Consider the following 115,343-nt stretch of genomic DNA (forward strand, 5'->3'; position numbering starts at 1 on the left):
AGCCCGAAACATCTGTCCAAAACCAATCTTCCGGAAGCATCTTCAAAACTGCATCCTGAAATATTTCCGCCGGTGGTTGTGTTGCTGATTTCCGAAGGAATTCCTGCCCCATGAACCTTTAAATTAGTCAGATTAAAAGCATTTGTGGCATTATAAAATTTAAATGCCTGATAAACTGCTTGGAAGTATACAGAATTAATCTTTGTAAAATAGCAATCCTCTAAATCAAAGCCAAGTTTCATCCCTTCAAAACGACAATCGGTAATTCTTAAATAATGGCTCGATTGGGCTTTAACAAATGTCTGAGCTGCTGTACTGTTACCGGAAATAAAATTTTTAATATAGATGTTATTTTTATTCATGATATTGAAAACCACGATATCCTGCCCATTCTTTGCAGACAGTTCACTGTTTTTACCATCAATGATTAAGTCTCCTCTTTCAATATTTAAAGTAGACTCAATAATTACTTTCTCAAGACCATAAAAAGCAACCTCATTTACTTTTTTACTGTCTTTAATATCTGAAAGCATTTGATTTAGTTTTGAACTTTCGTCTGTACCGTCACCTGCAACGCCCCACCATCTGACATCAGCTACTTCAAAAATCCTTTCATATCTATAGTTTCCTATATTTTTTGTTAAAACGTTGTCTGCTGAACTGTCTGCTGTTCCTATTCGTCTCCAGGAATATTCTAATCCTGTAAATTCATCTGTCAATAAAATAGTTTCGTCTGTTGTACTCATTGTAATATTTTTTAAATTGATTTAATTGTAAGGACAATTTATATGGCCATATATCTGTCATTATTTATTACAAATATGATCCGGCGTGACGACAAAACTTGACGTAATATTTATTAATGATATAAATTAATAATAAAACCCGAATAACAAATGTTACCCGGGCTTTATTAGTCTGAGAATTAAGATACATCAGGCATTCCAGAATTCCCTGTCAAGGCTTCTGTACTGTATGGCTTCCGAAACGTGATTCGATAAAATATTTTCAGATTCTTCAAGGTCTGCAATGGTTCTGGCCACTTTTAAGATCCGGTCATAGGCTCGTGCTGAAAGATTCAGTTTTTCCATAGCCATTTTGATGAGGCTGAAAGAAGTAGCATCCAGATTACAGTATTTTTCAATTTCTTTGGGTCCGATCTGTGCATTATAGCTGATTTTTAAATCTCTATACCGTTCCCGCTGGATTTCACGGGCAATCAGCACCCGCTTTCTGATGTCTTCGCTTTTCTCGCCTTTCCTCCGTTCAGTCAGTTGTTCAAATTCTACTTTCTGGACTTCGATGTGGATGTCGATTCTGTCTAAAAGAGGCCCGGAAAGTTTGCTCATGTACCGCTGCATTTCGTAAGAGGTTGAAGTGTTATTAGGATCATCCGGAAAAAATCCGCTCGGGCTCGGATTCATAGAAGCCACCAGCATGAAACTGGCAGGGTAGTTTACGGTAAACCTTGCTCTAGAGATGGTAACTTCCCGGTCTTCCAGCGGCTGCCTCATCACCTCCAGCACTGTTCTTTTGAATTCCGGCATTTCATCCAGAAATAAAACACCGTTATGCGCTAAAGATATTTCGCCGGGCTGCGGATAACTGCCGCCGCCAACCAAGGCCACATCCGAGATTGTATGGTGCGGACTTCTAAAAGGACGTACAGTCATCAAAGAAGTTTCGGTTCCCATTTTTCCGGCAACAGAATGGATCTTTGTAGTCTCCAGTGCTTCTTTCAATGATAAAGGCGGCAGAATACTCGGAACCCTTTTGGCCAGCATGGTTTTCCCGCTTCCCGGAGGGCCGATTAGGATGATATTGTGGCCTCCTGCCGCAGCCACTTCCATGGCTCTTTTGGCTGTTTCCTGACCCTTGACTTCTGAAAAATCAAACGGGAAATCATTCACTTTCTCCTGAAATTCTTTTCGGGTATCGATCTCCACTTTCTGAAGCGGCTTCCCTTCATTAAAAAAATCGATTACTTCTTTGATGTTTTCTGCAGCAAAGACATCGATATTGTTGACAATGGCTGCTTCACGGGTATTCTGTTTCGGAAGGATGATCCCTTTAAAACCTTCTTCACGGGCCTGAATGGCAATCAGTAATACACCACGGACCGGCTGCAGTGTGCCGTCAAGAGAAAGCTCCCCCATAATGATATAATTCTGTATGTTTTCTGCCAAAATCTGGTCAGATGCCGCCAATATACCTATGGCAATACTCAGGTCATAGGCGGCTCCTTCTTTCCGGAGATCTGCCGGTGCCATATTGATCGTGATCTTTTTCCCGGGAATTTTGTAACCGACATTTTTTAAAGCAGCAGAAATCCTGTAACTGCTTTCTTTAATCGCATTATCGGCAAGGCCTACCAGGTGATAGCCTATTCCTCCGGTGTCTACATTAACTTCGATGGTAATGGTCTGTGCCGCAACTCCGTGAATGGCACTTCCGTAAATTTTAATCAGCATTGATCGGTGTTTACGGTAAAAATAAAAAAATATAAATAACCGGATTTTTATTAAAATTCGCCGTATGGTGAAATTTTTAAAAAGCTTTTCATAAATTATTGAAAATTGATTTAAATGTGTAGTTGAAAAATAAAAGGACAGGTAAAAAATTAACTATCGGGCCAATTTATAAGAGATTTATATTGAAGGTTTTTTTTAGCTGCATCATCATACAAATAAGCATCAGAAAAATATAAAGTGTATTATTTCATCAGGATATTATGGTTCTCAGTACTATTTTCAAATGATAAACTTTAAAAAATATCTTTAACTCTAAGAATTTTTTTTGTTCCCGTCAGACATTTCGCTTTTGATTTTTGCCCTGTGCTGAATTCCCCATCTTGTCATAGCGCCAACCAGTTCTTCCAATGTATGACTGTAGGGTAACAACTGATATTCAATCAGGACAGGATAGCCAACAGAAACCTTTTTAATAATAAAACCGTTAAGTTCCAGTTCCTTTAACTCACTTGATAAAACCCTTGCAGAAATACCCTTAACCTGCCTCTGAAGTTCGCTGAAACGATTGTTTCCTCTTGCCATAGCGATAATGATCATTAATTTCCATTTACCGCCGACTGCGTACAAAGCATCACTTACCGCATCTAAAACCGTGTGGCAGTCATCAGTAAATTCCTTATTAATTTCAGCTGAATTTTTTTCTTCCATGTTGATTGCAATGTTGTTATCTGATAACCTTTTAGTAACTGGTAATAAATTGTAATCAAATATAATATAATTTTACCCATAAGAAAAAGGGAAAATAATCTCAGTAAAGCTTCATTTACTTTTCGAAAAGTCCATGTGATTAACAATTAATTATATACAAAATAATTTTAACAATAAATACAATACATTATGACATTAGAAATGGTACAGACAAAAGAAGATTTAAGAAATTTAGTCGATGACTATGCTTACTTAGGCGATGAGAAAAAGGTTTCTGAAGTAATGGATCTCTTTACACCCGATCTTACTTACAAAGTATATATGAACGGAAACCTGATTTCAAACGTTTCGGGAAGGAAAGAGATGGAACGGAATTTTAATGGGCATGCTGCAGAAGTGAAAACCTACTTTACATTAAATGGTCAGCACACGGTAAAAATTAGCGGTGACACGGCAACCGGGATTTCTTTCGCGACCATGAAAATGGTTAGGGAAACAGAAGGTCAGAATATTTTAACTGATTATAATGTAAAATATGAAGACCATTACCTGAAACAAAATGGGACATGGCTGATAAAAGACCGTATCGGACATTTTATGATCATAGAAGCAAGGCCGCTTAACCATTAATAGGTTACTTACCATTGATTTTTAAATGAGGTGTACTTCATGATTCAATTGTATAACAAAAACGGCCGTTTCATTCCTGAAACAGCCGTTATGTATTTATCAACTATATAGTAATTAAAATTCTATATCAACTTCCAGTTTCTCCGCCAAAAGCTTTGAAATTTTTTCTTTTAACGGTTCGATGTCGATATTCTGCATCGCGTCATTGGCAAAAGCATATAAAAGCAGTGCCTGGGCTTCTTTTTTAGAAATCCCTCTTGCCCTCAGGTAGAATAAGGCATCCTCATTCAACTGGCCTACCGTACAGCCGTGGGAACATTTTACATCATCTGCAAAAATTTCCAGCTGGGGCTTGGTGTCAATAATTGCGCCTTCGCTTAATAAAACATTGTTGTTCTGCTGATAGGCATTGGTTTTCTGGGCCAGTTTATCTACAAATACCTTCCCGTTGAAAACCCCGTGAGATTTCCCGTTGAAAATACCTTTATAATTCTGATAGCTCTCACAGTTCGGAAAATTGTGGTGAACCGCTGTATGGTGGTCTACCAACTGGTCTTTTCCGATGATGGTGATCCCGTTCATGAATGAATTGATATTTGATCCGTTATGGATAAAATCAAGGTTGTTCCTTACCAGTTTGCCTCCGAAAGAAAAGGTGTTTACAGTGGTTAAACTGTCTTTTTCCTGTTTTGCGAAAGTACTGTCGATGAGGTATGACGTATCACTGTCATTCTGTACTTTATGCCAGTCTGCCTTTGCATTGGGATACGTGAAAATTTCTGTCACCGAATTGGTCAGCACGTAGGAACCGTCAAAATTATGGTGGCTTTCGATGATTTCCACTTTGGAACCTTCTTCTGCAATCAATAAATTCCTTGTATTATAGAAGGTGTTTTCTTCCTGATTCTGAGAAATGTAAAAAATGTGGATCGGTTTTTCAATCACTACATTTTTAGGGACTTTCAGAAAGAATCCGTATTTGCAGTACGCCTGGTTCAGGTTTGTGAACGCAGATTTGTCTGAAGCAATTGTATTAAAATATTTATCAAAAACATCTCTGTGCTTTTCATCATTCAAAGCATAATTGAATGAAAGGAACTCAGCGTTTTCTATGGAAACTTTTGACAGCTCTTTACAGAGCCTGCCGTTTACGAAAGTAATCCAGTCGAAATTCTCTTCACCCAGATGAAGCTGGTCCAGCTGCTCTTTGGTGATGTTATGATTTTCTTTCGGGAAAAAGTTGTATTCCTTTTCAGTGATTTCCTTAAGGCTGGTATATCTGTATTCTTCGTCTTTTTTAGTCGGGAAACCCATGTTTTCAAATCTTTGCAGAGCTGCTTTTCTGTCCCCATCCAGAAATCTGTGACGGAGGCTCTCCAAAAACGCATGATGGTTTCCTGTAATCTGTTCTTTTAATGCCATTACTGGTATATGTGTGGTTTGCACCATTTTTTTCTTTTTATTAGGCTGAAATCTGTCATTCCGCGGAATGAATAGCTAGCTGTAAAGCATCAATTAATAAAACATTTCTGTTTTTTAATCTCTGAATCTTTCAATTAATTTAAAAGCCAGTCGTATCCTTTTTCTTCCAGCTCCAGGGCAAGGGATTTGTCACCGGTTTTGATGATTCTTCCGTTGGCCAGAACGTGGACAAAATCAGGCTGAATATAGTTAAGCAGTCTCTGATAGTGGGTAATCAGAAGAACGGCATTTCCTTCGTTTTTAAACGTATTTACGCCGTCTGCAACGATTCTCAAAGCATCAATATCAAGTCCGGAATCCGTTTCGTCAAGAATAGCCAGTTTCGGGTTAAGCATCATCATCTGGAAGATCTCATTTCTTTTCTTTTCACCTCCGGAAAAACCTTCGTTAAGTGATCTTGAAAGGAAATCTTTTTTAATGCCCAGTTGTTCAGATTTCTCACGGATCATGGCCAGCATATCTTTTGCTGACATATCCTCCAGTCCGTTTGCTTTTCTGTTTTCGTTTAATGCCGCTTTAATGAAATTGGTTACGGAAACACCCGGGATTTCCACAGGATACTGGAAAGAAAGGAAAATTCCTTTGTGGGCTCTTTCTTCCGGAGCATCTTCAATGATGTTTTCACCGTCAAAGATAATTTCACCTTCCGTTACTTCGTAATCTTCTTTCCCTGCAATGATGGATGAAAGTGTAGATTTTCCGGCTCCGTTCGGCCCCATGATCGCATGAACTTCGCCCGGCTTTATTTCAAGATTGATTCCTTTTAAAATTTGTGCGCCGTCTTCAATTCTGGCGTGTAAGTTTTTTATCTCTAACATATATTTTAGTTTATCGCAAGGCTAGACTAAGATTTTTTAATCTCCTTTGCTTTTTTAGGATAAACAAAGGCGCTAACGCTTATCAATGAAATACTATTTCTAATTAATTACCCTACAGAACCTTCCAGAGAAATTTCCAGCAGTTTCTGGGCTTCAATGGCAAACTCCATAGGCAGTTTATTTAAAACTTCCTTACTGAAACCGTTTACAATCAGGGCGATGGCTCTTTCCGTGTCAATTCCTCTCTGGTTGCAGTAAAAAATCTGGTCTTCCCCGATTTTTGAAGTCGTGGCTTCGTGCTCCAGCTGGGCGGTCGGATCTTTGATCTCGATGTATGGGAAGGTATGCGCTCCGCATTCGTTACCCATCAGCAGAGAATCACATTGTGAGAAATTTCTCGCTCCTTTGGCTGAAGGCATTACTTTAACCAATCCACGGTAAGAGTTCTGGGATTTTCCTGCAGAGATCCCTTTTGAAATGATGGTTGACTTAGTATTTTTCCCGATGTGGATCATCTTGGTTCCCGTATCTGCATACTGGTGGTTGTTGGTTACCGCGATAGAGTAGAACTCACCGATGGAACCGTCACCTTTCAGGATACATGACGGGTATTTCCAGGTTACCGCAGATCCTGTTTCCACCTGGGTCCAGGAGATTTTTGCTTTTCTTTCGCAAAGCCCTCTCTTGGTTACAAAGTTGAAAACACCTCCTTTTCCTTCTTCATTCCCGGGATACCAGTTCTGAACGGTTGAATATTTAATTTCAGCATTATCCAGTGCAATCAGTTCAACTACGGCTGCGTGAAGCTGGTTTTCATCCCTTGACGGTGCTGTACATCCTTCAAGATAAGAAACGTAGCTTCCTTCATCCGCAATCACAAGCGTTCTTTCAAACTGTCCTGTTCCGGCCTGGTTGATACGGAAGTAGGTAGATAATTCCATAGGGCATCTTACACCTTTCGGGATGTAGCAGAAACTTCCGTCAGAAAAAACGGCGGAATTCAAAGCGGCATAGAAATTATCACCTCTCGGAACTACTTTACCGATATATTTTCTTATCAGATCCGGATGGTTTTTGATAGCCTCGGAAATTGAGCAGAAGATAATTCCCTTTTCTGCCAATGTATCCTGGAAAGTGGTTTTCACGGAAACCGAATCCATTACAATATCCACAGCAACTCCGGAAAGCCTTTTCTGCTCTTCGATATTGATTCCCAATTTTGCGAACGTTGCCAGTAATTCAGGGTCTACTTCATCAAGGCTGTCCAGCTCAGGTTTTGATTTCGGTGCAGCATAATACCGGATGGCCTGAAAATCAGGTTTTGTGTATTTGATATTCGCCCATTCCGGCTCAATCATTTTTTTCCAGATTCTGAAAGATTCCAGACGCCAGTCTGTCATCCATTCCGGCTCTTCTTTTTTAGCAGAAATAGCACGGACAATATCTTCATTCAGGCCGATCGGAAAATCTTCATAATCGATTTTCGTTTCCCAGCCGAACTCATATTTTTTATTTTCTAAATCGACCCTCAGATCGTCTTCAGTATATTTACTCATTTTTGTAGATTATAGAGATCAGCGGCCAGTTTCGCAGTATGCTAACTTATCACCCCTGATTTCCAGTTATAAAGAAAAACTTTCTCCGCATCCGCAGGTCCGGGATGCATTGGGATTATTAAATACAAACCCTTTTCCGTTTAAGCCTCCTGAGTATTCAAGAACGGTCCCTGCCAGATAAAGAATTGATTTTTTATCAATAACAATTTTAACGTTATTGTCTTCAAACATTTGATCTGTGTCTGTCTTTTGGTTGTCAAACTTCAAAACATATTCTAAACCAGAACATCCTCCGCTTTTTACCCCCACTCTTATATAATCTTCAACCGGGTTGAAGCCTTCCTCTGTCATCAGCTGAATGGCTTTTGCCTTTGCTTGGTCTGATACTTTTATCATTGTATTTATTTAGAATGATTTAATGTTACAAAAATACGAACAATAATTAGTATATAAAAATTAGCGATTTTATTTTATCGATTTTTATTATTGATACCTTTAACTTTAGCCGTATTTTAAAATCAAAATAACAAAATCAGCCTTATAATGAAAAAACCCATACTTATTGCTTTCATCCTGATGATGAATACTGTTTTTGCCCAGACCAACAGGTTTGTATATCAGGTTACCGCAAAACCGAATGCCTCTGATAAAAATGAGGTTAAAACTGAAAATGCCTATCTGGATATCTCCCCGGAAAAATCGGTTTTCTATTCTGAGAACAGGATCAAAAGAGACTCTGTTATGCAGGCTAATTTTAAAAGCGGCGGAGCCAGAGGGTTCAAAAGGGAGCAGATGGAAGGTTTAAGGACCAATATCAATTATACCGTTGAAAAAAACAAAGCCGACCAGAAAACATTTTTTAAAGACAGGATCGGAAGAGACATGTATATGTATGAGGAAGACAGGCCGATTAACTGGAAAATCTCTTCTGAAACAAGAAAAATAGGGGAGTACAAAGTACAGAAGGCAGAAACGGATTTCGGAGGCAGAACATGGACTGCCTGGTTTACCACTGACCTGCCTTATCCCGACGGGCCGTATAAGTTTAACGGGCTTCCGGGGCTTATTGTGAAAGTGGAAGATGATAAAGGGGAATATTCTTTTGACCTGATGAAGAATTATAAAATCGCAGATCTTCCTGCACTGAACCAGTTCGGGAATACGGTTAAAGTAAAACGTGCTGATTATACAAAACAGCTGAAGAAATTTCAGGAAGATCCTATGGCCTTTATGGGGCAGGGCGGAGGAGGCCCTCAGATGAGAATGGGAGGCGGCGGAAACCAGAATCCTGCCGATATGAGAAAGCGGATGGAAGAACGGATTAAAGAAGAAGCCAAAAGAAACAGCAATCCTATTGAATTGCCGTAAGAACAAAATAAAACCCTGAAGATCATTTTCTTCAGGGTTATTTTTTATGAGTAAATTGAAATTATTTCAAAAGCTGATTGAAAGTATCACCCTGCGTGATGTCTCCGGTATTGTAGCCTTTCATAAACCATTCTTTACGCTGTGCAGATGATCCGTGGGTAAAGCTTTCCTGGTTCACATATCCCTGGGATCTTTTCTGGATGTTGTCGTCACCTACTGCTTCCGCCGCGCTGATGGCTGCATCAATATCTCCCGGCTCCAGAATTTTTTCTCGGGCATCGGTCTGCTTTGCCCATACGCCGGCATAAAAATCTGCCTGAAGCTCTGTGGCTACGGAAACCCTGTTCATTTCCTCCTCAGAATACCGGCCGCTTCGTCTCAGTTCATCAACCTTTTGGGTCGTGCCTAAAAGTGTCTGGACGTGATGCCCTACTTCATGAGCCAGAACATATGCCACCGTAAATTCCGTTACCTGTGCGCCGAATCTTTGCTGCAGCTCATTAAAGAAACTCATATCCATGTATACGGACTGATCTGCAGGACAGTAAAAAGGTCCCATTGCAGCCTGTGCCGTTCCGCAGCCTGACTCTGTAGTCTGTTCAAAAAGAATAATTTTAGGCGGTGTGTAATTCATGCCGTTCTGCTGGAAAACCTGGTCCCATGTGGTCATATTCCATTTTCCCATCATATCCACCATTTCGCCGATTTTTTTATCTTCCTGCGTCAGCTCCCTTTGTTCGGTTCGTAGAGACCCCGAGCCTGAGCCTGAAGATAAAATAGCTGAAGGATCACCTCCCAGGAAAAAAACAATCGCTGCAATAATCAGTGTTCCCAGTCCGCCACCTACAACGGCCCCGCCGCCTAATCCGCGCCGGTCTTCCACATTACCGCCCCTGTCGTCTGTCCATCTCATAATTTATTATTTATATGTAAATTTAGAATTATTATCATTACGAAATAATTACTTTTGTGAAAAATTATGCCAAAGTGAGAAAAATTAAACAAATCTCTCTATTCGTTCTCTTAGTAAGCCTTGTTTCCTGTAATGAGAAAGAAAACAAAGAAGATGAGGTAAGCAGTGCTGATAAAAAAGCATCCATAGAAACCGTGCTCTCCGTGCAGCATGCAGGGGATTCTGATATCCTGGTGACCAGACATAAGGTTTGGAAAGACCACAAACTTTTAAAGGAAATCGTTAAAAAAGATACGATTCCGGCACTGGGTGATTCTTTGCAAGTGGTGGAAGACGAAAACGGGAATGAGCACAACGCTCTTGTGAAAAAAGATTACGAATTTTATATTACGGTTCAGTAACATGAAAAAATCAGGTTCTATTAAACTGCTTTTCGTGACGGGAATTCTTGTTGCCTGCGCTCAGGAACCGCCCCGCGATCAGTGGAAAAATGAAAAGAAAGTATACATGAGGTCTGATACTACAGCATCGTACTCAAGAACACACGGCTTTATGACAGGACTTTTACTGTATCACGCTTTCAGGCCGTATGGTGCCTACAACAACGGCGGTTATCAGCGGGCCGGCTATTACAGCAATGCCATCAATTCCGGATCAAATATCGGAAGAAGCACCTATAAAGGAAAAGTAGTAAGAGGCGGGCTCGGCAGAAGCGGTTTCAGAGCATCTTCATAAATAATATGAAAAGAATACCATCATCATTACGTAAGAACTGGGAACACAAACTCGAAAGTTTAGGGTTTGGCTACCATTCACTGGAAGGCCTGTATTGGGACGAAAGTCATTACTATGAATTTTCGCCGGATGAAATCAACAGGATTGAAAAAGCAACTGCCGAACTTTGGCAGATGTGCCTGGAAGCTGTAGACTATGTTATTGAAAACAATCTCTGGGACCGCTTCAGTATTCCTGAATATTTCCAGGATTATATTGTAACAAGCTGGGAGGAAGACCATCCTTCAGTTTACGGAAGGTTTGATTTCGGTTTTGACGGTGAAAATCTTAAGCTGCTGGAGTTCAATGCGGACACCCCGACTTCCCTGTATGAAGCTTCCGTAATCCAGTGGTACTGGCTGCAGGAAATGTTTTCGGATAAAGACCAGTTCAATTCAATCCATGAAAAGCTGGTGGACTACTGGACGTATCTCAGAAAGTACATGGATCCGAACCACATTTATTTTGCCTCCCTCACCAATATTGAAGATGTCACCAATATCGAATATATCAGGGACTGCGCCACACAGGCCGGTTTCGATACCGAATTTATTCCCATTCAGGATATCGGCTGGGCAGAGGAGGTTGAAGAGTTTATCTCGGGAGACCAGTCGGTGATGGAATATATCTTTAAATTATACCCTTATGAATGGATTTTAGAAGATGGGTTTGCAGAAAAGCTGATAAGAAACGGATTCCGCTCGCAGTGGATTGAGCCCGCCTGGAAGATCCTTCTTTCCTCCAAAGCCATTCTGCCAATCCTCTGGGAAATATATCCAAACCATCCTTATCTGCTTGAAGCTTATTTTGAGCCTAAGCACCTGAAGGATTTTGCGAAAAAGCCGGTGTATTCCAGGGAAGGAGCCAATGTAGCCCTGCACCGTAATAATATCCCCATTGAAACCAACAAGGGCGACTACGGAAAAGAAGGGTTTATTTACCAGCAGCTGTTTGATCTTCCGGATTTTAACGGAAATCATCCTGTAATCGGGAGCTGGGTAATCGGGCAGGAACCGGCCGGTATCGGCATCAGGGAAAGTATTCACCTGATTACCAATAACGAAAGTCGTTTTGTCCCTCACCTGATCAGCGGTTAAGCTTGTTTTTCTTCAGCCAGAATGATGTTGACTGATAGGCAGAAATTGTTTCTTCAACAAGCTTCTCATTCCGGGCGGTGTTTTTCAGAGGTTTCTCATCAAAATACAGAGTAAACGCAGGGTCCAGTTTGTTTTTTTGCTGAAATAAAGCATATTGCTTTACTTTTCTGACTGGGGAAATTACGGTTAAATGGTTGTCTTTTATCAGCCCCAGATCTTCATAAGTGGCAATATATGCTTTCGGCCGGAATTCTTTACTGAACACGTCCTGGCCTAAAAATTCAGACTGATAGCTGAAATTAAGCAATCCGAAAAGGGTAGGCATCACATCAATCTGTGACATTGTTTCTGTAAATTTCTGAGGCTGAATGAAACCGTCAGAAAAAATCATGGCGGGAATCCTGTATTTCTCTACCGGAAGCTCAACATCTCCTGCACTGGAAGCACAATGATCTGCAATGATAACGAATACGGTATTTTTATACCATTCCTGTTTTTCAGCCATCTTAAAAAACATCCGCAATGCATAATCCGTGTATTTTACGCCGCCCTCGCGTGATTTTGCATCGCCGGGAATATCAATCCTGCCATTCGGGTAAGTAAAAGGACGGTGGTTGGAAACCGTCATCCAGTGATTGAAAAAAGGCTTTCCTGAACGGCTTTCCTGATTCATGGTCTGGATTGCCTTTTTAGCCATATCTTCATCTGCCACACCCCAGACATTGGCAAAGGTAATTTCTTCAGGCTTAAAATTATTGCGGTCCACAATTCCGTAGCCGTTTCCTGCAAAGAAATCCTGCATATTATCAAAATAGCTGTACCCTCCGTACAGAAACTTTACGTCATATCCTTTTGCACTGAAAACACTTCCTGTGGTAAATTTATTCTTATCATTTTCTCTTTTGATGATGCTTTCTCCGGCAGTGGGAGGGATACAGAGCGTCAGTGCTTCCAGGCCGCGGACTGTCCGGTTTCCGGTAGCGTAAAGATTGGTAAACATCAGGGACCGGTCTGCAAGGCTGTCTAAAAACGGGGTAAGCTTCTGGGTATTGCCGTAATGCTCCATAAAATCTGCAGAGAGGCTTTCAATGGAAATCAAAACAACATTTTTCTTTAATTCAGGCTGCCCGGAAATGATATTCCTCTTCAGAACAGGTTCTGAAAACTGACTTAAGAAAATTCTTTCCGCCCGTTGCTGGTTGATCTTCGGATAAAACTGAAAATAATCCAGTTCGTTGTGGGTAAATGCCCAATAAAACTTCGGTAACCCGTTTGCCTGGATTTCTTCCTCAAAAACATTGCAGGCGGTTATTTTTGTCGTAAAATGCAGGCCCAGTAGACTGATGCCTGTCAAAACTAAAAAAGATCCGAGTAATATAAGTTTCTGCTTCAGGTCCGGAAGCGTGAGAAGTTCAGCCTTTGTCTTTTTATAAATAAAAATTGTGACAGATCCGGCAACTGTAAAAATCGCCAGGAACAGGGGAACAACAGGATAACTTTCCATGATATTACCGATTACTTCATTGGTATAAATGAGATAATCTACAGCAATAAAGTTATATCTCAGCCCGAATTCACTGTAAAAGAAATATTCGCTTACGGTGTTAAAAACAATTAACAGAACATACAGAAAAATAGTAATGAAATAAAAAATATTCCTGATTTTAACTCGTCTTTCCGGTAAAAGGAACATCAGTCCGAAGAAGAGTATTTTTAAACCGATAAATATCAGGGCAATTTCAGCAATTGAGCCGCCATATTGCTTAAATATATTATTCGGAATAAGAAGGATATACAGAAAAAGAACGGCCAATAAACCTAAGATAGCCTGACCATATGGCTTCCTGTATTTTGAATCTGATAAAAACAGAAAGTAAAGAGCCAAGAAAGGACAGACTAAAATGAAAACAAAACAGTCATTAATGAAGCCGACCGCGAAAATTTTCAGTATTTCCAAAACCCCGAAATGGGCTGTCGTAATGGGGTCAAGTAAAAATACGGTTCTTAAAAGTAAAGAAACAATAAGGTAAAAGCTGCCTAAATATAAAAAGGGCTTTGTTTTCTGAATGAACATTGCGTTAACGGTATATTAAATTTTCACAAATATACTTTTTCCGGTGAATCATTCAGGATAAAATTTTAAAACAGACGATTTATTTGGAAATTTTATAAATATTTAAAATTTTATTAAAATTATGATAAGTGCGTTTTAGATGTTTGTAATAAAAAAAGAACTATAAAAATATAGTTCTGAATTTTTAATCTGAATGCTGCTGTTACGAATGTCCGAAACCGATATTTCCTTTTTTATCCGAAAGGCTTTTTTTGAAATCGATCATTCTTAAAGCGGTTACGGCTGCTTCAACCCCTTTATTTCCCAGGTCACCGCCGCTTCTTGCAATCGACTGCTCTTTGGTATCATCGGTAAGTACACAGAAGATAGTAGGCGTATCTGTTAAAATATTACAGTCTTTTATTCCCTGTGCCACGGCAGAACAGACATAATCAAAATGAGGTGTTTCTCCGCGGATTACGCATCCGATTGAAATAACGGCATCATACTTCCGCTCTTTGCAAAGCTGCATGCTGGCGTAATTCAGTTCAAAAGCTCCCGGAACCGGAAAGAGTTTAATATTTTCAGGTTTTACCCCTTCTTTTTGAAGGATTTCCAGTGCTGCATCCCGAAGGTTGTAGGTTACAAAATCATTCCACTCAGAAAAAACAATGCCGATAGAAAATTCATCGGCATTGTTTATATGAAGTGGCTTGTAATCAGAAAGATTAACTGTTGCCATTATTTAGTAATATTTAGTCATTTCAATATAAGAATCAGACATCCCGTTGTCATAGTCCTGGTATTTTTCGTCAATGGCAGAAAAATACTTTTTAGCATCTGCTTTTTTGTTTAAGCCTAATGCTAAAATCCCTGCTTTTCTTGTAAAATAATACGTGGTATAAGGATCATCAGAAGCAGAAGCTGCTTTTTCCAATAGCTGTAAAGCATCATCATTTTTGTTAAGGCCTGACTGAGCATCTGCCATGGCACCGAACTTCATAGCCATCATCGTTTTGTTATCAGAAGAAAAATTATCCAGAAGATCATATGCTTCCTGGAATTTACCTTCCTTAAACTTTAAAATCCCTGCATTATAAGCAGAAAGTTTACCGATGTTTGTTGCGGAGTATTCATTATAAGTTCCCAGGAAACCTGGATTAGCAGCAGATTTTCCTCCCAGTGCCTCTTTCTCTTTGCCTTCGGCAAGATTTTTCTGGGCAGCCAGGAAACTTTTTACAGCTTCAGCATTTTTAGGAGCTACAACAAATTGTTTGTAACCGAAAAATCCCAGAACACCTAAAATAAGTAATCCGAAAACAATACCCAGCGGTTTTGAATATTTTTCAAGGAATCTTTCTGTGTTTAAAGCCTCTCTGTCAAGATCTTTAAAAAACTCCACCGTTTCTTTACCTTCTTGCTCGTTCTGAGCATTCTTTGTAAGTTTTGCCATAAATTGTTAAAAATTGAAATGCAAATTTAATTGTTTCTGAATGATTTACAAAATACTTTGCAGGATTATTGATAAAAAAGAAATAAATATACAGGCTGCAATAAGAATTGCTAATGATCAGCTGCAAAAAATGCCTTATAATTTTTTATGAGGCATTTTTTATGATGTTTAAAATTTAATATTCCAGGATATGGTATACCTCTGCATTGAATTTTTTCAGTTTTTCTTCTCCGTTCAGTCCTTTTAAGCCGATCAGGAAACTGAACTGTGCAACGGTAGCGTCCTGCTTTTCCACTAATTTTGCAGCGGCTTCCGTAGTTCCTCCGGTTGCCAGAAGATCGTCATGAACAAGAACACGCTGTCCCGGTTTTATCTGCCCTTCACGGGTTTCAATAATGGCACTTCCGTATTCCAGATCATATTTTTCCGCAATCACCGGCGGCGGAAGCTTTCCTGCTTTCCGGATTAAGATAAAAGGGACTTCAAGGGCTACGGCAATGGCGATCCCGAAAAGATAACCGCGGCTTTCAATCCCGCATACGGCATCTACTTTTCCTTTGCTGAATGAAACAAGATCTGCAATAACGTCTTCATAAAGTTTCGGGTCAAGAAAAATAGGCGAGATGTCTTTAAACTGAATCCCGGGAACCGGAAAATCAGATACATTTTCAATTCTTTCTTCGAGCCTGCTGATGAGTTCCTGTGAAGCCATTTTTTTAAGGATTTATTTTATAGCTGGAAATTTTCCATTCCCCGTTTACGTTTTTAAGTCCGAAAGTCGCTTTTAAAGAAGTGGTCCTTCCGCTTTTATCCGTTACGTCATAGGTCGCATTAACACTTGCTGCGTTGGCATTGGATAAATTTGAGGTAATGTTCTTTACACTTACATTTTTTACGGAACCGAAACCGGAGTTAGGGTTTGAAAACGATTCGTAGCTTCCCCAGTTCGGGTTGCTTGCTGAGCTGTAAGCGGCTTTCAGGTTTTGGGAACTTACGTTATTCAGAAATCCGGATACTACATTCTTAGGATCTGCAGCCGGCTGTTTAGGCGTTGCAGGAACCGTTGCCGGAGTTGTGGCATTGGGATCTGTGGTTGCTCCCGGTACGGTTGCTCCCGGATTATTCGGATCGATTACAGCAGGATCCTGCTCAACGGCCATAGAATCTACGACCTGCGGAACCGGAACTTTCAGTAATGAAGGATTCACATCCAACCCGATCTTGGTCATTTTGAATGTTTTTCCTGTTGTTTTTACAGATACGGTGATGTCAATTTTGTTGTCTACCACTTTAGCTGCCGGAATGGATGAGAATTTTAAATTAAATCCTTTGAAATTATTATCCTGCATCAGGTTTTTCGCGGTAGAAAGCCTCACGCCGTTGCTGTATACTTCAAGTGTTGTTTCAAGGCCAGCTCCTGTAAATGCGATAGGTTTTCCTGAATTGTCAACCAGCCTCGGCACAATCTGGATTGCGGTAGGTGCTCCGAAGCCATCGTCTCCGGTAGGATTTACCAGGATGCTCAGTGAACTGGCTTTTACATCATTCGGGTCGCTTTCTTTTGCTTTATCGTCACCGAAAATGTTCATTTCCCCTAATGACGGCGGCGCTGTGCTTGCCCATTCGATGCCGTTTTTCTGTGCCACCTGGTCTGCCATTGACAGGATTTCAGGAACTTTTTTCCCGTTGATCAGCTGTCCGAGCGCTTTAAGTTCTGCCACATCGCCGTCTGCTTCCACCCCGAAAGTTTTTAAAATGTACAGGGCTTCATTAAACTTGATCTGTTTAATGGTAGGAAGGCTGGCCGTCATATCATTGATGCTGGACTGCAAAGTTTTGGTATTGGTAGCATCTGCATAATCTTTCTTGCATGCCGTAAAAAGCAACAGGCTGAAAATAAGCAGAAAAGAAAACTTTTTCATTTTTAATTCGGTTTGCCACAAATTTAGTAAAACCTTTATTAATAGCAGATTTTATTTTTTGTTTTGTTGTTCTTTCAAACGGTCCTTAAAAAATGAACTGAAAACGGCCTGCATATTCGGGAAGGAAGCGTCCTGCCAGTATTCGGTTTTGTACTGACTGATGTTCTTGTTAAATTTTACTTTGTCGGCAACATCGTTATCATCGGTAAAATCCAATTCTGTAGGATAGAAGTTTCTGTAGACAATTACCTGATTGTAATCGGGCTCGGTTTTATGTTTAAGCTTGATGAAGGCAATTTCATTCGATTCCAGAAAATCTCTCAGGGTTTTATTTGAATCTTTATCGTACGAATGATTAATAATGGTTTTGATATCATATAACCTATAACCGAAAAGGGCCAGTTCTTTTTCCTGCAGTGCACTGCCGCTGATCTCTATTTCATCTTTTTTATTTCCTTTGAGTTCTTTTATGGTTGCCTGTTTACTTTTAAACTCTTCAATATTGCCTGCATTCTTCAGGCCCGGAAGATCCAGGAAGCTGTTGTAGTCCCAAGATCCTGTCTCCTTTCTGTCATTTGATGCATTTTCTAACCTGAAAACACGGTACTGTTCGATATTGGTGCTTTTTACTTTTTTAGTTTTATTATCGAAAACGTAAGTGACAATGCCGTCAACATAACAATTCAGATTATTATTTAAAGTAACATATGCATTGAAATTTCCTTTAACGAAAGCATATTTTGCAGGTTTGTTATTTTTTATAACAACCGGTTCGATATCCTTTACCCTGTCATTTAATTGTACGATCTCTTTATCCAGTTCAGCATAAGAAAATGTTCCCAGCAATACATTGTCATACACCAGCTGAAATTTTTCCTGTGAAGGGTTTAATAACTTCCGTTCTATTTTTCCGTCGATATCAGAATAGGCGATGATGCTTCCGTCTTTCCCGAAAACAGAAACCTTCGGTAATGGCTGCTTTGTTTTTTCTGAAAGGAAAGCCGTGTTTTGTGCGTTAAATAAGTTTAACAGCAGCACAAAGAGAAGAGCGAGCAATTGAGTTTTTTTCATTGTTTATAATTTTTAAGTTTATATCGAATCTACTATAAAGACAGCTCGGATTTAAAAAGGTTGCCTGTAAGCACAAAAAAAAGACTGATTAAATAATCAGTCTTTTAAAATTTATCTTGTTACAAGTCCTTAGAAAGGATACTCATAAATTTCAGATTCATGAAGGTAAGGGTTTCCTGTAGGGATTAATTTAAGCTTAGCTAACGCTGAAAGCACGGTAAACATAAATAATCCTGCTACGAATAGAATTGCTCCTGCAATTAGTAAGAATACCTCAGGTGTTTTCCAGTATGGCCCTACCGTTCCCGGCATTACCATGTTGAAGTAATCCAAAAGGTGTCCGCAGATCACTACGATTGCCATTACCGTTACTACTTTATAGTTCCTTTTGATACTGCTGCTCACCAATACCAATAACGGGATTAAGAAGTTAACAATCAGCATAGGCAAGAAAGTAGGAGAGTAGTGCTGGAACCTTCCGAAGAAGTAATTTACCTCTTCCGGAATGTTGGCATACCAATATAACATAAACTGAGCAAACCAGGTATATGTCCAAAGCATACTTGTTGCGAAAAGAAATACCCCAAGGTCATGCAAATGGTTGTCATTGAACTGAGGAAGGAATCCATTTTTCTTTAAGTAAACGCTTAAAAGGATAATTACCGCGATACCGCTTGAAAGACAGCTTACCATGGAATACCAGATATACATTGTAGAATACCAGTGAGGGTCAATAGACATCAACCAGTCCCAGGCCCATGCAGCTGATGCAAACCCGAAGAATGCAATATATCCTACTGCCCATCTGTAAAGCATCTGATATTCGGTTCTGGATTTCGTTTCATCTACTTTTTTAGACTGTGCCTTCAGTTTCCATGCGAAGAAAGATGCTCCGAATACATAGATCAGCGTTCTTATGGCATAGAAAGGAATATTTAAAAATATTCTTTTTTCAAACAGGAGCACATCAAAATGAGCGGACTCAGGGTCTGTCAATTCCGGATCCATCCAGTGGAACAGGTGCCCGATATGTGTGATATTCAAAATCATTAAGATGATAAGGATTGCACCTCCGTAAGGAATGTAAGAAGCAATAGCTTCCATTACCCTTGTAATAATGATCGGCCATCCTGCGTGTGCAGCATGCTGGATACAATAGAAGAATAATACGCAGCAGCTCACTCCAAAGAAAAATACAGCTACAAAATGTATTGCCGCTAAAGGCTGGTTGTGTACCTGAAGCTCCGTATGCTCAAGGTGAGCAGCATGATCCTGAGGACCCACCATTTCACTGGAATGTGTAGGAGCCGTATGACCGGAAGCATGAACCGCTTCCATCATGTGTTCAATTTTTTCAGTAGTAAGTCCTTTGTTCAGAAAGAAACCTACAGCAAATAGAACTAAACCTACAACAAGAAGGATTATAGAAGTTGATTTTAATTTTGGTGAAAAACTATACATTTCTTTTCTTATTTTTTAGTTGCGGTAGTGGTTTCAGGTTTCGCTTCTGCTGTCGTAGCTGTAGCTGATGCTGCCGGCGTTGCGGTAGCGGCTGCAGGTGCTGCTGCTCCTTTTTTGAAGGCATTCATCACATACATGGCTACTCTCCATCTGTCTCCTGCGTTCAGCTGTCCCGCATAAGATCCCATTGCATTTCTACCGTTTGTTATTACATAATGAACAGATGCTACGGTAAGTTCCCTGTCTGCATAGTTCGGTACACCTGTAAAGGCTCCCGTCTGTACAATCGGGCCCTGTCCGTCTCCGCCTACACCATGACACGCGGCACATGTTTTGTCAAACAGCTGTTTTCCTCTTTCAATATCCTTCGCTGCGTTGGCTGCATTCAAAGGGGAAACGGTCATTGTTTTGGAAGCATCATAGCCTGCATTATATTCATCTACATTTTTAGGAAGTAAGCCTTCTTCAAAAATGCCGTCTTTATTCTGTGATACTGATCCTTCTACCGGGGAAAGACCTGTAGCTCCATTATTTCTAACGAAAGCAGGGATTTCATTTTCATGATCTGAATAGGCATCCTGCGCTTTCATCAACGGGTCGTAAGCTACCGGAAAATACATATCAGGGAAATATACTAATGGTGTATTCTCTTTCGGTCCGCAAGAGTTAAGTAAAACCGCTGTTAAACCTAAAACTGCTGTAATTTTTAGTACATTCTTTTTCATTTTAAGCGTCTTTAACAGTTATTTCTTCAACTCCGGTTTCAATCAGCAACTGTTTTACAGATTCTACATCTTCAGTTACGAATTCCATCATGAATTTGTCATCCGTTGTTCTCGGGTCCGGGTTTTGTGCGGGAGCTCCGGGATACATTTTATTTCTTACCAGGAAAGTCAGAGACATCATGTGAGCGGCACAGAATACCATAAGCTCAAACATTGGCACTACGAATGCCGGCATGTTGTGAGCCCAGTCGAAAGCCGGTTTACCACCGATATTCTGGGGCCAGTCATGGTTCATGGTATACCAGGTTACCGTAGCACCGATTGTAACACCGTAAAGTGCATAAAGGAAAGCAGCATCAGAAATTCTGGTTTTCTTCAATCCTAAAGCTTTGTCAAGTCCGTGAACCGGAAACGGAGTATAGACTTCGTTTATCGCGATTCCTTTATCGTTGAATGCTTTAACGCCGTTCATCAAATCGTCGTCATCAGCATAAAGTCCGTATACAATTTTAGTGGTGCTCATCTCCTTCTTTTGCTTTATAAGTTTCACCTGAGATTTTCAAAATCGATTTTAATTCTGCCTGTGCGATTACAGGGAATGTTCTTGCGTATAACAGGAATAATACGGAGAAGAACCCGATTGTTCCTAAATATACACCCACATCAATAATAGTTGGCTTAAACATCGTCCAAGATCCAGGCAGGTAGTCTCTGGAAAGGTTGATTACGATGATGTCAAAACGCTCGAACCACATTCCGATGTTGATGATCAATGCAATAATAAATGTTGCAATGATGTTGGTTCTGATTCTCTTAAACCAGAATAAGGCAGGGATAATCAAGTTACACGTAATCAATGCCCAGAAAGCCCACCAGTAAGGTCCTACAGCTGCACCCGGAGAAAGATAGGTAAAGTCTTCATATCTTGAACCGGAATACCATCCGATGAAATATTCTGTAGCATAAGCTACCGTTACCATACCACCGGTCAGGATAATTACAATGTTCATGATTTCGATATGGTACATTGTAATATAGTCTTCAAGGTGACATACTTTTCTTGCAATTAACAATAGCGTCTGTACCATCGCGAATCCTGAGAAGATTGCACCTGCAACGAAGTAAGGAGGATAAATGGTAGAGTGCCATCCTTTAATTACCGAAGTTGCGAAGTCAAAAGATACGGTAGTGTGTACTGAGAATACAAGCGGTGTTGCCAAACCTGCGAGAACCAAAGATAATTCTTCAAATCTCTGCCAGTGTTTTGCTTTACCACCCCAGCCGAATGCCAGAAATGTATAAATTTTCTTTGTCCAAGGTGTTTTCGCACGGTCTCTGATCATTGCAAAGTCAGGGATTAATCCCATAAACCAGAATACTGTGGATACCGAGAAATATGTAGAGATTGCAAATACGTCCCAAAGTAGAGGAGAGTTGAAGTTCCCCCAAAGAGAACCGAACTGGTTCGGTAAAGGGAATACCCAATATCCTACCCAGACTCTACCCATGTGAATTACCGGGAAGATAGCCGCCTGTACTACCGCAAAGATCGTCATCGCCTCTGCAGAACGGTTTACAGACATTCTCCAACGCTGTCTAAATAATAATAATACTGCTGAGATTAGGGTTCCGGCGTGACCGATACCTACCCACCATACGAAGTTGGTAATATCCCAACCCCAGTTAATAGTTCTGTTAAGCCCCCATGCTCCAATACCTGTCCCGATGGTATAGGCGATACACCCGAATCCGTAGATGAATAGAACTAAGGCTGCATATAGTGAAATCCACCATAATTTACCTGCTCTTTCTTCGATAGGTCGTGCAATATCTTCCGTGATATCGTGATAAGTTTTGTGACCAATAATTAGAGGTTCCCTTATCGGAGCTTCGTAATGTCCTGACATTTTTTACCTATTTATTATTTAAACTTTATTTTTCTACTCTGTTTCTTACTTTAGTATGATAGAACACGTTTGGTTTGGTTCCGATCTCTTCAAGTAAATAATATCTCCTGTTGTCAGCATATAATTTTCTGACTTCAGATGCTTTGTCATTCATGTCTCCGAACTGGATAGATCCTGTAGTACAAGCTTTTGAACATGCGGTCTGGAATTCTCCGTCTCTTACCACTCTGTTCTCTTTCTTCGCTTCAAGAATCGTAGCCTGGGTCATCTGGATACATAATGAACATTTCTCCATTACCCCTCTCGTTCTTACCACTACATCCGGGTTAAGTACCATTCTTCCTAAATCGTTATTCTGATTGAAATCAAACTTGTCATTTAAGTTATATGTAAACCAGTTGAAACGTCTTACTTTATACGGACAGTTGTTCGCACAGTATCTTGTACCGATACATCTGTTGTAAGCCATGTGGTTCTGCCCCTGCTTACCGTGTGAAGTAGCCGCTACCGGACATACAGTTTCACAAGGTGCATGGTTACAGTGCTGACACATTACCGGCTGGAAGATTACATCAGGATTGTCTGCAGGGTGGTTAAGCGCACCTCCGTCTCCGAAAGCGGTACCGTACAATTCTGGTACAGCCATTCCTTCTTTTAATCCTTCATATACTTCCACCTTCTGTCTTGAAGAGTAGTAACGGTCAATTCTTAACCAGTACATATCTCTGGACATTCTGATCTCTTCTTTACCTACAACCGGAACGTTGTTTTCTGCCTGGCAGGCAATGATACAAGATCCACAGCCAGTACATGAGTTAAGATCCACAGACATGTTGAAGTGAGGCCCGTCCGTATCATCGAAAGCATCCCAAAGGTCAATCTTTCTTGCCGGAAGTGCTCCGCTGATGGTATGATATTCCAAAGGCTTGTTCCATCCTTTATGTTCGTCATCAAAGTCAACGTTTAAGAACTCAGCCAAAGGAACTTCTTTAGCGATCTCATAACGGCCCATTAAGGTATTCTGAAGCTGGATTCCCGCGAATTCGTGGTCTTCTCCGGTTTTTTCTAATTTAACATTGGAAACCGCCAGGTTGGAACCGTCAAATAAAGGATAAGCATTTACGCCTGTATCAGCGGTAGCTCCTGAATTTTTCTTACCGTATCCAAGCGCAAGACCTACTGATCCTTCTGCCTGACCCGGCTGGATGAATACAGGAACATCTTTTACCGTTACTCCGTTTACCGTAAGGTTCACAATAGAACCGTCAAGCTGCATCCTTGCATTAAGATCATTTTCAAGTCCTAATCTTTCTGCATCTTTAGGAGAAATGGTCAGGTAGTTATCCCAAGACATTCTTGTCAACGGATCCGGTAATTCCTGAAGCCAAGGGTTATTGGCCTGGGTACCGTCTCCCATTGCTGTTTTTGTATACAGTACCAACTCCAGATCAGAAGCTTTGAAAGCTCCTAATTCAGCCGTTGCCTGAGCAGCGTTTCCTCCGGCATAAGACAATGTCGTAGCATTTGGAGAAGCATTGATACCGTTGTATAAAGCTTTATTGAAAGAAGTAGCTCCTAAAATAGAAGAAGCATTTGCTTTCAGATAATCGTAATAGTTATTGGCAGCATTGTTTTTACCGTTCTTCCATACCAATAGAGATTCTTCAATCTGTCTTGATTTGTAAATTTTCTGAATGGTAGGCTGCATTAATGAATATACGCCTGTCTGAGGTTCGATATCACCCCATGATTCCAGCCAGTTGGCTACAGGGATTACAGCTTTCGCTGCTCTGTACATTTCATTTTTCTTATCGGCAACCGCAATTACATAAGGAACTTTTGCCAGAGACTTTTTGAAGTCTTCACCTTTATGGTAAGAATAAATAGGGTCTACATTGTTGGTAATCAATACACCAACCTGACCTGCATTTACCCATCCAAGGAATTCCTGAAATCTTGCCTTATCGAAGTCTTTTAAGAAGTTTGCCTTACCTGTGAAAGCAACGGATCCTAATTTCTGGTTAATTAGGTGAGCAAGTACCTGAGCACCTTTAGAGCTGTCTGCAAAAACAACTGCTTTGCTTCCTTTTGCCTGAAGTTCTTTTGCGATTTCCGAAGCCGTTTTATCAGCCGTTCCTCCGCCAACAATTGCATTGTAAACCTCTACCAGTGTTTTATTAACCTGGCTTGGCTTTAACCTAACTCTTGAATCTGCGTTGGCACCTGTTAAAGACATATTGGATTCTACCTGGATATGTCTTAACATGTTTGCTCCCGGTTTTCTTGCTGCTGCATAAGAAGACTCAAGGCTTGCCGCGTTGTAATCTCCCAAGAAATCAGCATGGAACCCAACTACCAATTCTGTTCCTCTAAGGTCATAAACCGGTAAAGCTCTGGTTCCGAAAACTTCCTGTGCTGCATCTAAAGCCGCAGCATAAGGGAAAGCATCATAGGTTACTAATTCTGCTGTAGGATATTTAGCTTTAAATTCAGCGAATAATTTTCTGAAAGTAGGGGAAGCAAAAGAGTGTGATAACAACACGATTCTTTTACCTGCCGCGTTAGCTTCTTCCAGTCCTTTAATGACAAAGCTGTCCACTTTATCGAAAGTTTCGTCTTTACCTTCAAATTTCGGCTGTTTTACTTTATCGTTATCATAAAGAGAAAGTACACTTGCCTGAGCTCTTGCGCTTGTTTTTCCCAAATCTCCGGCAGCCGGGTTCGGTTCAATTTTAATCGGTCTTCCTTCACGGGTCTTTACCAGAACACTTGCAAAGTCAAAGCCGTCGAAATATGTTGAAGCGTAAAAATTCGGGATCCCCGGGATAATATCATGCGGTTTTACCACATAGGGGATTGTTTTAATTACCGGAGCTTCACATGCAGCTAACGTAACTGCAGCCGTAGAGAAACCTAATAATTTTAAGAAATCCCTTCTTGAAGTACCGGACCCGTTCTGTTCAGCATCTCCAAGGAAATCTTCTACCGGAATTTCTTCCTGGAACTCTTTCTGAGCCAGCTTATTATTTAAAGCCGGATCTTTAAGTTCGTGAATACTTCTAAATTGTATTTTGTTTGAAGCCATTTATACTTCTAATTTTTAGTTATTAATAATGACATTTACCACATTCAAGACCTCCAATTGCATCTACAGTAATCTTACCACCATCTTTAGGGTATTGTTTTTTCAATTTGTCATGTAGATTCTTGAAGTATTCTTTATTATAACCGTTGTTCATATCAACTTCAGTAGTTCTGTGGCACTCGATACACCAACCCATTGTAAAGTCATTAGCCATCTGAACAACATTCATTGTATCTATTTTTCCGTGACATGCTTTACAAACAACGTCTATTTTGTTGTCAGGGTTCTTTTTATTGAAAGAATTGATAATTGCCTGTTCACCTGCTACCACGTGCTGTGAGTGGTTAAAGTAAACGAAATCCGGCATGTTGTGAATCCTTGTCCATTCAACCGGCTGGGTTTTCCCTGTGTACTGCTGCTTTTCAGCATTCCATCCCGTAGCGGCATAAATCTTCTGGATTTCCCCGTCATAGAATGCCTTGTCTTTTCCTGGTTCCATGTAGTGCTCTGCATTGTACTCAGAAATTGTTCTGTGGCAGTTCATACAAACGTTCATGGAAGGAATTTCAGATACTTTTCCGTATTTTGCACTGGAGTGACAAAGCTGACAGTCGATCTTCTGTTCTCCTGCGTGAATCTTATGGGAGAAATAAATTGGCTGTTCCGGCTTATATCCTTTGTAAACCCCGATCCACATGATCCAGTTCCAAACTCCGTAAGCTGCCAGAAGTGCAAGGATTGCAATTAACCCTTTACCAACATAATGATATTTCTGATAGATTTCACTGAAAGATCTAACCCTTGATTCATGAAGCCCGGCTAAGTCATCAGACTGGCCCAGCTTAACAAGCTGTCTCAGTTTTATTAAGATCCAGACCAATAAAGCGGCAATAGCCAAAAGTGAAATAATAACTACGTTTGTTGTCGTAGAGCTGTTTGCCGGAGCTGCTGTTGCGCTTGCCGTTTCTGCTGTTGCTTTCTTATCATCAGCGGCCGGTGCAGCAGGAGGATTAGTGGTGTAAGCTAAGATGTCATCAATATCCTTATCGGTAAGATTAGGAAAGACCTGCATCTCAGTCTTGTTGTATTTCTCAAAAATTTCATTGGCGTACTTATCTCCGGAAGCTCTCAGAGATTTGTTATCCTTAATCCACTTATGAAGCCAGTCTGTATCCACACCACCCTCTGTCTTTACCCGTTCTACAACCCCTTTAAGCGGCGGCCCTACAACCTGTTTGTCTAGTGCGTGGCATGCTGTACAATTTGCTTTGAAAAGTTTCTCACCATTGTTCGGATCGCCTTCTTGCCCGTAAATTGAAGCACTGGTTGATAACAATAAGCCTATTGCAACCAACGTTTTTCTATAATGCTTTCTCCAACTAATCATTTAAATTATCTTATGTTAGTAAATATTGAACATTCAATCAATCCCGCAAAAATAATATTTTTAACACCAATTTAACGGTATATGCAAAGGGGAAAATGTCATTTACGTTTAATTTGTATTGATTCTAAATAACTCTGTTTGGTATAATTTTTTAATTTACCTAAATTTGCGGAAACAAGTTTAAATGAAAAAATTTATTAAAATATTTTCGATACTCTTTCTATTTGCATTTTATAGTATTGATGCACAACAGGTTGTAAAAAGAGATACTCTGGCAGGGACCGAACTTACGATTACGATGGATTCTAAGGTGAATGCAACGCTGGAAAGCATTGAAGACAAGTGCTCCAGAACGGCAGTTGCCGTATCATCACGGGATGATGACGATGAGTATGTATCTTCCAGGCCTGCAAAGATTTATGTTCCCAGCAGAGAGCTTACCAATGCTGAAATCTGCAGGAGAAATCCAAGAATCCTGGGGTACAAAATACAGATTACCACGGTAAAAAGTAACGAAGAAGCCAATGAAGTGAAATCCTATTTCAGAAAGAGGTTTCCGAACCTGAAAGTTGAAACCGATGCTTCCCTGAGACCCAATTATAAAATATTAGCAGGAAGTTATTTTACCAAACAGAGTGCATCTTCTGATCTTTCCAGGGTAAGGGAATATTTTAAATCTGCCATTCCGGTACAATACAGGATTTTCTGTGCGGAAGCAAAGTAGAATTTATACCATAAAAACAGAAAGCTGAGAATGAATTTCTCAGCTTTTATTTTGGAAACAGGTCTGAACTTTAAGTTTTCTAACTGAATTGTATGATGTTGCCTGTCATTATTTACCTGAAAAGCCAATTCTAATGGCATTTTTAAAATTAATTCTTTAATAATAATTATTTAAGAACCAGAAAAATTCTGTCATTCTGATATAGTTATTTGTTCCTAAATAAACGAATAAAATACAGATCACTGCCGTCAGTAAGGATAACATTTTAGGCGATTCTCTGTAGGCATAAAATAACCATCCCAGCAGTATCGGATATACAAAAACAAAGTGTCCGCCATAAATATAAGAGGTATGGATGCCGAACCTCATAATGCAGTGGATGATGATATCCACCAGAAAGGAAATCATAATCACCTGCACCATTTTGTTATTAAAGTTTTTATAATAACTCCACAGAATCAGCCCTAAAAGGACTGCTATAAAAATATAGGGGATCCAGGATGAATAGACGTCCATAATGATGCCTTTGTATTCAAAACCTTTCATGTTATGCTTATCACGGATGATAAAATTTGAAAACAGGATATTACCGCCGAAAAAATAAGAAGAAACCATATCCCAGACCGGCGTAGATCTGGCATTCGAGAATTTCTCATACTGTTCAGTTGTTTTGCTGAAAATGTTCTGATATTTAAAATCAATTCGGTTTAAATATAACAGCACAAAGCAGATACAGGTGAGCGCAACTCTGAATGTTGCATTACCAAATTTCTTCAGGTTCTTAAATAACCCTTTTTCAAACAGCACCGGAATAAATACTTTGACAATATTGGTTACCGTTAAGCCTCCGATGGTAACCCCGGAAAAGACCAGTGCGAGAGCTGGAATCTTTTGTTCCTTTTTCAGTTTTATGGCTGAATAATGATTGAATAAAGTGAGTAAAAAGAAGGTGTAGGTAAAGTTTTCCGGGGTAAATGAAAGCAGGATGGTGGTAGAAAAAGACCCGAAAAAAAGGATCAGGATAATATTGATAACCAGAGGCAGCTGAATGATGTTTTTCAGGTATTTAAAAACCTGAAGTATACTGAGGCTTACTGCGATATTGCTGAACCAAGCCAGAGCAAACCTGAAATTTCCATCCATTTTCCCATCTGAAAATAGCAGTGCCAGTTCGCGGATCCAGTTAAAGAAATAATAGGAAAGCGGATGCCTTTCAAAACTTCCGCCGGTCAGTACAATTGATTTGTTATCAAAACTGAAATACGCATCCCAGGGAATCCTGCTGTCAAAAATAATTTTATGATGGATGGCAATATATGAGCCTAAATATCCGTAAGCGACCAGAAAACACAGGAAAACGACCAGCTCAATGCCTGTTGAAGGAAATAAGAGTTTAAAAAAATAGGTAAATTTTATTCTGAACTTTGACACCTCTGATTAGTTTTGTGCAAAAGTAAAATAAAAACAGATTAGAACCGGTGTATTCCATCTTTACTCTGAAAGAAAACTTTAAAATATTAACTTGAGAAATAAAAAACCGCCGTTTATGAAATTAAACGGCGGTTTTTATATTTAATCAGGATTAGATAAGAGTACTAATCTAATTAATGTGTAGGCTGAATAATATAAATGTATTCTAATTCACTTTTAATTGATTGGAATTGCATACAGCTGGTTCTCTGCCCATGTCGCTCCGCCGAAACTGTCAATGGTTCCTGTGTAACCGTTACTGTCTGCCTGACCTACCCAATAATAATAGACTTTTGCACTGGAAGATGTATTATTCAGAATAACAGCACCTGAAAGCAGTCCGAATTTCGATGACGGTCCCCATATACCGCTCATTAATCTTGAACCTAAGATATCAGGACTGAAGTTAAAAGTAGTAGGGCTGTCTGAAAAACTGCTGCGTACCCAGATCGACTGGCCTGTAGGCATAAGTGCAAAATTGGTGATAAGCTGATTCGTATTGACAATATACTTACTGTTTGCCGGAATGGTAATGGTAGTTCCTGTATAATTATAATTGGCCCAATTGGCGGCGTTAAGTGTAATTCCGTTTTGGGAAAAGCTAGCCTGTATAACCGGTGCAGAAGCGGCAGGTAATGCCTGTTTCCGGATAACGCCGGAGTTGTCGGCAGTCAGCATTACAGTACCTCCGGCAGATGGGATGTTACGGAGGCGGGCGGTACCGTTAACATCCAATGGCTGTGATGGCAATGCAGTTCCGATTCCTATATTTCCTGCCTGATCAAAGGTGGTGGTAGAGGCAGAACCTGCAATATTCAGAGCGTTCCCGTTATTGGAAACTGTCGTTGACTGAGAAAGGGTGCCTCCCAGACGTACATCACTTCCTGTAAGGGAAATTCCGTTACCTGTGGTGTAGGTTCTTCCCAGCTTCTGCCACAGGTTTCCGTCAAAATAATAATATCCCTCCGAATTGATGTTGGCCGTTTTGATGCTTGCGGTAGTAACAGCAGCAGTGGCATAAATAACAGCTCCGGTCTGATCCGTTCCATATTGTCCGTCGGCAGATCTGATCTGTTCTCCGGTAAGCCTCGGCGGAATAAGCCCTTCAGGTGTTGTTCCGTTGTTGTTTTTTGCTGTCACGTCTAGTGTGGCCTTGGGCGTCTGATTGTTAATCCCAACCTGGGAGTAAAGAACTGTTGAAAAAAGAATAGCAACTGCAATAGATGCGTGTTTTTGCATTTTGAAAATTTTAATAGTGTTTATTTATAAAAAGTATGTATTTCTTCAGCGTAATTTTATTGATTCCGTATGCTGATTCAGGATAATTCAATCCTGGCATAAGCTTTCAACAGACCGCTACAAAGGTAATGATTAACTTTTATTACCATTTATGCGGCAATAATATTTTCATATAATTAATAAAAATTTAATGAGTTTACGAAAAAAGAAGAGAAACGAAAATATTTTTAAATTTCAGTTAAAATAGGATAATTTTAAATTGATCATTGGGCTGATAAATTGGCATCTATTAAAAATCTGTACAAGTGATTTTGGGCTTACTATGATAGTGCCAAAATAGGTCAGTCTTTGAAATCTTTATCCACTTTTCTCATCTGAAAGCAGCAATACCGGTTAAATTCCATTAAAGGAAATGAATCTGAAAATCTATTCTGAATTTTAAGATATGATCAATTAATGCAAATAAAAAAACTCACCATTAAGGTGAGTTTCATTTAAAATATATCGGGTAATATTATTCCTTGATTATTTTTTCCGAAGTTGAAGTTCCGTCAGTAAATTCAATATTCATGATGTAAACTCCTTTTGGAAGCGCAGAAAGGTTCGCTTTTGCAGCGTCTGTTTTTATTATAGATCTTCCTGTCATATCCGCTACAGCAGAAGATTTGATTTTTTTATCAGTTTTGATATTGATTTCTCCTTTTGTAGGGTTAGGATAGATGCTTACTGATTTTTTCTTAGTTTGAATTTCATCAGTAGCAAGAACTGCTCCGGTAGTGATTTTAACATCATCAACCATAAACATATATTTATCTGATGACATATATTGAATTCCTACCCGGATACTTTGGCCTGCATAAGCATTCAGATCATAAGTAACTTGTTGCCATGCAGCATAAGGTGCAGTAAGAGCAGCTGTTCCGGAGATAATTGTAAAATTAGAAGCAGCCGTTGGTGTACCTGTACCTGTATAAACGCCAATTTTATAATTTTCTATAAACGCCGGTGAAAGAGCTTTAACCCATAATGTCAATACATTATTAGTAGTGCCCAGATTTACTACCGGAGTTATAAGCCAGTCATTGTTTGCAGTGGCTGTCGCTGTAGGAACTCCTGCCCATGATACGGCGCATTTTTGGCCTCCATGTGGAGAAAAATTCCTTACTTCTTCATCCACACCGGGAGTTGAAGTTGAATTGTTCGTTGCATTACTTGCCGAAAGATTAAATATTTGAAAAGCCATAGCTCCACCTGAATTAGCCCAAGTAGGATTCCATGTTGTGCTTCCCCCAATTACAGGGCCTCCTCCTGTATAGGTATTAAGACCGTCAATATCTAATGTTTGCCAGTTACCAAATCCTGTGATTGCAAAATTTGTATAGGATTCAAATCCCTCGTCTAATAAAACAGTTTGCCCGTTTACTAATGACATTGTTAGCAATAAGCTTGCAGATAATAGAATTTTTTTCATAATATTATTTTAAGTAAAAATAAGCAATAAAAAATAAAAATGGATAAAATTCACTATAAAGTTATTTAATTTAGATTAAGAACTGCAAGAAAGTGTTGAACACCCCGAAGTATCATCATATTTCGAAGGCCTTTTTACTGAAAATTCAGGATAGATTTCTTCATAAGGATTTTCCAGAGCTTCAGTTAATTTGCCCAGCATTTCGGTTTTTCCTTCATTAATTTCTTCAATACATTGATATAACAGGTAATTTCTCAGGATAAATTTAGGATTGGTTTTATTCATGATCTCTAAAGACTTTTCTTTTGAAATGATGTTTTTTTCCAGCCTCGACTGATATTCTCCCATGAAAGCGGTTAGTTTTGAAATGGCCTCATCGTTCAGAAATGTATAGGAAACATTTTCGAACAGGGTTTTGAGATCATTTGATCCGTCATACTTTGCAAGCTGACTGAAAAATAAGGTATAATCAAGCTGAAGATCCTGCATCAGGGTTTGCCAGCCGGAAAAAAACTTTTCGTCATTAGTAAGCAATTGGTCAAATCCGAATTTCCTGCAGAGCATCCGGTCATGTGTTTCCCAGAAATAGCTTCCGAAATCATTCAGCACATCTTCCAGGAATTTTTCATCCTTAATTAATGGGTGAAGTGCATTGGCCAGCTGCCAGAGGTTCCACTGTGCAATCTGTCCCTGTTTCCCGAAAGCATATCTTCTTCCCGGAAGGTCCGTCGTATTAGGCGTAAAATTTAAGCTGTATTCATCCATCATTGAGTATGGGCCGTAATCAATCGTCAGGCCGAGAACTGACATATTGTCGGTATTCATCACACCATGTACGAACCCGACCCTGTACCATTCTACCATCAGGTCTGCCGTCCTTCTGCCGACGTTCTCAAAAAAATCTTTGTATTTCTGTTCTCCTTCTGACGTGACTTCCTTAAAATAATTCTTAATGGTATAATCTGCCAGTTCCTGTAATGTTTTATACTCTCTCTGGGCAGACATCAGTTCGAAATGCCCGAAGCGGAGAAAACTTTCCGCTGTTCGGATAACAACGGCACCTTTTTCATATTGTGGATTCCCGTTGTACATCATATCCCGGATGACATCTTCTCCTGTAAAAGCAAGGCTCAGAGCCCGTGTCGTCGGAATGTCCAGATGGAACATCGCTTCACTCATCAGGTATTCGCGGACGGATGATCTCAGTACTGCTCTTCCGTCAGCATGCCTGGAGTATGGAGTTGCTCCGGCACCTTTCCACTGGATTTCATTTTTCTGTCCGGAACTATTGGTAATTTCTCCGGCAAGGATAGCCCGGCCGTCGCCCAGCTGCCCTGCCCAGTTCCCGAACTGATGTCCTGCATAGGCCGTAGAATAAGTTTTAACATTTTCCGGCAGGTTATTTCCTACCAGAAAATCAAGGTCTTTCTCTTCAAATTTTCCCAGTCCTATTTCTTCCGAAAGTTTTTCGTTGAAAGCAATAAGCTTCGGATGATCGAAGCCTGCCGGTTTTACGGTAGAGAAGAGAACTTTCGGCGTGTTTCTCTGCATCGGATTGCCTGAGAAATCTCCGGGAAATATTTTTATAAAAGGTTGTTGTATGTCTGCAATATTCATCTATCAAAGATATTAATTATAAAAGAAAAGACCTTCCAAATCATTGAAAGGTCTTGTATATATTTAAAAGAGAATTTATTTATTATTAAAGTCAATGTCTTCCCCCGTATTCAGGTTTTCATTGATATTCTCTTCTTTTTTACCCGGATTTTTAGGCCCCGAAGGTTCTGCAGGTCTCGGATTTTTAATTTCATCAATCGTCTGTAGACCGCCGTCGTCTCCATAACCGCCGCCTAAGCCTTTAAGGTTGGAACATCCGTCTTTCCATTCCGAAGGTTTTACAAACTTATCATCAGGGGAAACACCTAACGTTTTATCTGCCCAGACTTTCTTCATGAAAATGGCCCAGATCGGCAAGGCCATTTTAGCGCCCTGTCCTTCACCGGTTCCCAGGAAGTGGGTTGCCCTGTCTTCCCATCCAACCCATGCGCCGGTAGCCAGTTTCGGAACGATTCCCATGAACCAACCGTCTGAGTTGTTCTGTGTGGTTCCTGTTTTTCCGGCAATTTCTATATCTTTTGAGATTCCTTTTCTTCCTAATTCCCCTGAAGCGGTACCGTACTGCGCCACTCCTTTCATTAATTCAATCATCGTATAGGCATACATCGGATTCATTACTTCTTTCGGCTCTACATTCACTTCTTTAATTACCCTTCCGTTGGCATCTTCAATCCTCCAGATCATTTCCGGCTTGTTGTAGTTTCCGTAATTGGCAAATGTACTGTAAGCACCTACCATTTCGTAAATAGTAATATCAGATGAACCTAAGGCCATCGGTAAGCTGGTAGAAATATCTTCCGTTACGCCGAGATCCCTGGCTGTCTGAATTACACTCTGTGTTCCTGTCATCTCAGCAAGACGCAGTGCAACAGGGTTCTGAGAGTGTGCCAAAGCATCTTTCAGGGTAAGCATCCCGCCTCTTCCCGGAACGTGATACGTTCCTTTGTTAAAGCTCGCATTGGAAACTACAGAACATGGGGTCATTCCCAGTTTCATAATTGCCGTTGCGTATACAAAAGGCTTAAATGTGGAACCAACCTGTCTTTTCCCCTGTTTGATATGGTCATACTGGAAATGCTGCCAGTCGATACCGCCAACCCAGGCTTTAATTTCACCTGTTCCCGGGGTCATGGACATCAAGCCGGCCTGAGCGACTTTTTTATGCCACCTGATAGAATCCCACGGTGACATTTCCACTTCTTCTTCACCTGCCCATGTAAAGCGCGAGGTTTTTACCGGTTTCTTGAATTCCATCATAATGGAATCTTCGGAAACGCCTGCCGCCTGCAATTGCTTGTAACGGCCGGTTCTCTTCATGGCCTGAAGCATCAGACTGTTGATCTGCTTTTCATTCAGGTAATAAAAAGGCCAGTTTTTCCTTCCTCTCTGCTCGGCATCAAATCTCTTCTGGATATCCATCAAGTGTTCCCTGATCGCATCTTCAGCATATTTCTGCATCTTGGAATCAAGGGTTACAAAAATTTTAAGACCGTCTTTATAAAGGTTCAGCTTTTTGCCGTTTTCTTTTTCGTAATCTTTAAGGTAATTATCGATTTCCTTTTTAAGGTAGAACTTGTAGTACGCAGAATAATCATCGTTGATATTTTTAATCGGATGATAATCCAGGGTAATAGGAGTAGCAACGCCTTTTTCATAGGTTTCCTGGTCAATATAACCTGTCTTTACCATTTGGTCCAATACAACATCCCTTCTGGCTTTTGCCCGTTCAGGATTTCTCATCGGATTGTTTTTTACCGGGTTTTCCAGCATGGCAACAAACATAGCGGCTTCCGGTAAAGTAAGCTGGGATGTTTTTTTATTGAAATAAATCCGGGAAGCCATTTCAATTCCGTTGGCATTGTATAAAAAGTCGAACTTATTGAAATATAAAGTTACGATTTCTTCTTTGGTATATCTTTTTTCAAGACTTACTGCCACTACCCATTCTTTTAACTTCTGGAAAGCCCTTGCAACTTTGTTCTGGGAGGCACCATTGGTAAAAAGAAGCTTTGCGAGCTGTTGTGTAATGGTGGAACCTCCACCTCTTCCCCCTCCGTAAGCAACGGCTCTGGCAACCGACTGTAAATCAATTCCTGAGTGCTCCTTAAAACGCTCATCTTCTTTGGCCTGAAGGGCGTAAATCAGATAAGGGGGAAGGTCTTTATAGATGATGGGCTGTGTCTTTTCCTTTTCAAATTTGCCTAGTAATACCCCGTCTGAAGAGATGATTTCAGAGGCAACATAGATATCCGGGTTTTCAAGTTCCTTTACATCAGGCATTTCTCCGAGAAAGCCCTGTGAAACGGCAAAGAAAAGTCCTGAAATCCCTAAAACCACAGCAATTAATCCTACCCAGATAATTCTGACCCATTTTTTCCAGGCGGTATTTTTCTTTTTGGGAGGAAGAGGGAAGGTTTTCCCTTTTCTTCCTGTATTAGATCTGTTTTCTTCCATTGATGATTACGGTTTATCCGTTTCTATTTTTACTCCAATGTCTTCAATTCCCGGTAAAACATCATTTCTCATAGCCTGGATCAGGCCTATTTCATATGTTCCTTTTGCCGGAAATCTGTAGTTCAGCTTATACTGAAACAATGTTTCCTTTGTATCACCGAATCCTGTACCCAGCCATTCCCCATTTGGTTTGGCCAGTACATAGTTCAACGTATCCGTTTCCTTTTTCTTGTTCTGAAGATTGGTGAAATTAACAATTAACCTGATATTGCTGTAAGGATACTCATTGTTGTTCCTTACAACAAATATAATATTTTTAGGATGTTCAGGATCTGAAATTTCAAGATTAAATTTCTGCTCGCTTTTCTTATTCCACTTATTGTTAACAGAGTTCATGATGACTTCCCCTTCAGAAGAAGACTGGCAGCTCAAGAAAAGGACAAATGAGAATAATCCTAAAATTTTACGCATTATTATCTTTTTTTGGAGGAAACTTCTTTTTAAATTTTTTCTTGTTCGGGTTAGGCTTCTTCTCAACATCAGCACCGGTCATAGCTTCTGTTTTTTCCGTCTGGGGTTTAGGCTGTTGAGGTTTCTGTGTTCTTGGCTGACCAGTACCGGCAGAACTGGCATTCGGATTAGGCTGTCTCTCTTGTCTCTGAGGCCTTTCAGACTTCTCATTCCTGTCAGGACGCTGTTCAGGACGATCCTGTCTTTCAGGTCTGGCCTGGTTCCTTTTCTGTCCCTGGTTTGCGTTAGGGTTATTCGGCTTACTGTTATTATTCGGCCTGTTCTGGTTTCTGTTCTTATTGTTGTTCCCTCTGTTTTTCTTTTCAAACCGGTCAACATTGTTTTCCTGAATCAGGTCAATGCTTACCAACGGCACATCAGGCTGTTTCAGTTCTTCAAGAGGAGGTGTTTTTTCACCACGCTTGTTTTTAGCGATTAATTTTTTAATCACGTCAATATCAAAGTCATACCAGGCCATAGAACTGTCCACGTAAGCAAACCACATTTTCTTTTTGAAAACATCGATTTTAATACAGAACGCTCTTCCTTTTTCAGTATCCAGAGTGGTTGAAGAAGAAGGGAAGTGGCTTAATGCATCAAGATAGCTGTCCAGTTCGTAATTAAGGCAGCACTTAAGCTTGCCGCATTGTCCGGCCAGTTTTTGCGGATTGATACTTAACTGCTGGTATCTGGCAACATTGGTGTTTACAGATCTGAAATCTGTAAGCCATGTAGAACAGCAAAGCTCTCTTCCACACGATCCGATTCCGCCTACTTTTGCCGCTTCCTGTCTGAAACCGATCTGTTTCATATCGATTTTTGTCCGGAAAGCACCCGCGTATTCTTTAATCAGCTGCCTGAAATCCACGCGGTTTTCTGCGGTATAATAAAAGGTAACTTTTGAAGCATCCCCCTGGTATTCAACATCGGTAATCTTCATTTCAAGACCGATTCTGTGGGCAATTTTCCGTGCTTCTATTTTTATATTCTCTTCTTTTTTCCTTGCTTCCTGCCATACCTCAAGATCTTTCTGGTTGGCCTGTCGGTATATCTTTAAAGGAGATTCTTCTGAAAATCTTTTCTTTTTCATCTGAATCTTTACCAGTTCTCCGGTGAGACTTACCACACCTACATCATGTCCGGGACTTGATTCTACTGTTACTACACTACCTATATGTAACGGGATATTGTTTACATTTTTATAAAAGGATTTTCTGTCATTTTTAAATCTAACTTCTACAAAATCGCATCGGTTCGGTGCGGGATTGTTGATGTTGGAAAGCCAGTCGAAAACACTTAATTTATAACTATTACCACAGGTATTTACATTTTCACAGCCATTCGCGGTTTTCTTGGGTCCGCAAGAATGTGCAGAATCGCCGGATGTTTTACATCCACAACTCATATATTATATATTTAATCTTGCAAATTTATGATTTTTATCTTTATCAGGTCTAAAATAATCAAATATTCAGGAACATCAGTGTTTGGGATTAAACAAAAACAGAAAATCACTGTTGTGTGTTTATTAAAGGCCTGATTATAAATGAGATTAATGACGGTTTAATCCTGATGCTATTTTAAACATAATTTTCTTTTTCCATAACGTTTAAAATTTTATGATTTATTAACAGGCATAGCCAAAATAATTTTATATTTGGATTATATAATAATAGTCTATGAAAAAAATATTAGTATCCACTGCATTACTGGCAGGTGTTCTATCTTACGCGGGAGGCTTCCGGGTTTCTCTGCAAGGGGTAAAACAATTGGCAATGGCGCATACCAGTGCGCATGCTGAAGATGCAAGTGTGACATTCTTTAACCCTGCGGGAATGTCGTTCATTCCTTCAAAGCTTAGTGTTGTTGCGGGAGGATTCGGAGCAAGCAATAAAGTAACTTTCCAGAATACAAACACTTTGCAGAGTTCTCAAACGGATAACCCGATGGGAACGCCTCTTTATGCTGCAATAGCGTACAGACCAATTGACAAATTATCAGTCGGATTCAGTTTTTCCACGCCTTTTGGCAGCACGATTGAATGGCCGAGTGACTGGGAAGGAAAGGAAATGGTACAGAAACTTGAGCTGAAAAGCTTCTATTTCCAACCGATGGTATCGGTGAAAATGGCAGACTGGCTGTCTTTCGGGGCAAGTTATATCTATGTAAAAGGCCAGGTAAACTGGGATAGAGGCGTTACACAGTTTGGTGGACAGGTAAACCTTAAAGACGAAAAAGCAAGCGGACATGGTTACGGCTTCGGGTTTTATTTCAGACCGGATCCGAAACTGGATGTAAGTGTCGCTTACCGTTCGCCGGTTGATGTGAAAGCCAAGAAAGGGGTGGCTACCTTCCAGTTCCCGAAAGCTTCCATTTATCCGTTATTGGGATTAGACGGTACGGGGAAAGATAATTTTACGGCAACCCTGCCTTTAGTAGAAGAATATACTGTGGGTTTAACCTATAAAATCACTCCGAAATGGTTGGTTTCTGCGGATTTCAATTACCACGGATGGTCAAGATACACCCAGCTGACCCTGGACTTTGAAAAAGCTCCTGTCGGGAACCAGGCAGATCCTACGGTTTCTGTTTCTCCTAAAAACTTCAGGAATTCCAAAACATTCAGGTTGGGAACCCAATATGCATTTACCAATATGATCTACGGACGTTTGGGTGCTTACTATGATGAGTCCCCTTATTCTGACGACCGCTTTATTCCTGAAACACCATCATTCAATACCTATGTTGTAACGGGTGGGGTTGGCTTTAAACTGAAACAGTTCGGAGTTGATGTTGCGGGAGGCTATGCGATGCCACAGGCCAGAGATGTGAAGAATTCAACACTTGGTTTCTACGGACAGGCGAAAGCTACAGCGTTCTATTTAGGTTTAGGTTTATCTTACAACCCTTTTTAATTGAAGACTATGAAAAAAATTATAATTTCTACATTAGCAGTTTCCGCAATGTTGTTTACAACGAGCTGCGAAAATGATTTTGATACCGATGTAAATGATGTGGTTGTCACTAAGGGTGAAGCCGATTTCTCAAAATATATTGCACTTGGTAATTCTCTTACTTCCGGATACCGGGACGGGGCACTTTACAGTTCCGGGCAGAATGAATCTTATCCTTCAATGATTGCTGCACAGATGAAGCTTGCAGGCGGAGGGGAATTTAAGCAGCCCATGATGCCAAATAACATTGGCGGATTCATAGGTATACCTGGATTTCCGGGTAAGCTGGAGCTTAAAATAGTAAATGGAGCATTGAGTCCTGTGCCTAACAGTCCGGCTGCTGCATTAGATAATGTAACTGCAGGAGGGCCTTATCAGAATATGGGAATTCCTGGTGCAAAGTCCTTTCATTTAGGATTATCGAATTATGGAATGTTAAACCCATATTATGCAAGATTTTCTACAGGCCTAAGCCCTATTGCTGCTGCAGCTGCACAAGCTCCGACCTTTTTTTCTTTATGGATTGGAAATAATGACGTTCTTTCATACGCAACTAATGGGGGTACAAACTCTTCTACTACAGGTGGGGTAACAACATATACAGCTGCGACAAGTCAAATAGGAAATACCAATCCTGCTACTTATTTGTCTAATGATATTTCAGATCCCGGTGTAGTTGCTGCAAGCATCACTGGTTATGTCAATGCACTTACGGCAAATGGAGCAAAAGGTATTATTGCAAATATTCCTAATATTACTTCAGTACCATTTTTTACGAGAGTACCTTATAATCCTGTAACCCCAGCTTCTTTAGGAGCTAATATTACAGCGCTCAACACAAGTTTATACGGTCCGTTGAAGCAGGCTCTTACTGCTTTTGGTGCAGGAGACAGAATTAATCTGCTTTCAGCAACTGCTTCTAATCCTGTTTTGATTGTTGATGTGTCACTACCCAATTTATCTGCACAGCTTACTGCCGCTTTGACGCCTTCTTTAGGAGCTCCTACAGCAGCAGCATTTGGTCAGATTTACGGGCAGGCAAGACAGACAACACCTGAAGATTATATTCTTTTAACAACGAGTTCGGTTATCGGGACACCAGTTGCGGGAGTACCGGCTAATATCAATGTAAATGGTATTTCGTATCCTTTAGCTAATCAATATATTTTAACTAAAGCTGAAGCTGCCAAAGTTGCAACTGCTACAATTGCTTTCAATAATGCGATCAAAAGTGTGGCAACGTCCAAAAATCTTGCATTTGTAGATATGAATGCAAAGATGGAAGAACTTAATTCCAAATCCGGAATCGTTTGGGATGGGGTGAAATATACGGCTACTTTTGTAAGTGGCGGTGCATTCTCACTGGATGGGATTCACCTTACCGGAAGAGGATATGCCATCATAGCCAACGAGTTCATTAAAACGATTAATGAAAAATACAAATCCACATTACCACAGGTAAATCCTAATACGTATTCAGGCGTTACCTTCCCGTAATTATTGATAAAATAAAAACTTAGAAACCACAAGAGTAATTCTTGTGGTTTTTTTTTAAATTTGCAAAATCTTTTAAAAAGTAAAAATGGCCGATCAGTTAAGTTATCTATTTAGTACAAGGACGAGTAAGGACTTGGCAGAGAAAATTGCCCAGCATTATGGGCAGCAATTAGGGAAAATCAACTTTCAGGAGTTCAGCGACGGAGAATTTGAGCCCGTTCTGGACGAATCCGTAAGAGGAGGAAGAGTTTTCCTGATTGGATCTACATTTCCACCGGCAGACAATCTTTTAGAGCTTCTTCTGATGATTGATGCTGCGAAAAGAGCTTCTGCAAAAAGCATTACCGTTGTACTCCCTTATTTCGGTCTTGCAAGACAGGACAGAAAAGACCAGCCGAGAGCACCCATCGGGGCTAAACTGGTTGCCAATCTGTTGACTGCTGCAGGAGCAACAAGGGTAATGACAATGGATCTGCATGCAGACCAGATCCAGGGATTCTTTGAAATTCCGGTAGATCATCTGTATGCTTCCACAATTTTTGTGGATTATATCAGGGATCTTAATATGGAAGACCTTACCATTGCTTCCCCGGATATGGGAGGGGCAAAAAGAGCGAAAAACTACGCAGGCCACTTAGGGGCAGACGTTGTAATTGCCTATAAAGAAAGAAAAAAAGCCAATGTGGTGGAAGAAATGTTCCTTATCGGAGATGTAGAAGGTAAAAATGTAATCCTTATTGATGATATGATCGATACGGCAGGTACACTTTGCAAAGCCGCCGATATCCTGATAGAAAAAGGAGCGAAATCGGTAAGGGCAATGGCTACGCACGGCGTTCTTTCAGGCAAGGCGTATGATAATATTGAGAACTCAAAGTTACTGGAAGTCATTGTAACTGACTCAATTCCTGTGAAAAATAATTTGTCAACTAAAATAAAAGTACTATCTTGCGCCCCATTATTTGCAGACGTAATGAAGATGGTTCATGAGCACCAGTCAATTAGCAGTAAATTCATTATCTAATTGATATTCATAGGTTTGCAGGGTTAAATTGAAACAATTTTTTAAATTTTTATAAATGAAATCTATTACAATTCAAGGTACAAAAAGAGAAAGCGTGGGCAAAAAGTCGACAAAAGCTTTACGTGATGCTGAATTAGTTCCTTGTGTTGTTTACGGAGGTGGCGAGCCATTGAACTTCTCTGCAGAAGAGAGAGCTTTCAAAGGTTTGGTATATACTCCTGAAGCACACACGGTATCTATTGAGGTTGATGGTCAGACAATTCCGGCTGTTCTTCAGGATATTCAGTTCCACCCGATTACGGATAAAATTCTTCACGCAGACTTTTACCAACTATCAGAAGACAAGCCTGTTGTTATGGAAGTTCCGGTAAGACTTACAGGCCGTTCTAAAGGTGTTGTAGCTGGTGGTGCTTTACGTCAGTCTTTCAGAAAATTAAAGGTAAAAGCGATTCCTGCTAACCTGCCTGATGAGATCGTTGTAGACGTTACACAGTTAAGAATCGGTAACAAATTATACATCGGTGGTATCAAAACTGAAGGATATTCTTTCATGCACCCGGACAATGCAGTAGTAGTTGCTGTTAAGATGTCTAGAAATGCACTGAAAGGAGCAGTAGTTGAAGATGATGAAGAAGAAGAAGTTGCAACAGAAGAAGGAGCAGCTCCGGCAGCAGAAGAAACAGCTGCAGCAGAATAAGAATTACTTATTTAAACTATATAAACCTGTCAGAATTCTGGCAGGTTTTTGTTTTTAGATTACATCTATAATCACGTTTGTACATCTTTCTTTCAGAAAAAAAGCCGTAAATTTGAAGGGTTCTAAATAAGAACGTATTAATTTAAAATTTTAATAAATGTTTGACATTCAGGAAATAAGAAGTCAGTTTTCTATATTAGACAGGCAGGTGAACGGTAAGCCTCTGGTTTATCTGGATAATGCAGCAACATCCCAGAAACCGGATTCCGTTTTGGAAGTCTGGAAACAATATTATACGGAAATCAATGCCAATGTACACAGAGGAATTCACACCTTAAGTCAGTTGGCTACAGAAGAAATGGAGCTTTCCAGAAGGAAAATCCAGAAGTTTATCAATGCAGCACATGATTTTGAAGTCATTTTTACCAAAGGCACAACGGAAGGGCTGAATCTGATCTCCTATATTCTTACACAGAAACTCAAAAAGGATGATGAGATTATTATCTCTTACCTTGAGCACCATTCCAATATTGTTCCGTGGCAGCTGCTTTGTGAAAGAACCGGAGCACAGTTAAAGGTGATCCCGATTGATCAGGACGGTGTCCTTGACCTTGATCAGTTTAGCGGGTTTTTAAGTGAAAGAACGAAGGTGGTTTCTTTAAACCATGTTTCCAATGCATTGGGTGTTATTAACCCGATTGAGGAAATCATCGCAAGGACCAGAAAAAATACAGATGCTTATATTGTCATCGATGGTGCTCAGTCGGCTCCTCATTTTACCGTTGATGTGCAGAACATGGACTGTGATTTCTTTGTATTCTCAGGACATAAAATGTATGCACCGATGGGAACGGGAATTCTGTACGGGAAACAGCAGCTTCTTGAAGAGCTTCCGCCGTTTCACGGAGGAGGAGAGATGATTGCTACCTGCTCATTTACCGGAACAACCTATGCAGCACTGCCTTTTAAATATGAGGCAGGAACTCCGAATGTCGGTGGGAATATTGCTTTGGGAGCCGCTGTGGACTTTATCCATAATATCGGACAGGAAAATATCCGCAGCCATGAAAATGCTTTGCTGGAATATGCCCAAAGGCAGCTTTTGGAACTGGAAGGAATTAAAATTTACGGTGAAAAGGCAAACCGGACCGGAGTGGTTTCTTTTAACCTCGAGGGAGTAGGGATTGCTTCTGATGTAGGGATGATCCTGGATAAGTTAGGCATCGCTGTAAGAACCGGGCACCACTGTACGCAGCCCATCATGGAATTCTTTAATATTGCCGGAACCGTAAGAGCGAGTTTTGCAGTTTATAATACTTTTAACGAGATTGACCTGCTGGTAGAAGGGGTAAAAAAGGCGCAGCGAATGCTGAGTTAAAAATATCAGTTACCCTATTTGAAACAGAGGCTCCTTTATCGGAGTCTTTTTTTATCTTATATAAATAATTATCAACCGTCATAAAAAAAAATTATCAAACAATAAAAACTTTAAAGCTCCTGAATTTCAGGCGCTTTTTTTATGATACCCGCTTTTTTTTAAAATTTTATTTATCCTGCTGTAACTTTTTCCGCGTTTCTTTGTCTTAGTAATAGAAACAATAATTATGAAGCTTTTGTTCGGAAATAAAAAAGATGATTTGCTAAGCCGCCTGAAGAAGCAGGATCCGGCCGCACAGAAAATCTTTTATGAGCAGAATGTAAAGAAATTCCTGAGTGTAAGCAGAAGCTATATCAATGATCTTTATCAGGCTGAAGACTGCTTGATCAAAGCATTCTGTAAGATTTTCAAAAACATAGAAAGCTTCCGTGAAGAAGGTAGTTTTGATGGCTGGGCCAGAAGAGTGGTCGTAAATGAATGTCTTAACTTTATTAAAAGCCACAAAACGGTCTTTTACCTCGATGAGGTAAGCCCGTCTTATCTGGAAGAAATACACGAGGAAGAAGTAAGCTTTGATTTTAATGCACAGCAACTGCTGGATCAGCTGTCGGATAATTACAGAATGGTTTTTAACCTTCATATTCTCGAAGGATTTTCTCACCAGGAAATCGCAGATACTCTGAATATTTCTATCGCAGTAAGCAAAACACAGCTTTTCAGAGCTAAGGAAAAACTGAGAAAGATCTACTTTCAACAACAAAAACAACTGAAAAATGAACACGTCTGAGAATAATTTAGAATATCACATTAAAAAACAGATCAGCGAAAGAGAAATTGCGCCGTCCAGAGATCTGTGGTCTGAAATTGAAACGCAGACCCAAACGATGAATAAAAATCAGTCAAAAAAAATCAACTGGTTTTTGGTGGCAGCGTGTCTGGTATTAACACTAAGTCTGGGAGCTGTATTATTTTTTGATCAGAATACTCAACCTGATAAAAAGGTTGCAGCAATCAATCCTAGAGAATCTATCAAAGAAAATTCTGTAGAATCAGAAACAATAAATTCTCCGGAAATTATTCAGCAAAATCAGCAAAAATATGTTGAAATAAAAAATAATTCTTCTTCATTACCACCGGATAGGGAAGTTTCGGAAATCATTCCGGAGAAAAAAGAATTATCAGTCATCAAAGAGAATTCGCAGGAAATCGCGGCTCAGATTTCTCAGGTTCCGGCAGAAAAAATTTTAGCAAAAACAGATTCTTCAAAAGTTCAGGTAAAAAAGAAACGATATGTAGACCCTTCTACCTTGCTCTTCTCCGTAGAGCATAAAGATGTTATCGAAAAAACCAGGGAAGGCAGCAACGTTGCAACAATAAATCTGAATACGAAATAACTCATTTTTAAACTTTAAAATTAATAATATGATCAAGAAATTTATCCTGATGGGATTTGTGTGCCTTTTTTCGGCATCCGCTTATTCGCAAAGAAGCTTAAAAATCAGCCTTTCTTCTAAAAAGGAAACAGAAGTAAGTCCTATTGTAAAAGAAAAAGTAGAGGAGTACGCTGCTAAAATCAATACAATTATTCAGGAAGAGAAAAAACTGATGGAAGCAGATCTGTTGGTACTTCAGGTTAAAAATCTGGATAAAGCAGCATTTGACAAAGAAAAGGCACAAATTGCAGACCGTTATTCGGAAAAAATAGACCAAAGAATTGAAGCATTGGGATTTGATCTGGATAATGTAATTCAGAAACAGGTAAAATATTCACTTCTTAACACAGATGTTACTTCAAATGAGGAGCTTAAAGCTAAGCTGTTAAAGAAATTCCGACCGGCAAGAAGTGTGACAGGATATTTTTCTTACGGAATTATGACCCTTACCAATGATCTTCCGGATAACGAGCTGGATAAAAATATCGGATATGCCAATAACCTTGAATTTGGATTAAAACTTCATTATCAGTTGAGCAGAACCAGTCCGTGGGCAGTTACTTCCGGTTTGGGCTTCTCGTGGCGAACGGTTCGCACAGATAACAATATGATTTTCGCCAGAAATGCAGAAAATAGTATTTTCTTAGAACAATATTCCGGAAATCTTGATAAGAACAAGTTGAGAACAGGATATATTATGGTTCCGCTGGGAATTCAGTACAATTTTTCAAAAATTAAAAATGTAGGAATGGATATTCAATACAGAAATTGTTATGAAGGATTCAAGGTTGGAGCCAATGTTTACGGAGGCGTACAAATGTCGACCAATAATATTATAAAAGGAAATGATGCAGAACTGAGAAACAGAGGGAATTACCAGGTGAATCCTTATGTGTACGGTGCTCAGTTTACCGTATCGTATGATAACATCAGTGTTTTCGTCAAGAAAGATTTCAGTAATTATTTCAAAGACAGTTATTTTAAAAATGATAAGGCTTTGGTATTTGGAGTAACCATCGGTTTTGAATAAAACGATTCTTCATATTTAAATGGAAAAGCGCCGGGACAATTTCCCGGCGCTTTTCGTTCAATATCTAACATTCAAATCTGATGATCTGTTATTTCAGGCTTCCCACCATGTCTTCCGGCTTCACCCATTCGTCAAACTGCTCAGAAGTGACAAATCCAAGATTAATGGCTTCTTCTTTCAGGGTTGTTCCGTTTTTATGAGCGGTTTTTGCAATTTTTGCGGCATTTTCATATCCGATGTGGGTATTTAAAGCCGTTACCAGCATCAGGGATTTATCTACCAGCTCTTTTATTCTCTCATGGTTAGGCTCAATACCTACTGCGCAATGATCATTAAATGAAATACAGGCGTCCGCAATTAACTGGGCAGACTGCAAGAAATTATAAGCCATTACTGGTTTGAAAACGTTCAGTTCATAATTTCCCTGTGTTCCCGCAAAAGAAATGGTCGTGTCATTTCCTAAAACCTGTGCGCAGACCATAGTCATGGCTTCATTTTGTGTAGGATTTACTTTTCCAGGCATGATAGAGGAACCCGGTTCATTTTCCGGAATGTGGATTTCCCCTATTCCCGAACGCGGCCCTGAAGCCAGCAGTCTGATATCCTGAGCAATTTTATATAAAGAAACAGCAAGTTGCTTTAAGGCACCGTGGGATTCTACGATTGCATCATGGGCAGCCAGCGCTTCAAATTTGTTTTCTGCCGTTACAAAAGGATGGTTTGTGAATTGAGCAATATATTCAGCCACTTTCACATCATAACCCTGCGGCGTATTTAATCCGGTTCCAACTGCCGTTCCTCCCAATGCAAGCTCAGAAAGGTGAGGTAAGGTGTTCTTTAAAGCCCTGATCCCGTAATTCAGCTGGGCAACGTACCCTGAAAACTCCTGTCCTAAAGTCAGTGGCGTAGCATCCATTAAATGCGTTCTCCCGATTTTAACGATATTTTTAAAAGCTTCTGTTTTCTCAGCTAAGGTATCTCTCAGCTTTTCGACTGCAGGTATAGTAACCTCAACCACTTTTTTATAGGCAGCAATGTGCATCGCCGTCGGATAAGTGTCATTGGAAGACTGGGATTTGTTCACATCATCATTGGGATGGATTTCAGATTTGTCTCCTAAAGTACCGCCGTTGTTTACATGGGCTCTGTTGGAAACCACTTCATTCACGTTCATGTTGGATTGCGTTCCGGAACCCGTCTGCCAGATTACCAGCGGAAACTGGTCATTCAGCTTTCTTTCAAGGATTTCATCACATACTTTAGCAATCATGTCTCTTTTTTCAGCAGGAAGAACTCCAAGCTCGGTATTGGTAAACGCTGCTGCTTTCTTCAGGTAAGCAAAAGCTTCAATGATTTCCTGTGGCATGGAACCTTCCGGCCCGATTTTGAAATTGTTTCTTGAACGTTCTGTCTGCGCCCCCCAAAATTTGTCTGCAGGAACCTGCACTTCACCCATGGTGTCTTTTTCTATTCTGTAATTCATTATAACTGAAATTTTTATTCTGTCTGATTTTAAGTTTTTCACACAAAAAGAGATAATATTTATTTCCGTTCAGTATATCATTACGCAGAAATCTCATCGAAGATTCAAATTAAAAAGTAAAATCCTGCTTAATGATAAAAAATGACGGATATTTTCATTAAATACTTCTGTATTAAAAACGTTCTCTAAATTAATCATAAACTCATAACCTCACAATTTATAATCATTATAAATATCAATCTGATGAATGATTTTCCTCATGCATTTTTCACGAAGTTTTATTTTTGCACCCAAAGAAAATTAAATGGAATTTAGATATCAGGATCCGTACCCGATTCAGAAAGATGATACGATGTACAGGAAATTAACTTCAGACTACGTGAAAGTTGAGCAGTTAGGAGAAAGAGAAATTTTAACCATTGATCCGAAAGGTCTTGAACTGCTGGCGGAAGAAGCCATGGCAGATGTTTCCTTTATGCTTCGTTCTACCCATCTCGCAAGTCTCAAAAGAATCATTGATGATCCTGAAGCTACGGATAATGACCGGTTTGTTGCTTACAACCTGTTGCAGAATGCTGCGGTAGCAGCCGAAGGGGCCTTGCCGTCCTGCCAGGATACCGGGACAGCGATTGTGATGGGGAAGAAAGGTGAAAATGTATATACCGGAGTTGATGACGGCGAATATTTAAGCAGGGGGATTTACAATACCTATCAGAAAAGGAATTTAAGATATTCCCAGGTAGTGCCTTTAACGATGTTTGATGAAAAAAACTCAGGGTCAAACCTGCCGGCGCAGATTGATATTTATGCTAAAAAAGGAAATTACTACGAGTTTTTATTCCTGACAAAAGGCGGCGGTTCTGCCAATAAAACATTCCTGTACCAAAAAACAAAATCTTTGCTGAACGAAAAGTCTCTGGAAGCTTTCGTAAAAGAAAGGATTTCTGATCTGGGAACAGCAGCCTGCCCGCCTTACCATCTGGCTCTGGTCATTGGTGGAACGTCTGCAGAAGCCAACCTCGCTGCAGTAAAAAAAGCATCGGCAAAATATTATGATCATCTTCCGACGGAAGGAAATGAAGCCGGCCAGGCTTTCAGGGATCTGGAGTGGGAGGCAAGAATCCAGAAAATATGTGAAGAAAGTTCAATCGGCGCCCAGTTTGGCGGGAAATACCTTACTCATGATGTACGGGTAATCAGGCTTCCGCGTCATGCAGCTTCCTGTCCGGTAGGGATGGGAGTTTCCTGTTCTGCAGACCGTAACATCAAAGCAAAAATTACGGGAGAAGGAATCTTTCTGGAACAGCTGGAAGAGAATCCGAAAAGATTCCTGCCTTCTACGCCACCGCATCTGGAAGAAGCCGTAGAAATCAACCTGAATCAGCCAATGGCAGAAATTTTGACAGAGCTTTCAAAATATCCGATCAAAACAAGGCTCAAACTGAACGGGACCCTGATTGTGGCAAGAGACATCGCTCATGCAAAAATTAAAGAACTTTTAGACAGCGGACAGCCGATGCCGGAATATTTCAGGAACCACCCGATTTATTATGCGGGCCCTGCAAAGACACCGGACGGAATGGCTTCAGGAAGTTTCGGACCGACAACAGCCGGAAGAATGGATGTGTATGTTGATGAATTCCAGAGCCACGGCGGAAGCATGGTGATGCTGGCAAAAGGGAACAGGACCGCAGATGTTACCAACGCATGTAACAAATACGGCGGTTTTTATCTCGGATCAATCGGCGGACCGGCAGCAATTCTGGCTAAAGACAATATTGTTTCCGTTGAGGTGGTGGATTTCCCTGAACTGGGGATGGAAGCGGTAAGAAAAATAGAAGTAAAAGATTTTCCGGCGTTCATTATTACCGATGATAAAGGCAATGATTTCTTTGCAGCTTTAGCGCATTAAAAAGATTATAAAATAAATACTACTTTGTATTGCATGGTACTTTTTTAAAGTATACTTTTGCAATACAAATTAGTATCTATGAAAAATTTTCTGTTAACTTTATTGCTGGCCATTTGTGTTTTTAATAAATCTTATGCACAGCTCAATCAAAAAATAGACAGTCTGATACAGACTGAATTCAATGACCCGAACGGCCCCGGTGGAGTTTTCCTGATTTCCAAAAAAGGAAAAACCATTTATAAGAAAGCGTTCGGAAAGGCCAATCTGGAACTTGATGCCAACATGACTTCCGATAATGTTTTCCAGATCGGATCAATGACCAAACAGTTTACGGCAGTGGCTGTTCTGATCCTGGAATCACAGGGCAGGCTGAAGGTAAGCGATCCTGTTTCCAAATACATTCCGGATTATCCTTCCGGCAATTCCATTACCATTCATCATCTGCTTACCCATACTTCCGGAATAAAGGATTTTACCAAGATGAAATCACTTTCGGAAATCGCCCAGAAAGAGATGTCACCTAAAGCAATGGTAGATTTCTTTAAAGATGAACCTGTAGATTTTAAGCCGGGAGAGAAATTTGACTATAATAATTCAGGATATGTGCTGTTAGGTTACATCATTGAATTGGTTTCGGGCAGTAAATACGAAGATTTTATCCGGGAAAATATTTTCCGGAAAGCAGGAATGGATCATTCCTATTATGCCAGCGACAGGAAAGTAATTAATAACAGGGCCTATGGCTACCATCAGAAAAGTGACGGTTATGTCAATAAAACGGTGATCAGTTTCAGTGTCCCGTTTGCCTCCGGGGCCCTGATGTCTACCGTGGAAGATATGGTGAAATGGCAGGACGCCATCAGTAAAAATCTTATTCTTGATGCAGAACATACTAAAAAAGCGTTTACCCGATATAGACTTAACAGAGAAGAAGAATTTGCCTACGGATACGGCTGGCATCTGAAAGATATAAACGGAATCCCGACGAGGGAGCACGGCGGAAGTATTTTCGGTTTCAAATCTATGGGCATTTATATACCGGATGAGGATGTCTATATCATCGGGTTCAGTAATTGTGACTGTCATTCCCCAACCCAGATTGTAAAAGATATGGCAAAAGCGGTTTTAAAAGATGCGAAAAAATAAAATAGCCGCCTTAATTAGTTTAAAATCAAAATAAATAATAAAATAGGCTGTATATCTTTTGTGTAAAAAAATAAAAAGTCCTATTTTTGCCTAAAATCTTTAAGAAATGATAATGATTTTATCAGCATTTTGGCCGTTTTACCAGTTCCTTTGGACCGTATTCTTTATTGTAATGTTCCTTGTGGGATTCTGGTGTATTTTTATGTTCTTCGGTTTCGTAATTCCTTTATGGTTAACTGAAGGCTTAAAAGAATATTTCGGGAAAGTAAAACCTTTTGATCCTGAAGATATCAGAAGTAAAATGGTATACGAGCAGGAAGGCGCAGAAGTAATCTTCAATGAGCCTAAAGGCCATGGTCCGTTTATTCATGATCACAGCCACGACGGTCACGGACATCATCATTAATTGATTTTGTCATTGTTTTCTCACCTGAATTCTGAGAAAGCAATATCAAAGCAAAACAACATATATAAACCACTTATTTTTGTAAGTGGTTTTTTGTTATTTATTCATTTCTTAATTTTTCAGGAGAAATACCGAATTTCTTTTTAAAAGCCCTGGTGAAGTTCTGTACATATTCGTAGCCGCATTCAATGGCGATTTCTTTGATCATCAGTTCCTTGTTAATAATCAGTTTTTTGGCTTTTAACATTCTTAATTCTGCAATATAATCACTCACAGTCATATTGTACTGTGCCTTGAATGCTTTTCTGATGGTATTCTGGTTGATGCCTATTTTTTTTCCTATTTCCTCAACTTTGATGTTCCTGTGATAATTTTCATCTACAAATCTTTTGATGGTCGATGGAGTCTCAGGCATTTCCTTAATGGTATTTTTTTCATTGAACTGATCAAAAATAAGGATCAGGAGCTTGATGATTTTCGCTTCAACAAATAACTTCTGCATCGTGCCTTTTTTGGAGTAGCTGATGATTTCCTTCAGAATCATGTGCATTTCAACCGTCATATAAGGCGGGCTTTCTTTATGGAGGAACATGTAATGGTTTCTTACCATACGCTCCAGAAGGTCTGCATTTTCCTTGCTGGATTTAGGATCAATAAGATGGAGGATGTAGTTGTAGTTGATCTGAATATGAAAATACTTTAATGGTTCCTGGTTTTCCGTCCACAGTTCAGCGCTGTTCTCCTGTGGACTGTAATGAAGAATATACTGGCTTTTTTTAAATGCAAATGTTCTTCCACAGTCGCTGGCCATAAGACGGATATGCGGGCTCAGCAGGAACAGCAGGTTGAAGCTGGATTTGCCTTCAATCATATTTGCTTTTGAAAATTTTTCAGGAGACAGCTCTTCCAGCATGACAATTTCAATGGTTTCGGACCTGAACAATAATCTTTTACCAGCTCGGCTCTTCATACGGACAATTCATACAATATTATAATTTAAATAAAACCCGGTCTGGGATAACAAAAAATTTGAAAATGATAACTCCGGATTATATATGGGTCTTACTTTTGCGCAAAGTTAATTATAATTTAGAATAAATAAAAATAAACCTAAGATGAATAAATTATTCTGCATTTTTTGCCGGCTGAGCGTAGCCGGGTTTCTGCTTTGTTTTATGCAAAGTGTAAAATCCCAGACATGTACTCTTTCAGATCCGGGAAATACCCCCGGAGATGTAGGTTGTGTCAGTTTTAACTATAGGTCACAAACGGTAACCTATGCAACCGTAAGAGTAGCAGATGGAAAAATCTGGCTTCAGCAGAACCTGGGCAGTACAAAGGTCGCTTCCTCCCTTACTGATACCGATGCTTACGGAGATCTTTTTCAATGGGGAAGATGGGATGACGGGCACCAACTGAGGAATTCAGTTATTAAAGCAACTTCACCGGTGCCTAATAATCCTTCAGGCCTGAGCGACGGAGATACCGGATTCTATTCTGCGGGTTACAATTCATCTTCCAACTGGTGGTCAGATGGCGTTACCTCTGACGAATGGTCTGCCGAAAATGTTTCAGCCTTTACAGCAACGATAGGTGCAGATCCCTGTAAAGCCGTAGGGCAGAACTGGAGGCTTCCTACGGTTGAAGAACTGGATGCGGCATTGGTTGCTGAAAATATTTCGGAGTTCAACTCTGCACTTTCCAGCCATCTGAAACTTGTTCCAGCCGGAATGAAAGACTACAGCGGTCTCTATTCTCCCGGAAGCAGGCTGTATCTGTGGTCTTCATCATCATCGCCTTATACAGGTTCCGGTCAGCACCTGTACATAAGCCAGTATTCTGCCCTTACCAACAGTGCCGGCCGAGACGGCGGAATGTCTGTACGGTGTATTAAAGATCCCTCATCCATGTTGGGAACTTCTGACTTTAAGAAAAGTACGACATCCGTTTATCCGAACCCAGCCCATGATATGGTTTATATAAAAGCAGACTCGGCTATTCAGAATGTCCAGATTACCGATATGGCAGGCCGGAAAATAGAAGCTCACTATTCCGATAACCGGATTAATGTACAGGATTTTCCGGATGGTGCTTACATCGTAGAAATCACACTGAAGAATGGTGAGAAAATTTCAAAAAAGATTATTAAAAAATAACATCAGATATGTTCAGAAAAATACGTTTTGAAGCTCAGAAAATAGGAGCGGTTATAGGCCTGCTTATTTTGGCAGGAGGTTTTACATATGCACAGCAGTGGGAAAATACAGGTGGTATGCAGACGGTTTCCGCTGCAGACACCGCGTATAATAACCTGGTCGTGCGTAACGGGAAATATTATCTATCCTATTATGATGTTTCCATGGGAAAAGGAGTGGTTCAGATGTTTGACGGAAATTCATGGAGCTATGTGGGGGACAGTGCCGGTATCACCACAGATATTGCAACTTATAGTTCATTATCAGTCGATAGTTCAGGGAAGATTTATTATACCAATCAGGCAGGATATCCGGATACGGGCTTAGAGGTTCGTCAGTTTGACGGTTCATCCTGGACGCAGTTTCCGAACCCCACAGTATCATCGGTCAATTATCAGGCATCTGCAGTGTCTCCCGCCAATGTTCTGTTTACTTTTTCAGGCCATGATTCCGGTACCGTACAGCGGTATGCAAGCGGAGTATGGGAGCAGGTAGGCAATACGGGGTTTTCCGGGGGTGCTGTTTTTGCAGAAATGGTTATCGGTACCAATAATAAAGTATATACCTGCAACGTAGCGGGCGGAGTGAAGGTGTATGAAAATACAGTTATGGCAACCTCTTCGGATAGTTGGTCATTGGTAGGGGGAACGATCGTAGATGCCGCATCTTCAGGTGAACAGTACAATTCTGATATTGCCGTCGATGCCAATAATAATCTCTATGTAGCTTATGTTTCAAATTCTGCAAACGGACGGAAGCTCAACGTTAAAAAATTCAACGGCACAAGCTGGGTACAGCTCGGGAATGCCAATTTTTCCGGTGGCAGTGTCCAGCATGTAGCTATTGCTGTAACCTCTGCAGGAAAGCCTTATGTAGTGGCAAGCCGTTGGGAAAATGATGATTTTTTGAAAAATACAGTATATCAGCTGAATACAGCTACCAATATGTGGAATTCTTTCGGAGGAAGTTTTATTTCAGACGGAGAAGCAACCTTCAATGACCTCGCGGTAGACAATACCAGTAACTACCTTGTATTGGCCTATTCGCAGGACGGTACAAAAGTAAAAAGGATCTCCCTTGCTCCTGAATGTAACAATACCGATCCGGGAAACAATACAGGAGATACAGGATGTGTCAAGTTCAGTTACAGAGGGCAGCCTGTATCTTATGCTTCCGTACGGGGAGCAGACGGGAAAATCTGGCTTCAGCAAAACCTGGGAAGTACCCAGGTGGCTAACGCTTTTGATGATGCCAATTCTTATGGCGATCTTTTCCAGTGGGGAAGATGGGATGACGGTCATCAGCTGAGAAATTCAGCTACTTCATCAGCGCCATCAACGAATTTCCCTGACGGATTAACCGGAATAAATGCGTTTATATTAGGGTCAGGTTCAGCATCATGGTGGTCTACCAATGCAACCAGTGATGCCTGGAACGCTGCCTCTGCATCAGACATCACTTCGGCAGTCGGTGCAGATCCGTGCAAGGCAGTCGGTCCGGGATGGAGGTTGCCTTCACAGGCAGACTGGACAGGTCTGGTAAGTGCTGAAGGAATCGGTAATCCTGCTTCCGCATATGCCAGTAGCCTGAAATTGTCCGCCGCAGGAAACAGAAGCAATACAAACGGCAGTTTTACGTATGTGGGTGCCAGAGGATATTACTGGAGTTCCGATACGGCCAATTCCGGAGGTAAATATCTATACATAGGCTCTTCAATTGCGAATGCGGGATCAGGAGCTCCGAGAGGGCAGGGAGAATCGGTACGCTGCCTGAAAGATATCACCGGATTATCCACCTCTGAAAATATGTTTACTGTTAAACCAATCAGCGTGTATCCGAATCCTACCCATGGAATCCTGCACATCAAAACAGATTCAGCTGTCGAAAGCGTAGCTGTAAACAATGTTGCCGGCCAGAGAATACCCGTTCTGTTTTCTGATCACCAGATTAATATGCAGGGGCTTCCCAACGGAATGTATATCGTGGAATTAAAGTTAAAGAACGGCCGGACTTTATCTGAAAAAGTAATTAAAAATTAATTTCTGGCCTGTCTAAATAATGATAGGTTAAGAAAACAGCTTTCATTGAAGTTAGATTTTTATTATTGAACTTACGGCGCGGGACTTAGTCCCGCGCCGTAAGCATTTTCAAATATGGAAGTTAACAGTACAGAATATCGGTAAAAAAAGGTTTTACAAGATCTCATCAGTTAAAACCGATCTTTTTTATGAAAAGGCAGAAAAATTGTCAGAAATGGATTATTTTAGTATTCAATTAACTAAATCCGATTTATGAAAAAATTTTATTCCGGTATATTTTTGTTTGTCATTACATTGATCTTCGGGCAGATAACCTATACCATAACCCCTAATCCGTTTAATGAAACGGATGCCATAACACTGACGGTACCTGGAAGCCAGATTGATGAAGCGGCATGGGGCGTTTCAAACAATGCCGTGTATATCTGGTCCTGGTCATTTGATGTCAACTACCAGAACAGCCAGGATTGTCCGACTAACGGCAGCTGGAACAATTCCAGTGAAGCCAACAGATTAAATTATAATTCTGCAACGGATACGTATTCTTTAGCCTTTACCCCTACTGTTTTTTACGGCAGGACCGGAATCGGAAGATTCGGTTTCCTGCTGAAAGATAAAACAGGAAGCCATCAGACTTCACCTGATATTTTTGTGAACGTCGGAGTCCTCAATCTGAATCTGACCAGTCCCGCAGCCGGCAGCCTTACATCAGTGCCGGCAGGAAATCCTATTAACATTACAGCCACAACCAATGTAAATGCGACATTCCAGTTGAAAGCCAACGGGACAATTGTACATTCCACAACAGTTCCCGCTACCTCATATACCTACAGTTATACCGTTACAGGAGATGCTGATATGGAGCTGATTGCTACCCAGGGCTCAACATCTAAAACTTCTGCATTTACTTTACAGGTTCCGAGAACGGTGGTTTCTGAAGCAGTACCCACCTGGATCAGGCAGGGGATTAATTATCATCCGTCAGACAATACAAAAGTAGGCCTGGCCTTGTATGCGCCGGCTAAAAATTTCGTTCATGTCATCGGGAGCTTCAACAACTGGAGTGTAAATGATGCTTACCTGATGAAAAGAGATACCGCAAACCCGGATTTATACTGGATTGAGCTGAGCGGATTAACGCCGCAAGAGCTGTATACTTTCCAGTACAGGACCAATGATCTTAAGAAAGTGGCAGACCCTTATTCTCCGCAGATCTTATCATCTTACGATGACCAGTATATCTCTTCAGCAACCTATCCGAACCTGCCCCCGTTTCCTTCAGGACAGGGCTTTGAGGTTTCTGTGTTTAAAACCGGGCAGGTGCCTTACAGCTGGCAGGTAAATAACTTCCAGCGCCCGGCAAAAGAAAACCTGGTCGTATATGAGTTATTGTTGAGGGATTTTACCCAGGAGAAAAACTGGCAGTCGTTAATCAATAAAATCGCCTATTTAAAAGGACTGAACATCAATGCAATCGAGCTGATGCCAATCATGGAATTTGAAGGAAATCTGTCGTGGGGTTACAATACCTCTTTCCATTATGCTCTGGACAAAGCTTACGGTACTCCGGAAAAATTTAAGGAATTTGTGGATCTGTGCCATCAGAATGGAATTGCCGTGATTTTGGATGTTGCCTTTAACCATGCAACGGGACGCTCACCATTGGTAAGGCTCTGGAATGTGGATCCTGATGGCGACGGTTATGGAAATGTAGCGGCGAACAACCCTTATTTTAATACCGTTCCCAAACATTCCTATAATGTGTTTAATGATTTCAACCATACCAACCCTGCCACAAAATACTATGTGGAAAGATGCCTTCAGCAATGGCTGACAGAATATAAAATTGACGGGTTCCGTTGGGATTTAACAAAAGGATTTACCCAGAACTGTTCTGAAACCGATGAAACCTGTACCAATGCCTACCAGCAGGACCGGGTAGATATCTTGAAAAATTATGCAGACAGGCAATGGGCAATTGATCCTAATTCTTATATGATTTTTGAGCACCTGGGAACCGATCAGGAAGAGCAGCAATGGGCCAATTACAGAGTAGCCGAGGGAAAAGGAGTGCTGCTTTGGAACAACCAGAACGGATCTTATAACCAGAATACCATGGGCTATAAAGAGAACAGCAATTTTGACAGAATGAACCACACGCTTCACGGCTTTACAAATATGCATGCTGTAGGATACGGTGAAAGCCATGATGAAGAAAGGCTTATGTTTAAAAATCTTGCTTATGGTGCAGTAAACGGAAGCTATGATGTTAAGAACCTAAATACAGCTTTAACAAGAATGAAGGCTTTCGGGGCAACCTTCTTTACCATTCCCGGTCCGAAAATGATCTGGCAGTTTGGCGAACTGGGATATGAATTCAGCATCAACCGATGCGCGGACGGAACTATTAATAACGGCTGCAGAACAGATGAAAAGCCGGTTGCCTTTACCCTGGGATATGATACCGATGCCAACAGAAAATCGGTATATGATACCTGGGCAAAAATCATCAGTATCAGGAATACATATCCCGTTTTCAGATCAAAAACCTACACGATTGAATCCAATAATCTGTCTAATGATCCCAACGGTTTAATCACAAGAATCTATGTTTATGATAACCTGTTAAACGCCGGAGTTAAAAATATTGTCGTCCTGTCCAACTATTCTACGTCCGTGCAAAATGTGGTTCCCTATTTTCCTTACACAGGCCAGTGGCAGAACTTAATGGATAATTCTGTTTTAAATGTCACTTCAACTGCAGCTCCGGTTACACTTCAGCCCGGAGAATTCAGGATTTTCGGAAATTACACCGGATCGTTGTCAACAGCTGATGAGAATGCATCCAACAAACTGTCGCTTCAGGTTGCAGATAACCCGGTGAAGAACGGACAGGCAAAATTCATTTACCATAAAGCCAAAAACGGAGAAATTGCAATCTATGAACTGAGCGGTAAAAAACTGGATTCATTTAAACTGAAAAATGAAGACGGAACCTATGATCTCAAGGTCAATTATCCGGCAGGTACTTATCTGGTTCACTTAAAATCAGATACCGGAACAGCCATCCAGAAAATGATTGTCCGGTAATATGTTTTGAAAGTAATCCTGAACTTTATTTAAAATAATTCAGCATTAAGCTGAAGATCAGATCAAATTTGCAAAGCTCATGAAAATGAGCTTTTTTTGTTACTGATCAATCCGTATCTTTGCCAACTAAATTTTTACTATGTCTAAATCATTAATTCCAAAATTAGAAGCAATAAAACAGAGATATAATGAGGTGGCCGACCTTATTATTCAGCCTGATGTTATTTCTGATCAGAAAAAATATTCTTCGTTAAATAAAGAATACAGCGATTTAGGAAAAATTGTACGCGTTTACGATCAATATAAAAATGCTCTGGATAATATCGCAGAATCTGAAGAAATCATCGCAGACGGTTCAGACAGAGATCTTGTGGATATGGCCAAAGAGGAAAAAATGGAGGCTCAGGCAAAACTTCCCGGTCTTGAGGAAGAACTGAAAGTGCTTCTGATTCCGAAAGATCCTGCCGATGATAAAAACGTAATTGTAGAACTCCGTGCCGGAACCGGTGGTGATGAAGCTGCCATCTTTGTGGAAGATGTATACAGGGCATATTCCATGTTCTTCAAAACCAAAGGATGGAAGCATGAAATTACTGATTCTAATGAAGCGGCAAAAGGGTACAAAGAACTTATCCTGAAAGTGGAAGGAGAAGGTGTATACGGGATCATGAAGTTTGAATCCGGAGTCCACCGGGTACAGCGTGTCCCGGAAACCGAATCCCAGGGCAGGGTTCACACGTCAGCAATTACCGTTGCCGTTTTACCGGAAGCCGAAGAAATTGATTTTGAACTGAATCCTGCAGATATTGAAATGCAGACTTCACGTTCAGGAGGTGCAGGAGGACAAAACGTAAACAAGGTGGAGACCAAAGTACAGCTGACCCACAAGCCTTCCGGAATGGTGGTCATCTGTCAGCAGGCCCGTTCTCAGCTGGCCAACCGTGAACTGGCGATGGAAATGCTCCGTACCAAATTATATGACATTGAAGTCCAGAAATCTGTAGGTGACATTGCGGCACAGCGAAAATCTATGGTTTCTACAGGAGACCGTTCCGCAAAAATCAAAACGTATAACTATCCTCAGGGAAGGGTAACGGACCACAGAATTAACAAATCCATGTATAATCTGGATGCCTACATGAACGGTGATATTTCTGAGATGATTGATGCGGTGATCATGGCGGAAAATGCAGAGAAAATGAAAGGGGAAGAAGAGAATTTATAAATCTTCAGTACAGATAAACACAGGCCTCCGGATAATTTCGGGGGCTTTTATTTTGAACTTAACCGGACATGACAAATAAAAATTTGCAATAAAATATTTTAATTCAATTATTTATATTTTTAAAGCCTGTTTATTTTTAAGTTTTCAATAAAACATTCAGATATGGTATGTAATTTGCGAATAAATAATAGATTTATGCATCTTGTGAGAGAGCATAAGTACTTGTACCGCTTAAAACAACTATATGAAAAACCTTAAGATTACCATTTTGGTAATGCTGATGTTCTGTACTCAAAATTTTAAATCGCAGAATATTTTATCTCCCGAAAATGTATTTCACCTTTATTTTAATTCCTTTGTAAACTTTGATGATGACTCTTTAAAAGAACTTAACAGCTATATTATTAATTTTTTAGGTAAAGACAATACCCACAAAATGAATCTGGAAGATGCATATAATCAAAAGGTAGATAATCTTACTCAGGTTTTTCTTTCCAATCTGCCGGCTGACGTAAGCTCGAAATGTAAAACCGAGGCACATGATTACTTCGATGTTTTAATGAATAATTTCAGAAGTGGAACCTATAAAGTTAAAACCATAAAATCAGTTACCAACCCGGAATTGAAAGACCAGGAAATAACAGAAGTTACCTACGAAATAAGCTTTAAAGTCCCCTCAAATCTTGCCTCACTGAACATGGGTGATATTAAAAAAATAGGTGGAGGTGAAATGAAAAAACACCTTATTGAAGCAGCCAATCAGCTTAAAAGAGCAGATAAAACAGTTACGGCAGAACAGAAATTCAATCTTTATCAGGTAAAAAACGGTTCTGATACCTATTACTGGAATGGCGGCCCGCAGGAGCTACTCTGGAAAGCCACTGAATTTTACTTCAGGAATCTTAACTAACCAACAATTTAAACAGTCTTTTTAAGGCTGTTTTTTTTGTATAATTTTAGGATATGGTAATTCATTTACACATAGCTGTAAGTAACCCCGTATTTGATTTAGATTTCTTATTTTTGGGAAAATAGCGTATTATGAAATTCAGACCGATTTTACTAACTGCCGGCGTTTTGTTTTCGGCAACATTATATTCTCAGAAAATGATCTATCCAAAAGCATTAAAAGGTACCCAAACAGATACCTATTTCGGAACAGCTGTAGCAGACCCGTTCAGGGATTTGGAAAATGATTCTGAAGCGACCAGGAAGTGGGTGGATGAAGAGGTGGCGTACAGCCAGAATTATCTTTCAAAAATTCCTTTCAGGGATCAGATTAAAAATCAGCTGAGGGATATCTGGAATTATGAGAAAATTTCGGCACCGTTCAAAGAAGGGGATTACACCTATTATTATAAAAATGACGGACTGCAGGCACAGTCGGTTCTGTACAGGACAAACAATAAAACAAAAGCTACGGAAGTTTTTCTGGATCCCAATACGTTTTCAGAAAAGGGGACTACTTCGCTTGCCCAGTTATCATTTAACAAAAAAGGAAACCTGGCAGCCTATTCCATCTCAGAAGGCGGAAGCGACTGGAATAAGATCATTATCATCGATGCCGTTTCTAAAAAGCAGATCGACGAAACGCTGTCAGATGTAAAATTCAGCGGGATTTCCTGGCAGGGAGATGAAGGGTTCTACTATTCAAGCTATGATAAGCCGAAAGAAGGGACCGTACTTTCCGGAATGACCGATAAGCACAAAGTATACTTCCATAAATTAGGTACAAAACAATCCGAGGATAAACTGATTTTCGGAGGAGACAAGACCCCGAGAAGGTATCTTGGTGCAGGCGTTTCTGAAGACCAGCGGTATTTAATTATTTCAGCAGCCAATGCAACCAACGGAAATGAGCTGTATGTCAAAGATTTAAAAAACGGAGGGGATTTTATTCAGATCAACAAAGGTTTTGATATTAATGTAAGCATTGTTGATACAGAAGGTGATAACCTGTTTATTTTTACCGATAAAGATGCCCCGAATATGCGTTTGGTAAAAACAACGGTCAAAAACCCGTCTCCGGAAACCTGGAAAGACGTCATTCCCCAGACTGAAAATGTGCTGGCCATCTCCGGCGGCGGCGGTTATTTCTTCGCAACTTATATGGTTGATGCTATTGATCAGGTGAAGCAGTACGATAAAACAGGAAAATTGATAAGAGAGATTTCCCTTCCCGGAAAAGGAAATATTTCAGGATTCGGAGGAAAGGAAAAAGAAAAGGACCTCTATTATTCTTTCAGCAACTATATTACGCCGGGCACAACGTATAAATTCAACGCAGATACAGGAAAATCAGAAGTGTATCAGAAGCCTAAAGTAAAGTTTAACCCTGAAAATTACGTTTCGGAGCAGGTTTTCTATACTTCAAAAGACGGGACCAAAATCCCGATGATGATCAATTACAAAAAAGGGACAAAGCTTGACGGTAAAAACCCAACAATCCTATATTCTTACGGAGGTTTCAATATCAGCCTGCAACCCGCTTTCTCCGTGGTAAATGCCATCTGGATGGAAAACGGAGGCATCTATGCGGTTCCGAACATCCGTGGCGGTGGCGAATACGGTAAAAAATGGCACGATGCAGGAACGAAAATGGACAAGAAAAATGTGTTCAATGATTTCATCGCAGCCGGAGAATACCTTCAGAATAAAGGATACACTTCAAAAGAATACATGGCGCTTTCCGGAAGGTCAAATGGCGGATTGCTGGTAGGGGCAACCATGACCATGCGTCCTGATTTGGCAAAGGTTGCCTTTCCGGGAGTAGGTGTTCTGGATATGCTGAGGTACAATAAATTCACGGCCGGGGCCGGCTGGTCCTATGATTACGGAACAGCGGAAGACAGCAGGGAAATGTTTGAATATCTGAAATCCTATTCTCCGGTTCATAACGTAAAAGCAGGAACCTGCTATCCCTCAACCATGATTATCACAAGCGATCATGATGACAGGGTTGTTCCGGCGCACTCCTTTAAATTCGGTGCAGAACTGCAGGAAAAACAGGCTTGCAGCAATCCGGTTTTATTGAGAATTGAAAAAAATGCAGGCCACGGAGCCGGAAGGGCAACCGATCAGGTCATCAGTGAAAATGCAGATCTTATTTCTTTTGCGCTGTTTGAAATGGGGATTAAAGAAATAAAAAAATAACTTTATAGATTGAAATGTTAAAATGGGAGCATTTTATATTTTATCGTGCTCTATTATTTATATTTGTGCTACATATTTAAAAATTTATTAATTTGATATTATGAAGAAAAGAATTTTACTAATTTGTGCATTGGCTGGTCTTGCTACCAGTGCTTACGCACAGCGATGGGAGCCATCTTCTCAGAAGGTTTCTGAAATTAGAAAAGAGGTAGAAGTGAAATATGCTTATAAAGTAGATTTAACATCACTTAGAAATCTTTTAAAAGATGCCGTTGAAACAGGCAGTGGCGCAAAACCTCTTATCATTTCTTTGCCTACAGCAGAAGGTAAAATTGAAAGATTTGCAGTATACAGCAATCCTGTCATGGAAAAATCTATGGCAGAAAGATATGAATTAGGATCTTATGTTGGGGTCGGGGTTGATGATCCTTCCAAATATCTGAGATTCAGTACTTCACCTACAGAGATTCAGTCGATGATCATTAAAGACGGGGTTTTTCAGTTTATTGAGCCTATTAGTGCTGATAAAAAAACATATGGTGTTTTTTACAAAACAAAAAGAGACGCCGGTGACCATGGTTTTGAATGTACAACGGAAGAACGGGAATTAACAAAGGATATTAAGAAGCTTGAAGAGAACGGCAAAAAAAAACTGTCCGGCGTAGGCATTACAAGTAGGCCGTCCAGTACAAAATACAGAACGTATAGGCTGGCACTGTCCGTTACAGGAGAATATACCCAGGCTGCCGGTTCAGTTCCCAATGCAGTTACACGGATGAATAATACAATGACCCGTGTAAACGGTGTTTTTGAAAAAGATTTTGGTATAAAATTAATAATACAGGATCTTCCTAATATTATATTTACAGATCCGGCTTCTGATCCATACTCCAATAATAATTTGAATTTACAATTACAGCAGACATTAACTTCTCTGGTCGGAAATGCAAACTATGATATGGGGCATGTATTTAATGCTGACGGAGGTAATGGAAATGCAGGATCAATAGGATCTACCTGTGTTAATCCTGCTAATGCTAATTCTTTAGCCAAAGGCTCAGGATTTACACAAAGTACAAACCCTACCGGAGATTTATTTGATATAGATTATGTAGCCCATGAAATGGGACATCAGTTGGGAGGTAATCATACATTTTCCCATGCAAATGAAGGTTCCGGTGCAAATGTAGAACCTGGAGGAGGAACAACAATAATGGCATATGCAGGGATTACGCAGGATAATGTGCAGGCAAATTCTGATGCGTATTTCCATTATAAATCAATTGATCAGATATTAACGAGTTTAGAAGGCAAAACAACATGCGGAACATCCCAGGATGTTACAACAAATACACCGCCGGTAATTTCTGCACTTACTGCTTATACTATTCCTAAAGGGACTGCTTACTATTTAGATGCAACTGCAACAGATGCACAAAATGATCCTTTGAAATATACATGGGAACAGTATGACAGTGTAGGTATTACAAATTCTATTTCAGGAGACAGTGGCTGGGGGTATAATACAGAAGGCTCTATTGCCAGATCTTTCTTCGGTACAACCAGTGGAAGAAGATATTTTCCTAGTTTACCATTAGTTATGAATGGTACGCTTACCAGTAAAGCAACTTGGGAAACCGTTTCATATGTTCCGCGGACATTAAAATATGCTGTAACTGTAAGAGATGAAAATGCATTGAGACCGATGCTTTCCTCCTCTGAGACAACAGTGACAGTAGCTAATGACGGCCCATTTAAGTTTAACGGATTTACAGCATCTTCTGTTTTGTACAATAACGCAGCCAATACCATTCGGTGGGACGTGGCCAATACGAACGCAGCACCTTATAACGTAGCTAATGTAAAAATAGACTATACTACAGATAATGGGATTACATGGACAGATTTAGCAGCATCAACTCCAAATAACGGCAGTTATACAGCACAGATGCCTTCAGGTTTAACGGGTGCAGTAAAATTAAGGGTGTCAGCAATTGGTAATATTTTCTATGCTGTATCTCCACTTATAAATATTGGTACTGCTCCTACCTCTACTACAAATGCTCCAACCGGTTTGGCAGCAAGAGATGCTGATATTTTCAGAACCGCAGCCCTGATCAGCTGGAACAGCACACCGGGAGCAAGTTATTCAGTGAATTACAGGAAAGTCGGAGAGCCTACATGGGCTACAGCAACAAGCAGTGTTAACAGTATTTCCTTGACGGGCCTTGAAGATGAAACCAACTATGAAGTAAGAGTAGCGGCAGTTGTAAATACAGTGCCGGGAGCTTTCTCAAATAATTATACATTTAAAACGAAAGCATTAAGAACAGGAGTTGATTACTGTCTGATGACCACAGGGGGAAATAACCTGAACAGTCCGTATATCAGTGGACTTGTAAACCTAAATGTTTCGAATTTGGTATATGCAGTTAACTCACTAAATACTTCTGCCAAAACATATCTGGATTTTAGTGAAGATGCAACCAAAACAATAAACCTGATAAAAGGAAATCAGTATACAGTTACCTACAGAAATGTAGGAAATGAGGCTGGGTTTAATGATTGGATTGATATCTGGATTGATTATAACAGAAATGGTGTTTTTGAAGCATCGGAGAAGGTTGGTTCTAAATCAGGGGTTCCGGTTCTGAATTCAGGGATAGGTTGGTATTTCCACCAAAGTACACTTTCCTTTACTGTTCCTAGTACAGCTTATGCAGGAGAAAAAACTTTGCGAATGAGAGTTGCAAGCAGTTTTTATAATACAGTAACGAATCCATGTGGAAGCCCGTTTGTGCCAAATATTTCAGCAGGTTCCTTCAGAGATTTTCCGGTAAAAATATCTGAAACGGTATTGGCTGTAGGCGAAACGGATAATACAAAATCAGAAATTTCCATCTATCCGAATCCGGCCGATACTTTTGTTGAGATTAAAAATTTAAAAGAAAAGGCAGATTATAAAATTTACAGTGCCGACGCTAGATTGGTTCAAAGTGGTAAAGTTGATGGTCAAAGAATTGATGTGTCAGGATTAGTAAAAGGAGTTTATGTGATAACCCTTACAACTGATTCAAAAACAATTAATACTAAGCTTATCAAAAAATAGCAATCAAATATAGCTTGTTATCATAATCCGGATGATTCTTCATCCGGATTTTTTTATGTAAATCTAAAATTACAAAGAAAATTTCCTTTCCTGGTAAGGGAATACTTAAGTTTTCGGAAGAAAGTAGAAAGAAAGGAAAGCTATTATTCTTTCAGCAACTATATTGCTAAAAATGTGTAATTTTAGCCATCTAATAAATCTGCAAGTATGAGAAGGGAAGTTCAGAATAAAGCTCCTCAATTTAACATAACCGGGAAAACATCGGAAATTTATCAGTTTGAAAAAGACGGATTGCAGCTGAAATCTTCATATAAAAAAGAAGATATTAAAGATGAATCCTTAACACAGACTGCTCCGGGAATGGCGCCTTATTTAAGAGGGCCATATTCCACCATGTATGTCCAGAAGCCGTGGACTGTCCGTCAGTATGCAGGATTTTCAACGGCCGAAGAGTCTAATGCTTTTTACAGAAGAAATCTGGCGGCAGGACAGAAAGGACTTTCTGTAGCGTTCGATCTTGCAACGCACAGAGGTTATGATTCGGATCATGCCAGGGTGGTTGGTGATGTAGGGAAAGCCGGAGTGGCCATTGATTCTGTGGAAGACATGAAAATTCTGTTCAATGAAATTCCGTTAGACCAGATTTCGGTTTCCATGACGATGAACGGAGCCGTTCTGCCTGTCCTGTCATTCTATATTGTAGCAGCAGAAGAACAGGGCGTATCCCAGGAACTGCTTTCAGGAACCATTCAGAATGATATTCTCAAAGAATTTATGGTGAGGAATACCTATATTTATCCGCCGGCACCATCCATGAAGATCATTGCCGATATCTTTGAATATACTTCTAAAAATATCCCTAAATTCAATTCGATTTCTATTTCAGGGTATCACATGCAGGAAGCCGGTGCCACACCGGTCTTAGAAATGGCCTATACCTTGGCAGACGGATTGGAATACGTAAGGACCGGAATACAGGCCGGAATGAACGTGGACGATTTTGCACCGAGGCTGTCCTTTTTCTGGGCCATCGGGATGAATCATTTTATGGAAATTGCCAAAATGAGGGCGGCAAGATACATCTGGACAACCCTTCTGAAGCAGTTTAACCCACAGAACCCTAAATCCCTGGCGTTAAGGACCCATTCCCAAACATCAGGGTGGTCTTTAACGGAGCAGGAGCCATTCAACAATATTACCCGGACAGCAATTGAAGCCCTGTCTTCGGCATTAGGCGGTACACAGTCTCTTCATACCAATGCTTTGGATGAAGCCATTGCGCTCCCGACAGATTATTCAGCAAAAATTGCAAGAAATACCCAGATTATCCTCCAGCAGGAAAGCGGGATCTGCGATGTGGTTGATCCTATGGGCGGAAGCAATCTGGTGGAAAGCCTGACCCAGCAGATGATTGAAGAAGCCATGAAATACATTGATGAGGTAGAGCAGGAAGGCGGTATGACCAAAGCCATTGAAGCCGGGATTCCGAAGATGAGAATTGAAGAGGCTGCGGCAAGGAAACAGGCGAAAATTGACAGCGGTGAAGAATTCATCATTGGAGTCAATTCATTCAGGTCGGTTTTAAAACAGGGCCAGATTGAAATTTTAGATATTGATAATACAGAAGTCCGCAGGAAGCAGATTGAAAGACTGAACACCATAAAAACGGAAAGAAATGCCGGTGCTGTTGAACAGATTTTGAACGAAATCCGGGAGTCTGCAAAATCCGGTCAGGGAAATCTTCTGGCATTGTGCATTGAAGCGGCGCGCAGAAGAGTGACGCTGGGGGAAATGAGCGATGCGATGGAAGAAAGCTTTGGCAGGTATAAAGCCAATATCAGAACCATTTCAGGAGTATACGCAATGAATGCCGGTAAAAATGAATATTTTGGAAAAGCCCTTGAGCTTACAGGGAAATTTGAAGAAGAAGAAGGCCGGCGCCCGAGGCTGATGGTCGCTAAAATGGGGCAGGACGGCCATGACAGAGGCGCAAAAGTGGTAGCTACGGCATTTGCAGATATGGGATTTGACGTAGATGTTGCCCCGCTATTCCAGACGCCCGAAGAAGTTGCCAAGCAGGCCGTAGAGAATGATATTCATATTTTGGGGGTTTCTTCCTTGGCAGCAGGCCATAAAACTCTGGTTCCTCAGGTGGTGGAAGAGTTGAAAAAACTCGGGGCGGATGATATCACAATTGTGGTTGGTGGAGTCATTCCACAACAGGATTACGAATTTTTATATGCCAATGGTGCTGATTTTATTTTTGGCCCGGGAACAAATCTTCCCAAGTGTGCAGTAGATATTCTTGAAAGGTTTTTAAATTAAATTTAACTTAAATACCTCATAAGTTGCATGGCTTTTGTACTGTTAACCGCAATTAAAAAAAATATTATGGCGTATACAGTAATTTCAGTATTTCCGGTAACTGTAGATACAGAAGATATTAAAAAAGATTTAAAAGCAAAAGGCTTTGACGAAGCAGATATTATTGTTTCAAAATCAAGTGTTGAAAGCGGCCTGTCAGCTGATCATTATCAGGAAGACGAGCAGACCAAAGGTTTTTTTGAATATACCTTTGCCCACGATGCAGAGATGTTGGATACCTACCGCAAGCACAGTATAGGAAGAAACAACATCGTTGTGTATGCAGATAATCTGGAACAGGCTAAAGTGGCAAAATCAGTATTAAATGAAAACGGTGCTCTTGAAGTATATGGAAAACCGTCCGAAAACCAGAGTGATGTGCCGGAAGGGATGTCTGAAGACGAGTACAACGGGATTATCGCAAAAGCAAGGCATAACATTTACTTTTTAGGATCTGACAGATCTTATCATTCCGACAGTGGCAGAGGAATGAAGGATGAAATGGACAGTCTGGGTTCTGAAGATTCATAAACTAAACATTATACAAAAACAAAAGGCCGTCAATCTAGACTGCACCCAAAAGTTTAGACAAAATTAAATAATATTTTGATAGGAAAGAGTTCGGTACTGTACCGGACTCTTTCCTTTTAGATTAAGTCTTATTTGATTGTAATAATTGATATATTCTTTTATTTCTTTTTTCAATTCGTCAATGGTTTTRAATTTTCTGGTGTAGTACATCTCGGATTTTAGTGTTCCGAAGAAGTTTTCGATTAYYGCATTATCCAGACAGTTTCCTTTTCGGGACATACTTTGGATGATTCCTTTTTCTTTTAACAGATGCTGATAGGCTTTCATCTGATATTGCCAACCCTGGTCAGAATGGAGAATGATGTCTTTTGTATTCTTTATTTTCCTGAAACTCTTTTTCAGCATATTTACAATTTGTGCAAAAACAGGTTTCTCAGAAAGTTCATAGCTGATGATTTCTCCATTGAAAAGATCGATTATGGGGGATAAATACAGTTTATTTCCGGAGACATTGAACTCCGTCACATSGGTTGCCCACTTCCTGCCCGGTTGATCTGCCCTGAAATTCCTTTCCAGAATATTCGGTACTGTCTTACCAGRCTCTCTACGGTAGGATCTGTAYCTCTTTACCCTAATGATGCTTTTAAGTCCCAGAACTTYCATCAGTCTCATTACTGTTTTATGATTGACCGTAATTCCTTTTTCTTTAATTACCAAMGTGATACGCCTGTATCCAAACCTGYCTTTATGCCTGTGATAGATCTGTTTTATCAATGCTTTTATCTCAGCATATTTATCATTCTTCTGAAGCATTTTCTGATGATAGTAAAAGCTGCTTCTCGCCATAGATGTACAATCCAGCAAAACTGCCAGATCAAATTCCTGCCTCAATTCCTCTATGATTCCGGTTTTTTCCTTGCCAGAATTAAGGCGTCCAACTTTTTTAGAAMTGCAATCTCGGCGCGTACCTTTCGTTTTCCAAAAGCAGTTCCTGCTCGCGGGTCAGCGGTTTGTCAGATTTTCTTTTCTTACGTTTGTAGTCACTCATTATTTTCGGTCTTCCCCGCGGTTTGTTTTCCAGACCTAAAATACCACTTTTTTCGTAATCCCGCCGCCAGTTCAGGATACTGGATTCCGCTGCAATATTAAACTTTACAGCRGCCGCCCCTTTTACCGACAAACCCTTTTCATGGATTGTTTTTAAAACGACTAATTTGAATTTTACATCATACGTGCTATTGCTCCTGCGCTGCAGTCCCTGCGCTCCATATAACTCATAAAACCGAACCCACTTGCGAACCATTGTCGGATCCAGACCAAATTTATGTGCCAGTGATTTTATTGAAAGATCACTTCCTAAAATCTTCTCTACGCAGCTTTGCTTAAACTCTAAACTATATTTTGATATCCCCATAATTAAAAAATACCCCTAAAAAGTGTCTAACTTTTTGGGGGCAGTCCAATCTGACGGCCTTTTTTATATTTTCCAGGATCTGATCAGCCAGCGGTAGATCAGTTCTTTCACAAAGAAATAAACCAGTACCGGGATTATAATGATCGCTGCCCACAGCAGAGGATTGATATACATGGATAACAGTCCGTTAGAAACACCTGATTGTGCTAAAAAGTACTGTCCTCCGGCAATTACGGCTAAACTGACTGCCAGAACAATCATTAAGTTGATACAGAACCGTCTGCTGATATCGCCTACCATTTTTTTCGGTGAATATCCCAGGCTGTTTTTAATCGATACTTCCTCCTGTTTTTCCAGAAACTGGATTTTAATAAAGCTTACGATAATATAAAGACACAGGGCGAAAATAAAAATTCCCAATAAAGCAATAAGGTTGAGCACAAGGAAAAGTTTTGATTTTATCTTGGCAGAACGCAGGCTCTCCTGATTGGATTCATAATTGTGTTCTTTCATCTTTGAAATCAGGCTTTCATCGCCGGAATCTTGTACCTGTACCAGAACCCTGTTAAAAATTTTAGGCTGATTGGCCAGCTGAGGCTTTTCTGCTAAATTTAAAGAATCAAGGAACTTTTTCGGAATCAGCACGGAATGAATCCTGTCTGATAACCCTACCATTTTTCCGCGGTATGTTTTATTCTGTTTATTGACAACAATATTGATGTTAACCTCAATTTTCTTGGCAAAATCTTCTGAAATCTGCGGCAGGCCCTGGTTTAAAGCAAATCCGTAATTGTACAGGTTCAGGTATTCCCTTGAAATAATAATCGGGATTTCGTCACCTCTTACCTGGAATTCTTCTTCGGTCAATGGAACATCAATTGCTTTTATATCAACGCCTTCAAAATACAGGTCTGTATAAAAAGGAATGAAGTCGCCGCCGTTTGCCGAAGCTTTAAACTCGTTCGCCGAAAACGGATACACGCTTTCCACTTCCTGCCATTTTTTAAGTCCGGCAATATCTTTTTCATTGAATCCGAGCAGTTCCCTCCGCCCGATATTATCAGGCGTAATTTTCTTGCTGAAAGTCAGCCAGTAGTTGCTGTCACTGCTTTTGTTCCCGAAAAGCCGGTTGGCATTTTCATACAGCTGCAGGCAGGACAGCACCAGGATAAAGGCTATAAATAATCCTGCATACAGGATCACTGAGTTAAAAATTTTCTTCATACGCTTTTATAAATGAAGAATTTGATATTCATGTTCAAAAGGAAATTCATTCAATTCAAAGAATATAACCGAACTTCCGCTTTCCCGGGACACCTCATCGATCAATGAAAATGCAATTTTTCTGTTGTTGAAATCCAGGTGGCTGAAACATTCGTCATACACCAGGAAATCTGTCGGATTGATTAAGCTTCTAACGATGGCGCTTCTTTGTCTCTCCCCATACGAGCAGTTTTCCGCTTTTTTATCAAGCAGGTTCCTGATTCCCAGTCTTTCTGCATACTCTTCCATTTTCGGAATGAACTTTTTCCGGTCCTTGTCAAAAACACGTAGCAGGATATTCTCTGAAACCGTAAGGTTCTTAATTAACCTGACATCTTGGAACAGCAGGCTTATTCCCGCTTTCCTGTGCTCCACAATTTTTTCCAGATGCAGGTCTTTTACCACCTGCTGATCATACTTTATGTTTCCTTCATATTGAAAATGGGTTCCCAGTATTGCGGTGGCCAAAGTAGATTTTCCGCTTCCGGAAGGCGCAACAATCAGGAACTTTTTCCCTTTCTGAAAAACAATATTGCGATTCCAGATTTCAGATTGTTCAATATTTTTTGGTGTAAAATATTTCGGGGAGATATTTTCTAAAACAATATTATCCATTCATAATTAAATAATACAATGCATTTTCATCCTTTTTATCCAGTGTAAAGACCGTTTTGGAAACCAGGTTTCCGTCGTCTTCCTTAGATTCATTAACCATATTGGTTACTTTTACGGCAGCATCGTGTTTTTGATTATAATCATTCCCGTCAGACCATGAATAAGCGGTAACCCCGGATTTTTTATCAAGTTTTGAGTTTTTACCCGCCTTCTTGTTCTGGAACTGATAAATTACCGTGTCGTCATCAGAAAAGATCACTTCATTTTTGCCGATCATGTATTTTTTACTTGCTCCGATTGGGCCCTGTAACAATGAAGCCAGCTGCTCTTTCTTATCCGGATTGAAACCCAATACCAGCGCGTTATTGGATCTGTAGGAATAATCCATACTGTCCGTTGGTGCAGCTTTAAAGTCTACAAAAGCATAATCTCCTGTAAAAGTGGAAGTGATATCTTCCAGTGTTTTGTTGGTTGATGCCAGGTAATGGTTTACGGTAGCTTCAAAACCGGCTTCTTTTATCAGGTACTTCATAAAATCCAGGCTGAAGAACCCCACTGTAAACGATTTTGCATTGTCCAGTTCAACATTTTTTACAAGATCATAGTTGACTTTATTTTTATCATAATATTTCTCCACCACTTTCTTCATGTCATTATTAAAGAAGGTCTTGGTATCCATTTCAGCTTTCCCTTTGTCAAAGTTGAAATCAAAGCCCATCCCTGAATCTTTAATCAGTTTATTTACAGCAAGAGTTTCAATATATCCTTTTGAAAGGTAGCTTGCTACAGCAGAAAGGTTTACCCAGCCGCTGATGTCTTTGTTATCTACCAAAGACTGATCCACCTGTTCTTTGATCACGGTGCTTGAAGTGCCTTTTCTTCCCCAGAAATCCGTAAAATATTTTTCACTGAGTTTTGGCACACTGCCTGAAGATCCGCCCATGGAACCGTAACCCGCATAAGGGCTGTAAGATTTTTCGCTGGAAATAATGGCCAGGTCACCTTTTATGCTGCCGGACAGCTTGCCGTCAACATAGATATAGTCTTTATTATCAATGCTTACCTTGCTTTTAGTAAGATCAGACATGCTTTTCTGGAATTTTGCCTTGTCATTGATCCAGAAGAATGCTTTTGCGTCAGGATCATAGGCAGATTTACCCTGGTCAATAATAAAATAAAGAGGCTTGTCCGTATCAATACCAGATTCTTTAGGCTTGCTTACCAGCTGCAAAAAGAATTTTTCGTCATCTTTCAGGTTTTTCTTCTCCTTTAAAATCTTATCAACGGGAATTTTTTCTGAAATGGTATTTAAATTAACCCTGGACAATCCCAATGTCGTGTCTGTGGTATACGCCAGAATTTCATTATTCTTATTGGAATTGCAGGAAAGCAGGACTGCAAACGCAAATACGTAGAACAATGGTCTCATTAAAATGTTTCTCATAATTATTAAGTGTAAGAAACAAATATAACCTTTTGTAATGAACGAAACCCGTTTATCTGTGAATTACAAAAAAATTAGAAATAAACCCTGGATTTAATAAAATTTTATATATTTGCAGCAGAAAATAAAGTTTAACCCATTAAAAAACAACGAAGCAATGTTCATATTAGATCATAATTCTCCTTTCAGTTTACCGCTTATGGTGGTAAGGCTTCGTGGTTGGGTACATTCTTAGAATAACAGTATAATGAAATATCAGAACCCGGAGTCATAAGATTTCGGGTTTTTTATTGCGCAATATTTCAAACTCAAACCAGTTTCCCCGAAATCATTTTTTAATCAGGAGCTTAATCCCGCTGTCCACTGTATCTTTTTTGCCAGCGCTTTTCAGGCCGTGCAAAAAAGGATGCCGTTTCCATCGGGGCTAAAGAAATACTCCACATTGTCATTTTGACGAAGGAAGGATTTATTTCTTACTAATCAAAATGATCATAAATTAAATTTGACTAATTATTTAGTTGAAAAAAATCAGATGCTTAAAGTCTAACCTCTGGCATCTCATATCTAACATCTTATTAAAACAATGGGAAATTTAAAACTAAAAGGAAAAGATATATTAAAATTAGGCTACCCGAACAACCAGAGCGTCAACATCGCTTTGGAGGTGATGAAAAGGAATTTTGCAACGAAGAATATTCATCATGTAAAATCGCTTCTGAAAGAAATTCTGGTCAGTCCGGAGAACTACGAAAAAGATTTAACCTTCGGACAAATCGCGGAAGCCCTGCTTTCATCAAATAAAACAGAAAAAAGGATGCTGAATGCCAACCGGACGTCTTTTCAGATTTTCGGGACTCAGATTTCAGATGAAGCCAAAAGCCAGCTGTACACAGGGCTGAAGCTTCCAATTGCGGTGCAGGGCGCGCTGATGCCTGATGCACACAGCGGCTACGGCCTCCCGATCGGCGGTGTGCTCGCCGTAGAAAATGCCGTAATTCCTTACGGAGTCGGGATGGATATCGGCTGCAGGATGAGCCTGAGTATTCTGGATACGCCGGTTTCATATCTGGACGGAGCGAAAGATAAATATGAAAAAGCACTGGCCGAGCACACGAAATTCGGGATGTATGAAACGCATAAATCCCATATCGATCATGAAATTTTCGACAGGGATACGTTCGATATGATTCCGGTTTTGAGAAGGTTGAAAGGCAAAGCCATCAAACAGATGGGAAGTTCCGGCGGCGGAAACCATTTTGTGGAATTCGGGGAAGTTCAGATTACGGAAGAAGATGCGCAGATCGGGCTCCCAAAAGGGAAATACCTCGGGATTCTTTCTCACAGCGGCTCACGCGGACTGGGTGCGGAAATCGCCCAGTACTATTCAAGAGTTGCGACAGAACAATGTCCGCTGCCGAAAGAAGCGCAGAACTTCGCCTGGCTGGATCTGGATACGCATCTCGGGCTAGAATACTGGACAGCAATGAACCTGGCCGGAGATTATGCTTCAGCCTGTCATGACGATATTCACAGAAGACTGGTGAAAGCAGTCGGCGGACGCGTAAAAGCCAGGATTGAAAACCACCACAATTTTGCATGGAAAGAAATCCATAACGGAAAAGAAGTGATTGTTCACAGAAAAGGCGCCACACCGGCTAGTGAAAATGAGCTGGGAATGATCCCAGGATCAATGACGGCAAAAGGTTTTATCGTTCGCGGAAAAGGAAACTCTGAGTCTTTGAACTCTGCTTCACACGGAGCCGGAAGGGCTTTTTCAAGGGGAGAATGCCGGAATCTTTTCACTCAGAATGACATCAGAAAAGAATTAAAACTCAAGAATGTCACTTTAATGGGCGGAAATACCGAGGAAGCTCCGATGGCGTACAAAAATATCAATGACGTCATGAATGCCCAAAGTGAGCTGGTGGATATCCTCGGTACTTTTCAGCCGCGAATTGTGAGGATGGATAAGTAAAATGATTGATAGGCTGTAATTGCCGGCTGATAGATTTTAGCTGGCAGTTGAACTGTAAACAGTCGAAAATTAATTAATAAAATGAAAAAAATATATCAGCAGAAATATTTCAATTACGACGATAATATATTTGTCGTCTGTCCGGATTGCGGAGAAGATGCTGTCGTGAAAAATGAACATAGCTACAAACAGGCAACCTTGGAATGCAGGCATTGTAATTTGAAGAAAAATGGACATGATCTGATGGTTTACAAAGTATTTGTGAATATTAACTGTCCCATGTGTGCGCATCCTATCCGCTATGAACAGGGAAATCTGAAAGAAAAGCCTAAAACTGTTCTGGTAAAATGTGATGGATGTGATGCTTCTTTTCAGATTAAGCCGAAAACTGAAAAATATTTAAATTCTTTTACGAAACAGGAAGGATTAATACATGACCGGATTTTTGGTTGTCCTTATTATTTTCAGGAAGATTTTAAGAACAAATTATTCTGGGCAAAGAACCGGGAACATCTTTTAGAAATGGAGAATTATGTTTCATCAGATTTAAGGACAAGACTGCCTTACAGAATGCGAATGGTAGAAAGACTGCCAACATTTATTAAAGAAGCTAAAAACAGAGAAGCGATCTTAAAAATTTTACAAAAGTGGAAAAATTAATACAGCTCACCGCAGGAAGAGGGCCTTTAGAATGCCAGTGGGTAGCAGCCAAAGTGCTGAAGGTTTTCCTCGAGGATGCAAAAGCGCATACTATAGACTATGAAATCATTCACCGTGAAGCCGGTGATGAAAATCTGACGGTAAAATCCGTAACCATCCTTTTAAAATCAAAAGAGCTGGAGGGATTTTTAAAAAAATGGCTGGGAAGTATCTGCTGGACAGGGAAAAGTACATTCCGGAAACTGCACAAAAGAAGCAACTGGTTCATCGGTATTTTTGAGCTTGAAGGATTGGACATGATTAATTTCAGTGAACAAGATATCCAGTTTCAGACGGCCCGGAGCCAGGGAAGCGGCGGACAGAACGTGAATAAAGTGAATACTGCTGTTCGGGCTACTCATTTGCCGACGGGGCAAAGCGTGTTCGTACAGGATTCACGATCTCAGTTGGAGAATAAAAAACGGTCTGTCACAAGATTAAAAGAAAAAGTCCTGGAGCATAATATAAGCCAGCTTCAGAAAAGGATGCAGGAAACCTGGAACAATCACCTGCAGGTACAGCGGGGAAATCCGGTCCGTACATTTTCCGGAACAGATTTTAAAAAGTCTTATCAGGAAAAATCTTTCAAAAAAGAAAGGAACAGTTTAAAAAATGAATTAAAAAACTACAGAAATGACCTTAACTAAAAGCAAATATTATTTCGAGGCTCTGGATCATTATCCTTACAGCCTGCCGGATTGCCTGGAAGCACTGAATTATGCGCTGTCCTACGATCCCGAAGATGCAGACAGCCTGTGCCTGATGGGAAGAATCTACAGTGAAATGCTCACGGATTATAATAAGGCAAAACTTTATTTTGAAGAAGCAATGCAGTGTGACATGACCAGTCTCAATGTTCCGCAGTACTATATCAAATGCCTTCTGGACAATGAAGATCTGCGGGAAGCAGAAAAACTCATCAGATATTCTTTAAAAATCAAAGGAATCGACAGGTCAGTAATCTGGATGCACCGGTCTCTGCTTTCCGAAAAAAGAGGAAGCCTGGTAAATGCCCTGAAATTTTTAAAAGAAGCGGAAAAACATTGTTTTACTCCGGGCAGTCTGGAACTGGTAAAAGAACGGAAGAAGTTCATCCGGTCTAAAAGGCAGAAAAACAAAACTGAAAAGAAAAAGGAGACCCAATAGGTCTCCTTTTATCGTATTCTAATCTTACTTTTTATTGACAGAGATCAGTCTGTATTTAACACAGCTTTTGAAGCTATTTTTTAATTGACTATTTTTTCGCAGAAACCACATAATCATAAACCCACTGGTGCTGCTCATCAGTTAACTTCGCTTTCGGCGCCATGGAATTCATGATTCCTACCCACTGTACCGGAGTATGAGCAGCCGGGTCCGGTAATTTATGGCATCTTCCGCAGGAATTTTCAAAGATCGTTTTTCCCTGGGCAATCTGTTCTGCTGTAGACGTTGCAGCCATCGGTGCTGTTGCTGTTGTTGCCTTCGGAGTACAGGATGACAATACAAGAGCTGTAAATGATGCTGCAGCGATAATTTTTTTCATGTTTACTTATTTATTTGAATGAAGCAAATGTAAGAATTTCCTTTTCTCATTAATGGAATCAGGGATAATTTAGACGGGATACAAATTAGCCGCAGATAAATACATGGCGGATTCTTTCACCTGTAAATTGCTGTTTTCTGGTATCAGATGCAGGATTCAGATTCTGTGTTTTGACGCACAGTCTGTAATTTCCTGTAATTTTAATCTTAAAAACATGTTCAATATCAAATTCACTATTGATCATTCACTGTTTAATCCTTATTTTTGAATCAATGAAATTTTCTACACAAGAGCTTATAGAAGGAATACGGTCAGGGAACAAACGCCTGATCGGGAAAGCGATTACATTGGTGGAAAGTAAGAAAACCGAGCACCGGCAGCAGGCAGAGGAACTCTTGAAACAGATGATGCCATTTACAGGAAATTCGGTACGGATAGGGATAACCGGAGTTCCGGGAGCCGGGAAATCTACTTTTATAGAAAATTTCGGAAGGCTTGCCATTTCAAACGGTAAAAAAGTAGCCGTTCTGGCCATAGACCCCAGTTCTTCGATAAACAAAGGAAGTATTTTGGGGGATAAAACAAGAATGGAAGAGCTTGCCAGGGAAGAAAATGCTTTTATCCGTCCCTCTCCGAGTTCCGGGTTTTTAGGCGGCGTTGCCAATACGACATTTGAAACCATGATGATCTGTGAAGCGGCAGGCTATGATTATATCTTAATAGAAACGGTAGGCGTGGGGCAGTCTGAAGTGTTGGTTGCCGATATCACCGATGTCTTTCTGTTCCTGAAAATTATCGGCGGGGGAGATGAACTTCAGGGAATCAAACGCGGGATTATGGAAATGGTAGATGTGGTTTTCATTAATAAAGTAGATCCCGATAACCTGCAAAAGGCAAAAAATACCAGGCTTGAACTGAAACGGGCCCTGGATTTTATTCCGCCAAAGGAAAAAGACTGGAAAGTGCCCATTTTGTTAGGTTCTGCCTTGAATAATAACGGATTGGAAGATGTTTTTGAAAAAATTGATGAGTTTATCAGTTTAAAAAAGAAAAATAACCGCTTTGAAACCGTAAGGACCCAACAGGCAGAGAAACGCTTCGAATACTGGGTGCAGGAATACATACTGTCAATGGTGAAGAAGGATAATTCTCTGGAAGAAGCTTATATTCGGCATAAAAAAAATGCTTCTGCAATGATTTCAAACCCCAGTACAGAAGCAAAATTATTTGTGGAACAGTTTCTAAATAAACCTAATTAAGGCTGGGCTTTCTGCTCTTCATTTTTGGTAATATACCCATCATAAGAAATAGGCTGTCGGTCATTGCTTCTTACAGAAGTAAAGGCTTTACCGTTTTTAAACACCTCAATGGTAATTTCGTCTACCGTAGACTGGTCATTCACTTTTATTTTTACGATCCAGTTCCCTTTCTTATTCTGTGATTTGTTTACCGTAAAGTCTTTTGATGAAAACCGGTAACTGTTCTGTGCCGTATTTCCGTAGCTTGGGTTGAAGACCCTTCCGAAATAAGGCAGTGCTACATCAAGCTTGTCATTTTTTAAATCAATGGAATAATTGCTCCCTGAAAGATCCAGTATTCTCGTAGCCGGGGCATTGGGCAAAGAGGTCATTACGTTGATTACATCATAGTTGGTGGGATTTGCCCTCTGTGCACGGAAAGAAAAATCCTGTGCATTTACCATCATATTGACCGCCTGAGACGGAACGGTATTCTGAGAAGAACAGCTTTGGAAAATCGTCAGAAAGCTGAATATAAATATAATCGGGATATACTTTTTCATAATACGGATTATTTGGGTTTAAACATCAAATTACATGCAAATATACAGCCGTGAAATTATTTTGGAATAAAAATTGTTAAGGTTGAACTATTAACACTCGAATATGAAAATTACACATCTTTTAGGAATAGGGGGAGCATTGGCTCTTACTGTTTCAGCATGTACTACAAACCCAATTACGGGAAGATCTTCTTTGCAGCTGGCAAACAATTCTGAAATTATGACCATGTCTGCCCAGGAATACAGATCAACACTGGGAAAATCCAAAGTAGTTACAGGAACGGCAGATGCAAAAAGGGTAGTGAGTGTAGGATCCAGAATAAAATCTGCCGCAGAAAGATATTACCAGTCCATCGGACGTTCTGCAGATATTGCCAATTACAGCTGGGAGTTTAACCTTATACAGAGCAATGAGCTTAATGCATGGTGTATGCCCGGCGGAAAAGTAGCTGTATACACAGGAATTCTTCCCGTTACAAAAAATGAAAACGGACTTGCCGTAGTAATGGGGCATGAAGTTTCCCACGCACTGGCAGGACACGGAAATGAAAGGATTTCCCAGGCCATGGTTGCACAGTATGGCGGTGCCATTTTAGGCGGAAGTATTTCCAATGCACAGTGGGCAGGTGTTTTTGAAAAAGTGTATCCTATCGGATCACAGGTGGCCCTGTTGAAATACGGAAGAGGCCAGGAATCTGAAGCGGATAAAATGGGATTATACCTGATGGGAATGGCAGGATATGACCCGAGAGAAGCAATCCCGTTCTGGAGCAGAATGGAAGGTGCATCTAAAGGAGCTAGACAGCCGGAATTTTTATCTACCCACCCGAATCCTGAAACCAGGATTTCCGATATCAATAAAGACTTACCTAAAGCACTTGAATATTATAAAGCTGCAGGCGGAAGAATATAAATTTATAAATAATTTAAATCTTGAATGAAACCTTATTGAATTGTATTAAATTTGGTAAGGTTTTTTAATTTAATAACAGACAAACACCAAACACAACACTATGAAAAATTTAACCATTATCGGGCTTGTTCTTTTAGCACTGTCAATTCTTCTGTTTTATCTGACGGCAAATAATTTTACCATCAATGATCTGGGTATGCCTCATATTATGGGAATTCTGGGCGGCATCGGCATCGGTTTGATTATCGGCGGGATGGTAGGCTATGTAAGTAAAGGGAGTGCAATTAAGGAAGAGCAGAGAAGAAAAGAATTTGCACAGCTTCAGAAAGACAAGCAGGAGCTTGAAATTCAGACTGCCGAACTGGCAAGGCGTGAGCAGGAACTTCAAAACCAGAACAAAATACAAAATCCTCAAATCTGATGATCTGAGGATTTTATTCTATTTTGTATCTTTTATAAATTAAAATTTATATCCTACACCCACCATAAAGAGATTGGGTCTGTTGTCATATCTGATCTCTTCGCCTGAAACCCTGCTGATAAAGTTACGCGAATCTTTACTGAATGAACCTTCATACTTTGCATTCAGAATCAATTTTGAGATTTCAACTTGGGCACCAAACTGGTATCCTACGGTAAAATTATCCCTTGCATTTTCTCTGAAATCATTGAAGGTATCTTCCTTACTCAGGTTATAGCTCGCAACCGGACCAACGAAAACACCCACCAGGTTGCCAAAAAGATTATATCCTAAAAGTACGGGTACATCAATCCTGCTGCTCTTAATGTCAAAGGTAGTGTTGGCTGCAGTAAATTCATTTTTAAAGTTGGTATAATACACTTCGGGCATCAGGAAAAATGAAGTCGGTAATCCTACTTTTAAGGAAAGACCTACATTGAATCCTGCATTGTTTTTACCTTCGCCTTCAATGGCCTGATTCACGGTTCCTTTAATATTCTGCCAGGTAGGTGAACCTGTCGGGAATATGATATTTGCTTTTCCTGCCAGTGAAATCTGGGCAGATGCAAAGATAGAACCACCTATTAACGCGATACTAAGAATCTTTTTCATTATCTTCTAATTTAGTGATTGAATTATCAATAGTTTTATTATTCTCAAGCAGGTATTCTCTCAGTTCTTTAAATAATTCTGATGAATACACAAAATCGATAAGATTTTTATTGCCTGCAGTAATCAGGATATCTTTGTTGCCTTCCCATTCTTTAATACCCAGTCTCAGGTAAACAATTTTTTCACCAATCGTCATCACGGAGTTCATATCGTGCGTGTTGATGATGGTTGTCGTGTTGTATTCCTTTGTGATCTCCAACAGAAGGTCATCAATAACATTGGATGTATAAGGATCCAGCCCGGAATTGGGTTCATCACAGAACAGGTATTTAGGGTGGTTTACAATGGCTCTTGCAATGGCCACACGTTTCTGCATTCCTCCCGAAATTTCAGAAGGGAACTTCCGGTTGGCTTTATCTAAATGTACCCTTCCGATTACTTCAAAAACCCTTCTTTTCTTTTCCCTGAAAGTAAGGTTCGTGAACATATCCAGAGGAAACATAATGTTTTCTTCCACCGTTAAAGAGTCAAACAGTGCACTTCCCTGGAACAGGGTTCCTATTTCAGAACGGAGCTGCTGCTTTTCTTCGCGGTTCATTACATTAATGTCCCTGCCGTCAAAAAGGATCTCTCCGGATGAAGGCTGGTATACGTTAAGTAAACTTTTAAGAAAAACCGTTTTCCCCGAACCACTCTGCCCGATAATAAGGTTGACTTTTCCTTTTTCAAAAGTGGTTGAAATCCCTTTAAGCACTTCAACTTCATCAAAACTTTTTTTAAGATCTTTTACCTCAATCATCAGCTTAATATTAATTGGGTTAATAACAACTCAGAAAGGATAATAAATACCATCGTCCAGACTACGGCCTGAGTACTTGCCCTACCTACTTCCAAGGAACCTCCTTTTACATTATATCCGAAATAAGACGGAACCGTGGCAATAACAAAAGCGAAAACAATTGTTTTGGAAAATGCATAATAAATAAAAAGATTAGGCATATACATCTGAATACCGGTAATATAATCATTTGTAGTCCAGTTTCCTGTTAAAAGCCCGGCAATATAACCTCCCGAAATACCAAATACAATACTGATCGCAATCAGTAAAGGGTTAAAAATCATACAGGCGAGTATCTTGGGTAGTATCAGAAAGTTAGGCGAGTTTACACCCATAATGTCCAATGCATCGATCTGCTCGGAAACCCTCATGGTTCCGATACTGGATGCAATATAGGAACCCACTTTACCTGCCAGAATCAAACTGATAATCGTAGGTGCAAACTCCAGCACCAGAACGGCCTTTGTTGCGTATCCTACAAATGAAGTAGGTATCGGGAAATCGGATGCATCAAAGTTATTAAACATCTGAATGGCAACTACCGCTCCCACGAATATGGATGTGAAGATAACCAACCCAAAAGAGTTGACTCCCAAATCATTGATTTCTCTCATGAACAGCTTCCAGAAGACCCTCATTTTCTGAGGCTTCTGCATGGATTTACCCATAAGGATAATATATTCTCCTACTGCAGTAAAAAACTTTTTTAACATTCTGCTAAATTAGACTTTTTTTATTAATTTAAATGACAGAACAACAAGAGTGCCGAAAAGGATCTGGTGGAATGTATTTAAAATTAAACGTTGATTCAGTTAAGTGAAATTACTCATTTAATAAACCCTTATTTACAGATTTACTTTGCATTTTTATCTCCTGTGATTACCAGCAGGACCGTTTTAAGAATAATAACCAGGTCCAGCACGAAACTCCAGTTTCTTACATAGAAAGCATCTGCCAGAATCCTTTTATTCATTTCAATTTCAACATTTCCCGCATCGCCACGGAGTCCGTTTACCTGTGCCAGTCCGGTAATCCCGGGGCTTACCATACTCCGCAGGCTGTACCTTCCGATTTTCGGTTTGTAATAATTGTCCACAGCCAGCATATGCGGTCTTGGACCTACGATAGACATTTCACCTTTCAAAACATTGATAAACTGCGGCATTTCATCCAGGCTGGTCTTTCTTAAGAATTTACCGATTCTGGTAATCCTTGCATCATTTTCTTCAGTGGTTTTTGTTGAGGATTCATTATTCACAATCATCGTTCTGAATTTGATACAGTGAAAAACCTCTTCGTGAAAACCATATCTTTTCTGAATAAAAAATACAGGGCCTTTGGACGTGGCTCTGATTAACACGGCAATAATAGGAAACAGCCATGAGCAGATTCCTGCCAGAACAACGGCCGAAAATATAATATCGAAAGTTCTTTTTAATAAAAAATTAGAATAGTAGTCCAGAGGATATTTGGCCTGGTTCAAGACAGGCTGGGTCTGGATGTATCCCATATCATACAGGAAAAAATCACTTTGCGTAATGCTGGGAATTAACGAAATATGCACTTTATTGGCTTCCGCCAGCCTGAATATTTCTTTTTCCGTACGTTCCGTGTATGCATTCTCTATCGGGATAAATAAAGTATGGATGCCGTTCGTCTTCCAGAATTCTATCAGTTCGGCGGCATTAATTTCAGGGTTTTTATACTCAAAAATTTTATATCCGTAATCTTTCCTTGATTTTAAAATATTTTTCAGCACTTCCGTAGAGCTGTTTTCATTCAGGAACATGATATTCCTGTGATTAATCCCCAGGCTCCGGAAATATTTGATTCCGAAAAAGATCAGTGATTTGGCTAAAAAAATAAAAAAGAACAGGTAAAATGAAAGCCAGTAGATATCTGAATTAAAGAATACATTGTAGCTTACTTTCCCGATCAGCAGAAGACCGAAAATAAATATTAAGAAATGTACCAGGAGCCGTTCCAGAAAAAGGGTATAGGTGAGGTTTCTCGGAATATTGTAAATTTTTGTCCTGCCGCTCAGCAGCATCCAGAACAGGAACAGCAAAGCCAGAGAAAATGCATTCTGATACCAGGTTTCCGGGTTGTACTTTAAATCCTGGTTCCGGCTTAAAAAAAAGAATATAAAAATAAGTGCAATAACCAGCAGGTCAAGCAAAACAATGATCGATTTCAGGTATCTGGAGTATCGGATTCTCTGCATCTATGGATATTAGCGGTACAAAGGGCTAAGATATGTATTTTTACGGGATATTCAGGTATTTATGGGTCTGCACCGAGGCTCTCCATTTCGGGTGTGCCAGGATAAAATCTGTAATTTTCGGATACATCTCATCACGCTTGCTCCATTCGCTCTGAAGATACAGTGTGCAGTTTTCAGAAACTTTGGCGGCTTGCTCCTGAGCAAATGTAAAATCATTATTATTGAAAACGATCATTTTCAGCTCGTGAGCCTGCTGATAAATTTCTTCTTTGGGAAGGCCTGTTTTCTTGGGCGAAAGCGTAATCCAGTCAATCTGTCCGCTCAGCGGATAGGCTCCTGAAGTTTCAATATGAACTGTACATCCCAGTTCCTTTAATCTTGATGTTAAAATATCCAGGTTCCACATTAACGGTTCGCCACCTGTTAAAACAATTGTTTTACAGTGGCTTGCCGCCATTTCTGCAATTTCCTCTGCATTCATCAACGGATGTAAGGTCGGGTCCCAGCTTTCTTTTACATCACACCAGTGGCACCCGACATCGCATCCGCCCAGCCTGATGAAATAAGCTGCTTTTCCGGTATGTGCCCCTTCTCCCTGAAGAGTGTAAAAATGCTCCATTACAGGGAGCATTTTACCTTCTTTTAATAAAATATCTTCTTCTATTTTCATTATCAGTTTAGTCGTTATAGACTGAAGTCTTATAAGCAATGATGGTGTTTTTCATTAACATCGCTCTGGTCATAGGGCCAACACCTCCGGGAACCGGGGTAATCCAGCTTGCTTTGGCAGCACAGCTGTCAAAATCCACATCGCCGGCAAGGTAATATCCTTTCGGAGAATCGTTGTCTACCCGTGTAATTCCTACATCAACAATCACGGCTCCTTCTTTAATCATGTCACCTTTTAAAAAGTGAGGATCACCCAGTGCGGTAATCACGATGTCTGCTTTTTTAGTATATTCTTCAATGTCTTTCGTATAAGAATGTGTCAGAGTTACGGTAGAATTTCCCGGGAAATCTTTTCTTCCCATCAGGATGCTCATAGGCCTGCCTACGATTTTGCTTCTTCCGATGATCACACAGTCTTTACCTTTTGTTTCAATATTATATCTTTCCAGTAAAGTTAAAATCCCGAATGGCGTTGCCGGCAGGAAGGTATCCATTTCCAGTGCCATTCTCCCGAAGTTTTCAGGATGGAAGCCGTCAACATCTTTTCGTGGGTCAATAGCGTTAATGATTTTTTCCTGGTCGATCTGGTCCGGTAAGGGCAGCTGAACGATAAACCCGTCAACCGATTTGGATTTGTTCAGTTCGTCAATTTTTTCCAGTAACTCAGATTCAGAAACCGTGCTCGGAAATTTAATTAAACTGGATTGAAAGCCTACTTCTTCACAGTCTTTCACTTTAGAGTTTACATAAGCTTTGCTTGCCCCGTTATTCCCCACAAGGATAGCCACAAGATGCGGTGCTCTTCTTTTTCCGGCAAGAATTTTGTCAACCTCAACCTTGATTTCTGCTTTTATTTCTTTGGATATTTTTAATCCGTCAAGAATTTCTGCCATTTTTACTTTATTACTTTTTTATTATTAGATTTTTAAGGATATTTTTCCGGATTTTGATGGGTGCAGAATACAGAAAGCACAAAAACTTTCTTTGCCGTTTCATCTACCCTAAACAGAATAATGTAAGGATACTTTGAAAATGGCAATATTCTTACGTTATAATATTTTTTCTCAAAAAAAGGATTCTGCCGAATTTTTCTGTAAGAATCCGATAGTTGCTTCTTAAATGATTTTGCGGCTGATTTTGAAAATCTACTGTAATAGTAAAAGGCATCACTGATTTCAATTTCTGCTTTTGGAGACAAAACAATTTTATATGCCATATTTCTCAGAAACCTTCTTTAAAGATTCTTCGGCATCTACATACATGTTTTCATCTTCCATTAATCTTTCGTCAATTACCTTTCTGATCTCATCTGTCAGTTCAAAATCATCCTCATTTTTTTCAAAACTGATTTTCATTTTTTTCAAAAAAGTTTCCACAAAGGTCTCTTCTTCCTTATTGTTCAGGTTAATGATAATCTGTGTCATATCTTTATTTTTAATCAAAATTAATGAAAATCTTCAACAGTTATTTGTTTGATTTATAATAATTAATCAACCCGTTTGTTGAACTGTCATGAGAACTGACAGCCTCATTGTTTTCAAGTTCCGGTAAAATTTTATTCGCTAACACTTTCCCCAGTTCCACTCCGAACTGATCAAAGCTGAAGATATTCCAGATCACCCCCTGAACGAAAATCTTATGCTCATACAGGGCAATCAGCTGTCCCAAAGAAAACGGGGTAAGTTCTTTGAACATCATAGAGTTCGTCGGAGTATTTCCGTGGAATACTTTATAGTTTAACACGAAATCTATTTCTTCATCAGACTTCCCTGAATTTTTTAATTCTTCTTCTACTTCCTCTTCTGTTTTTCCGAAAGCCAGTGCCTCCGTCTGGGCAAAAAAGTTAGCCAGTAATTTATCCTGGTGATCAGAAACCCTGTTCGGGCTCTTTGCATACGCGATGAAATCTGCAGGAATCAACTCTGTTCCCTGGTGGATCAGCTGATAGAAAGCGTGTTGCCCGTTGGTTCCCGGTTCTCCCCAGATAATCGGTCCGGTTTCATATTCTACAAACTCACCGCTTCTGTCCACGCATTTTCCGTTACTTTCCATATCTCCCTGCTGAAGATAGGCTGCGAAACGGTCTAGATATTGCGAATAAGGAAGGATGGCATAACTTGTAGCCGCATAAAAATTACGGTACCAGATTCCTAAAAGTCCCATTAAAACAGGAATGTTCTCAGTAAAATCTGCAGTCTGGAAATGCTGGTCTGTATCATGGGCACCTTTCAGCAGCTGTTCAAAATTTTCATAGCCTACTGCAAGCACGATGCTTAAGCCGATCGCACTCCAAAGCGAATATCTTCCGCCAACCCAGTCCCAGAATTCAAAAATATTCTCTTCTGCAATTCCGAAATCCTTAACCGCCTGAACATTGGTTGATAAAGCAACAAAGTGCTTAGCTACGTGTTCCTGCTTCCCTGCCTGTAAGAACCAGTCTTTTGCCGAATTGGCATTAGTCATGGTTTCCTGAGTGGTAAACGTTTTGGAAGCAATGATAAAGAGGGTAGTTTCAGGGTTCAGGTTTTTCACCACTTCCGCCAGGTGATTCCCGTCTACATTGGATACAAAATGAACGTTTAACCTCGTTTTAAAATGCTTTAAAGCAGATACCACCATCACCGGCCCCAGATCTGACCCTCCGATCCCGATATTTACGACATCCGTAATTTCTTTTCCGCTGAAGCCTTTATGATTTCCTGAAATAATATTTTCGGAAAAAGATTTCATATGCTCAAGGACTCTTTTAATCTGAGGCTTTATATTTTCGCCGTCAACTAAAATCTCCTTACCTGAAAAATCCCTCAAAGCCGTATGCAGAACTGCTCTTCCCTCTGTCTCGTTGATTTTGTCTCCTGAAAACATTTTGGAAATCGCGTCCTTCAGCTGGCATTCTTCTGCGAGGTTCAGTAAAAGTTCTTTCGTTCTTGTATCAATCAGGTTTTTGGAATAATCAAAAAGGAAATTATCTTTTTTAACTGAAAATTCTTCAAAACGGTTTGGGTTATAGGCAAAAAGGCTTCTTAAATCGAAATCGTTATTACCGAAATGTTCATCAAGGGCTTTCCAGCTATTGGTCTGGGTAGGATTTATTTTTGACAGCATATGTTAGAATTAAGGTGTGACTTCGGATATGGCTTATTGAATGCCAAATCCTCCTGTAAAATTACTGATTGCAAATTTAAGGAATTTTACGCCAATGATGTTAATTGAGAATTAAAAATCGACCTGCGGATTCAGATTCGATAAAAAAGTTTTATGATTATGCAGTTGTCGGGGCCTATCATTTATAATGAAACAAAAACTCCGGAGATCCGGAGTTTCAAACGTGGTAATATAGGGACAGCCGTAAGGCCGGACTTCTAAATTTCCGTTGTGTTCTGCTGTTTTTCAGCAGGTTTCCTTTTTCTCAGAAAAAATACAACGGCTGTTGCAATCAGTAGAAGCGGCCAGATGGTAATCAGTGCAATAAAAATCTTTTGAATTAAATAAAATCCATCCACAAAAGCCGACTTTGCACTGTACAGAAAATCAGATTTGTATTGATCATCAATGTTTTTCGTATTGGTAACAGGAATCGCCGCGCTGCGGATCTTCGGTTCTTTGATATAGATGTCAACTGTGCTGTATTTTAGATGATCTGCGATATTCATGGTTTCCAGCTGCTGCTGATTGCCTTCTTTCATGTTACTGTTGCCCATGTTTACTTTGTCTTTATGGGTGTTCATCTGCGCAATCTGGTCAGCAGTCTTTTTATTTCTCCTGCTTTCAAGTTCAGCATATTTTATATTGGATGTCACATCTTCGGCATTGATGACCCTGGAATTGAGGAAAAGTTTTTTATCATTGATTAAAGTTAAAAACGGTCCCAGTTTATCAGTAGGAATCCTGACCTGCATGGTGTTTTCAGTCTGGTATTTTTTCACCAGCACTGCGTTTTCGTTTGAAGTATTGTAGGTATCTTCGGAAACAACATTACTGTGCAGGTTGCTGTGCGTAACAAATCCTCCCAGGTCCTGAACCGATTTTTCAATGGAAATGGTCGTATCATAAACATCCTTCACTTCCATGTTAACTTCTGCCGTCTTAATAAACTGTTTATCTTTCATTTCCATGGTAGCAGCAGAAGAAATACTGTCGGAAGCAATGGATGCTGAAGAATCTAGGGTGGAATAAGTCTTAAGCTCCTGTGATGAAGCTTCTCCTTTTTTACAGGAGCAGAGTGCAAGTAAAATTGCAGTTGTGATTGATAATCTGTAAGTGGTTTTCATATACGGGTATTTATTGGTTTATGTTAATATGCTGACGGCATTTTCAATAGGGTCGATTTTTATTGTTTTGCTTATTCAAAGTTCAGACGGAATTGCTTGTAAAGTTTGAAAATCAGAGGTAAAATCTTGTAAAGGGAAATTCTGTTTTAAAGGTTTTAAAATCAATATTTTGTAAAACAAATTAAGCTGGCGGTACTTGTTTTTAGATTAATTTTTGCTAACTTTTACCAGTCAAACACAATACATTACTATGTCAGATACTTTTTCCAAAATCAGAAATGCAGTAGAATTGTTCAGGTCAATAGACTTTGATCAGCTGGGTGAAATCTCGCAGAAAGTAAATCTTCCGAAGCTGATGGAAAATTTTTCCAAGCTGGATGATAAACAGCTAAAGGATATGATGAAGATGCTGGATCCGGACCGGAAGAAGAAAGAGCTTCCTCCGATTGACGGCGATTTCTATGATATTTACCATACCCTTTCACCGGAACAGCGCGAAATTCAGCTCAAAGTAAGGGAGTTCATGGAAAAAGAAGTGAAGCCCCTGGTGAATCATTACTGGCTCAGAGATGAGTTTCCGCATGAATTAATCCCGAAGTTTCAGAAACTTAATATCTGCGGGGTCACCTATGAAGGATACGGATGCCCGGGAATGCCTTTTCTGATGGAAGGGGTGATCGCCATGGAAATGGCGAGGATTGATGCTTCCATCGCTACATTCTTCGGCGTGCAGTCGGGGCTGGCCATGGGCTCCATTTATATCTGCGGTTCAGAAGAGCAAAAACAGAAATGGCTGCCCCAGATGCAGAAGTTTGAAAAAATCGGGGCATTTGGCCTTACAGAACCTGAAGTGGGTTCCGGAGCGGCAGGAGGATTAACGGTAACCTGTAAGAAAACACCTGAAGGATGGGTTTTGAACGGACAGAAAAAATGGATTGGAAATGCAACATTTGCTGACTTGGTGATTATCTGGGCGAGAGATCTGGATGACGGTGAAGTAAAAGGATTTATTGTAGAAAAAGATAACCCCGGATATTCCGTTGAAAAAATTAAAGGTAAGATGGCGCTGAGAATTGTTCAGAATGGCTTGATTACCCTAAAAGACTGTCTGGTAACTGAGGAAAACAGGCTTCAGAATGCCAATTCATTTAAGGATACGGGAAAGGTTTTGAGAATGACCAGGGCTGGAGTAGCCTGGATGGCAACCGGCTGTGCGAGAGGAGCCTATGAAAGCGCTTTGGATTATACAAGAAAAAGGGAACAGTTCGGAAAACCGATTGCTTCTTTCCAGATGATCCAGGGGCATTTGGTAGAAATGTTATCTAATCTCACCGCTATGCAGACCATGGTTTTCAGGCTGTCTGAAATGCAGGATGAAGGTATTTTAAAAGATGAACATGCTTCTTTAGCGAAAGTATTCTGTACCATGAGAACACGGGATATTGTTTCCAGGGCCCGGGAAGTTCTGGGAGGCAACGGGATTCTTCTAGAGTATGATGTGGCAAGGTTCGTTGCCGATGCCGAAGCTATTTATTCATATGAAGGAACCAAAGAAATCAATTCACTGATTGTCGGAAGGTCAATTACGGGGTTCAGTGCTTTTGTATAGTCTGTAAATAAGACATTCGAGAATTTAGCAGCTATATTTGTATTATAAAAAAATCAAGAGCCTTCATATTGAAGGCTCTTGTCATAAAATTCTTTTAGTAGTTTTTTCTGTTCTGATAATCAGTCCATTTCTTTCAGCGTAATGCTTTTTGATAGTTTGTAACTTTTCTTTTTTTGATCAGGTTTTCCCTCTTCACCCAGCAGTTTTCCCCAAGGCTGTAAGCCTTCCACTCTTTCAAAAATAATTTTAATGATCGCAATGGCCGGTATGCATAAAAACATACCTGCAATGCCCCACAGATGCTCTCCGATAATAATCCCTATAAAAGAAAACAAAGCATTGATCTTTACTTTTGAACCTACTACAAATGGAAGGATAATGTTCCCGTCAATAATATGCACTCCGATGTAACCGATAAGAACATAAATACATGTTGACGGAGTAGCCGTAGCAAAAGCGATGAAGCATGAGATTAAAAGCGCAATACAGATTCCCAGATACGGAATAACATTCAGCAAGCCTGTTAAAACACCTAACAGAATCGCATATTTTACTCCTAAAACGGTAAGAACAATAGAAGTAAGAACTGAAACAATTAAAACCTGAAGACAGAGCCCGACAATATATTTTTTAGTCATGATCCTCACCTCAAGCACCACTTCCTGAACACTTGCTTTGTGCTTTTCGCTAAAAACGGTTACAATAAAATTATTCAGAACCCTTCTGTAATTCAGGATAAAAATAAAGAACAGGATAAAGAAAACAATAAAACCAAGGCCTGTTGAAAAAAGCCCGAAGGTAAAACCTAAAATCACGCCTGAAGAAGAAAGGAGCTTACTTAATCCCTGATCCAGGTAGGTCAGCTGTTCATCTATTTTTACATGAAATGTTTTAGAAACCCAATGCTGCAGATCATTAAAAACAGAGGTAAACTGTACCCTGAGATGCGGAATATCTTTACTGAAATCAGAGAGCTGGGATCCGAAGAAATAAACCATGCCTGTTAAAATCATCAGCATAATCAGCACCGAAGTGATGGTAGATACCGATCTTGAAAACCGCAGTCTTTTTTCCATGAAAGTAGCAGCAGGTAAAAAAAGCATGGCCATTAAGAAAGCGAGGAAAAAGGGAGCTAAAATGCTTTGTCCCAATGCTAATAAATAGCCAATTCCGATAATTGAGATAATGACAAGGGTAAGCTTGACAAGAAAAGGAAGCCGAAGTAGATTCATAAGTTCAATATTCTGTAAAAATAATAAAACCCTTCGAAAAAAGATTGAGATCGATCAGCCGGATTCTTTCAGGAGACTAGAAAATTCCATGCCACATTTTTAAAGATAAAAGTAGGTGGGACATAAATAAAAACACGCCCCAGATCTGAGGCGTGTTTTATTGGTGATGATAAATTATTATCAGTTATTTTTCAAGAGCCAGTTCAAGGACTTCATTCATCCAGCTGACATAATGAACATTAAGATCTTTCAAATAATCTTTTTTAATTTCTTCAACATCTTTTCTGTTGGCTTCACAAAGGATAACCTCTTTGATTCCCGCCCTTGTTGCAGCCAGAAGCTTTTCCTTAATTCCGCCTACAGGAAGTACTTTCCCTCGCAGGGTAATTTCACCCGTCATGGCAAGATGAGGTTTTACTTTTTTATTCTTGAATGAAGAAACCATTGAGGTAAGCATGGCAATACCTGCAGACGGTCCGTCTTTCGGTGTTGCACCTTCAGGGACGTGAACGTGGATGTTTTTCTTTTCAATATCATCCTGCGTAAGGCCCAGTTCATCGTGTTTCGCTTTAATATATTCCAGCGCAATGGTTGCAGACTCTTTCATCACCGTTCCCAGATTACCGGTCATGGTCAATGCCCCTTTTCCGTTACTGATGATGCTTTCGATGAATAAAATATCTCCGCCCACACTTGTCCATGCAAGACCTGTTACCACTCCGGGAACATCCGTAAGCTCAGAAAGACTTTTCGGTCTCGGAACCCCGAGGATTTCATCAATTTTCCCGATTGATATTTTCGGGTCATATTCTTTTACCAGAGCAGTCTGTAAAGCGACCCACCGGGCTACTGCAGCAATTCTCTTTTCTAGAGTTCTTACCCCGCTTTCGGAAGTATGTGCTTCTATGATATGTTTTAATTCGGCATTCCCGAGCTTAAATGATTTTGCATCCAGACCGTTTTCTTCCTGCTGTTTTTTTATCAGGTGCCTTTTGGCGATTTCACTTTTTTCCTCTAAAGTATATCCTGAAATCTGAATGATCTCCATCCTGTCCAGTAAAGGAGTCTGAATGGTTGACAATGAATTGGCTGTTGCGATAAACATTACTTTAGACAGATCATAACCCATTTCAAGGAAATTATCGTAAAAAGACTTGTTCTGTTCAGGATCCAGAACTTCAAGAAGGGCAGAGCTCGGGTCTCCGTGCATTCCTTTTCCTACCTTATCGATCTCATCCAGGACAATTACCGGATTGGAGGTGCCGGATTTCTTAATGGACTGAAGAATCCTTCCCGCCATGGCTCCGATGTAGGTTTTCCTGTGGCCGCGTATTTCACTTTCGTCATGAAGCCCGCCTAAAGAAACACGGACATATTTTCTTCCCAGTGCATCGGCAACAGATTTTCCTAGCGAGGTTTTCCCCACGCCCGGAGGTCCTACCAATAAAAGAATAGGGGATTTCATGTTGTTTTTCAGCTTCAAAACCGCCATATGCTCCAGAATCCTTTTCTTGATATCTTCTAACCCGAAATGAGCCTTGTCCAGTATCCGCTGGGCTTTTTCAATGTCGAAAGTATCTTTGGTAAAAGTATCCCATGGTAAATCCGTGAAAAAATCCAGGTAGTTTCTCTGGACATTGTAATCAGGAGAATTGGGGTTCTGGCGCTGCAGCCTGTTGATTTCCTTCTGGAAATGCTCTTCTACTTCTTCATTCCATTTTTTCTTTCTTGCCTTGAGAATCAGTTCCTCCACATCATTTTCCGGTCCGCCTCCCAGTTCTTCCTGGATAGTTCTGATCTGCTGGTTCAGGAAATATTCCCTCTGCTGCTTATCAAGATCCTTTGAGGTTTTCTGATGAATCTGATTTCTCAGCTCAAGTTTCCTGAAATCTTCATGCATCATTTCATAGCATTTATTAGCCCTCTCCATTAAATTTTTCTCTTCCAGCAGTTTCTGCTTTTCAGAGGATGGAAAATTGGCATTCGTACAGATGAAATTCAGCAGGTCATCGTTATTATTGATGTTTTTTATCGCAAAATTAGCTGCATTCGGGATGTTGGGGTCAAGCTCAATGATTTTTAAAGCCAGATCCTTTACGTTTTCCAGCAAGGCTTCATATTCTTCCTGGTTTTTCGGCTTTCCGTCTTTTAATTTTGAAATCTCAGCTTTAAAATAAGGCTGTGTTTCAATAATTTTTTTAACCTTAAAGCGGTGAAACCCTTTGGTAATGGCTGTAATATTGCCTTCTGGGAGCTTAATGATTTTGATGATTTTTGCCAGTGTGCCGATCTGGTACATATCTTTTTCTGCCGGTTGCTCAAGGTCTGAGCTTTTCTGGCTTACAATTCCTATCAGGTCGCCGTTTTTCTGGGCTTCTTCCAGAAGCTGGATGGATGTTTTTCTTCCTGCGGTAATAGGCATGACCACATTGGGGAACATCACCATATTTCTTACAGGCAGGATCGGGAATATCTTTTGTCCGGAATTTTTCTCTGTTTCAGAAAGGTCAGAAAGACTGATTTCTTCCGCTACAATATCAAATCCGTCGCTTATCATCTCTTCTAAACTAATATCTTCAAATTCTGTCATAGTTAATCGAATGACAAATTGTCATTACCGTTTTAATTCGTTAACGTGAAATTTCATCATATGTTTTATAATAAGGGGAACATATCATGGGGGCTAAAGTTGCACAAGACTTATGCCATTTGTTTTTCTGCAAAAAATATGGTCAAAATTTCCTTTTTTTCAAGTTTTGAATTTTAAAAAATTAAAAAAAGGACTTGGATTTCCGTAATTTCTTAAAAATGTGTATTTTCGCACACTGATAAAAAACTATAATTTATATAATGGCAATTTTAGGACAAATTAGGAGTAGGCCCTGGCTTTTGATGGGAGTAATTGCACTGGCGCTTTTGGCGTTCCTTGTAAACCCCGAAAGTATCGATAAGGTTTTTGGTAAAAATCCTGATGTTTTAGGAAAAGTGAATGGTGAGAAAATTACCCGTGAGGAGTTTAATGACCAGCTTTTCGTATTACAGCAACAGGCAGACCAGCAGGGTCAGCCGAAAACAGGGCTTGAAGAACAGGCCTGGCAGTTGCTTGTGCAGTCTAAACTGATCAAGCAGCAATTTGAAAAAATGGGCTTCGAAATGACGGAGGATTATTTCTGGAATCAGCTTCAGTATGATCAGATGTTTGCTCAGCAGAAGCAGTTTTTCGACGAAAAAGGCAATTTCAAAACTCAGGAGCTTAAAAAACAGATAGAGGAAATGAAGGCAGCTTCGCCGGAAGGGTACAACCAATGGCTGAAAACCAGAAAATCAATCGAATACAGATTGATGGCAAGACAGGTATTTGCCAATATTTCTATAGGGATCACTACCGGTAAAAAAGAAGCTGAAGAATTAATGAAGCAGAGAGATCAGCTGGCGGATATCGATTTTGTAAAAATTGATTATGCAGCTTACCTTCAGAAAAACAATATCAAAGTAACCACTGAAGATCTGGCAAACTATATCAAGCAGCATCCGGTAATGTTCAAAGCGGAAGCGAGCAGGAATATTGGAGTGGTTTATTTCCCATCTCAGCCGAGTGCAGCAGATGATGCAGCAGCTCAGAAAGAAATCAACAAACTGTTTTCAGGAGGAACTGATGCCAGCGGCGGGACAGAAAATTTCCAGAATACCAAAAACGACTCTATGTTCGTAATGGCCAATTCTGATATGCCTTTCAACGCACAGTACATGAGTCCGGGCCAATTGCCACAGACCATCCAGGCGCAGGTTCCGACTGCCGCTGTAGGACAGGTTTTCGGGCCTTACAAAGAACAGAACTTCTATGTGGTTTCTAAGCTTTTGGATAAAAAGACTTCAGATTCTACATTGTCAAGACATATTCTGATTGCCTTTAAAGGCAGCCCTGCAGGAGAAGGGGTTACAAGGTCTAAAGAAGCCGCTAAAAAACTTGCGGATTCTATCGGAGCTGCTGTAAAAGCCAATCCTGCTAAATTCACAGAGTTCCTTAAATTATCAAATGACCCAAGTTCTGCTGCACAGGGCGGAAGCTTAGGATGGACAACCCCGGAAACACCTTTTGTTCCTGAATTCTTAACGTATCTGGCAAACAATCCTAAAGGAGCGACAGGCGTAGTGGAAACTCAGTTCGGTTACCACATCATCAATATTGAAGATAAAAAAGCCGGAGCCATGAGCTATAAAGTGGCCAACTTGGTAAAAGCGGTGAAGCCGTCTGATGCTACGGAAGCTGAAACGGATAAAAAAGCAAGACGTTTTATCCAGCAGGTTCAGGGGAAATCTTTCAACGATTTCGTGAACATTGCTAAAAAAGGAAACTACCAGTTCTCTAATCCTAAGCAGGCGAAGAGATTCGACGGACAGATTCAGGGATTGGGGACAGAAAAAGACGGGGAAATCTTAGCCTGGGCTTTTGATAAGAAAAGAGAAAAAGGAGATACCGAATTCTTTACGGTTGAAGGTACGGGAGATAAAATTGTAGTTTACCTGAACGGTAAGCAGGAGAAAGGAAGTGCAGATCCTGAATCGGTAAGAGATCAGATCGAAATTGTGGTTAAGAATAAACTTGCCGCAAAACAGATTACTGAAAAAATCGGTAAAGCAGGCAGCCTTGATCAGATTGCCAAGCAGTTCGCCACCACAAAACAGTCGGCACAGGTTAACTTATTGAATCCTTCAGTGGCAGGCGCAATGGAGCCGAAAGTTGCAGGTGCAGCATTCGGGGTTCAGAAAGGCAAGCTTTCCAATCCTGTTGAAGGCGGAACCGGTGTTTACGTACTGATCAAAAAGAATGAAACAATAAACAAACAGCCTGGAGACCTTAAACAGTTCACGGAATCTGTTACCCAGAGAAACGGAGGAATGTTCGGACAGGCCTGGTTGAAGAGCTTACAGGATAATTCTGATATTGATGACTACAGAATTGAGATCTGGAATAAAGCAGGTGCTCAGCAACAATAAAAGATTATTTTTAATAAAGATAAAAAGCGGCAAAGTTTTTGCCGCTTTTTTTGTGTTTAACACAGAGCATTACAAAAAAACATTAATTTAAATGTAGTATATTTGCTCACTAGAAAAATTTAGCAAGTGAAGTTCAGTAAAGAATTAAAAGCTGGTGTAATCGCACTTTTAGCCATTGTAGGCTTTGTGGTGCTTTTTCAGTTCATGAAAGGCAGAAGCCTTTTTACTACCGATAATATATTTTATGCACAATACGATAACGTTGAAGGACTCGCGCAGTCTTCTCCCGTTTCCATCAACGGTCTCAAGGTAGGGCAGGTTGATAAAATCATTCCCCATACGTCCAAAGACGGAAAAATCGATTTTCTTGTAAAGATAACAGTGGACAATAATTTTGAATTTTCAAAAAATTCAACACTGGAAATTTTTGAACCGGGACTGATGTCTGGGAAAGAAATGAGGATTAACCTGATGTACGGAGGTCCGACGGCAAAAGATGGTGATACCTTAAAAGGAGCTTTCAAGCTGGGGACTTTAGGAAGTCTTTCCTCTCAGGTAGGCCCTGTTAAAGACCAGTTGCAGACCGTTTTATACCGTGTTGATTCTTTAATGTCAAGTGCCAACCAGGTGGTAAATGCCCAGAACAGAGAAGAAATAAGGCTGTTGCTGTCTAACCTTAATAAAACGGTAAGTGCTTTACAGACTACTGCAGGAAATATCAATTCACTGGTAGGTCATAATGATCCTAAACTTCAGAAAGTACTGGATGATGCCAGCCTTACGATGCAGAGCGGTAAAGTTACCCTTGATAAATACGGTAACCTCGCAGAAAGTATAGATACCCAGAAACTGAATGCTACTATTGCCAATCTTGACAACACGGTTGGAAAGCTGAACCAGGTAATTTCCGGGATTGATAACGGCCAGGGAAGCTTAGGTAAAATAATGAAAGATGATCAGCTTTACAATAACCTGAATGCTGCATCTACCAACCTGAATACCCTGCTTGAAGATGTAAAAGCAAATCCTAAGCGATACGTGAACTTCTCGGTTTTCGGCAAGAATTCTAAAGAATAACCTCTACGGTATGCAATATATCAGTACTATTATTTTTCTTATTTTATTAGTGGCAGGTTTCGGCCTGTTTGCAAAAAGCCTGCAGAAAATTTACAGAAATATCAGGCTGGGCCGGGAAATCGACCGGACCGACAGAAAAGGGGAGCGTTGGGGAACCATGGCCAGAGTAGCAATGGGCCAGAGCAAAATGGTGAAACGCCCGATTGCCGGAATTTTACACCTTTTCGTATATGTAGGATTCATCATCATCAATATAGAACTTATTGAAATCATTATTGACGGGATCTTCGGAACCCACAGATTTCTTTTCTCTATCTTCGGAAGTGGTTCTTACAGTTTCTTTACAGCAACGTTAGAGGTTCTTGCATTGCTGGTAATCATCGGCGTGGTGCTGTTTTTTATCCGCAGAAATTTTTACGGAGTAAAAAGACTGACCATGAAAGAACTTTTCGGATGGCCGAAACAGGATGCCAACTGGATTTTAATTATTGAGTTTGCTTTAATGATGGCTTTCTTTATGATGAATGCTTCAGATTCTATCTTACAGATGAGAGGGGCAGAAGGTTTTCACCAGGCAGGATCTTTTCCCATCAGTCAGATGATCTTTGTTCCGTTTTTGGAAATTTTCAGCTTTGATAATGGGTTTTTGATTTTTACGGAGCGGGCCGCATGGTGGTTTCACTTTGTAGGAATTCTGTTCTTCATGAATTACCTTTATTATTCCAAACATTTACATATTATATTGGCTTTTCCAAGCACATGGTTTGCAAACCTTGAGAAAAAAGGGAAATTCAATAACCTGGAATCTGTTACCAAGGAAATTAAGCTGATGATGGATCCGAATGCTGATCCTTATGCTGCACCTGCAGAAGGTGAGGCAGAAGCTCCTTCAAAATTCGGTGCAGAAGATGTATTTGACCTTAACCAGGTTCAGCTGCTGAATGCGTATTCTTGTACGGAATGCGGACGTTGTACCGCTGTCTGTCCTGCTAATATTACCGGTAAAAAACTTTCCCCAAGACTGATTTTAATGAAAACCAGGGACCGTCTGGAAGAAGTGGGAAGAAATATCGATAAGAACGGTAAATTTGAAGACGACGGTAAAAAACTCCTCAACGATTATATTACCAAAGAAGAGCTTTGGGCCTGTACCACATGTAATGCCTGTACAGAAGCGTGTCCTGTGTTGTTAGATCCGCTTTCCATCATTTTTGATATGAGAAGATTCCTGGTTATGGAGCAGTCTGCTGCACCGCAGGAACTCAATCTGATGATGACGAATGTAGAAAACAATGCTGCTCCGTGGCAGTATAATCAGGCAGACCGTCTGAAATGGGCAAATGACTAATTAATATATAATGTAACAATGTAAAGATTAACTGATACATTGGGATATTGATAAACTGAAAATCAAATGGATTTCAATATAAAAACCATGGCAGAATACGCTGCCGAAGGAAAAGCACCGGAAGTTTTATTCTGGGTAGGCTGTGCCGGAAGTTTCGATGACCGTGCTAAAAAAATCACGAAAGCATTCTGCAAAATACTGAATAAAATTGGGGTGGAGTTTGCTGTTTTAGGACAGGAAGAAAGCTGTACGGGAGATCCTGCCAAGCGTGCCGGAAATGAATTTGTATTCCAGATGATGGCCTTAACAAATATTGAAGTGCTGAATGCCTACGAAGTTAAAAAAATCGTTACGGCCTGTCCGCACTGTTTCAATACCCTGAAGAATGAATATCCAAGCCTGGGCGGACATTACGAAGTGCTCCATCATACCCAGTTTCTTAAAAACTTAATGGAAGAAGGCCGCCTGAAGATTGAAGGAGGTGCTTTCAGAGGTAAAAAGATCACTTTTCATGATCCATGCTATCTGGGAAGAGCGAATAATGAATATGAAGCGCCGCGTATGCTGCTTGAAAAGCTTGATGCCGAGCTTGTGGAAATGAAGCGTTGCAAAACCAATGGTCTTTGCTGTGGTGCCGGTGGTGCGCAGATGTTTAAAGAACCGGAAAAAGGGGACAAAGACGTAAATATTGAAAGAACAGAAGAAGCATTGTCTTTTGAGCCTAAAGTTATTGCAACAGGCTGTCCGTTCTGTAATACCATGTTAACAGACGGAGTAAAACATTTCAATAAAAATACAGAGGTTGCCGTAAAAGATATCGTAGAGCTTTTGGCAGAAGCTGAAGATTTATAGATAATAATAAATCTTAACGATTAATACCCCATGAAAACAAAGTGGAGGCTTTCTTTTTTTATTGTAGTTATTACTATCATTGCTCTTAGCGTCTGGAACTATAAAAACAGGATTTTCGACTGGGATATGCCGGGATATATCGGTTGTTTATATACCTGGAAATATCCGGGTGATCCGGATAAAGTCCGTACACTTACCTATACTCAAATCCGGAAAGAAGCACCGGAACTGCAGTATAAAGATATTCTCGGCATTCTGAAACCCGCTGACAAAGCACGTCAGGCTTTTGCCAATAATACCAAGGCATTCAGTGAACAGTTGCCTTATTTCCAGATCAAAGTCGGATATAATCTTGCTGTTTCAGCATTATATGGGATCGGTCTCACATCTCCAAAATCGGTACTGATGTTAAGCATCATTTCTTATCTTATTTCAGGATTGCTGTTTTTTTACATATTGAAAATTACTTTTCCCGAAAATTATCTTCTGGCAGGAATGATAACGGTTGGTGTTATGATTTTACCACCTATGACCTACATGTCGAGAATCTCAACACCCGATATGTTCATCTTTCAGTTTTTAATGGTCTTTATGATCGGATTGCTTCAGAAATGGAAACCGTGGCTGATGTTTCTGATTTTATTCGCCATTATTTTTATCAGGCCGGATTATATTCCACTTACTTTAAGCTATCTGGCTGTTAAGGGTTTATATGAATATTATAAAACAAAAAAGCTGGATTTCAGTTTTGCATTTCAGGGTTTTATTCTTTTGGTTCTTTATATGGTTATCATTAAAGTCTGTCATTATCCGGGATGGAAACATCTTTTTTACGATACCTTTATTTACAGGCGCCATTTTATATCCGGACCGCCGCCTGATTTCAGTATAAAAGAATATTTTGAAATTTTTTTCCAGAAAATTATCTATTTTAAAAAAGTAACACTCACATCCGTGGTATTGGTAGGATTGACATTCTTGTGCTCAAAAGATCCGTGGATAAGAATTTGTTCTTTGCTGATTTTCGCCAATATTTATGTTAAGTTCATATTTTTCCCGCATTCATCAGGGCTGAGATTCTTCTTCGGGTTTATCATGATGCTTTTTGTGGTATTTCTTTGGGCGGCAGGAAAAAGATACAATGATTCCAGACTCAGGAAAATTCCGTAATTTTATACTTTAAATTTATCAGGAATGAAGATTGAAGAATCAAACATAGTAGAAACCAACGATTACAGGGTTATCATATATCCGGCATCCAGGCCGCTGGAGACAAAAGAAGCAAAAGCAATTACGGAAAAGCTTTTTGACTTCCTGGCAAGCTGGGCAGCTCATGGAAAACCGCTTTCGTCATCTTTTAAGATTGAGAAAAATCAGTTCATCATTATTTGTGTGGACGAAGAGAAAGAAATGGCTTCCGGATGCAGTATTGATGCGTTGGGCAAAGTAATGAGAGAAATTGATGGGGAATACCAGCTTGGCTTGTTCGACAGAATGAAAGCCTGTTTTATTGAAAACGATGAAGTAAAAACGCTTAAGCTTATTGATTTTAAAAGTAAAGTAAGAAGCGGTGAAATTTCCCGGGACATTCAGGTATTTGATTTTTCAAAGAATACCTATCTGGAATTTATAGGAAATTTTCTTTTACCTTTTGAAAGGAGCTGGGCAGCTTCCATCAAATAATTAACAGATATGAATAAAAATAAAAGTGGAGCAGTCCACTTTTTTTTGCTTTAAGTATATTTGCAACGTTTTGATCCTGAAATTCTGAAAAAGATGCCTGAAATCCTGTTTTTAACAACTGCCCACCGATATGATGATGACCGGATTTTCTATCATCAGGCAAAAGCCTTAAAGGATCAGGGTCATCAGGTTAAAATATGCAGCCTTTCAGTAGAGTTTCAAGGGAGTGCTGAAGGAATTCAAATTGAATCCTTTTCCGTTTTAGATAAAAATACAGAAGAAAAAAAAGCGGTTTTCCAAAAGATTATTGATGAATTTCAGCCGGACTGTATCATCTGTTCCGAGCCGTTAGCCGTTATTTCTACACGCAAGATCAGGAAAAGTAAAAAGGTAAGTGTTATTTATGATATTACAGAATGGTATCCATCGATGCGGATGGTTGAAAATTTCTCCTTTCCGTTAAATATTATTCATGCTTTTAAATTTTTTCTGATCCAACTGTATGCGGGTTTCATCAGCACACATTATATTTTCGGTGAAGACACAAAGAAGTTTCCGCTGGCTTACTTTTTCCCATTCAAAAAATCTGTTGTCTTACCATATTATCCGGATGATATTTATATTCATCAAAAGCATAAAAAACCGGAGAAAAATAAAATCACCTTATGTTACACAGGTCAGTTTTCTGAAGAAAAAGGAATCGGTAATTTTTTTGCTGCTGCTGACAGGGTAAGGAAGAAGAGGCCTGAGCTTGATGTCTGCATTCTTTTGATCGGAGGAACCAGAAAAGAAAAAGATGGGAAGTATTTCGCCGAATTAGTTTCTAAGTACCGGTTTGAAAATATGACCATCGGGAAATCCGCTTCGTTTGAGACTTTTACGGAAGCATATGCTGATGCCAATATCTGTTTTGATTTAAGAGCATTGAATTTTGAAAACCACCACTGCCTGCCCATTAAAATATTTTATTATGCAGCTTCCGGAAAGCCTGTAATTTATACGGATCTGAAAGCGATAAGGCAGCATATGAATGTGTCAGAATTCGGATACCTTGTTGATCCTGAAAATGCTGAAGCCATTGCTGATCTGGTTCTGAATTACGTGGATAATCCTGATCTATATGCACTTCATGCGCAGAATGCCAGAACGGAATATGAGAGAAAGTATAACTGGAATATTATTAAAGAATCATTTATAAACTTCGTCGGAAATTCAATAACTCGAAGATGAAGCAAAAAACGATTCTCAAAACGCTTCTCAAAACGCTTGTTTCCCGGTTTTTAATTTTAATATTAAATTTCGGGCTGGTCATTTACTCTACCAATATGTGGGGGAGTGAGGGGAAAGGCGTCATTTCAATCGTTATTGCAGACCTTACCATCATCAGTTTCTTCGCCAATATTTTTGTAGGAAGCAGCATGAGTTACTTTGCTTCAAAATACAGAATTGAGGAAATCTTGCCGTTCGCTTATCTGTGGTCGGTTGCTGTAGGAATTTCAGTGCCTGTGATTTTCAGCTTTAATCATGCTTCGGAATATTCCGGTTACCTGATGGCACTTTCCGTTTTATCTTCGCTTCTTGCGGCCAACGTTAATTTATTTGTCGGGCAGCAGAATATAAGAATGTTCAATCTCTATACGGTTTTACAGCAGGTTATACACATTATATTTATTGTTGTCATCGTTTACGCTGTTAAGATCACGTCTGTTGATGCATATTTCATGGCACAGATCAGCTGTTTTGGGGTTTTATTCTTTATGAGTACTTTCCAGGTTCTTAAGTATTGTAATTTGAAGCAAATTGTATTTTCCAAAAAAATAGCCGGCCAATTATTTGACTACGGCTGGAAAACCCAGCTGAGCGCCTTTTTACAGTTTCTGAATAACAGACTGTCCTTTTATTTTCTGGAATATTTCAGGGGAATTGTAAGTGTCGGTATTTTTTCCATAGGTGTTGCCTTTTCCGAAGCGATCTGGACGGTAAGCCGAAGCCTTTCCGTTGTGCTGTATGCAGATATTCTAAATAATAAAAATTCTAATGAAGCTATTGAAAAAACCAAGGTTTCGTTACGGGTAAGCTTTTTAGTTACTCTGCTGTTCATCGCGATGATGTTAATGATTCCTGCGAGGTTGTATTCCCTTGTTTTCGGGAAGGATTTCAGCCAGACCAAAGAGATTGTCCTGTACCTTTCTCCCGGAATTTTAGCCATTGCCGTAAGCAATATTATTGGATATTATTTTGCCGGAATCAATAAGCTGAGGATTTTAAATGTAAAATCTGTGATCGGACTTATATTCACGGTTATTTCTTCTGTTTTTGTCATTCCGAAATGGGGAATCAAGGGAGCGTGTATAATCACTTCTGTTTCATATTGTCTATCCTCTGCTTTACTGTTCTGGAGGTTTTACCAGATCACGGAATTCAACCTTCAGGATTTTATACTCTCCAGAGCTGAAATGAATCTTTTGCTGAAAAAGTTTTTGAAAAAATAGTTTAAATACGGTACCGGCCTGAAAGCAAATAATCCTAAAGCTCATATAAATCAGCAATAAAATTAAAATAAGTTTTTATCTTTGTGTGAAATGAGAAATATTATTTTTGGATTTCTGGTAATTTTCTGTGCATTCCTGAGCTGTAAGACAGATGATGATGACGTGCAGAGAATTGATCAGATTTTAAATATTTATATGAAAAACGGAGCCGGGCGGGACCTTCTTAACAATAAGGCAGGTGCTACCTATTTTACGTATTCCATGAATGATGTAAACGGAGTAGCAGATCTTGCTCCGGTCAGCACTTCGCTCAGGGCAACGGCAGATTCTACACTTTTTATAGAATACATTGCAGGCGCCAGAAGGATAGGGCTGGATACCCTTGATCCTGACAATAAAACCTACCATTCAGTCATTACGGTTTCACTGATCAAAAGGCTCAATAATAGCATTCTGGATACCATCAATGATAAACTTGAAGTACAGTACCGTATGACCCCCAACGTTTTCGAAGTCTCGAAGGTCTATTACAATGATACGCTGAGATTTACTAAGCAGGACGGTGCGCCGAACGTAGTGACGATCGTAAAATAATTTTATACATTTGCAAAAAGGTTGGCATTTCCATGCACAACATTCTAATCACTAACATCTAAATAAAATGTTACAAGTCAATTTTTTGCGCGACAACAAAAAGCGCGTTTTAGAAGGTCTTAAAAAAAGACAGTTCAGGAATCTTGAGTTGGTAGATGAGGCTATTGCTACTGACGATGACAGAAAAAAAATTCAGTTTGAACTGGATTCGCAGCTTTCTGAAAGCAATAAAATTTCCAAGGAAATCGGGCTTTTGATGAAAGAAGGGAAAAAAGAAGAAGCTGAAGCCGCAAAATCTAAAACAGCACAGCTTAAAGAGTCGACATCACAATTGAAATCTCAGTTGGATGTAAGAGAAAAAGATTTGCTCAATATTTTATACCAGCTCCCGAATATTCCGTACGAACTGGTAAAAAGCGGGGCTTCTGCAGAGGATAATGAGATTATTTATCAGTCTCATGACGTAGAAGGTCTTGGAGAAGGTGCGATCCCTCACTGGGAACTGGCAAAAAAATACAACCTGATTGATTTTGAATTAGGAGTAAAAATTGCAGGTGCTGGTTTTCCTGTTTATCTTGGAAAAGGAGCAAGGCTGCAGAGAGCTTTGGTTCAGTATTTTTTAGATAAAAATGTTGAGAAAGGGTATATGGAAGTAAATCCGCCTCACGTTGTGAATGAAGCATCCGGTTACGGAACGGGGCAATTGCCTGATAAAGAAGGGCAAATGTATTTTATTAATGAAGATAATTTATATTTAATTCCTACAGCCGAAGTTCCGGTAACCAATTTATACCGTGATGTTTTACTTGAAGAAAAGGATCTTCCGATTAAAAATACGGCCTTTTCTCAATGTTACAGAAGGGAAGCGGGAAGCTATGGGGCTCATGTAAGAGGCCTGAACCGTCTTCATCAGTTTGAGAAAGTAGAAATTGTAAGAATTGAAAAGCCTGAAAATTCTTATGCTGTCCTGGAAGAAATGGTAGAGCATATTAAAGAGATATTAACTGATCTTGAGCTTCCTTACAGGGTATTGAGGCTTTGTGGAGGAGATACCGGTTTTGCTTCTGCAATGACTTATGATTTCGAAGTGTGGAGCGCAGCCCAGGAAATGTGGCTGGAAGTAAGTTCTGTTTCTAATTTTGAAACGTTCCAGGCCAACAGATTAAAATGCCGTTATAAAACAGGTGGGAAATCCCAGCTGGTTCATACGCTGAACGGTTCTGCAATGGCGCTGCCAAGGATCATGGCTGCTCTGCTAGAAAACAACCAGACTGCGGAAGGCATTAAGCTTCCGAAAAAGATTGCTGAGTATGCGAGATTTGATTTGATTAATTAGCAAATTTAGGTTTACACAAATAAAAAACGGATCAGATTAACTGATCCGTTTTTGTTATTATATATCAATTTATCAGTGACAATTAGCATTGTGATCATGCGTACTGTGATCTCCCGGTAAATGGCAGTCACCCTGGTTATCTCTTGAAATCGTCATTGCTTCTGCTCTCGGAGAGATATAAGGAATACCCAGTTCAAGGCCCCGTACAATAAACAGCCCTCCCAGAATAATCATGACAACAGGAACGGCTTTTAGCACTTTCACCCTGAATGCCTGATTGATCAGGTTCCCGACTAAAACTACAGCAAACATAAATGGAAGGGTTCCGAAACCGAATAAGGCCATATATAAGGCTCCCTGCCATATTCCTCCGCTTGCTAAGCTTGCTGTTAAAGCCATATAAACCATTCCGCACGGTAGAAAGCCGTTTAACAGCCCGGTGGTAAATCTTGAACGGTAATCCGCTTTCTGAAGCAGCCTTCCTAAATTTGATTTCACTTTAAACAAAAATTTAGAGAAGAAAGGGATTTTTGAAGCAAAATCTTTACCGCCAAAAGAAAATACCGCCATAACAATCAACAGAATACCTACGGCAATGGTAAGGTATTTCTGGAAACCGGCCATTTCAAAACCTTCACCGATGATTCCCAATACCGCGCCCAAAAGAGAATAAGTAAATATTCTTCCGAACTGGTAAGTGAGATTCTGAAGGTAAAAGTTGGTAGCCTGCTTTTTAGTCAGTCCCATTGATAATGCAATCGGCCCGCACATTCCGACACAGTGGAACCCGGAAGCAAAACCCAGTGCAATGGCTGATATTACAAGTGCTATTTCCATATCACATCATAATCCAGCCGGTAGTCTTTTTTATCTTTTGTCCAGCTTAACCTTAACGTATAATTTCCCGGTGTCAAAACCTGTGCAGGAATTAAAAATGATTTGTTCATATCAAGCTGTACAGATTTATGGATGTCAAGGTTCTGATCGTCGGTTCTGTTTAAGACAAATTTTACCGTTGCGTTTGAATTGTCATAATCTTTCGGGAATGTTATTTTAATCCCGCTTTTATCCTGGCTGTATACCGGTTTTTCCTGTAACTGGTCTGCTCTTCCTTTGGCATCAATTACATCCTGGTATTTCAGTTCTTCTTCGTAATAATTATCCGTTACCATTTCCGAATTTTTTTGTCCGTTCGGAAATAAAAACAGCATGGACAATATAAAAATGATGAACGCCAGTAATGCGATTACCATACCGTGTCCCCAATTAAAGTTTTTCATTTTTAAAAATTAAAATTGTAATTTAAACGGTCCCTCAAAATAAGTCAGGTAAGAATCTACCAGGTTCCCTTTCATATCATACACACCAATGGTAATATTCTGCTTGGAAAGGTTCATTTCACTTTCCGGGAAGCTTATGTTGATGGTTCCTTTGGTCATTTTATCCCTTTCTAAAGTAATTTTGCTTGATCCACTGTAGATCACTTCCCCATGTTTCGGTTCTATTACTTTAACGGTAACTATTTTCTTATCGTTGGTTTTATTCAGGAAAGTATAATTGTAGGTATTGGTAATATTCCCGTCCCTTACAAAGAATGTACTTCCTGCAGGTTTAATGAATTTAGCCTCCATTTCACCACGGTTATAAAGAAGGTATCCTAAAAATCCTACCAACATCACAAGAATCAAGGCGAATCCTTTCATCCTTCCTGTAAATTTGAAATCAGTCCTCTTTTCAATCTCGTTTTCGGAGGCATACCGGATCAGTCCTTTCGGAAGGCCTACTTTTTCCATTACTTCATCACAGGCGTCAATACAGGCTGTACAGTTAACACATTCCAGCTGCTGGCCGTCACGGATATCAATTCCTGTAGGACATACAACCACACACTGGTGGCAGTCTATACAGTCTCCTTTTCCTGCTGCTTTCCTGTCTTCACCCTTTCTCCATTTGGCTCTGTTTTCCCCTCTGTTGAAATCGTAGAATACATTAATGGTGTCTTTATCTATTAAAACCCCCTGCAATCTTCCATATGGGCATACCAGCGTACACACCTGCTCCCTGAACCACGCAAATACAAAATAAAATGCTGAGGTAAAAAGTACCATTACAATAAAATTGGTAGGATGCGCAAAAGGCCCTTCTGATATAATCCTGAATATTTCTTTATACCCGACAATATACATCAGCATAAAGTGGGTAATAACTAATGAAATGATTACGTAAATGCTCCATTTCAAGCCTCGTTTCCAGATCTTTTCGCTGTTCCATTCCTGTCTGTCAAGCTTCATCTGCTTGTTTCTGTCTCCTTCAATTGCATATTCTATTTTACGGAAGATCATTTCAAGGAAAATTGTCTGAGGGCAGATCCACCCGCAGAAAATTCTGCCGAAAGCTATGGTAAATACAATAATGAATATTAAAGAAGCAATGGCGCCCAACGTGAGGATGAAAAAATCCTGCGGATAAAAAGGCTGCCCGAAGATGAAAAACTCACGGTCAATCACGTTAAATAAAAAAAACGGATTGCCGTTGATGGTGATAAACGGAACGGTAAAATAAAAAAGCAGTAAGCCTGCACTTACCAGATATCTGTAATTGGTGTATTTTCCTTTAGGTTTTCTGGGATATACCCATTTCCTTTTACCGGACTGGTCCATAGTTCCGATAGAATCTCTGTAAGTTTCAGGGTCTACAACCTGCCCCTGTCCGCCGCGTACTTCTATTTCTTCTATGTCTGACATGTTTGTAATATTTTTAAAAAAGAAAAAACATAATTCGTTACTATTTTTTCATCTAATAACAAATTATGTTTTTTTCATATGTTTAATTTTTAATTAAAATTATTCCTTTTCCCAATGCGCCTCGGTACCCTGAGGAGCTGCTCCGCCTTTATCCTGCGTTACCGGAGGTAATTCCTGGTTGATGTGGTATACGTATGCTGCAATCTTTTCAATTTCAGCACCCGATACTTCACCGTTTTTACCAAAAGCCCTCATTGCAGGGTTGGTTGGAGATCCATTCCAGTCCATGTGGAAAACCGTTTTAAATAAAGTTTTCTCAGGCTGGTTGATCCAGTAGTTATCAGTAAGGTTTGGCCCGATACCTCCACTACCGTCTTCTTTGTGACATGATGCACAGTTTGTTTTAAATAATTCTTTACCGTCTGTAATATTATCAGCTGAATATTTAGCTGTCTCAATGGTTACAGGTGGCTGGGTCTTATTATAAATATCAATGGCTGCAATCTGTTCCTTGTATTCTTGCTCGTACTCGTTGATCGGGTGGGCAAAATCTGTAAAAGAATATGCTGCTACATAAACAATACAAAAAACGGTGCCAAAGTAGAACAATCCAAGCCACCATTTCGGCAACTGGTTATCCAATTCCATAATGCCATCGAAACCGTGGTCAATAAGGATATCTTTTTCTTCGTCTGCTGACTGTTTTTTGAATGCCGCACTGTACAATCTTACCAGATAAGGTACTCTTTTCTCTGCCAGATATGCTGCTTTTTCTTCAGGAGACAGCCTCTTGAACTTATTGTTTTCAATAAGGTCTCCAATGGCACTGTGGATGTAGGCTAAAATACCAGCAATCACTACAGTCCCCCAGAAATACGGCGAGCCCAGGAATTCATAACTCTGTACAAACAGATAATAAAAAACTATTAAAAGTCCAATTATTATTAAAATGTTTACAACAACCGGTGTTCTTTGTTTCATAATAAAAAGTTAATTTTTTAGATTAAAATCATCATCCTCATCATCCTGCAATGGTGCTTCTTCCTCTTCTTTATAATATTTTTTAGGCTTGCTGAAAACATATATAACCAGAGCTACGAAGAACAGCATAAAGAAAATCAGAGCCAAGGTCTGGTAAAAACCAGCGTTATCGGTATTGGATAAGATGTCTTTAAAATTCTGCGGTATCATGATGTGATCCTTTTAATATTAGTTATTACTTGCTGTTTTTATTTCAGTTGTCTTAATATCCGTTCCTAATCTTTGCAGATAGGAGATCAATGCTACAATTTCTTTTTTCTCCAGTTCACCTTTCGGTCTTTTTGCATAAGCCTCTTTCAAGTCTGATGCTTCAGAGAAAATATCCCTTACGATTTTTGTTGCCTGGTTGTCTGCCCATGTATTGGCAGAATCAATTTCAGCTTTGGTATAAGGAACATCGAATGCACTCTTCATCAGCTTCATTTTGTCCACCATTTTAGATCGGTCCAGGTTGGTCGCAATCAGCCAAGGGTAACGAGGCATGATAGAACCTGCAGAGGTAGATCTCGGGTTATACATATGCTTATAGTGCCAAGAACTCGGGTTCTTACCTCCTTCTCTATGTAAATCCGGTCCGGTTCTTTTAGATCCCCAAAGGAACGGTCTGTCATATACAAACTCTCCGGCTTTGGAATACTGTCCGTTTTTACCGTTGAATCTTACAATCTCATCCCTGAACGGTCTTACCATCTGTGAGTGGCATGCATTACATCCCTCTCTGATATAAAGATCCCTTCCTTCAAGCTCCAGTGGAGAATAAGGCTTCACTGCTGAAATGGTCGGTACACTTTTCTTAAGAGAAAGGGTAGGGATAATTTCGATCATACTTCCGATTGAAATTGCCAGTAAAGAAAGAATACCTAACAATACCGGAGTTCTTTCCAGCCAAAGGTGGGTTCCTTCTCCTTCCTTACGTTTCCCGCTGATGTTTGCCAATGCAGGCGCTTCTGCAGGTACTTCTTTCTGGAATGATCCTTTTCTTACCGTAGCAATCAGGTTAACCACCATTAATAATGCTCCTGAAAGATATAGGAAACCTCCGAAGAACCTCATTTTGAAATAAGGGATAACTGCAGTTACCGTATCCAGCCAGTTTTTCCAAACCAATGTTCCGTCCGGGTTGAACTGCTTCCACATTAATCCCTGTGTAAATCCTGAGATATACATCGGAACGGCGTAGAAAATAATCCCTAACGTTCCCAGCCAGAAATGCCAGTTAGCCAGTTTTACCGAATAAATTTTTGTTCTCCATAAGATCGGGATCAGGTAGTAAATAACACCGAATGCCATGAAACCATTCCATCCCAGTGCACCTAAATGTACGTGTCCGATTACCCAGTCTGTAAAGTGACCGATTTTGTTAATATTTTTAGTCGCTAAAAGCGGACCTTCAAATGTTGCCATTCCGTAGCAGGTAACCGCTACCACAAAGAACTTCAGGATCGGGTTTTCTCTAACCTTATCCCACGCTCCTCTCAAGGTAAGAAGACCGTTAAGCATACCTCCCCATGACGGAGCAATCAGCATGATGGAGAAACCTGTTCCCACTGCCTGAGCCCAGGCCGGTAAAGCTGTATACTGAAGGTGGTGAGGTCCCGCCCAGATGTATACGAAAATTAACGACCAGAAGTGGATAATAGACAGTTTATACGAGAATACCGGTCTGTCTGCCGCTTTCGGTAAGAAATAATACATCAGACCAAGAACCGGAGTCGTCAGTACGAATGCTACCGCATTGTGTCCGTACCACCATTGTACAATTGCGTCTTTTACCCCTGCATATGCTGAATAAGATTTCCAGCCTGTGAAAGATAAAGGAACTTCCAGATTGTTAAAAATGTGAAGCATCGCTACCGCAATCCATGTCCCGATGTAGAACCAGATGGCTACATATAGGTGTCTTACCCTTCTTTTTGCAATCGTCAGGAACATATTCGCTCCGAAAATTACCCATGAGAATGTAATTAAAATGTCAATCGGCCATTCGTGCTCTGCATATTCTTTGGAAGTATTGATTCCCATAAAGAATGTAATGTAGGTCACGATGATCATAATCTGCCAGGTCCAGAAATGGATCCATGACAGGGTATCACTGTACATTCTTGTTTTCAACAAACGCTGTAAAGAGTAATATACCCCAACATATACAACGTTCATTACGAATGCAAAAATTACAGTAGTCGTGTGCAGCATCCTGATTCTTCCGAACCCGAATGCACCATGTGTGTTTATTAAGCCCTGAATACTGCCACCCATACTGGTAATGGTAGTATCATCCGTTCCGAACAAAAATTCCGGAAGTTCAGGGTAGAAAAGCATTAATGCAGCCGTAAGCCCAAACAAAAACCCTATGATCCCGAAAACTACGGTCGCATAAAGGAATGCCCGGACAATACTGTTGTCATAACTAAACTTCTGTGTTTCCATATCAACTATTCACTTTTTTCTTCAATTTTTATTATTTTCTCCTGTTTCATCTTTGTTTCCATTGTCATTAGTTTCGTCTTTTTCCTTGATTTCATCGGAGTCAAAGAGGATTCTTACAGCGGGAGATTCATCATCCTCGAACTGTCCTTTCCTGGCGTATATGATAAACACCACCAGAAAAACTGCAGCCAAAGAAACACTGCAAAGGATCATTAAATAAAGAATATCCATTAGACAACAAAATTAACCTATTTTCGGGTCTCAAATTTAAGGAAAAATAATGACTTTCATCACGAAATACGGTTTTCAGCTAATTTAAAATCAGTCTAAATAAGCGGGTTTAAGCCCGGTTTTTGAAATATTTTCTTCCGAGGATCCAGGTGGAAAAAGTAGTAAATGAAACAACTGTGATTGAACTTGCCGGCATGATCAACGCAGCGAAAAGCGGATGCATATGTCCTGTTACTGCATAACTTAAACCGACAATATTATAAAGAAAACTGATTATAAATGTCATTTTCACAATTTTAATGGAGCCCTTGCAGACGTTTAAATATCTGTCCAGGGTGACCACTTTTTCACCGTTCATAATAACGTCTGAAGAAGGGGTAAAACTGTTGCTGTCATCTGCAATCGCAATTCCTACGTTGCTCTGTTTCAAAGCTCCCGCATCATTCAATCCGTCCCCGATCATCGCTACCCTCAGGTTTTGACTCTGAAGATCCTGGATATAATTCAATTTGTCTTCGGGGTTCTGATTAAAGGCCATCGCCTTATAATTCGGGATCAGTTCTTTCAGCTGGTGTTCTTCAGAAGAATTATCTCCGCTTAAGATAAATACCTGGTAACTGCTGAGCTTTTTAAATAGATTCTTCAGGTTTTCCCGGTATTCATTCTTAAAGATGAACCTGCCTAAAAATTCACCGTTCCTGCTGATGTAAACGGCTGTTTCAAGATTCCTGGATTTCTGGCCGTTATATGCTGCAGAACCGATTTTATATACATTTCCTCTTACACTTGCTTCGTAGCCCTTTCCTGAAATCTCCTGAAAATTCTCAACGGGAAAGTATTCATCCGTCACGTCAATAAATTCATACAGCGATTTGGAAAGCGGGTGGTTTGAGTTTTTTAATAACGTTTTAATATTCAGTGAGTCAAACTCTTTGATCTCAGTGCCGTCATACTTTATATTTGATTTTTTCCTGTGGGTAATGGTTCCCGTTTTGTCAAATACAATCGTGTCAAGCTTGGCAATTTTTTCAATGGTAAGGGTGTCTTTTACATAAAATTTATTCCGTCCCAGAATCCTCATAATGTGCCCGAAAGTGAACGGAGCAGATAAGGCAAGCGCACACGGACAGGCGATAATCAGAATGGCGGATATTACCTGGAACATCGTATTTAAATCAATAAAATACCAGTAAATCCCTGAAATTAAAGCTATTCCTAAAATAATGAACGTGAAATACTTGCTTACATTATTCGTCAGCGTATCCAGTCCGGTTTCGTGTTTCTTAAAAGCTTCTTTATTCCAGAGCTGGGTTAAATAACTCTGGTCTACATTTTTTATCACTTCCAGTTCCAGGGAAGAACCGATCTGTTTCCCTCCTGCGAAGATTTTATCTCCCGGCTGTTTACCGATGGTTGCACTTTCTCCTGTAATAAAACTGTTGTCGATATTTCCCTCGCCGTTAATCAAAATCGCATCAACGGGGATAATCTCCTGGTTTCTCACCATGATCCGGTCCCCGATTTTAATTTCTGACAGCAGGATATTGTCCTGTTTCCCGTCAAAATCAACCTTGGTTACCGCAATCGGGTAGAAGGATTTGTAATCCCTGTCGTATGATAAGGCATTGTAGGTTCTTTTCTGGAAGATCTTTCCTAACAGCATGAAGAACAGGAGTCCGCATAAAGTATCAAAATACCCGGGACCGTAATCAGTAGCTACTTCATATAAACTACGCCCGAAAAGCACAATGATTCCCAGTACAATCGGTACGTCAATATTAACGATTCTGTTTTTTAAGCCGTACCATGCAGATTTATAATAATCTGACGCGGAATATACCACAACAGGAATGGCCAGCATACACATCAAAGCCCGGAAAAGACCTTTGTAATGATCCATCCAGTAATCTTCGCCCCCGATATA

98 protein-coding genes and 1 pseudogene (2 of these 99 running past the window's edge) are annotated in these 115,343 nt (G+C 40.0%); 44 read left to right on the forward strand and 55 right to left on the reverse strand.

The features are described 5' to 3' along the window. The 3 genes from ASE55_RS00875 to ASE55_RS00885 all read right to left on the reverse strand — a co-directional run. A protein-coding gene (locus ASE55_RS00875) for a hypothetical protein (RefSeq protein ID WP_056214211.1) crosses the window boundary here: on the reverse strand, window positions 1-746 show its beginning. Its footprint begins 829 nt before the window's first position; 746 of the gene's 1,575 nt are visible here — the first part of the coding sequence; its start codon is at window positions 744-746; its stop codon lies beyond the left edge, outside the window. A 189-nt stretch (window positions 747-935) separates the two neighbouring features. Next, the gene (locus ASE55_RS00880; protein WP_056214214.1) at window positions 936-2,471 is read right to left on the reverse strand and encodes a YifB family Mg chelatase-like AAA ATPase; all 1,536 of its coding nucleotides are present in this window, start codon (window positions 2,469-2,471) and stop codon (window positions 936-938) included. A gap of 312 nt (window positions 2,472-2,783) precedes the next feature. Further along, a complete protein-coding gene (locus ASE55_RS00885; RefSeq protein ID WP_056214216.1) occupies window positions 2,784-3,179 on the reverse strand; it encodes a winged helix-turn-helix transcriptional regulator in 396 nt (131 codons plus the stop codon). Window positions 3,180-3,368: 189 nt separating this feature from the next. Between ASE55_RS00885 and ASE55_RS00890 the strand changes: the two genes are divergently transcribed. Continuing rightward, window positions 3,369-3,809: a nuclear transport factor 2 family protein gene (locus tag ASE55_RS00890; RefSeq protein WP_056214218.1), complete on the forward strand. Its 441-nt coding sequence runs from the start codon at window positions 3,369-3,371 to the stop codon at window positions 3,807-3,809. 114 nt (window positions 3,810-3,923) lie between these two features. On the opposite strand, the gene sufD is transcribed toward ASE55_RS00890, so the two are convergent. The 4 genes from sufD to ASE55_RS00910 all read right to left on the reverse strand — a co-directional run bounded on the left by sufD (window position 3,924) and on the right by ASE55_RS00910 (window position 8,061). After that, complete coding sequence (gene sufD, locus ASE55_RS00895) at window positions 3,924-5,231, reverse strand: Fe-S cluster assembly protein SufD (protein WP_056214590.1); 1,308 nt, start codon at window positions 5,229-5,231, stop codon at window positions 3,924-3,926. A 134-nt stretch (window positions 5,232-5,365) separates the two neighbouring features. Further along, window positions 5,366-6,109 (reverse strand): Fe-S cluster assembly ATPase SufC, encoded by a 744-nt coding sequence (gene sufC / locus ASE55_RS00900; protein WP_056214220.1) that lies wholly within the window; start codon window positions 6,107-6,109, stop codon window positions 5,366-5,368. A 107-nt stretch (window positions 6,110-6,216) separates the two neighbouring features. After that, a complete protein-coding gene (gene sufB / locus ASE55_RS00905; RefSeq protein WP_056214222.1) occupies window positions 6,217-7,665 on the reverse strand; it encodes a Fe-S cluster assembly protein SufB in 1,449 nt (482 codons plus the stop codon). Between the two features lie 66 nt (window positions 7,666-7,731). Continuing rightward, on the reverse strand, window positions 7,732-8,061 hold the full coding sequence (locus tag ASE55_RS00910) for a HesB/IscA family protein (protein WP_056214225.1): 330 nt from the start codon (window positions 8,059-8,061) through the stop codon (window positions 7,732-7,734). 147 nt (window positions 8,062-8,208) lie between these two features. On the opposite strand from ASE55_RS00910, the gene ASE55_RS00915 reads away from it, so the two are divergent. Then, window positions 8,209-9,033 carry a GLPGLI family protein gene (locus tag ASE55_RS00915; protein ID WP_056214227.1) on the forward strand — a complete coding sequence of 275 codons (825 nt, stop codon included), beginning with the start codon at window positions 8,209-8,211 and terminating at the stop codon, window positions 9,031-9,033. 61 nt (window positions 9,034-9,094) lie between these two features. Here the strand turns inward: ASE55_RS00915 and ASE55_RS00920 are convergent, their stop codons facing one another. After that, window positions 9,095-9,946, reverse strand: coding sequence for a neutral zinc metallopeptidase (locus ASE55_RS00920; protein ID WP_056214230.1), 852 nt, complete (start codon window positions 9,944-9,946; stop codon window positions 9,095-9,097). 74 nt (window positions 9,947-10,020) lie between these two features. Between ASE55_RS00920 and ASE55_RS00925 the strand changes: the two genes are divergently transcribed. The 3 genes from ASE55_RS00925 to ASE55_RS00935 are packed head-to-tail and all read left to right on the forward strand — an operon-like array spanning window position 10,021 to window position 11,817. Beyond that, a complete protein-coding gene (locus tag ASE55_RS00925) occupies window positions 10,021-10,347 on the forward strand; it encodes a hypothetical protein (RefSeq protein WP_128414468.1) in 327 nt (108 codons plus the stop codon). Window position 10,348: 1 nt separating this feature from the next. Continuing rightward, the gene (locus ASE55_RS00930) at window positions 10,349-10,681 is read left to right on the forward strand and encodes a hypothetical protein (protein WP_056214236.1); all 333 of its coding nucleotides are present in this window, start codon (window positions 10,349-10,351) and stop codon (window positions 10,679-10,681) included. 5 nt (window positions 10,682-10,686) lie between these two features. Beyond that, window positions 10,687-11,817, forward strand: coding sequence for a glutathionylspermidine synthase family protein (locus tag ASE55_RS00935; RefSeq protein WP_056214239.1), 1,131 nt, complete (start codon window positions 10,687-10,689; stop codon window positions 11,815-11,817). On the opposite strand, the gene ASE55_RS00940 is transcribed toward ASE55_RS00935, so the two are convergent. From ASE55_RS00940 to ASE55_RS00995, 12 genes are all read right to left on the reverse strand, one after another. Continuing rightward, the gene (locus tag ASE55_RS00940) at window positions 11,807-13,891 is read right to left on the reverse strand and encodes an LTA synthase family protein (RefSeq protein ID WP_056214241.1); all 2,085 of its coding nucleotides are present in this window, start codon (window positions 13,889-13,891) and stop codon (window positions 11,807-11,809) included. The genes ASE55_RS00935 and ASE55_RS00940 overlap by 11 nt on opposite strands. A 202-nt stretch (window positions 13,892-14,093) precedes the next feature. Continuing rightward, window positions 14,094-14,612 (reverse strand): 6,7-dimethyl-8-ribityllumazine synthase, encoded by a 519-nt coding sequence (ribH, locus tag ASE55_RS00945; protein WP_056214243.1) that lies wholly within the window; start codon window positions 14,610-14,612, stop codon window positions 14,094-14,096. 3 nt (window positions 14,613-14,615) lie between these two features. Next, window positions 14,616-15,323, reverse strand: coding sequence for a hypothetical protein (locus ASE55_RS00950; RefSeq protein ID WP_056214246.1), 708 nt, complete (start codon window positions 15,321-15,323; stop codon window positions 14,616-14,618). 175 nt (window positions 15,324-15,498) lie between these two features. Continuing rightward, window positions 15,499-16,035, reverse strand: coding sequence for an adenine phosphoribosyltransferase (locus tag ASE55_RS00955; RefSeq protein ID WP_056214248.1), 537 nt, complete (start codon window positions 16,033-16,035; stop codon window positions 15,499-15,501). A 4-nt stretch (window positions 16,036-16,039) separates the two neighbouring features. Then, window positions 16,040-17,245, reverse strand: a complete 1,206-nt coding sequence (locus ASE55_RS00960) for a hypothetical protein (RefSeq protein WP_056214251.1) — start codon at window positions 17,243-17,245, stop codon at window positions 16,040-16,042. 51 nt (window positions 17,246-17,296) lie between these two features. Further along, on the reverse strand, window positions 17,297-18,316 hold the full coding sequence (locus tag ASE55_RS00965; protein WP_056214254.1) for a hypothetical protein: 1,020 nt from the start codon (window positions 18,314-18,316) through the stop codon (window positions 17,297-17,299). Between the two features lie 129 nt (window positions 18,317-18,445). Continuing rightward, window positions 18,446-19,777 (reverse strand): hypothetical protein, encoded by a 1,332-nt coding sequence (locus tag ASE55_RS00970; RefSeq protein ID WP_056214256.1) that lies wholly within the window; start codon window positions 19,775-19,777, stop codon window positions 18,446-18,448. A gap of 8 nt (window positions 19,778-19,785) precedes the next feature. Then, on the reverse strand, window positions 19,786-20,502 hold the full coding sequence (locus ASE55_RS00975) for a c-type cytochrome (protein WP_056214259.1): 717 nt from the start codon (window positions 20,500-20,502) through the stop codon (window positions 19,786-19,788). A 1-nt stretch (window position 20,503) separates the two neighbouring features. Continuing rightward, the gene (locus ASE55_RS00980; RefSeq protein ID WP_056214261.1) at window positions 20,504-21,025 is read right to left on the reverse strand and encodes a DUF3341 domain-containing protein; all 522 of its coding nucleotides are present in this window, start codon (window positions 21,023-21,025) and stop codon (window positions 20,504-20,506) included. Further along, on the reverse strand, window positions 21,012-22,409 hold the full coding sequence (gene nrfD / locus ASE55_RS00985) for an NrfD/PsrC family molybdoenzyme membrane anchor subunit (RefSeq protein WP_027386891.1): 1,398 nt from the start codon (window positions 22,407-22,409) through the stop codon (window positions 21,012-21,014). Before nrfD ends, ASE55_RS00980 begins: the two co-directional genes overlap by 14 nt. Before the next feature lie 25 nt (window positions 22,410-22,434). Continuing rightward, on the reverse strand, window positions 22,435-25,494 hold the full coding sequence (locus tag ASE55_RS00990) for a TAT-variant-translocated molybdopterin oxidoreductase (RefSeq protein ID WP_056214264.1): 3,060 nt from the start codon (window positions 25,492-25,494) through the stop codon (window positions 22,435-22,437). Between the two features lie 22 nt (window positions 25,495-25,516). Then, the gene (locus ASE55_RS00995; protein WP_056214267.1) at window positions 25,517-26,881 is read right to left on the reverse strand and encodes a c-type cytochrome; all 1,365 of its coding nucleotides are present in this window, start codon (window positions 26,879-26,881) and stop codon (window positions 25,517-25,519) included. 184 nt (window positions 26,882-27,065) lie between these two features. Here ASE55_RS00995 and ASE55_RS01000 point away from each other — a divergent pair, with 184 nt between their 5' ends. Beyond that, window positions 27,066-27,605 carry a hypothetical protein gene (locus ASE55_RS01000; RefSeq protein ID WP_056214270.1) on the forward strand — a complete coding sequence of 180 codons (540 nt, stop codon included), beginning with the start codon at window positions 27,066-27,068 and terminating at the stop codon, window positions 27,603-27,605. A gap of 156 nt (window positions 27,606-27,761) precedes the next feature. Here ASE55_RS01000 and ASE55_RS01005 read toward each other — a convergent pair whose 3' ends face one another. The 7 genes from ASE55_RS01005 to ricT form a co-directional block, all read right to left on the reverse strand. Next, window positions 27,762-29,036: a DUF6080 domain-containing protein gene (locus ASE55_RS01005; RefSeq protein WP_082474309.1), complete on the reverse strand. Its 1,275-nt coding sequence runs from the start codon at window positions 29,034-29,036 to the stop codon at window positions 27,762-27,764. Window positions 29,037-29,252: 216 nt separating this feature from the next. Beyond that, window positions 29,253-30,314 (reverse strand): hypothetical protein, encoded by a 1,062-nt coding sequence (locus ASE55_RS01010; RefSeq protein WP_056214273.1) that lies wholly within the window; start codon window positions 30,312-30,314, stop codon window positions 29,253-29,255. A 514-nt stretch (window positions 30,315-30,828) separates the two neighbouring features. Next, entirely contained in the window at window positions 30,829-31,785 is a 957-nt protein-coding gene (locus ASE55_RS01015) for a T9SS-dependent choice-of-anchor J family protein (protein ID WP_082474310.1), read from the reverse strand. 75 nt (window positions 31,786-31,860) lie between these two features. Further along, the gene (locus tag ASE55_RS01020; protein WP_056214279.1) at window positions 31,861-33,402 is read right to left on the reverse strand and encodes a protein adenylyltransferase SelO; all 1,542 of its coding nucleotides are present in this window, start codon (window positions 33,400-33,402) and stop codon (window positions 31,861-31,863) included. Window positions 33,403-33,477: 75 nt separating this feature from the next. Continuing rightward, window positions 33,478-35,856 (reverse strand): penicillin-binding protein 1A, encoded by a 2,379-nt coding sequence (locus ASE55_RS01025; RefSeq protein ID WP_056214282.1) that lies wholly within the window; start codon window positions 35,854-35,856, stop codon window positions 33,478-33,480. A 6-nt stretch (window positions 35,857-35,862) separates the two neighbouring features. Next, on the reverse strand, window positions 35,863-36,327 hold the full coding sequence (locus tag ASE55_RS01030) for a gliding motility lipoprotein GldH (protein ID WP_056214284.1): 465 nt from the start codon (window positions 36,325-36,327) through the stop codon (window positions 35,863-35,865). Continuing rightward, the gene (ricT, locus tag ASE55_RS01035; protein WP_056214286.1) at window positions 36,320-37,771 is read right to left on the reverse strand and encodes a regulatory iron-sulfur-containing complex subunit RicT; all 1,452 of its coding nucleotides are present in this window, start codon (window positions 37,769-37,771) and stop codon (window positions 36,320-36,322) included. The genes ASE55_RS01030 and ricT overlap by 8 nt, the downstream gene beginning before the upstream one ends. Window positions 37,772-38,045: 274 nt before the next feature. Here ricT and ASE55_RS01040 point away from each other — a divergent pair, with 274 nt between their 5' ends. The 8 genes from ASE55_RS01040 to ASE55_RS01075 all read left to right on the forward strand — a co-directional run bounded on the left by ASE55_RS01040 (window position 38,046) and on the right by ASE55_RS01075 (window position 46,379). Further along, a complete protein-coding gene (locus tag ASE55_RS01040) occupies window positions 38,046-39,281 on the forward strand; it encodes an OmpP1/FadL family transporter (RefSeq protein ID WP_056214288.1) in 1,236 nt (411 codons plus the stop codon). A gap of 9 nt (window positions 39,282-39,290) precedes the next feature. Next, on the forward strand, window positions 39,291-40,817 hold the full coding sequence (locus tag ASE55_RS01045; protein ID WP_056214291.1) for a G-D-S-L family lipolytic protein: 1,527 nt from the start codon (window positions 39,291-39,293) through the stop codon (window positions 40,815-40,817). Between the two features lie 85 nt (window positions 40,818-40,902). Continuing rightward, window positions 40,903-41,841, forward strand: coding sequence for a ribose-phosphate pyrophosphokinase (locus tag ASE55_RS01050; RefSeq protein ID WP_056214294.1), 939 nt, complete (start codon window positions 40,903-40,905; stop codon window positions 41,839-41,841). A 55-nt stretch (window positions 41,842-41,896) separates the two neighbouring features. Continuing rightward, the gene (locus tag ASE55_RS01055) at window positions 41,897-42,538 is read left to right on the forward strand and encodes a 50S ribosomal protein L25/general stress protein Ctc (protein WP_056214296.1); all 642 of its coding nucleotides are present in this window, start codon (window positions 41,897-41,899) and stop codon (window positions 42,536-42,538) included. 157 nt (window positions 42,539-42,695) lie between these two features. Further along, complete coding sequence (locus ASE55_RS01060) at window positions 42,696-43,916, forward strand: cysteine desulfurase (RefSeq protein ID WP_056214299.1); 1,221 nt, start codon at window positions 42,696-42,698, stop codon at window positions 43,914-43,916. Window positions 43,917-44,142: 226 nt separating this feature from the next. Continuing rightward, window positions 44,143-44,703, forward strand: coding sequence for an RNA polymerase sigma factor (locus ASE55_RS01065; protein WP_056214302.1), 561 nt, complete (start codon window positions 44,143-44,145; stop codon window positions 44,701-44,703). After that, complete coding sequence (locus ASE55_RS01070; RefSeq protein WP_056214305.1) at window positions 44,690-45,310, forward strand: hypothetical protein; 621 nt, start codon at window positions 44,690-44,692, stop codon at window positions 45,308-45,310. The genes ASE55_RS01065 and ASE55_RS01070 overlap by 14 nt, the downstream gene beginning before the upstream one ends. A gap of 28 nt (window positions 45,311-45,338) precedes the next feature. Beyond that, the gene (locus ASE55_RS01075) at window positions 45,339-46,379 is read left to right on the forward strand and encodes an outer membrane beta-barrel protein (protein WP_056214308.1); all 1,041 of its coding nucleotides are present in this window, start codon (window positions 45,339-45,341) and stop codon (window positions 46,377-46,379) included. Between the two features lie 88 nt (window positions 46,380-46,467). Here the strand turns inward: ASE55_RS01075 and fumC are convergent, their stop codons facing one another. Then, window positions 46,468-47,862: a class II fumarate hydratase gene (gene fumC, locus ASE55_RS01080; RefSeq protein ID WP_056214312.1), complete on the reverse strand. Its 1,395-nt coding sequence runs from the start codon at window positions 47,860-47,862 to the stop codon at window positions 46,468-46,470. Window positions 47,863-48,166: 304 nt separating this feature from the next. On the opposite strand from fumC, the gene ASE55_RS01085 reads away from it, so the two are divergent. The 3 genes from ASE55_RS01085 (at window position 48,167) to ASE55_RS01095 (ending at window position 51,326) form a co-directional block, all read left to right on the forward strand. Next, entirely contained in the window at window positions 48,167-49,774 is a 1,608-nt protein-coding gene (locus ASE55_RS01085) for a fumarate hydratase (protein WP_056214313.1), read from the forward strand. A 78-nt stretch (window positions 49,775-49,852) separates the two neighbouring features. Next, a complete protein-coding gene (locus ASE55_RS01090) occupies window positions 49,853-50,920 on the forward strand; it encodes a serine hydrolase domain-containing protein (RefSeq protein ID WP_056214316.1) in 1,068 nt (355 codons plus the stop codon). 112 nt (window positions 50,921-51,032) lie between these two features. After that, complete coding sequence (locus ASE55_RS01095; RefSeq protein WP_056214319.1) at window positions 51,033-51,326, forward strand: hypothetical protein; 294 nt, start codon at window positions 51,033-51,035, stop codon at window positions 51,324-51,326. Window positions 51,327-51,426: 100 nt separating this feature from the next. Here ASE55_RS01095 and ASE55_RS01100 read toward each other — a convergent pair whose 3' ends face one another. Continuing rightward, window positions 51,427-52,296: a helix-turn-helix transcriptional regulator gene (locus ASE55_RS01100; RefSeq protein WP_056214322.1), complete on the reverse strand. Its 870-nt coding sequence runs from the start codon at window positions 52,294-52,296 to the stop codon at window positions 51,427-51,429. Window positions 52,297-52,441: 145 nt separating this feature from the next. Between ASE55_RS01100 and ASE55_RS01105 the strand changes: the two genes are divergently transcribed. The 9 genes from ASE55_RS01105 (at window position 52,442) to ASE55_RS01145 (ending at window position 69,032) form a co-directional block, all read left to right on the forward strand. Beyond that, on the forward strand, window positions 52,442-53,482 hold the full coding sequence (locus tag ASE55_RS01105) for a T9SS type A sorting domain-containing protein (protein ID WP_082474311.1): 1,041 nt from the start codon (window positions 52,442-52,444) through the stop codon (window positions 53,480-53,482). 8 nt (window positions 53,483-53,490) lie between these two features. Next, complete coding sequence (locus tag ASE55_RS01110) at window positions 53,491-55,560, forward strand: T9SS type A sorting domain-containing protein (protein WP_056214327.1); 2,070 nt, start codon at window positions 53,491-53,493, stop codon at window positions 55,558-55,560. Window positions 55,561-55,812: 252 nt separating this feature from the next. Further along, complete coding sequence (locus ASE55_RS01115) at window positions 55,813-58,650, forward strand: alpha-amylase family glycosyl hydrolase (RefSeq protein WP_056214331.1); 2,838 nt, start codon at window positions 55,813-55,815, stop codon at window positions 58,648-58,650. Window positions 58,651-58,789: 139 nt separating this feature from the next. Beyond that, window positions 58,790-59,875, forward strand: a complete 1,086-nt coding sequence (gene prfA, locus ASE55_RS01120) for a peptide chain release factor 1 (RefSeq protein ID WP_056214334.1) — start codon at window positions 58,790-58,792, stop codon at window positions 59,873-59,875. A gap of 244 nt (window positions 59,876-60,119) precedes the next feature. Next, the gene (locus ASE55_RS01125) at window positions 60,120-60,785 is read left to right on the forward strand and encodes a hypothetical protein (RefSeq protein WP_056214336.1); all 666 of its coding nucleotides are present in this window, start codon (window positions 60,120-60,122) and stop codon (window positions 60,783-60,785) included. A 131-nt stretch (window positions 60,786-60,916) separates the two neighbouring features. Further along, complete coding sequence (locus tag ASE55_RS01130) at window positions 60,917-63,028, forward strand: prolyl oligopeptidase family serine peptidase (RefSeq protein WP_056214339.1); 2,112 nt, start codon at window positions 60,917-60,919, stop codon at window positions 63,026-63,028. Window positions 63,029-63,128: 100 nt separating this feature from the next. After that, on the forward strand, window positions 63,129-66,137 hold the full coding sequence (locus ASE55_RS01135) for a reprolysin-like metallopeptidase (RefSeq protein WP_056214341.1): 3,009 nt from the start codon (window positions 63,129-63,131) through the stop codon (window positions 66,135-66,137). A gap of 207 nt (window positions 66,138-66,344) precedes the next feature. Continuing rightward, window positions 66,345-68,462, forward strand: a complete 2,118-nt coding sequence (gene scpA, locus ASE55_RS01140) for a methylmalonyl-CoA mutase (RefSeq protein WP_056214344.1) — start codon at window positions 66,345-66,347, stop codon at window positions 68,460-68,462. Window positions 68,463-68,528: 66 nt separating this feature from the next. After that, window positions 68,529-69,032: a hypothetical protein gene (locus ASE55_RS01145; RefSeq protein WP_128414469.1), complete on the forward strand. Its 504-nt coding sequence runs from the start codon at window positions 68,529-68,531 to the stop codon at window positions 69,030-69,032. Window positions 69,033-69,095: 63 nt separating this feature from the next. Here ASE55_RS01145 and ASE55_RS20875 read toward each other — a convergent pair. From ASE55_RS20875 to ASE55_RS01170, 4 genes and pseudogenes are all read right to left on the reverse strand, one after another. Then, window positions 69,096-70,440, reverse strand: a pseudogene (locus tag ASE55_RS20875) (IS3 family transposase). Between the two features lie 69 nt (window positions 70,441-70,509). Then, a complete protein-coding gene (locus ASE55_RS01160) occupies window positions 70,510-71,670 on the reverse strand; it encodes an FtsX-like permease family protein (protein ID WP_056214354.1) in 1,161 nt (386 codons plus the stop codon). 6 nt (window positions 71,671-71,676) lie between these two features. Next, a complete protein-coding gene (locus ASE55_RS01165) occupies window positions 71,677-72,324 on the reverse strand; it encodes an ATP-binding cassette domain-containing protein (protein ID WP_056214357.1) in 648 nt (215 codons plus the stop codon). Continuing rightward, on the reverse strand, window positions 72,317-73,768 hold the full coding sequence (locus tag ASE55_RS01170) for a DUF4836 family protein (RefSeq protein WP_056214360.1): 1,452 nt from the start codon (window positions 73,766-73,768) through the stop codon (window positions 72,317-72,319). Before ASE55_RS01170 ends, ASE55_RS01165 begins: the two co-directional genes overlap by 8 nt. Window positions 73,769-74,351: 583 nt before the next feature. Here ASE55_RS01170 and ASE55_RS01175 point away from each other — a divergent pair. The 4 genes from ASE55_RS01175 to ASE55_RS01190 all read left to right on the forward strand — a co-directional run bounded on the left by ASE55_RS01175 (window position 74,352) and on the right by ASE55_RS01190 (window position 77,588). After that, window positions 74,352-75,743 (forward strand): RtcB family protein, encoded by a 1,392-nt coding sequence (locus ASE55_RS01175; protein WP_056214362.1) that lies wholly within the window; start codon window positions 74,352-74,354, stop codon window positions 75,741-75,743. A gap of 81 nt (window positions 75,744-75,824) precedes the next feature. Further along, window positions 75,825-76,403: a hypothetical protein gene (locus ASE55_RS01180; protein WP_056214365.1), complete on the forward strand. Its 579-nt coding sequence runs from the start codon at window positions 75,825-75,827 to the stop codon at window positions 76,401-76,403. Then, entirely contained in the window at window positions 76,391-77,089 is a 699-nt protein-coding gene (prfH, locus tag ASE55_RS01185; RefSeq protein ID WP_056214367.1) for a peptide chain release factor H, read from the forward strand. Before ASE55_RS01180 ends, prfH begins: the two co-directional genes overlap by 13 nt. After that, window positions 77,076-77,588, forward strand: a complete 513-nt coding sequence (locus ASE55_RS01190) for a tetratricopeptide repeat protein (RefSeq protein WP_056214371.1) — start codon at window positions 77,076-77,078, stop codon at window positions 77,586-77,588. Before prfH ends, ASE55_RS01190 begins: the two co-directional genes overlap by 14 nt. An 88-nt stretch (window positions 77,589-77,676) precedes the next feature. On the opposite strand, the gene ASE55_RS01195 is transcribed toward ASE55_RS01190, so the two are convergent. Further along, a complete protein-coding gene (locus tag ASE55_RS01195) occupies window positions 77,677-77,967 on the reverse strand; it encodes a c-type cytochrome (protein WP_056214373.1) in 291 nt (96 codons plus the stop codon). A 272-nt stretch (window positions 77,968-78,239) separates the two neighbouring features. On the opposite strand from ASE55_RS01195, the gene meaB reads away from it, so the two are divergent. After that, the gene (gene meaB, locus ASE55_RS01200) at window positions 78,240-79,226 is read left to right on the forward strand and encodes a methylmalonyl Co-A mutase-associated GTPase MeaB (RefSeq protein WP_056214376.1); all 987 of its coding nucleotides are present in this window, start codon (window positions 78,240-78,242) and stop codon (window positions 79,224-79,226) included. Here meaB and ASE55_RS01205 read toward each other — a convergent pair. Continuing rightward, entirely contained in the window at window positions 79,223-79,768 is a 546-nt protein-coding gene (locus tag ASE55_RS01205) for a DUF4251 domain-containing protein (RefSeq protein ID WP_056214379.1), read from the reverse strand. The two genes, meaB and ASE55_RS01205, sit on opposite strands and share 4 nt — an antisense overlap. A 103-nt stretch (window positions 79,769-79,871) precedes the next feature. On the opposite strand from ASE55_RS01205, the gene ASE55_RS01210 reads away from it, so the two are divergent. Together ASE55_RS01210 and ASE55_RS01215 are read left to right on the forward strand one after the other, a co-directional pair. Next, window positions 79,872-80,681, forward strand: a complete 810-nt coding sequence (locus tag ASE55_RS01210; protein ID WP_056214381.1) for a M48 family metallopeptidase — start codon at window positions 79,872-79,874, stop codon at window positions 80,679-80,681. Window positions 80,682-80,781: 100 nt separating this feature from the next. Then, on the forward strand, window positions 80,782-81,102 hold the full coding sequence (locus tag ASE55_RS01215) for a hypothetical protein (protein ID WP_056214384.1): 321 nt from the start codon (window positions 80,782-80,784) through the stop codon (window positions 81,100-81,102). Between the two features lie 39 nt (window positions 81,103-81,141). On the opposite strand, the gene ASE55_RS01220 is transcribed toward ASE55_RS01215, so the two are convergent. From ASE55_RS01220 to ASE55_RS01265, 10 genes are all read right to left on the reverse strand, one after another. After that, window positions 81,142-81,753, reverse strand: coding sequence for an outer membrane beta-barrel protein (locus ASE55_RS01220; protein ID WP_056214387.1), 612 nt, complete (start codon window positions 81,751-81,753; stop codon window positions 81,142-81,144). Further along, window positions 81,737-82,552 (reverse strand): ABC transporter ATP-binding protein, encoded by an 816-nt coding sequence (locus ASE55_RS01225; RefSeq protein WP_056214390.1) that lies wholly within the window; start codon window positions 82,550-82,552, stop codon window positions 81,737-81,739. The genes ASE55_RS01220 and ASE55_RS01225 overlap by 17 nt, the downstream gene beginning before the upstream one ends. Continuing rightward, window positions 82,552-83,304, reverse strand: coding sequence for an MlaE family ABC transporter permease (locus tag ASE55_RS01230; protein ID WP_056214393.1), 753 nt, complete (start codon window positions 83,302-83,304; stop codon window positions 82,552-82,554). The genes ASE55_RS01225 and ASE55_RS01230 overlap by 1 nt, the downstream gene beginning before the upstream one ends. Before the next feature lie 140 nt (window positions 83,305-83,444). Further along, a complete protein-coding gene (locus ASE55_RS01235) occupies window positions 83,445-84,815 on the reverse strand; it encodes an exopolysaccharide biosynthesis polyprenyl glycosylphosphotransferase (protein ID WP_056214396.1) in 1,371 nt (456 codons plus the stop codon). A gap of 40 nt (window positions 84,816-84,855) precedes the next feature. Continuing rightward, window positions 84,856-85,485, reverse strand: a complete 630-nt coding sequence (locus ASE55_RS01240) for a 7-carboxy-7-deazaguanine synthase QueE (RefSeq protein ID WP_056214398.1) — start codon at window positions 85,483-85,485, stop codon at window positions 84,856-84,858. A gap of 7 nt (window positions 85,486-85,492) precedes the next feature. After that, complete coding sequence (locus tag ASE55_RS01245) at window positions 85,493-86,377, reverse strand: bifunctional 5,10-methylenetetrahydrofolate dehydrogenase/5,10-methenyltetrahydrofolate cyclohydrolase (RefSeq protein WP_056214401.1); 885 nt, start codon at window positions 86,375-86,377, stop codon at window positions 85,493-85,495. A gap of 32 nt (window positions 86,378-86,409) precedes the next feature. Continuing rightward, the gene (locus ASE55_RS01250; RefSeq protein ID WP_056214404.1) at window positions 86,410-86,700 is read right to left on the reverse strand and encodes a type II toxin-antitoxin system RelE/ParE family toxin; all 291 of its coding nucleotides are present in this window, start codon (window positions 86,698-86,700) and stop codon (window positions 86,410-86,412) included. Next, the gene (locus ASE55_RS01255; protein ID WP_056214406.1) at window positions 86,690-86,908 is read right to left on the reverse strand and encodes a hypothetical protein; all 219 of its coding nucleotides are present in this window, start codon (window positions 86,906-86,908) and stop codon (window positions 86,690-86,692) included. Before ASE55_RS01255 ends, ASE55_RS01250 begins: the two co-directional genes overlap by 11 nt. A gap of 40 nt (window positions 86,909-86,948) precedes the next feature. Then, on the reverse strand, window positions 86,949-88,589 hold the full coding sequence (gene pgi / locus ASE55_RS01260) for a glucose-6-phosphate isomerase (RefSeq protein ID WP_056214409.1): 1,641 nt from the start codon (window positions 88,587-88,589) through the stop codon (window positions 86,949-86,951). A 257-nt stretch (window positions 88,590-88,846) separates the two neighbouring features. Beyond that, window positions 88,847-89,755 carry a DUF4349 domain-containing protein gene (locus ASE55_RS01265; protein ID WP_056214412.1) on the reverse strand — a complete coding sequence of 303 codons (909 nt, stop codon included), beginning with the start codon at window positions 89,753-89,755 and terminating at the stop codon, window positions 88,847-88,849. A gap of 250 nt (window positions 89,756-90,005) precedes the next feature. On the opposite strand from ASE55_RS01265, the gene ASE55_RS01270 reads away from it, so the two are divergent. Beyond that, window positions 90,006-91,364: an acyl-CoA dehydrogenase family protein gene (locus tag ASE55_RS01270; protein WP_056214415.1), complete on the forward strand. Its 1,359-nt coding sequence runs from the start codon at window positions 90,006-90,008 to the stop codon at window positions 91,362-91,364. A 119-nt stretch (window positions 91,365-91,483) separates the two neighbouring features. On the opposite strand, the gene ASE55_RS01275 is transcribed toward ASE55_RS01270, so the two are convergent. Both ASE55_RS01275 and lon read right to left on the reverse strand, forming a co-directional pair. After that, on the reverse strand, window positions 91,484-92,596 hold the full coding sequence (locus ASE55_RS01275) for an AI-2E family transporter (protein WP_056214418.1): 1,113 nt from the start codon (window positions 92,594-92,596) through the stop codon (window positions 91,484-91,486). A 184-nt stretch (window positions 92,597-92,780) separates the two neighbouring features. Beyond that, entirely contained in the window at window positions 92,781-95,186 is a 2,406-nt protein-coding gene (gene lon, locus ASE55_RS01280) for an endopeptidase La (protein ID WP_056214420.1), read from the reverse strand. 260 nt (window positions 95,187-95,446) lie between these two features. Here lon and ASE55_RS01285 point away from each other — a divergent pair, with 260 nt between their 5' ends. The 10 genes from ASE55_RS01285 to serS all read left to right on the forward strand — a co-directional run bounded on the left by ASE55_RS01285 (window position 95,447) and on the right by serS (window position 106,976). Beyond that, the gene (locus tag ASE55_RS01285) at window positions 95,447-97,594 is read left to right on the forward strand and encodes a peptidylprolyl isomerase (protein WP_056214422.1); all 2,148 of its coding nucleotides are present in this window, start codon (window positions 95,447-95,449) and stop codon (window positions 97,592-97,594) included. A 126-nt stretch (window positions 97,595-97,720) separates the two neighbouring features. After that, window positions 97,721-98,671 (forward strand): MlaD family protein, encoded by a 951-nt coding sequence (locus tag ASE55_RS01290; RefSeq protein WP_056214424.1) that lies wholly within the window; start codon window positions 97,721-97,723, stop codon window positions 98,669-98,671. A 10-nt stretch (window positions 98,672-98,681) separates the two neighbouring features. Continuing rightward, window positions 98,682-100,019 (forward strand): (Fe-S)-binding protein, encoded by a 1,338-nt coding sequence (locus ASE55_RS01295; RefSeq protein WP_056214427.1) that lies wholly within the window; start codon window positions 98,682-98,684, stop codon window positions 100,017-100,019. A 66-nt stretch (window positions 100,020-100,085) separates the two neighbouring features. Beyond that, window positions 100,086-100,871 carry a (Fe-S)-binding protein gene (locus ASE55_RS01300; RefSeq protein WP_056214430.1) on the forward strand — a complete coding sequence of 262 codons (786 nt, stop codon included), beginning with the start codon at window positions 100,086-100,088 and terminating at the stop codon, window positions 100,869-100,871. Between the two features lie 30 nt (window positions 100,872-100,901). Continuing rightward, entirely contained in the window at window positions 100,902-102,041 is a 1,140-nt protein-coding gene (locus ASE55_RS01305) for a hypothetical protein (protein ID WP_056214434.1), read from the forward strand. A gap of 24 nt (window positions 102,042-102,065) precedes the next feature. Beyond that, complete coding sequence (locus tag ASE55_RS01310; protein WP_056214437.1) at window positions 102,066-102,554, forward strand: hypothetical protein; 489 nt, start codon at window positions 102,066-102,068, stop codon at window positions 102,552-102,554. Window positions 102,555-102,647: 93 nt separating this feature from the next. Beyond that, window positions 102,648-103,784: a glycosyltransferase gene (locus tag ASE55_RS01315; protein ID WP_056214439.1), complete on the forward strand. Its 1,137-nt coding sequence runs from the start codon at window positions 102,648-102,650 to the stop codon at window positions 103,782-103,784. Beyond that, window positions 103,781-105,046: a polysaccharide biosynthesis C-terminal domain-containing protein gene (locus ASE55_RS01320; RefSeq protein WP_056214441.1), complete on the forward strand. Its 1,266-nt coding sequence runs from the start codon at window positions 103,781-103,783 to the stop codon at window positions 105,044-105,046. Before ASE55_RS01315 ends, ASE55_RS01320 begins: the two co-directional genes overlap by 4 nt. Before the next feature lie 90 nt (window positions 105,047-105,136). Further along, window positions 105,137-105,640: a hypothetical protein gene (locus ASE55_RS01325; protein ID WP_056214444.1), complete on the forward strand. Its 504-nt coding sequence runs from the start codon at window positions 105,137-105,139 to the stop codon at window positions 105,638-105,640. 67 nt (window positions 105,641-105,707) lie between these two features. Beyond that, window positions 105,708-106,976 (forward strand): serine--tRNA ligase, encoded by a 1,269-nt coding sequence (gene serS, locus ASE55_RS01330; protein ID WP_056214446.1) that lies wholly within the window; start codon window positions 105,708-105,710, stop codon window positions 106,974-106,976. Window positions 106,977-107,048: 72 nt separating this feature from the next. Here serS and ASE55_RS01335 read toward each other — a convergent pair whose 3' ends face one another. The 8 genes from ASE55_RS01335 to ASE55_RS01370 form a co-directional block, all read right to left on the reverse strand. Continuing rightward, window positions 107,049-107,813, reverse strand: coding sequence for a sulfite exporter TauE/SafE family protein (locus ASE55_RS01335; protein ID WP_056214449.1), 765 nt, complete (start codon window positions 107,811-107,813; stop codon window positions 107,049-107,051). Beyond that, entirely contained in the window at window positions 107,804-108,256 is a 453-nt protein-coding gene (locus ASE55_RS01340) for a FixH family protein (RefSeq protein ID WP_056214452.1), read from the reverse strand. Before ASE55_RS01340 ends, ASE55_RS01335 begins: the two co-directional genes overlap by 10 nt. A 9-nt stretch (window positions 108,257-108,265) precedes the next feature. After that, window positions 108,266-109,720: a cytochrome c oxidase accessory protein CcoG gene (ccoG, locus tag ASE55_RS01345; RefSeq protein WP_056214454.1), complete on the reverse strand. Its 1,455-nt coding sequence runs from the start codon at window positions 109,718-109,720 to the stop codon at window positions 108,266-108,268. 99 nt (window positions 109,721-109,819) lie between these two features. Next, window positions 109,820-110,701, reverse strand: a complete 882-nt coding sequence (locus ASE55_RS01350; RefSeq protein ID WP_056214457.1) for a cbb3-type cytochrome c oxidase N-terminal domain-containing protein — start codon at window positions 110,699-110,701, stop codon at window positions 109,820-109,822. A gap of 9 nt (window positions 110,702-110,710) precedes the next feature. Further along, entirely contained in the window at window positions 110,711-110,911 is a 201-nt protein-coding gene (locus ASE55_RS01355; RefSeq protein ID WP_056214459.1) for a cbb3-type cytochrome oxidase subunit 3, read from the reverse strand. Between the two features lie 18 nt (window positions 110,912-110,929). After that, on the reverse strand, window positions 110,930-113,188 hold the full coding sequence (ccoN, locus tag ASE55_RS01360) for a cytochrome-c oxidase, cbb3-type subunit I (protein WP_056214462.1): 2,259 nt from the start codon (window positions 113,186-113,188) through the stop codon (window positions 110,930-110,932). 21 nt (window positions 113,189-113,209) lie between these two features. Continuing rightward, complete coding sequence (gene ccoS, locus ASE55_RS01365) at window positions 113,210-113,419, reverse strand: cbb3-type cytochrome oxidase assembly protein CcoS (protein ID WP_056214465.1); 210 nt, start codon at window positions 113,417-113,419, stop codon at window positions 113,210-113,212. 109 nt (window positions 113,420-113,528) lie between these two features. After that, window positions 113,529-115,343, reverse strand: the 3' portion of a protein-coding gene (locus tag ASE55_RS01370) for a heavy metal translocating P-type ATPase (RefSeq protein ID WP_185116266.1). Its footprint extends 564 nt past the window's final position; 1,815 of the gene's 2,379 nt are visible here — the last part of the coding sequence; its start codon lies beyond the right edge, outside the window; its stop codon occupies window positions 113,529-113,531.

It is taken from the genome of Chryseobacterium sp. Leaf201, from assembly GCF_001421435.1.
Classification (GTDB): Bacteria; Bacteroidota; Bacteroidia; order Flavobacteriales; family Weeksellaceae; genus Chryseobacterium.

Excerpts from the sequence above, each read along its gene's own strand:
- ASE55_RS00880 (WP_056214214.1), bottom strand. The coding sequence starts at position 2,471 with ATGCTGATTAAAATTTACGGAAGTGCCATTCACGGAGTTGCGGCACAG.
- ASE55_RS00885 (WP_056214216.1), bottom strand. The coding sequence starts at position 3,179 with ATGGAAGAAAAAAATTCAGCTGAAATTAATAAGGAATTTACTGATGAC.
- ASE55_RS00890 (WP_056214218.1), top strand. The coding sequence starts at position 3,369 with ATGACATTAGAAATGGTACAGACAAAAGAAGATTTAAGAAATTTAGTC.
- sufD (WP_056214590.1), bottom strand. The coding sequence starts at position 5,231 with ATGGCATTAAAAGAACAGATTACAGGAAACCATCATGCGTTTTTGGAG.
- sufC (WP_056214220.1), bottom strand. The coding sequence starts at position 6,109 with ATGTTAGAGATAAAAAACTTACACGCCAGAATTGAAGACGGCGCACAA.
- sufB (WP_056214222.1), bottom strand. The coding sequence starts at position 7,665 with ATGAGTAAATATACTGAAGACGATCTGAGGGTCGATTTAGAAAATAAA.
- ASE55_RS00910 (WP_056214225.1), bottom strand. The coding sequence starts at position 8,061 with ATGATAAAAGTATCAGACCAAGCAAAGGCAAAAGCCATTCAGCTGATG.
- ASE55_RS00915 (WP_056214227.1), top strand. The coding sequence starts at position 8,209 with ATGAAAAAACCCATACTTATTGCTTTCATCCTGATGATGAATACTGTT.
- ASE55_RS00920 (WP_056214230.1), bottom strand. The coding sequence starts at position 9,946 with ATGAGATGGACAGACGACAGGGGCGGTAATGTGGAAGACCGGCGCGGA.
- ASE55_RS00930 (WP_056214236.1), top strand. The coding sequence starts at position 10,349 with ATGAAAAAATCAGGTTCTATTAAACTGCTTTTCGTGACGGGAATTCTT.
- ASE55_RS00935 (WP_056214239.1), top strand. The coding sequence starts at position 10,687 with ATGAAAAGAATACCATCATCATTACGTAAGAACTGGGAACACAAACTC.
- ASE55_RS00940 (WP_056214241.1), bottom strand. The coding sequence starts at position 13,891 with ATGTTCATTCAGAAAACAAAGCCCTTTTTATATTTAGGCAGCTTTTAC.
- ribH (WP_056214243.1), bottom strand. The coding sequence starts at position 14,612 with ATGGCAACAGTTAATCTTTCTGATTACAAGCCACTTCATATAAACAAT.
- ASE55_RS00950 (WP_056214246.1), bottom strand. The coding sequence starts at position 15,323 with ATGGCAAAACTTACAAAGAATGCTCAGAACGAGCAAGAAGGTAAAGAA.
- ASE55_RS00955 (WP_056214248.1), bottom strand. The coding sequence starts at position 16,035 with ATGGCTTCACAGGAACTCATCAGCAGGCTCGAAGAAAGAATTGAAAAT.
- ASE55_RS00960 (WP_056214251.1), bottom strand. The coding sequence starts at position 17,245 with ATGAAAAAGTTTTCTTTTCTGCTTATTTTCAGCCTGTTGCTTTTTACG.
- ASE55_RS00965 (WP_056214254.1), bottom strand. The coding sequence starts at position 18,316 with ATGAAAAAAACTCAATTGCTCGCTCTTCTCTTTGTGCTGCTGTTAAAC.
- ASE55_RS00970 (WP_056214256.1), bottom strand. The coding sequence starts at position 19,777 with ATGTATAGTTTTTCACCAAAATTAAAATCAACTTCTATAATCCTTCTT.
- ASE55_RS00975 (WP_056214259.1), bottom strand. The coding sequence starts at position 20,502 with ATGAAAAAGAATGTACTAAAAATTACAGCAGTTTTAGGTTTAACAGCG.
- ASE55_RS00980 (WP_056214261.1), bottom strand. The coding sequence starts at position 21,025 with ATGAGCACCACTAAAATTGTATACGGACTTTATGCTGATGACGACGAT.
- nrfD (WP_027386891.1), bottom strand. The coding sequence starts at position 22,409 with ATGTCAGGACATTACGAAGCTCCGATAAGGGAACCTCTAATTATTGGT.
- ASE55_RS00990 (WP_056214264.1), bottom strand. The coding sequence starts at position 25,494 with ATGGCTTCAAACAAAATACAATTTAGAAGTATTCACGAACTTAAAGAT.
- ASE55_RS00995 (WP_056214267.1), bottom strand. The coding sequence starts at position 26,881 with ATGATTAGTTGGAGAAAGCATTATAGAAAAACGTTGGTTGCAATAGGC.
- ASE55_RS01000 (WP_056214270.1), top strand. The coding sequence starts at position 27,066 with ATGAAAAAATTTATTAAAATATTTTCGATACTCTTTCTATTTGCATTT.
- ASE55_RS01010 (WP_056214273.1), bottom strand. The coding sequence starts at position 30,314 with ATGCAAAAACACGCATCTATTGCAGTTGCTATTCTTTTTTCAACAGTT.
- ASE55_RS01015 (WP_082474310.1), bottom strand. The coding sequence starts at position 31,785 with ATGAAAAAAATTCTATTATCTGCAAGCTTATTGCTAACAATGTCATTA.
- ASE55_RS01020 (WP_056214279.1), bottom strand. The coding sequence starts at position 33,402 with ATGAATATTGCAGACATACAACAACCTTTTATAAAAATATTTCCCGGA.
- ASE55_RS01025 (WP_056214282.1), bottom strand. The coding sequence starts at position 35,856 with ATGGAAGAAAACAGATCTAATACAGGAAGAAAAGGGAAAACCTTCCCT.
- ASE55_RS01030 (WP_056214284.1), bottom strand. The coding sequence starts at position 36,327 with ATGCGTAAAATTTTAGGATTATTCTCATTTGTCCTTTTCTTGAGCTGC.
- ricT (WP_056214286.1), bottom strand. The coding sequence starts at position 37,771 with ATGAGTTGTGGATGTAAAACATCCGGCGATTCTGCACATTCTTGCGGA.
- ASE55_RS01040 (WP_056214288.1), top strand. The coding sequence starts at position 38,046 with ATGAAAAAAATATTAGTATCCACTGCATTACTGGCAGGTGTTCTATCT.
- ASE55_RS01045 (WP_056214291.1), top strand. The coding sequence starts at position 39,291 with ATGAAAAAAATTATAATTTCTACATTAGCAGTTTCCGCAATGTTGTTT.
- ASE55_RS01050 (WP_056214294.1), top strand. The coding sequence starts at position 40,903 with ATGGCCGATCAGTTAAGTTATCTATTTAGTACAAGGACGAGTAAGGAC.
- ASE55_RS01055 (WP_056214296.1), top strand. The coding sequence starts at position 41,897 with ATGAAATCTATTACAATTCAAGGTACAAAAAGAGAAAGCGTGGGCAAA.
- ASE55_RS01060 (WP_056214299.1), top strand. The coding sequence starts at position 42,696 with ATGTTTGACATTCAGGAAATAAGAAGTCAGTTTTCTATATTAGACAGG.
- ASE55_RS01065 (WP_056214302.1), top strand. The coding sequence starts at position 44,143 with ATGAAGCTTTTGTTCGGAAATAAAAAAGATGATTTGCTAAGCCGCCTG.
- ASE55_RS01070 (WP_056214305.1), top strand. The coding sequence starts at position 44,690 with ATGAACACGTCTGAGAATAATTTAGAATATCACATTAAAAAACAGATC.
- ASE55_RS01075 (WP_056214308.1), top strand. The coding sequence starts at position 45,339 with ATGATCAAGAAATTTATCCTGATGGGATTTGTGTGCCTTTTTTCGGCA.
- fumC (WP_056214312.1), bottom strand. The coding sequence starts at position 47,862 with ATGAATTACAGAATAGAAAAAGACACCATGGGTGAAGTGCAGGTTCCT.
- ASE55_RS01085 (WP_056214313.1), top strand. The coding sequence starts at position 48,167 with ATGGAATTTAGATATCAGGATCCGTACCCGATTCAGAAAGATGATACG.
- ASE55_RS01090 (WP_056214316.1), top strand. The coding sequence starts at position 49,853 with ATGAAAAATTTTCTGTTAACTTTATTGCTGGCCATTTGTGTTTTTAAT.
- ASE55_RS01095 (WP_056214319.1), top strand. The coding sequence starts at position 51,033 with ATGATTTTATCAGCATTTTGGCCGTTTTACCAGTTCCTTTGGACCGTA.
- ASE55_RS01100 (WP_056214322.1), bottom strand. The coding sequence starts at position 52,296 with ATGAAGAGCCGAGCTGGTAAAAGATTATTGTTCAGGTCCGAAACCATT.
- ASE55_RS01105 (WP_082474311.1), top strand. The coding sequence starts at position 52,442 with ATGAATAAATTATTCTGCATTTTTTGCCGGCTGAGCGTAGCCGGGTTT.
- ASE55_RS01110 (WP_056214327.1), top strand. The coding sequence starts at position 53,491 with ATGTTCAGAAAAATACGTTTTGAAGCTCAGAAAATAGGAGCGGTTATA.
- ASE55_RS01115 (WP_056214331.1), top strand. The coding sequence starts at position 55,813 with ATGAAAAAATTTTATTCCGGTATATTTTTGTTTGTCATTACATTGATC.
- prfA (WP_056214334.1), top strand. The coding sequence starts at position 58,790 with ATGTCTAAATCATTAATTCCAAAATTAGAAGCAATAAAACAGAGATAT.
- ASE55_RS01125 (WP_056214336.1), top strand. The coding sequence starts at position 60,120 with ATGAAAAACCTTAAGATTACCATTTTGGTAATGCTGATGTTCTGTACT.
- ASE55_RS01130 (WP_056214339.1), top strand. The coding sequence starts at position 60,917 with ATGAAATTCAGACCGATTTTACTAACTGCCGGCGTTTTGTTTTCGGCA.
- ASE55_RS01135 (WP_056214341.1), top strand. The coding sequence starts at position 63,129 with ATGAAGAAAAGAATTTTACTAATTTGTGCATTGGCTGGTCTTGCTACC.
- scpA (WP_056214344.1), top strand. The coding sequence starts at position 66,345 with ATGAGAAGGGAAGTTCAGAATAAAGCTCCTCAATTTAACATAACCGGG.
- ASE55_RS01145 (WP_128414469.1), top strand. The coding sequence starts at position 68,529 with ATGGCGTATACAGTAATTTCAGTATTTCCGGTAACTGTAGATACAGAA.
- ASE55_RS01160 (WP_056214354.1), bottom strand. The coding sequence starts at position 71,670 with ATGAAGAAAATTTTTAACTCAGTGATCCTGTATGCAGGATTATTTATA.
- ASE55_RS01165 (WP_056214357.1), bottom strand. The coding sequence starts at position 72,324 with ATGGATAATATTGTTTTAGAAAATATCTCCCCGAAATATTTTACACCA.
- ASE55_RS01170 (WP_056214360.1), bottom strand. The coding sequence starts at position 73,768 with ATGAGAAACATTTTAATGAGACCATTGTTCTACGTATTTGCGTTTGCA.
- ASE55_RS01175 (WP_056214362.1), top strand. The coding sequence starts at position 74,352 with ATGGGAAATTTAAAACTAAAAGGAAAAGATATATTAAAATTAGGCTAC.
- ASE55_RS01180 (WP_056214365.1), top strand. The coding sequence starts at position 75,825 with ATGAAAAAAATATATCAGCAGAAATATTTCAATTACGACGATAATATA.
- ASE55_RS01190 (WP_056214371.1), top strand. The coding sequence starts at position 77,076 with ATGACCTTAACTAAAAGCAAATATTATTTCGAGGCTCTGGATCATTAT.
- ASE55_RS01195 (WP_056214373.1), bottom strand. The coding sequence starts at position 77,967 with ATGAAAAAAATTATCGCTGCAGCATCATTTACAGCTCTTGTATTGTCA.
- meaB (WP_056214376.1), top strand. The coding sequence starts at position 78,240 with ATGAAATTTTCTACACAAGAGCTTATAGAAGGAATACGGTCAGGGAAC.
- ASE55_RS01205 (WP_056214379.1), bottom strand. The coding sequence starts at position 79,768 with ATGAAAAAGTATATCCCGATTATATTTATATTCAGCTTTCTGACGATT.
- ASE55_RS01210 (WP_056214381.1), top strand. The coding sequence starts at position 79,872 with ATGAAAATTACACATCTTTTAGGAATAGGGGGAGCATTGGCTCTTACT.
- ASE55_RS01215 (WP_056214384.1), top strand. The coding sequence starts at position 80,782 with ATGAAAAATTTAACCATTATCGGGCTTGTTCTTTTAGCACTGTCAATT.
- ASE55_RS01220 (WP_056214387.1), bottom strand. The coding sequence starts at position 81,753 with ATGAAAAAGATTCTTAGTATCGCGTTAATAGGTGGTTCTATCTTTGCA.
- ASE55_RS01225 (WP_056214390.1), bottom strand. The coding sequence starts at position 82,552 with ATGATTGAGGTAAAAGATCTTAAAAAAAGTTTTGATGAAGTTGAAGTG.
- ASE55_RS01230 (WP_056214393.1), bottom strand. The coding sequence starts at position 83,304 with ATGTTAAAAAAGTTTTTTACTGCAGTAGGAGAATATATTATCCTTATG.
- ASE55_RS01235 (WP_056214396.1), bottom strand. The coding sequence starts at position 84,815 with ATGCAGAGAATCCGATACTCCAGATACCTGAAATCGATCATTGTTTTG.
- ASE55_RS01240 (WP_056214398.1), bottom strand. The coding sequence starts at position 85,485 with ATGAAAATAGAAGAAGATATTTTATTAAAAGAAGGTAAAATGCTCCCT.
- ASE55_RS01245 (WP_056214401.1), bottom strand. The coding sequence starts at position 86,377 with ATGGCAGAAATTCTTGACGGATTAAAAATATCCAAAGAAATAAAAGCA.
- ASE55_RS01250 (WP_056214404.1), bottom strand. The coding sequence starts at position 86,700 with ATGGCATATAAAATTGTTTTGTCTCCAAAAGCAGAAATTGAAATCAGT.
- ASE55_RS01255 (WP_056214406.1), bottom strand. The coding sequence starts at position 86,908 with ATGACACAGATTATCATTAACCTGAACAATAAGGAAGAAGAGACCTTT.
- pgi (WP_056214409.1), bottom strand. The coding sequence starts at position 88,589 with ATGCTGTCAAAAATAAATCCTACCCAGACCAATAGCTGGAAAGCCCTT.
- ASE55_RS01265 (WP_056214412.1), bottom strand. The coding sequence starts at position 89,755 with ATGAAAACCACTTACAGATTATCAATCACAACTGCAATTTTACTTGCA.
- ASE55_RS01270 (WP_056214415.1), top strand. The coding sequence starts at position 90,006 with ATGTCAGATACTTTTTCCAAAATCAGAAATGCAGTAGAATTGTTCAGG.
- ASE55_RS01275 (WP_056214418.1), bottom strand. The coding sequence starts at position 92,596 with ATGAATCTACTTCGGCTTCCTTTTCTTGTCAAGCTTACCCTTGTCATT.
- lon (WP_056214420.1), bottom strand. The coding sequence starts at position 95,186 with ATGACAGAATTTGAAGATATTAGTTTAGAAGAGATGATAAGCGACGGA.
- ASE55_RS01285 (WP_056214422.1), top strand. The coding sequence starts at position 95,447 with ATGGCAATTTTAGGACAAATTAGGAGTAGGCCCTGGCTTTTGATGGGA.
- ASE55_RS01295 (WP_056214427.1), top strand. The coding sequence starts at position 98,682 with ATGCAATATATCAGTACTATTATTTTTCTTATTTTATTAGTGGCAGGT.
- ASE55_RS01300 (WP_056214430.1), top strand. The coding sequence starts at position 100,086 with ATGGATTTCAATATAAAAACCATGGCAGAATACGCTGCCGAAGGAAAA.
- ASE55_RS01305 (WP_056214434.1), top strand. The coding sequence starts at position 100,902 with ATGAAAACAAAGTGGAGGCTTTCTTTTTTTATTGTAGTTATTACTATC.
- ASE55_RS01310 (WP_056214437.1), top strand. The coding sequence starts at position 102,066 with ATGAAGATTGAAGAATCAAACATAGTAGAAACCAACGATTACAGGGTT.
- ASE55_RS01315 (WP_056214439.1), top strand. The coding sequence starts at position 102,648 with ATGCCTGAAATCCTGTTTTTAACAACTGCCCACCGATATGATGATGAC.
- ASE55_RS01320 (WP_056214441.1), top strand. The coding sequence starts at position 103,781 with ATGAAGCAAAAAACGATTCTCAAAACGCTTCTCAAAACGCTTGTTTCC.
- ASE55_RS01325 (WP_056214444.1), top strand. The coding sequence starts at position 105,137 with ATGAGAAATATTATTTTTGGATTTCTGGTAATTTTCTGTGCATTCCTG.
- serS (WP_056214446.1), top strand. The coding sequence starts at position 105,708 with ATGTTACAAGTCAATTTTTTGCGCGACAACAAAAAGCGCGTTTTAGAA.
- ASE55_RS01335 (WP_056214449.1), bottom strand. The coding sequence starts at position 107,813 with ATGGAAATAGCACTTGTAATATCAGCCATTGCACTGGGTTTTGCTTCC.
- ASE55_RS01340 (WP_056214452.1), bottom strand. The coding sequence starts at position 108,256 with ATGAAAAACTTTAATTGGGGACACGGTATGGTAATCGCATTACTGGCG.
- ccoG (WP_056214454.1), bottom strand. The coding sequence starts at position 109,720 with ATGTCAGACATAGAAGAAATAGAAGTACGCGGCGGACAGGGGCAGGTT.
- ASE55_RS01350 (WP_056214457.1), bottom strand. The coding sequence starts at position 110,701 with ATGAAACAAAGAACACCGGTTGTTGTAAACATTTTAATAATAATTGGA.
- ASE55_RS01355 (WP_056214459.1), bottom strand. The coding sequence starts at position 110,911 with ATGATACCGCAGAATTTTAAAGACATCTTATCCAATACCGATAACGCT.
- ccoN (WP_056214462.1), bottom strand. The coding sequence starts at position 113,188 with ATGGAAACACAGAAGTTTAGTTATGACAACAGTATTGTCCGGGCATTC.
- ccoS (WP_056214465.1), bottom strand. The coding sequence starts at position 113,419 with ATGGATATTCTTTATTTAATGATCCTTTGCAGTGTTTCTTTGGCTGCA.